The following is a 111,268-nucleotide window of genomic DNA, read 5'->3' as shown; positions in this document are numbered from 1 at the left end:
AAAACAGCCTGGAGTTCGTCAGCGAGCGCATTCGCCTGCGCTACGAGGCCCTGAACCGTCCGGCGCAGATCCGCCAGTTGGACCTGGCCAGCGGCGCACAGGTCGTGCTCAAGCAAACCCCGGTACTGGGCCCGTTCGACGCCGATGCCTACGTCAGCCAACGGCTGTGGGCCACGGCGCCAGACGGCACACAAGTGCCCATCAGCCTGGTGGTCAAGCGCGAAGCCCTCGGTCGGCCGGTACCACTGTACCTGTACGGCTACGGTGCCTATGGCGAAAGCCTCGACCCGTGGTTTTCCCATTCGCGGCTGAGCCTGCTTGACCGCGGCGTAGCGTTTGCCATCGCCCATGTGCGCGGCGGCGGCGAGCTGGGTGAAGCCTGGTATCGCGCCGGCAAGCAGGAACACAAGCACAACACGTTCGGCGATTTCATCGCCTGTGCCGAGCATTTGATCGCCAACGGCTTCACCACCGCCGAACAACTGGCGATCAGCGGCGGCAGCGCCGGTGGCCTGCTGATCGGCGCGGTGCTCAATCAACGCCCGGAGCTGTTCAAGGTTGCGATTGCCGAGGTGCCGTTCGTCGACGTGCTCAACACCATGCTCGACCCGGACTTGCCGCTGACCGTCACCGAGTACGATGAATGGGGCAATCCAGAGGAGCCGGACGTTTATGATCGGATCCGAGCCTACGCCCCGTACGAAAACGTCAGCGCCCAGGCGTACCCGGCGCTGCTGGTGATCGCCGGTTACAACGACAGCCGTGTGCAGTACTGGGAAGCGGCCAAGTGGGTGGCGAAATTGCGCGCCACCAAGACCGACGACCACCCCCTGCTGCTCAAGACTGAACTGGGCGCCGGCCACGGCGGAATGAGCGGGCGTTACCAGGGATTGCGTGACGTAGCGCTCGAATATGCATTTGTCTTGAAGGTTTTGGGGGTGGTCTGAGGAACTCTGTGGGATGGCCGGGTCTTAGCTCCATGCGCCGGGCATCCCGGATCAAATAACGGTGGGAGCAAGCTCGCTCCCACAGGGGATCTACCATGGGTCTTTTTACACCCGGGCCAAACTGAACCTGCAACACACACAAGAAAAAGACCGTGCCAACATGTCAGAACCGACCTTACTGAACAAAGAAATCCGCGACTGGCTGATGGACTGCGGTCTGTTCGACCAGTTGCTGCCTGTGGACTTCGCCGCGGCGTCGGGCTATTTCAGCATCAGCGCCATCGCCCAGGGCGAAGCGATTTTCCACGAGGGCGATGCCGGCAGCTTCATGTGCATCATCCACACCGGCCAGGTAGCCGTGCAGAAAACCGGCCCCGACGGCCAACCCGTGACCATCGCCACGCTGCGCAGCGGCCGGGCATTCGGCGAAATGGCCGTGCTCGACGGCGAACGGCGCTCGGCCAGTTGCATCGCCGCCAGCGATTGCCAGTTGCTGAACCTGGGCAAGGACTCCCTGGAAAAAATGCTCAACGACGCCCCCAAGATCGCCGCCAAGATCATCCGCGCCCTCGCCGTCTCCCTGTCCAAGCGCCTGCGCATGGCCGATGGTCAGTTGCTGTCGCAGCAGGTCTGACAACAACACATAAACCCAGTGGGAGCGAGCTTGCTCGCGCGATGGCGGCGGATCAGCCAGCATTGAAGCCGACGGACACACCGCTATCGCGAGCAAGCTCGCTCCCACAGGTGAATGCGTCGTCTTGTCGATTTATCCTCCCGGCGACTTGGCCTTCACTGGCTTGGGCTCCATGCCCGGTATCGGCTGGTCCTTGGGCGGCTTGGGCATTTCGATGGGGGGCAGCAAGGGCGGTCCGCCGCTTCCGGGGCCAACCTTGGGCACCCCGTTGGGCGTGACCGGCGGATAGGGCATGGGAGTGGCGGTGCCAGGCGATCCGGGGATGCTGGGCGGGTTGACTGGAATCGTCGGTTGTTGAGCCTGGGCGCAACTTATTGAGAGCGCCGCCAGGGCAATGGCCGTTAGAATGATGCACTTCATCAATGGCTCCGTGGCTATTGTCTGCTTTAAGGCTAGTCGTTACCGCGCGGTTTGCCCTCCTACGAGATTTCCATGAAACGTTTCGTTCTGCTCGACACCACGCCCATCCCTGATAACGGCGGTGCCCTGTGCCTATTCGAGTACGGGGAAGACTTCGTCATCAAGATCCAGGGCGGTGACGGCGGGCAGTTGATGAACACCCGCATGCACGGTTCCGAAGACGCCCTGGCAGAGATTCCTTGCCGCAAGGTCGCCGGTCGTCCCGGCTCGCGCGTGCTGATCGGCGGCCTCGGCATGGGGTTCACCCTCGCCTCGGCCCTCAAGCACCTGGGCAAGACCGCCGAAGTGGTGGTGGCCGAACTCGTGCCCGGCGTGGTGGAGTGGAACCGTGGCCCCCTGGGTGAAAAGGCCGGGCGGCCGTTGTCGGATGCGCGCACAGTGATCCGCATGGAAGACGTCGCCAAGGTGCTGCAAGCCGAGCCCCAGGGGTTCGACGCGATCATGCTGGACGTCGACAACGGCCCGGAAGGCCTGACCCAGAAAGCCAACAGTTGGCTGTATTCGGCTGGAGGCCTGGCCGCCTGCGCCAAGGCCCTGCGGCCCAAGGGCGTGCTGGCGGTGTGGTCGGCCAGCGCTGACCGGCAGTTTTCCGACAAGCTGAAGAAGGCCGGCTTCAAGGCCGAAGAGGTGCAAGTGTTCGCCCATGGCAACAAAGGCACCCGCCACACCATCTGGATTGCCGAGAAGCTCAAGGGCTGAGCTAAACTCTGTCCAACCGTCATCCGTCTTGTCTACAAAGGTGAACCCATGAGTTCGTCAACGCCACCGTCCAACACCGCCAAGCTGGACCGCATCCTCGCCGATGCCCAGCGCGACCGGGAGATGGGCTACCGCGACAAAGCCCTGAAAATGTACCCCCATGTCTGTGGCCGCTGCGCCCGTGAGTTTTCCGGCAAGCGCCTGAGCGAACTGACCGTTCACCACCGCGACCACAACCACGACAACAACCCGCAGGACGGTTCCAACTGGGAACTGCTGTGCCTGTACTGCCACGACAACGAACACTCGCGCTACACCGACCAGCAATATTTCGGCGACGGCTCCCTGAGCACTCCGAAAATCGCCAAGGCGACCCACAACCCCTTCGCCGCACTGGCCGGGTTGATGAAGAAGGACGAGTAATTAGCCGTTGTGCGAGTGGGTTTATCTTGCGCTGCAAAGTGTTGCTCCACAGATCAAATCCCCTCGCCAAAAGTGGCCTGCTCGACTGTGGTGCGGCTGCCTGTGCAGCTTTCATGGTCCAGCTGACAAATCTGCAATGCCCCCGTCAGGTCGCTGACAGCTTCGCACCTTTAGCATGCCCGTTACTTCCCTCATTTGCAGGTCAAGTAAGCCAAGGTTGATGAATATCAATCTGCCAAAGCCCTCCCTGCCTATTCTGTGGTTATCGGCGGCGGTGGCTCGCCCGGCCTGAAGGAGCGACACCATGAACACTCATCAACCCCCAGCGGGCGCAACGCCATTCTGGCGGGGCAAGACCGGCATTGTATTGATCATGTTGTTGGCCATCGGCCTCTTCTATCTGGCGCGAGAACACTTCAGCCACATCGCGGCGAATTGGCCGTACCTGATTCTCCTGATATGTCCCTTGATGCATATCTTCGGACACGGCCACGGCCATGGCGGTCATGGACGACATGGCCAACCACCCGTCAACCGCAGGGATCAGGAAGGCCCCTAGCCATGCCAGACGTTCCAGCGCACCTTCACCACAGTGCTCCAGCGCCCAGCGGCGACATGGCGACTGAATACACCTGCCCCATGCACCCGGAAATACGCCAACCCGGCCCCGGCACCTGCCCCAAGTGTGGCATGACGCTGGAGCCGGTGATGCCCGCGCTGGAAGAAGAGGACAATCCAGAACTCAAGGACTTCACCCGCCGCTTCTGGTGGTCACTGCCGTTGACGGTGATCGTCACGGTGCTCGCCATGGCGGGGCACGCTTTGTCGCTGTTTCACGGTGCAACGCAAAATCTCATCGAGTTTTTCCTGGCGACACCCGTGGTCCTGTGGGCAGGCTGGCCGTTTTTTGTACGGGCAGTGGCCTCTGTTCGCCAGCGTAGCCCGAACATGTGGACCCTGATTGGCCTGGGCACCGCGGCGGCCTATCTCTACAGTGTCGCCGCCACGTTTTGGCCGGGAGGATTCCCCACCACATTCGTGCAAGAGGGGCGTATCGGCGTCTACTTTGAAGCCGCCGCAGTGATCATCTCCCTTACCTTGCTGGGGCAGATGCTGGAGCTCAAGGCACGCTCCCAGACGTCGGCCGCCATCAAGTCGCTGCTGGGGCTGTCCCCCAAAACCGCGCGCCGGATCAATGCCGATGGCCAGGAACAAGACATTCCCTTGGCCCACGTCCATCAGGGTGACCACCTGCGGATCAGGCCCGGTGAAAAGGTCCCGGTCGATGGTACGGTACTCGAAGGAGAAAGCGCCGTTGACGAGTCGATGCTCACCGGCGAGCCGGTTCCGGTGATCAAACGCGCCGGGGACAACCTGATCGGCGCCACGATCAACTCCCACGGTAGCTTGGTGATGACGGCGCAGAAGGTCGGCGCCGAGACCGTCCTGGCGCAAATTGTCCAGATGGTCGCCCGGGCCCAGCGATCGAAAGCGCCTATGCAGCGCATGGCCGACGTGATCGCTGGCTATTTCGTCATGGGCGTGATTGCCATCGCCGTACTGACCTTTTTCGGCTGGGGGCTGTTAGGCCCCGAACCTGGCTGGGTCTTCGGGCTGATCAACGCCGTCGCCGTGCTGATCATCGCCTGCCCCTGCGCGCTGGGACTCGCAACCCCCATGTCGATCATGGTGTCCACCGGCAAGGCTGCCAGCCTGGGCGTGCTTTTCCGGGACGCCAGCGCCATCGAGAACTTATGCAGGATCGACACGCTGATCGTCGATAAGACCGGCACCCTGACCGAAGGGCGCCCGGCCTTTCACAGCGTGAAAGCCACCCAGGGCTTCGACGACCGCCAGGTGCTGCTGTTGGCCGCCAGCCTCGACCAGGGCAGCGAACATCCCCTGGCCCACGCCATCGTCGATCACGCACGAGCCGAGCATCTTGAACTGATCAAGCCGGCTTCATTTGAATCCGGCAGCGGCATCGGTGTCAGTGGCCGGGTGGACGGCAAACAGATCCACTTGGGCAATACCGCCCTGATGAACGCCGCCAGCATCAGCGTCAGCCCACTGCAACAGCAGGCCGAGCAGCTACGCGCGCAAGGCATCAGCATTATCTACATGGCGGTCGACGGAGTACTGGCCGGGCTGCTGGGCGTCTCGGACCCGATCAAGCCAACCTCCAGGGAAGCGGTCAGCCGGCTCAAGGCTCACGACATCACAATCATCATGGCCACCGGCGACGGCCTCACCACGGCACGCGCCGTGGCCAGGGAGATGGGCATTGAAGAGGTCCATGGCGAAGTCAAACCCGAGGACAAGGAACGTCTGGTGGCGGACCTGCAGCGCGATGGCCGCCAGGTCGCGATGGCGGGTGACGGAATAAACGATGCGCCCGCCCTGGCTCGGGCGAACGTAGGCATTGCCATGGGTACAGGCACGGACGTGGCGATGAACAGCGCCCAGCTGACCTTGGTAAAAGGCGATTTGATGGGGATCTTGCGGGCCCGCACCCTTTCGGTGGCAACCGTTAGAAACATGCGCCAGAACCTCGGCTTTGCCTTCCTCTATAACTCGATGGGTATTCCGTTGGCGGCCGGCCTGCTGTACCCCCTGACCGGTCACCTGCTCTCGCCCATGATTGCCGCCATCGCCATGAGCGTGAGTTCGGCATCGGTGGTGTTCAATGCCTTGAGGTTGCGTAACACGCCAGCACAATAATCCGGCGCCCATAAAAAACAGGCGCCACCAGGGCGCCTGACCGTCTCAAAACCAAAGGAGAACAAACGAGACGGTAATCAGCCGCCATTCGGACAGTTATCACCCAGGAGCCTATATTCCAGGGTATTGAGCTTGCCGTTCGAGTCTTCGTAGGTCATGCGCGACGGTCCGACACCACAGCCTTTATTGGCCGGTGTAATGCTCACCACTTTTTTAACATCGAGTTTCATGCCGTATTCGTAATGAACGATTTCGGCGATGGCTTTGCCGTTTTCGACGGCGTATTGCGCCATGGCTTGTTGATTGTTCTGGATCATCTGGCCATAAACCCGGTCACCTCCGCCTTCCGCCAAGGCAAGGGAAGAAAGGGACAGGATCGAAACGGCGAGCAAGGCATCAAGGGTTTTCATGAGGAACTCCGGCAGTCATTTGTCAGGCAAACCATAACGACTGGTGCCTGTCACGACGCTGGCGGGGACGTTACCGATTGGTCAGGTTCGTGAACAGGTAACCGACTATCACCCCCCACTCACAAACTGAACACGCAGCCCCATTCCCCGTATAATCGCGCCTTTTCCCCAAAGGCACCCCGCCCGTGGCCAACAAACGCTATAGCTGCATCGGTCTGTTCAACCCCAAGTCACCGGAAAACGTCGGTTCGGTCATGCGTGCCGCCGGCTGCTACGGCGTGGCGTCGGTGTTCTACACCGGCAAGCGCTATGAGCGAGCCGCCGACTTCGTCACCGACACCAAGAAAGTCCACTACGACATTCCGCTGATCGGTATCGACGACCTGAAGAAAATCCTGCCCCTGGGCTGTGTGCCGGTGGCCGTGGAACTGGTGGAAGGCGCTCGCCCACTGCCCGAATACACTCACCCGGACCGAGCGCTGTACATTTTTGGCCCGGAAGACGGCTCGCTGGACAAGGACATTCGCGAGTGGTGTGAGGATGTGGTGTACATCCCCACCACCGGCTGCATGAACCTGGCCGCCACCGTCAACGTCGTGCTGTATGACCGCATGGCCAAAGGCAACAACACCCGTTCGGGGCCGCAATTCCGCTGATCGGTGCAACATTCGATTGAACAAGGCAATCGCTCGGGCAGTCAGCTTTATACCAATCCCCATACTGGAGACAGATCATGAGCGATAACAATCCGTTCGAGCCGATTGAGACCACCCCTTTCCAATCCCATCCGCCACAAAACGTGCATGGTTGGGAACGCATTGGCTCGCTGGCCGGCGGTGTGCTGATGATGGGCAAGGGCTTGCGCCGTGGCGGTGTGCTCGGCCTGGCTCAACTGGCGATCGGCGGCATGGCGCTGGCGCGGGGGATCACCGGGCATTGCTCGGCCAAGGCCTTGTTGGAAAAGAACCGGCAGAACCTCAGCAACGCCCGCGCTCGCATCGAACAGGCCGGTGATGAGCTGAGCCGCCTAAAGGCCAATGCCGAGGCGGCGACTGGCACGGCTACGGTGACGGGGAATGATTCGTTGGATTCGCCGAAGGTTGGGCTCTGATTTTTGCAGCGCCGCTGATGGCCCCTTCGCGAGCAAGCTCGCTCCCACATGTTTTGTGAACGCCGAAAACCCAATGTGGGAGAGCTTGCTCGCGATGGCGGTGTCACTGAAGTAACCGGGTATCCAGCACAGTAGAGGCCCCACCCAGAACGCTCTCACTGAGCTGCACAAACTCTTTGGTATCGACCGTTTCCAACCGCATCGCCGCCTGCAACACATCATCCAGCGAACGCTTGTTGCGGGTTTTCAGGCGAATCTCGCGGTCCAGTTCCTGCAACAGCAACACCGCCTTGGCCACCTCCGCCGAGCTGATCTGTTCGCCGCGCAAGGTGGTGATGCCCTTGCTGTCGCGGGCGAGCCGGTCGTTCAAGGTCTGATAGCGCTCATCACTCAGGCCGCCGGCGCGGCGCAGCAGTTCGATGGCGTAGTACTCGGTCAGCCCTTCGCTGATCCAATCGCTGCGATCATGATCATTGACCCGGGCCAATGCCTGCACCAACTCCCGCAGCAATGGGCTACTGCCCCGCTCGCTGACCAGCGGCGGACGGCTGTGCAGGTAGATCGAGTCATGACCGGCCTGGGCGCCACGCCACAACGGATCGCCGGCGCCGACAATCAGCAACTTGGCCGGATGGCGCGGCACCAGTGCTTGTACCTGCGGCCAGACGAATGTCAGCAGCGTCAGCACATCCATCCGGCGCATGCCTTGGCCCTGGGGCGAGGCGACCGTCACCTCAGTTTCGCCCAGGCGGGTGCGGCGGCTACCCAGTTTGCCGGCGAGCATCCAGCCCGTAGGGCGGTCGAACAGGCGCGAGGGGTTGTCGATGCGAAAGCGTTGCTTGCCGATGCGCGGCCAGGGCGTCTCGATGCTTTTCCAGCCATTGGGCAATTCAACTTCAAGACGGGCCACCAGTTCGACGCCGTCCTGCTGGTCGAGCCTGGCCGACGGCACCAGGTCGTCGCCGCGCAGCAACGCCCACGTCGGGGTCATGCGGGTTTCGAAGGTGGCGTTCTTGCGCGCATGGCTGATGCGCACGCGGTAGCTCAGGCTGGCCTTGTCCGCTGCCGGCCGCCAGACACCTCGCGCCTCTTTGCCGGGAGTGAGTTGCCATTGGCCGTCGGCCTTGAAATCGCTGTAGCGACTGCCGTCGCCGAGGTCGAAATCCAGGCTACGCACCGCCGCCCCCCGGGCCAGGGTCAGACGCACCTCGGCCTGATCGCTCAGGGGCAACAGGTGCACGTGATAATCCAGATCGACTTTCTGCGCCGCCCACAGCGGCCCGCACATCGCCAGCAGCCCGGCGGCCAGCATCCGTTTCAATCCTGCAGCCATGGGTTCTCCCTGGGGCGCGCCGCCCGACGGCTCAGCCGGCGCGGAAAATCAGATGATCTTCCCAATCGTCTTCCGGCACGCTGCCTTCGGCCAGCATACGCCCGGACTGGGAAATGCGTTCGTGGTGCACCGCATCGCGATCACCGCAGACCAGGTGGTGCCACAACGGCAAGTCCTTGCCCTCGCTGACCAGCCGATAACCACAGGTCGGCGGCAGCCATTTGAACTCATCGGCCTTGCCCGGCGTGAGCTGGATGCAATCGGGGACAAAGTCGCGGCGGTTGGGATAGTCGGAGCACTGGCAGGTTTTCAGGTCCAGCAGTTTGCAGGCGATGCGCGTGTAGTAGACGCTGTTGTCGTCTTCGTCTTCGAGTTTTTGCAGGCAGCACAGGCCACAGCCGTCGCACAGCGATTCCCATTCCTGCAGATCGAGCTGATCGAGGGTTTTGCGTTTCCAGAACGGTTCGACTTTGGCGGCCATGGCTCAAGCATCAACATCAGGTGGTGAAAAGGCCGACAGTCTAGTGCCCGGGCCTCTTCAGGCCAAGCATTGGCGACTGTCGGTAGGCCGGGACTTGTCAGCCCGGGCGGCGGGACGTAGGTTGTTTCATTGACTTTCCAAACCCCAGCCAGGTAAGCCCATGAGTGCCAATCCCCGCATTGCCGATTACGCGATTCACCCTCAATTCATCGAGCGCTGGTCGCCCCGTGCCTTTACCGGCGAGACCATTGCCGAAGAAACCCTGCTGGGCTTCTTCGAAGCTGCACGCTGGGCGCCGTCGGCGTACAACTCCCAGCCATGGCGCTTCCTGTATGCGCGTCGCGACACGCCGAATTGGGAGCGTTTCCTGGGCCTGCTCAATGAATTCAACCGCAGCTGGGCCCAACACGCCTCGGCACTGGTGATCATTGTTTCGAAAACCACCTTCGCCGTTCCCGGCGCCACCGAAGAAACCCCTGCGCAGTCCCACACTTTCGATACGGGGGCGGCCTGGGGCCACCTGGCGCTGCAAGCCAGCCTCAGCGGCTGGCACACCCATGGCATGGCCGGTTTCGACCAGGCGTTGACCCGCAAGGAACTGAAGATCCCGGAAGGCTACGCCCTGCACGCCGCCGTGGCGATTGGCAAGCTGGGGGACAAATCGACACTGGCCGAATACCTCCAGGCCCGCGAAACCCCAAGCCCGCGCCGGCCGTTGAGCGAACTGGTGGCTGAGGGCGACTTCACCCTGTAACCCTGCCCCTTCATGTGAACAAACTATTCACATAAGAACGGCACTTCCCGTGGCGAGGGAGCTTGCTCCCGTTGGGCTGCGCAGCAGCCCTGAATCAGCCGGCTCGGACAATCTGATGCACCGCGTGCTTAGGTTTTGGGCTGCTGCGCAGCCCAGCGGGAGCAAGCTCCCTCGCCACAGGGTTGGGTTCACACAAACCTTAAGTGAACGGCGTAACCCGGAGCGGGAAGAAAGTCAGTAACCCCGGCTGAAATCCACTTCCCCGCGTAGCGCCTCACCGGCCTGATAGGCCCGCAGGTTTTCCAGGAACAACTGCACCATCATCGGCGGCGAGGTCGGTGCCGAGCTGTGGCCGGTCAGCAGCAGGCCCCAGGCGGTCCAGAAGGGGTGGCGCTGTGGCAATGGCTCCTGACGGCAGACGTCAATCACCGCACCGGCCAGGTGCCCATCCTTCAGGGCTTGCACCAGGTCCGCATCCACCACCGCCACGCCACGGCCGACGTTGATGAACAACCCGGTCGGCTTGAATTGCTTGAATAGCGCCGCGTCGTACACATCATGGGTATCGGGTGTGTTGGGCAGCAAATTGATCACGTAATCCGCCTCACCCACCAAGCGCGGCAGATCCTTCAGCGCCCCGACTTCGATGAACGGCGCCAACGCTCGCGCTTCACTGGCCACACCGTACAGTTGCACACCAAACGGCACCAGGAACTGCGCTACCCGCTGACCGATATCACCGGTCCCGACGATCAACACCTTGCGCCCGGCCAGGCTTTGCCCCTGGCGGTTGTCCCACTTGCGCTCGACCTGGCTGACCAGCCGCGCCAGCACCTCACGCTCGTGGCCGAGCATGTAGGTCAGCACGTATTCGGCCATCACCTGGCCGAAAATGCCCACCGCACGGGTCAGGCGGTAGTTGCGCGTCAAGCCTTCGGCCAACAACGGCGTGATACCCGCCCAGGTCGATTGCAGCCAGCTGGGTCTATGGCCCTGACGCAACAAGGTGGCCAGCAGATCAGGCTGGCCGAGCCAGACCGGGCAATCGGTGGCCAGTCGCGACAATTCGGCGGAGTCGCCGCTGGTCAGGACTTCAATATCGGGTGCCGCCTGACGCAGAAGCTGGGCGTACACCGGGTGGTCGTGTTCGGCAATCAGAACGCGCATGAGTCAAACCTTTCAAAAACAGTGCAGACAACCGCCGATAGAGTGTCGCTCCATCCATACGATCGTCGTCAATAAACCCTTCCAGTGTTTTTCCAGAGGCACCCAGAACAGGTGCCTCAGAGACCTTCAGACCGGGTCGTTGCGGCGCAACAACTCTTCGGGCAAATGCTCGATGTACTCGTCTTCGGCCGGCGGCATTTGCAAGTGATAGCCCTGGGTGTCGAGGTTTTCCAGCACTTTGTTGATGTCCTCCCGTGACAGCGCCCGCTCGGGGCTCAGGACCAGGTCGAAGGCATGGATCGCCTTGCCAAAGGCGGCCATCAACGGCTCAGGCACGCGCTCCAAGGCATCGCTCTTGAGCACATACAGGTACATCTCGTTTTTCTTCGAGCTTCGATAGATGGAGCAGATACGTTTCAAGGCTGTTCTCCGGCAGTGGCCAGGCTGTCGAGCAGCGCCTGGCCCATCAATTCGCGGCGCCAGCCACGCAGCGAATCGGGCAATTGGTAAGGGCCCTCGGGGAAGCCGCTCTTGATCAGCGCTTCGAGGGTTTTCTTGCGCAGCATCAGCTCCGGGGCGATTTCCAGGCGCTCGGCTTCAGCCTGCCCCAACGCCCGCAGACGCTTGACCAGGGCCGAGGCCTCGATGGGCAGTGGCTCGGCCACGGCCGGCGGCCATTGCTCGGGCGGCACGCTGGCGGCGCGCTGGATCAGGTCCAGCAGAAACTGGCCGTCCTGGCGCACGGTGCGCGGGTGCATGTCTTCGATCTTCGCCAACGCGCCAAGGTTATCCGGCTGGGTACGGGCCAGGGGCCACAGCGAATGCTCGCGAATGATGCGATTGCGCGGCAGGTCACGGGCCCGCGCCTCGCGTTCGCGCCAGGCGCACAGCTCGCGCAGCACGGCCAATTGGGCGCGGGACAGTTTCCAGGCGAGCTTGGCCTCGCGGTAGACCTCGTACGGGTCGACCTCGCGACGCAGGTTGGCCACCAGTTCGGCGCCGTCTTCCAGGACCCAACGGTATTTTTCGTCGGAAAGCTTCGGGCGCAGCAGTACGAAAACTTCTGCCAGGTGCACGGCGTCCTCTGCCGCGTAGCTGATCTGCGTCTCGGACAGGGGCCGTTGCAGCCAGTCGGAACGGGTCTCGCCCTTGGGCAACTCGATACCCAGCACTTCCTGCACCAGCCGCGAATAGCCCATGGAGAAACCCAGGTTCAGGTAAGCGGCGGCCAATTGCGTATCGAACAGCGGCGCAGGCAGGCTGCCGGTCAGGCGCAGCAGCACTTCAAGGTCTTCGCTGCAGGCGTGCAACACCTTGAGCACCGCCGGGTTTTCCAGTAGTGCGGCCAAGGGTTGCCAATTGTCGATGGTCAAGGGGTCGATCAGGTAGGCACGCTTGCCGTCGCCGATCTGCAATAAACCGGCAATAGGGTAAAAAGTGTCGACCCGCATGAATTCGGTGTCGAGGGCGACGAATGGCAACTGCTGCCACTCGGCGCAAAACTGACCGAGGCTATCGTTGTCGCGAATCCAGTGAATATCGATGGCCACACGGCTCTCCCTTGAAGAATGGCGCGCAGTATATATCGCCGCCGGCGATTGCGAGCATCCATAGAGCAGCCGCCTGAGAGAAATCGCCTGCGAAAAAGCAAGAATAGTCCTACATCAAGACTTAACCGGTCTTACGCAACACATAAACACGCGTCAGGGCAAAACCGGGCAGGAAATCCTGGTACCAAAGCACGCTGAAACCGGCCTGGCGGAACTCGGCTTCCACATCAGCCTTGTCGGCCAGGCTCCGTCGCGGCGCCTGGCCGATCTTGAGGCGGCCTTCGATTTGCACCAAAACGATCACCGTGTCGCGACTGACCCGATGAAATTCGCGCAACAGCGCCAGGCGATGCTCGCTGGTGCTGACGTGGCGAAACAGTTGCAGACAACAAATACAATCCACCGCGTTGGCCGACAGCCCGATGGTGAACGCTGAACTCGGGAAGGTCTTGACCCGTTGGAGCAACGCGCCGCCATGGTGAGTGAGCGCATGTTCGAGCATGTCCGGCGACGGGTCCGCCGCCAGGATCACCCGGTTGGCGTGCTCGGCCAGCACCGGCCAGAATCGTCCCGCGCCACAGGCCACATCCAGCACCAACCCGGGCTCGCCCGCCACCTTCAGGGCATTGCGTACCATGTGCTCGTCGCGCCAGAACGCCAGGCGCAATCGTCGAGGCGTCGGCCCACAGCAGACCTGTGCATGCTCCTGGTCATGCTGCCTGGCGAACTCAAGCTCGACGGTGGATGGGGGTAGCCCGGACATACGAACGGCTCTTGGAAAAGATTGAATGACAGGTTAACCAACACTGCGTGAAAAAAAGGTCCAGGCCATCACTCTCGTGCCAGGACACCGTCAATCACCGCGCCGCGACAGCTGGCGAACAGGTCCAGGTCCCGGTTGTAGACCTGGCTGTTGACTTCCAGCAGCCCGAGCATCGAATGAAACAGGTTGTCCTGGCTCAAGGGCTTTTGCCGACTCAGTTGCAGGCAATGGGTGTCGACCGAGAAAGATTTCTGATAGCTGTCGGAAAACCAGGCAAGCATTGCCACGTGTTTCTGTTGCTCCGGGGCGAGCATGTAGGGCGTGCCATGGAGAAACAGGTTGTATTCGCCCAGGGACTCGCCATGATCCGACAGGTACAGCATGGCCGTGTCGACCTTGTCCTGGTTGGCCCGCAACAGATCGATCAGGGTCGAGAGCACATGATCGGTGTACACCAGCGTGTTGTCGTAGCCGTTGACGATGCTCTCGCGGCTGCAATTGTTCAGCGCGTTGCTTTCGCATACCGGGGTGAAATGCTCGTATTCCTTGGGATAGCGCTTGAAGTATTCCGGCCCGTGGCTGCCCATCTGGTGCAGTACCAGCACCGTGTCCTTGTCGAGTGTGTCGATGAAATGCTGCAAACCCTGGAGCAGGATTTCATCACGGCACTCACTGTTGGCGCACAGGGCCGGGTCCTTGAGATTGCTGACGTCCTGCAGCGTGACCCGATCACAGGTGCCCTTGCAGCCGGATTGGTTGTCCCGCCAGATCACCTCCAGCCCGGCGTGCTTGAGCACGTCCAGCAAACCCTCTTCATTCTTGGCCTTGCTGGCGTCATAGTTCTTGCGCCCCATGTTGGAAAACATACAGGGCACCGACACGGCGGTTTCCGTGCCGCAGGAATGCACATCGGTAAAGGCGATCAGGCCGGCCTCTTTGTCCAGTGTCGGTGTGGTATCGCGGTCATAGCCGAGGATGCCGAAGTTCTCGGCCCGGGCACTCTCGCCCACCACCAGTACGGTCAGGGATTTGCGGCCGTGGGTTTGCCAGGCCGGGTTGCGGCTCGCGTCCTCGCCCAGGGTGATGAACGGCTGCTTGGCCGACGCGACCTGCTCACGCAAATAGCCGAGCGACGCACCGATGTAGTTGCTCGGCACGACCATCAAACGCAACTCGTGGTGGTTGCGAAACAACGAAGACAAACCTTGGTAGTTGGCCAGGGCGACCATACCGATTACCGCGGCCGACGCCACGCCAACCAGCAACTTACTTAATAACTCTTTGGGCCAGCGACGGTAGCTGATCGGGGTCTTGAATAATAACCAGCAAGGCAACACCCCCAATAACCCGAGGTAGATAAACAACTTCAGCGACAACAGATCACGAACTTCCGTGGCATTGGTTTCAGCAAAGTTGCGCAACATGCCCGCATCGATCAATACACCGTATTGGGCCATGAAATACGCCACGCCAGCACTGATCAGGAACAATAGCATCAGCACGGGCTTGAGCAGCGGACGGAAGGCCACGAGCGTCAACACCAGGTTGAACGCGCAGAAAATCATCAGGCCAAACGCCACGCACATCAGCAGGCCACGAGCGTCAGCCGTGGTGATCGCCAGCAAGTGTTGCCAGAGAACGAGGTTGAAGCCCACTAACAAAAAGGCACTGGCGGCCAGTGTCACCCACTCGGGGCGCACGGCTTTAAGGGTCAGCATGATGGTTGACGACTTCCTGAAAGTTGCTCTTTGAAAAAGAAGTGCCGCAGGAAAATGTGAAAAGTTCATTTCCTACGGCAACACAAACTTTAGGTAGTCCACCATCAATTTTTCGTGAAAAAGTTGCTATTAAATAATTATTTAAGCGGCAAGCTCGACCCAGCTTGCAGTGCTAAAGAAAAGTGATGCGTGGCGAGGGAGCTTGCTCCCACTGGGCTGCGTAGCAGCCCCTTTTTGTGAGTGCTTCGCACTCAAGCGGGAGCAAGCTCCCTCACCACGTTTTTTCGGCTGCCCTAAGTGAACAGTCTTTCTTTGCCAATCAGCTTGCAGCTTGAAGCTGTTCTTAAGCCTGATTCAGATACCAACGCCAGTCCTGCTCCCCGACTTCCGCCATGAATTGGCGGTATTCGGCGCGCTTGACCGCCAGATAAACGCCAAGAAACTCATCGCCAAACGCTTCCCGCGCCCAGGCCGATGCCTCAAGGGCACGCAGGGTAGTGAGCCAGTCGGTGGGCAGCAACTCGGCCGCCTGGGCGTAGCCGTTGCCTTCGACAGGTTTCCCGGGATCGCACTGTTCACGTAGGCCGCGATGAATGCCGGCCAATATCGCCGCCGCAGCCAGGTAAGGGTTGGCATCGGCACCGCAGATACGATGCTCGATGTGCCTCGACAACGCCGGGCCGCCCGGCACCCTCAGGCTCACGGTGCGATTGTCCACGCCCCAGGTCGCCGCCAGCGGTGCGTAGCTGTTGCTTTGGAATCGCCGGTAGGAGTTGGCGTTCGGACAAAACATCAACAGCGAATCGAGCAAGGTGTCGAGCATCCCACCCACCGCATGGCGCAACAGCGGCGTGCCGTCGGCGGCTTCACTGGCAAACAGATTGTGGCCATCGCGGTCCGCCAGGCTGACATGCATGTGCATGCCGGAGCCCGCCAAGTGATCGAACGGCTTGGCCATGAAGCAGGCCTGCATGCCGTGCTTGTGGGCCACGCCCTTGACCAGTCGCTTGTAGCGCACCGCTTCATCCATGGCTTGCAAGGCATCGCTGCGGTGTTCAAGGGTGATCTCCACTTGTCCCGGTGCGTATTCGGAAATGGCGGTCCGGGCCGCAATGCCTTGCAGCTTGCACGCAGCGTACAGGTCGGCCAGGAACGGCTCGATCTGCTCCAGCTCGCGCAAACCGTAGACCTGGGTGGCACGCGGTCGGCCACCGTCGGCGTCCCGCGCTGGCTGTGGCCGGCCTTGGCTGTCGCGTTGCGCGTCCAGCAGATAAAACTCCAGCTCCGCCGCCATCACCGGGTAATAGCCGTCGGCCTGTAAAGCCTCGATCACCTGGCTGAGCAGATAACGCGGATCGGCGATGGTCGCCGGCATGCCCTCCTGGGGATGCATGCTGACCTGCACGGCGGCCGTAGGAATCAATCGCCAGGGCATACGTTGCAAGCTGCCGCTGAGGGGGTAGGCACGGCAATCGATGTCGCCGACGTCCCAGACCAGTCCGGAATTTTCCACATCATCGCCATTGACGGTGAGCCCGAGAATCGTACTGGGCAGTGGCCGGCCACTTTCGAAAACCGCCAGCAACTCGTCCCGATGCAACAACTTGCCCCGGGGCACGCCGTTGTTGTCGAGGATGAACAGCTCGAACAGTTCGATATCAGGGTTCTGCGCAAGGAACGCCTCGGCGTGTTGCACGGGAGCGAAAGAAATCTTGGCAAGGCTCATGAGAAGGCTCGTATTTCCATGTCGGACGGGCGACAAGGCACCGTCAGTCTGTGCTCGCCATTGAGCGAGCACTGCGAATGATCAACAGGTAATACGAGTATCTGGAGGACGGGCGTGACGGCAATGCCAGAGCGCCCAAAAGGCCAGCTCGGAGGGCAACGCACTGAGGGTTGGGGCCATGGCAGGCGTGAACCGGCCGACCGGATCGACCGCGGCAGATGAAGGGTATTGGAATGCCAGGGGCCAACCGTTCATGAGCGCATCACAGGAAACACATCGGACAAGCGTCCCACGCTACCCTGGGAGGTTAAACCTGGATTTGATGGAGCTTGGATCGCAGCCAACTAAACATAGGCAAACCAAACAGTCGTTGATCGACACGTCGTGTTCCCTACATTATCTGTCCCGTTCCCGACCATGAAAGCGCCTGCCTGGCATTCTCTTGGCACGATCGTTCCGTTAGGATCATCGGCCTGGTTTGCGCAAAATCCGCGCAAGGAGCACAGCGAGAGACAGAACGGATGCTGAACAGTAACTCCCTCAGAAAGCTCGACATGCAAGACCTCATGGTGTTTAGCGCCGTGTACGAGCAAAGCAGTGTCACCGGCGTGTCCGAGGCATTGTGCGTCAGTCAGTCAACCGTCAGTTATTGCCTCAAGAAACTGCGAACCTGTTTCGAAGACGAGCTATTCATCAACACCCGCACCGGCATGCGCCCCACCTATAAGGCCGAGGGCATGTACGAGCATGTGCGCGCCATTTTGCAAAGCATCAACCTGTGCCATGCCGGTACACCCACCTTCGATCCGACCCGGCAAGCCATTACCTTCAATATTTGCGCACCGGAATATTTCGAACAGTTGATCCTGCCGCAACTGCTGCAAGGCTTCGATTACGCCAATCTGCCGGTGGCGGTGAACGTGCACAAGCTCGAAGCCGACATCCCCGCCGAAGAGCTGCGCGACGGCAGCCTGGACCTGGTGATCTGCTTCGGCCCGAACTTCCACAGCAACCATGCCGATTTCAAATCCCGGCAGTTGCTGGAGGAGGACCTGGTTTGTGTCGTGGATAAACGGGCGACGCCACTTGAACCGCAACTGAGCCTTCAGTCTTTCGTACGGCGCCGACACGTGTTTCCGACGCCCTGGTCGTCAGCGACCAACATGGTGGACGGCTGGCTGTCGCAGCAGGCACAACAACGCCAGATTGCCGCCCGCGCCAACAGCTACAGTGCCGCACTGAAGATGATCACCGGCACCGACTTCATCCTGACCCTGCCCCGCCGTATCCAGAAATTGCTGGCCAACGAGGCAATCTTCAATCATCACGAAGCGCCCCAGGGCCTGCCGGGGTTCACCCTGAACATGCAGTGGAGCCTGGCCGTCGATCAGGACAGTGCCAACGCCTGGCTGCGCGAACAGATCATCAAGGCCTGCGCCGCCCGCGACACCTGAACGTCATTGACCGATCAAGGCCTTGGCATACGGGCCTCGATCGATGTCGAGGATTTCCACGCACAGTTGCACGCTAACGTCGGCCGGCCATGGCCCCAGTTCCTGGATCACGGCCAGCAGGCTATCGGCCAGTTGCTTCTTGATTTCCGTCGAGCGACCGCTTAGCAAGGCCAGCTTCACATGCACGAAACCTCGCTCGCCCAGCCCCGTGCCCACCCGGAACGTCTCGAGCTTCACGGCCCGGCTCTTGATGTCCAGCTCGGCCGCGAATTGACCAGAAGCCACCAGCGCATTGTTCAGGCGCAGCAATGCAACATCGGCCTTCAGCTCGGGCAGGTTGGCGGTGTACTCCATGTGCAGGTGAGGCATGTGTTCGACTCCGATTCGAAAATATGACAAGGGGATTTCAGCCGTCACAACCTTACCCCGACTTTAAACGTTGGGGCAGTTTTTGTTTCGCTGCGGGCCGGTGTCAGGGTTGTACCGAGACCTCACGCTCGCCCATGAAGGCCTCCAACCGTGACCGCAACCAGCGCTCGGCCGGGTCGCTGTCGACATGGCTCAGCCAGACCATGGACAAATCCAGGGTCGGGGTCTTGAAAGGAAAGGGTTCGTTGAACAGTTGCCCCGAAGCCGCCATGGCGGCGGCGGTATAGTCCGGCAAGCTGGCGATCAGGTCAGTGCCGGCCAGCAATGCCGGCAATGCGCTGTATTGCGGCACCGACAGCACGACCTGGCGTGTGCGTCCGATCTCGGCCAGCCATTCATCGACAAACCCGGCGACGTTCGCGGTATGGGACACCAGCACATGAGGTCGCGCGCAATACTCGTCCAGGGTCAGCGGCGTGTCCGACGCATCGGCGCGCAACACGCGGGGCTGGATGTGTCGCAACAATTTGCGCTTGGCGTTGGCCGGCAGGCCGCGAGTCTGGCTGATGCCCACGGTGATGTCGCCCGATGCCAGCAAATCGGGGATGCGCCAGTAATCGACGTGCTGGACCACGAACACAATTTTCGGCGCCTCTTGCCGCAGGCTGCTCAACAGGGGCGGCAAGAGGCCGAACTCGACGTCGTCCGACAGGCCGATGCGAAACGTCATGGTGCTGCTGGTGGGGTCGAAATCGTGGGTCAGGCTCAAGGCCACCGACAGCGAATCGAGCGCCGGAGACAGATGCCGAATGATTTCTTCAGCCCGGGCCGTCGGCTCCATGCGGTGACCGACGCGAATGAACAACGGGTCGTTGAACATTTTGCGCAAACGATTGAGGGCCGAGCTGATGGTCGGTTGGCCCAGGAACAGTTTTTCCGCCACCCGTGTCACGTTACGCTCAAGCATCAGCGTTTCGAAAACCACCATCAGGTTGATGTCGGCCTTGCGCAATTCGTTGCGGTTCATCCACTGCCCTCCATCCCTTGATTGGCTGCAGTGTAGAAACGCCTGGGGTTGTGCGTCTATGCGCAAAAAGGTTAAGCGCCTGCGTAATACCGTCGAAGAAATTGGGAGCGGCACCCTGCTTTTGTGGCGAGGGAGCTTGCTCCCGCTGGGCTGCGAAGCGGCCCCAAGATTTTGCGGTTGCTGCGCAACCGAGCGGGAGCAAGCTCCCTCGCCACAATGAAAAAAACCCTACCTCACGATCAGCGATTTCAGCCCCAGCGCCATGACTCGCTCATCACCTCCCAGCCCCAGCGCCTTGGGGCTGATGGCATCGGGTAAATGAAAATGCACGCGCAACGACCCATCCGTGCCCATCGTTTCACGAATAGCCGGTGTCAGGGGCAGTTCAAGGGTGTTGTCTTGCAGGCGCGTGAACTGCGTCGACAACGCCGCCACACCGTTGATCGAGACGTCCACTCGCTGGCGCGTATGCAGGGGGGGCTGCACGAACGCCGCCGCGTCTATCGAGAGGACGCGCGCTTCTGGCGCAATGCGCAAGACAATCTCAGCCTCGGTCCCTTCCGACCAGGTGCCCCAATCCTCGACGCGTCCCCAGCCACTGGCCAACATCGGGTTGATTCGGCTGAACACCTGGCGCTCGCCGATCTTCACCTGCACGTCCAGCGTCTCATCGGCAAACGATGGGCATTGGGCACATGACTTCCAACCCGGCGCCAGCACCACGAGGCCATCGATACGGGTCAACAGGTCGGTCTGGCGATTGACGGTCTTCGCCGCCTGGAGCGCGGCGCCAGGGTCGAGGATGTACAGCGAATCCGCTGCATACTCGCCGCTGGCAAGCATCTGCGCGGCGCGTCGCTGGGCTTGTTCGATCTCCCGGGTGCCCATGCGCCCCAGGTACACGCCATCGGTTTCCAATCCATGCTTCAGGGCGTATTGGCTGGTCAGCAGCCAGTTGTCCGGCTGGTTCTGCGGCAGCAGCGTCCGGACTTTCGAATAGTGGCTGGCCGCACTGGCCCAGAATGGATCATTCATGGAGGTGGACCAACTGGAGGCGGCCGGCATCATCCGGCTCTGGCGCAGGCCTGCCCATCCAGCGCGTGTATCCAGGACTTGCACCAGCAGGGCGATGGCCAACAGACACGCCGCCGCCCGTGGTTTGTTGCCGCGGATCACCAGGAAAATGACGGCAAATACGATGGCGTAGAACACCGGCCAGAACATCCGGCCAGACGCGCGAAAGACATTCGCCAGCTTCTCCAGGCTTCCGGGCAGCCAGTAATGCACATCCAGCACGCCGATACCGAGGGTGTTGGTCAGCGAAAACAGCGTCAACCCGAACAGCGCCCACAGCAACAACCCTCTGTGGCGCACGGCACTCACCAGACCGGTATTGCCTTGCAGCAGTGCCGCAGCGGCACAGATCGCCAGGATCAGGACTCCCAGTCCCAGGTAATTGAACCCTTCATAGTCCCCGGGCCCCTCGGGCAGGTCCCGCACGATGTAGGACCAGCCACTGGGGTCGACCAGCGACAGTACATTCAAGCGGTACAGGCCATAACCACCCGATACGGTCCCGCCACCCACACTGAAATAACCGGCCTGCCAGCAACAGAACGCAACCAGCAAAAACAAACCGCTCAGCTCGATCAAGGCATCGCGTCGGGACAAGCGACCCTTGATGGCCTGGTTGGCGAGGTCGGCCAGCCAGATCAACGCCACCATGGCCAACAAGTAGGCATGCACCAACGCTGTCGCGGCCAACAGCACGCCCCAGGCCAGCCGTCGCTTCTGCAAACCAGGACGCAGCGCCAGGTACAAGGCCGCCAGAATCAGGAAATGCCCGGACAACGACAAATGCCCGCCCATGCGCAGAAACATCGGCGGCGAAAACACAAACAACCCGGCGCCCAACAGCCTGATCCACAGTGACGGCGTCAGCAGGCCGAGCAGTTTCCAGGCGAACCAGGCTTGCAGGATGAAACAGGCCAGCAACCACAGGCCAAAATACTGGAACGTCTCGGGCAGCCAGCCGCTGAAGGGCTTGAACAGGAACGCCAGCAACGGATTGGAATCGGAAAAAATGATGCCGTTGCCCAACTCCAAACCATAGGAAGGGTTCATGCCCAACGGAAAGGTCCAGGGTGAACTGCGGAAAAACGCCCAGCCCAAGTAATGGGTTGTCGTATCGCCCTCCCCCAGCCAGGCGATGTTCGTGGGGTCCAATACCCGTGGCCCGATCACCAGCAGGAATGCCAGCGCGCCCAACAGGATGGGCAATAAGCAGCCCCAGTAACGCTCACCACGAACGGTCATCGATACGTCCAGAAATTATGCAGGATGAAGGTGAACACCGGGATAATCAGCGCCACGGCGGCGATGCCCGCCAGGTAATCCAGGCCGACGCGCTGGGCGCCCCAGGCCACCAGCATCGCCAGCCCGAACCCGCCGATCGATACCACCACGAAACGACCAAGGGTACGGCCATGCAAGCGACTGGAAAAGCTCCATAGGGTGTTGACCAGGTACGACACCACGGTCGCCACGACAAAGGCGAAACCATTGGCCAGTGGCGGGTTTGCCAGGATCAGGTGCACAAACAGCACGGCAGCCACCACATGGACTACGGTGACAACCAAGCCCGTCATGGCAAAGCGCAAGGCACGGCGCAGCAACGGCGAGTGCGTCCAGGTCACAGCTTCTGCGCCAGGCAGAACACCGTCAGGCCGACCATACGATTGGCGCCCATGAACGGACGCTCCAGGCTGCACAGTGACCTCAACACGCCATTGACCAGCGGATGATGACGCGCAAGCTGCGACTTGGCCGAGGCGCCGGACGCCTTGCGCTGCAACAGGCGCAGGGCGGCGGCAATGGGAAATACCAGGGCGAAGTAATACGCACCTTGCTGGACCTGCAAACCCGCCTGCGCCACGACACTTTCCAGCTGTTTGAGGGTGTAGCGGCGCTTATGCTCGAGAAAATCATCATGCCCGCTCCAGAGAAACTGGAACGCCGGCACGGTGATCAGGAAGCGGCTGCCCGACGGCACTTTGTCGACGTAGGCCTTGAGCAGCCCCACGTCATCATCCACATGCTCCAGCACGTCCATCAGCAACACCAGGTCAGCGTCCAGCGTGTCGATGGCACGGCGGTAGCGGACCGGTTTACCGGCGGTACTGGCGTCGGAGTCGGCCGGATAACTGATGTCCACGCACCAGGCCTGGGCCGTTGCGGTATGGGTCAGCAGGTGATGGGAAAAAAAGCCCGACCCGGCCCCCACGTCCAGCAGCGTACTGGCCGAGGTGCCCTTGAGCATGTGCAGCATGGCGCGCGCTTTCGACCGGTAGTACCAATGCTGCTCGATATCGGGACCGAGGATATCGGTTTCCTTAAGGTCCATGGTCAGTCCTTGGCGTCATAGAGGCGCCGCACCAGGAAAATCGGTCGGCGCTTGGATTCGATGTAGGTGCGGCCCAGGTACTCACCCAGCACGCCGATGCCGATCAGTTGCAACCCACCCAGGAACGTGACCGCCACCATCAGCGAAGCATAGCCCGGCAGGTCCACCCCGGAAATCAGGGTTCGCAGTACGATGAAGATGGCGAACGCAAAAGACACCAGCGAGACGCAAAGCCCCAGGTACGTCCAGATACGCAGCGGTTCGGTGCTGAAGCTGGTGATGCCTTCAAGAGCAAAATTCCACAGGCGCCAGCCATTGAACTTGCTTTCACCGGCGGCCCGTTCAGGCCTGACGTAATCCACGTAGGTGGTGCGGAATCCTACCCAGGCAAACAGCCCTTTCATGAAGCGGCGAGATTCAGGCAGGGTTTGCAGGGCATCGACCACGCAGCGATCCATCAAGCGAAAATCGCCGACATTCTCCGGCAGCTTGTGGTCGGCGATTTTATTGTGCAGCCGGTAGAACCCGTTGGCGGAAACCTGCTTGGCCCAGGAGTCGGAGTCGCGGTTGATCCGATGGCCCAGCACCACCTCGGCACCGTTGCGCCAGTGGGCAATCATTTCCAGGATTACTTCGGGAGGGTCTTGCAAATCGACATCGATCGGCACCACCGCCTGGCCACGAGCGGCTTGCAGGCCGGCACTCAACGCCGCCTCCTTGCCGAAGTTGCGACTCAGGTCGACGACTCGGATGCGCGGATCGGTCTTCTGCCGTTCCAGCAGCAGCACCAATGTGTCGTCCACGCTGCCGTCGTTGACGAACACCAGCTCCAGGCTCACCAGCGCTTCATGGGCAAAGACCTGGTCGATCCTGGCCATGAACACATCGATGGACTGGACTTCGTTGTAGACCGGAATGACAAGCGAAAGCGCTAGACGACCTTGCAGATCCGTTCCTGGATATTCAGTCACTTGATAGCTCTTTTTCTTATAGTGTTTTCAGTCCCATCGGCTTGCGGCCCTAGGCGTCGAAACGTATTAAGCAGGACCGAGCAGGGCAACGCAAGGATCAAACCGGAACTTCATCGGACCGTGTGTTCGCAACATGACTTTTTTCCTACAGAAAGTCGAACCCTCTTTCCAGGCTCATGCCCAGCAATATTTAATAACCAATGGAAACGAATTTCCCGTAGCCAAAACCCGCCACTTGGCTAGGCTGGCAGCCACATGTCCAACGCATGTCTTGACTGAATGAATCGCAGGGAGCGAACCGATGTATTTTGAAATCTATCGACAGACCCGAGGCACCCCGAGCACTGGAAAAGGCCAATGGCGCTGGCGCTTGAGAGCCGGCAACCACGAAACGATCGCCAGCGGCGAATCCTATGTGAACAAGAGTGACTGCCTTCACGTCATCGGGCTGATCAAGAATGTCCAGGGCGAAACGCCTGTGAAGGAGATCTGAGCCGAATCATTGTGGCGAGGGAGCTGGCTCCCGCTGGGCTGCGAAGCGGCCCTATGATTTTGCGGTTGCTGCGCAACCGAGCGGGAGCAAGCTCCCTCGCCACGGGTTCAATCGCCTCAAGTGAGCAGTTTGCAGCCTGAGCTTTTTTGCTGTAACGAAGGTTTTCAGGCAGGTAGGGTATGCGGACAAAAGCAGGAGGCTGGTGCAATGACTCGATCAATCCATAATCGCGACTGGCTGGTGCGGGCGCCCGAATCGAGGAAAATGGAACGCATCGAGGCCTATTTCAGCGGGCATGGCTACACCACCCATCGCCACGACACCTACGCCATCGGAATCACACTTTCCGGCGTGCAGAGCTTCAATTATCGCCACAGCAAGCGCCACAGCCAGCCTGGCGGCACCATCGTCCTGCATCCGGACGAGGCGCACGATGGCGAAGCCGGGACGAACGAGGGTTTTCGCTACCGGATGTTCTACATAGAACCGTCGGTGATCCAGCAAGTGCTGGGGGGCAAGCCATTGCCCTTCATCGAAGGAGGATTGTCCAACGACCCTCGCCTCAACATCGCGACCCGTCGACTATTGAACGGCCTGGATCATCCCCTCGATCCGCTGGAGGAAGAGGACGCCATCTACGATGTGGCCCAGGCACTCGACATCGCAGCCGGCAGCCGACGTGGGCGGCGGCTGATCGACTACCCCGCGGCAGAGCGTGCCCGCCTGTTCATCCATGATGCCCTCCAGCAGACGATCACACTGGACGACCTGGTGCAGGCCAGCGGCCGGGATCGATGGAGCCTGTCCCGGGATTTCCGGGCACTGTATGGCACCAGTCCCTATCGCTACATCACCCAGCGCCGCTTGAACGAAGCCCGGCGCCTGGTATTCCATGGCATGCCGCTGAGCGAAGTAGCCCTGGCCTGTGGTTTTTTCGATCAGGGCCACATGACTCGACTGCACACCCAGGCCTTCGGTATTTCACCGGCACGCTGGCTGAAAATGCTGCGCTGAAGGCACAGGCTGGGCACGACAAAAAGCTGCACGATCATCCAATACGACACCCAGGCCCCGACAGTAAGGTACAGCTCACCACCCACCTGAGGAGCATGCCTCGATGACCCACTACGCCCCCATCAACTTCGCTCAGAAATACGCACTGTTCCACGAACAATGGGCACCGAAAGTCGTGGCCGAAATGAATGACTACCAATTCAAGATCGTCCGGCTCGAAGGCGAATTCATCTGGCACACCCACGCCGACACCGATGAAACCTTCATCGTGCTGGAGGGCCAGTTGCATATCGACTTTCGCGACGGTGCGGTGACCATAGGGCCGGGCGAAATGTACGTGGTCAAAAAAGGTGTCGAGCACAAGCCCAGCGCCGCGCACGAAGTGAAACTGCTGCTGATCGAACCACGTGGTGTCCTCAATACCGGCGAACAAACCAATGAGCGAACGGCAGTCAATGATGTGTGGATCTGACTGAGCCAGGCTCAATCGTATTCAGCTTCCTGGTGATCGCCCAACAACCGCCGCTGACGAGGTGTCGCGGCGACCAAGACCACAGGATTGAACTGCCAATGCAAATAAGGTGAGAACTTCTGCGCGACCATCCGCCGACCATAGTGCACCTGAAGCATGTAACGCGTGCGGTCGGCGGTCCGGTTATCGCTACCGGCGTGCCATAACTCACTGCGCAGTATCAGCACATCGCCCGCCCGGCACAGCACGGGCTGCGCGGGGCGCCCTTGCCACTGCGTTTCGCCCTTCACGGGTGCCCGGCCGGCTTTGTGGCTGCCCGGAATGACCTGGGTCGGGCTCAAGTCGGCGTCGATGTCATCCAGGTAAAACTGCGCGGTAAAAACCTGCATCGGCAGTTCAAAGGCAGGGTCGGCCAACAGCCCTGGCGGCAATTGCATCGCCAGATAATCCAGGTGCAACGGTGCCCCGGTAAAACCGGGATGGCAGCGCCAGGCCGTTTGGCCGATGACATGGCAATCATCGCCCAGGGCTGCCTCGGCCAGCTCGATCACCCCGGCCACATCCAGGAACGGTAGCCAGAACGGATCGCGATTGAACACACATTTGTAATGATCGATGACACCGCTGTAGTCCCAATGCTGGGGCTTCAATTGGTCGATGGCATGGCGCAGGTCGGCGATCTGTCGGGCATCCAACACGCCGGGCATCAGGACAAAACCGTCCTGATGCAGCGCACGGAGCTGATCGTCAGTGGACACGACACCCTCCTGCTTCAGGTGCGGAAGCGGCCGATCAGTTCTGCCAGGTTTCTCGACAGGCTGGAAAGCTGTTGGCTGGCATGCATGCTCTGGGCAGAGTTCGCTGCCGCTTCGTTGGACAAGTCGCGGATATCGGAGATGTTGCGGGCGATCTCTTCGGTGACGCTGCTTTGCTCCTCGCAAGCACTTGCGATTTGCGCGGCCATGTCATTGATCTGCTGGATCGAACCGCCGGTACCGCTAAGCACCTGATCGACACCCGCGGCACGTTCGACGCTATCGCGGGCCTTGGTGCTGCCCACGTGCATGGCTTGTACAGCCTTGGCGACACCGCTCTGCAACCGCTCGATGCGAACCTGAATGTCCTTGGTCGAATCCTGTGTGCGCGCCGCAAGCGCCCTCACTTCATCGGCCACCACGGCAAAACCGCGGCCCTGCTCACCGGCCCGCGCGGCTTCGATGGCAGCGTTCAGCGCCAACAGGTTGGTCTGTTCGGCAATGCCACGGATCACCTCAAGCACGGCGCCAATACTGGAGGTTTCCTGGGCCAATGCCTCGATCGTGCCCGAAGCGCTCTCCACTTCCTGGGCCAACTGACGGATCGATTCGATGGTACTGCTGACCACCTCGGCACCGTCACGAGACTGGCTGCTCGCCTGTTGCGCGGCGCCCGAGGCGTTCGCCGCGTTATGCGCGACTTCATGCACCGCTGCGCTCATCTGGGTCGCAGCGGTGCTGACCTGATCGAGCGCCGCATGTTCGCTGCTGATCAACCGGTCATTCGTCGCGGCCATATCGGCCATGGCGCGGGCGGCGGAATCTACTTCACCTGTCACCCGTCCAACCTCGGCGATCAACGGCTGCAACTTGTCGAGAAAGCGGTTGAAGGCGCTGCCGAGCTGGCCCAACTCATCGGCCGAGCGTACCTCCAGACGCCCTTTCAGATCGCCGCCGCCCTCGGCAATCTGCTCGACGCGGTGCAGCAGTCGACGCATAGGGCTCAGCACCACAAGTGGCAGAACGACAAGCACCAGGATGCAACCAAGCAAGCCGACCAGCAGAATCACGCCTTGATGCACGCCGACCGTCTCACCGTTTTCAATCGCTGCGTCGCCTTCGCGATGCGACGCCGCATCCTCTAGCTCACCCAGCTTGTCGATAGAGTCGCGCATGGTTTCGAACAGGCGCTCACTGTCACCAAAACTCAGGGCACTGGCGCCCTGCGGATCGCCTACAGACAGTTCGAGGACCCGCCGCGACACCTGCATCCATTTCCCGAAGCTGTCATTGAACTGACTGACCAACGCCTGCGCCTCGGCACCGGGCTGCATCGCGGCATATTTCTGCACGCGGTCATAAGCCTGCTTCGCATTCTCGCCATGACTGGTGCTCAGCGCTTTCAAATGCTCGTTTGCATGACCATCCAGCAGGCTGCGCTCGGCGACGAAAGCCTGATAAAGATCACGGTCGGCGTTGAGCAGCAGGCTGATCGCCGGCAGATAACGCTTGGTCAATTGCGTACTGGATTCAGTCACCTGACCGATACCGCGCATGCCCGCCCACCCCATCAGCACCAGCAACACAGCCAGGAATGCGATCGGAAGGGTGATTTTCCAGCGAAAGCCCAGATCGGCAAAAAACCGCAGCATGGGGTGTCACTCCTTTCATGGGGATTAACCTACCTATCGGCAGCCATGCCTTGAGCTATAGACCATTAGTCCAATTGTTACAAAGCTTTGGGTCTGGCAGACACCGGGGTTATGCAGGTCGCTGAGGGGGGGGGGCGGGATAAAAAAAGGCGGGGGGAGGCAATAGCTGCGGGAGTTTTCTGACACTTCCCGCCCACATAATTTAGGAGTTTTCTGACTCATCATCTGATTGATGATTTTTCCAGAAGGGCTCTATAGTCCAAGCGTCGTTCGTAAGAGCGGCTTGGGTTTGGCGACGATCGGGTTTCCTCGGGATTCGTACAGAGTCTAGCGCTTGGCGGACGCAATACCTCCCGCGTCTCACTCGATCCAATGGTCTCGGCCCGCGAATGCCTGGGCTGCCAATACTCTATTGGCAAACAAAGCCGGCACCCAGATCGCTATGGGCTGTACCACTTTCGTCGCTCACCCGAACGGATGGGATCAGATGGCTGAGCCGCATCGAGCGGTTGAAAATGGTGGGGGGTCTCGGACTGGATGCGACCACCCTTGCAAAGGCTTTCAGTGCCCGGAACGCCCGTTGATACGCGGGTCGCGGAGCGGGTTTGACGGGGTTGCCAGCGGCGCAGCCCGTATAGCCAAACGATACACGCGTATAGACAATAGCTACACGCTGATATAGTGTTAACCACGAAGCCGACTCAACGGCATCGAATCTAAATCGATAGATCTTTCCAACGACTGATCACATTAAGCGAAGCACCGAGGCACCTCCAAGGCGGGAATCAACATGACCGTAAATATTGAAAAAATCGAAAGATCCAAGCCCGTCCCCATCAACATGAGGGCGGATGAAAAAAAACGGAACCTGATCGATTTGGCAGCTGCCATGTCTGGTCGTGATCGAACCAGCTTTATCTTGGAAGCTGCTTGTCAGAAAGCAGAGGAAGTCATCCTTGATAAGCGGCTGTTCCTTCTCGATGACGTTGCATTTGACGCATTTGAACAGGCCTTGGAAGCCAATCCAATTCAAGGTAACAAATGTCTGCTTCAACTTCTCGAAAGGCCCAAACCGTGGAGCTGAGGGCTCCAGAAAAGCTGAACGACGACCACATCCTGGACGAGTTCGATTCAGGCGTAGCGTCGATCAACGATTATCTTCAAAAAACGGCGCGTAAAGCCCAAGCCTCCAAGCAAGCCGTTGTGTACGTTGTCTGTCGCAAGAACACGTTGGTCGTCATGGGCTATTACACACTGTCGAGTGGATCGATTGCTCGGGAGAATGTCGTTCCGAAAAGCCGTCAGCGCAATTCCCCAAGTGTGCACCCAGTGACCTTGTTGGGACGCATGGGCGTCACTGAGGCAGCACAAGGCCGGGGCTTCGCTATCGGCTTGCTTCAAGATGCGGTTGAACGAGCAATTATCGCGTCTGAAACCATCGGTTCTACTGCAATGATTGTCCATCCGCTTGACCAGCGTCTGTCGGACTTTTATGCCAAGCACGCAGGATTTATACCGTGCTCAGGGCTTTCACCTATTACGCTGATGTTGCCACTCCGATAGCTTTTTGACGGACCACGCCCCATCCCAAGGTCCACAGTATATCGACGGCTTAGCATGTTCATCCGCACCGCATCAGAGTGCCGGGGATCGGCGCTTTTGCGAATTGCTCACGCTGTCCAAGCGAAACAGGGTCTGTCCCCGTTTTCCCGATGGGTTCCAGTCATGCCCCGGACCAAACGCCAGAAACGAAAAAGCCCCTGAAATGTTCAACCATTTCAGGGGCTTAGTCGTATTCAATAATGGCGGAGAGATAGGGATTTGAACCCTAGGTACTGTCGCCAGTACAACGGATTTCGAATCCGTCCCGTTCGGCCACTCCGGCATCTCTCCAGTGGCGCGCATCATACCAGCACATTCGCCGGAAGCGAACCCCCGAGCGAAATTTTTTCCGTGCTATCAGATGCTTGCGTCGATTACAGCGGCACACCCAGGCGCTGGGCGACTTCTTCGTAGGCTTCGATGACGTCACCGAGGCCCTGGCGGAAGCGGTCCTTGTCCATCTTCTTCTTGGTGTCCTTGTCCCAGAGGCGGCAGCCGTCCGGGCTGAACTCGTCGCCCAGGACGATGGAGCCGTCGCTGAACACGCCGAATTCAAGCTTGAAGTCCACCAGCAGCAGGCCGGCGTCGTCGAACAGCTTGGTCAGTACTTCGTTGACCTTGAGGGACAATTCCTTCATGCGGGCCAGTTGCTCGGCGGTGCCCCAACCGAATGCCACGACGTGGGATTCGTTGATGAACGGGTCGCCCTTGGCGTCGTCCTTCAGGAACAGCTCGAAGGTGTAGGGGTTGAGTTTCATGCCCTCTTCCACGCCCAGGCGCTTGACCAGGCTGCCGGCGGCGTAGTTACGCACGACGCATTCGACCGGGATCATGTCCAGCTTCTTGACCAGGCATTCGTTGTCGCCCAGCAGCTTGTCGAACTGGGTCGGCACGCCGGCGGCTTCGAGCTTCTGCATGATGAAGGCGTTGAACTTGTTGTTCACCATGCCCTTGCGGTCCAGCTGTTCGATGCGCTTGCCGTCGAACGCCGAGGTGTCGTTGCGAAACAGCAGGATCAAGCGGTCAGCGTCGTCGGTCTTGTAAACCGACTTGGCTTTGCCGCGGTAGAGTTCTTCACGTTTTTCCATGATGGGCTCCGCTTGCTAAGTAGTGGGCTAGGCGATATGTCGCCAGTCGAGCCCTGAATCTTGATCGGCCAGTTGCAGCCAGTCCGGGTCGCACCCGAGGGCGTCGACAAAACATTGCCGGGCCAGCTGCGGCAGGTTGTTCTTGCTGCTCAGATGGGCCAGGACCAGGTGTTGCAGGCCTTGCCAGCCCAACTCGGCCACCAGGAACGCTGCCTGGTGGTTGTTCAAATGCCCGTGTTCCCCGCCTACCCGCTGCTTGAGGAAGTACGGGTAGTAACCACGCGCCAACATGTCGCGGCAGTGGTTGGACTCGATCATCAACGCATCGAGGTCCCGATAACTGTCCATCACCCTGTCGCAATACGACCCCAGGTCGGTCAACAGCCCGAAGCGCCGCTCGCCGTCGCTGAACACATATTGCGTCGGTTCCCGGGCATCGTGCGCCACGCTGACCACGCTGATATCCAGGCAACCGATGCGCAGTTGCTCGCCACCGGCCACGAAGCCGGCCGGCTCGATGGGCTTGCGCAGGCCTGCCAGTGTCCCACGGCTCAGGTACACCGGCAGATTGTAGCGCCGAGACAGCAAACCCACGCCATGCACGTGGTCGGCATGTTCGTGGGTCACGAGTATCGCGCTCAGTTGCGCCGGGTGCACCCCCAGGCGCAACAGGCGCTTCTCGGTTTCCCGCAGGGAGAAACCACAATCGACCAACACATACGTGCCGGCGCTGGCTACCAGCGTGCCGTTCCCTTGGCTACCGCTGCCGAGAACGGAAAAACGCATCGGATCAGCCCAGGTTGTCCTGAATCACGCCCAACACCTTGCGGGCCACATCAGCCGGCGCCACGGTATTGATGTTCTTCTCGACGGTGACCTGGACGTTGTCGCCGACCTTGCTCAGGCGAACCTGATAACGCTCGGCGCGCGCCTCGATTTCTTCCTTGTCCGGCTTGCTGCCGAATAGGCCACTGAAGAAGCCAGGCTTCTCGTCTTTCCTCTCGGCCTTTTCAGCGAGGTTGATGTAGTACAGGCCCAGGCTGCGGTTGATGTCTTCAACGCGCCACTCGCCCTGCTCCAGCGCGCGGCCAACGCTCGACCAGGCACGGTCCAGGTCGGAGCCGACGTTGAGCACCGGGTTGCCGCTGCCATCTTCGCTCAGGCTGACGCGGCTCGGCGCATCGAACTCCTTGGACGCCAGCATCGAGACCGAACCGCCCTGCTCCGCGTTACGACTCATGCTGGCGAGCATGTCGTCCACCAGCGCAGCGTCGAGGCCGGTATTGACCGAACGGTTGGTGAAGGCCACGTCGGCGGTGCTGCCGGCAGGTCGCTCGGCGCTGACCACATAGACCTCACTGGTGTTGCGCTGCACGCCCGGCTCGATACGCACCCGCACGCGGGTTTCGCTGTCGGCCGCGACACCGGCGGCGCTCATGCGCTTGGCCATGGCAGCAGACAGTTCATCGGAGCGCTGCCAGGTGGTGGTGAATTCGCCAGTTTGTGGGCGCTGTTCGTCCAGGCGGAAACCGTTGTCCTGGAAGAACTGGATCGCCACTGGCCAGACTTCGGCCGGTGGATGCTGGCCCATGACCCAGTTGGAGTCGCCGCTCTTCTGCAGGGTGTAGTCGCTGGCATCGGCCACGGCCGACAGCGGCTGTGGACGTGGGACGATGTATTCGCCCTTGACGCTGTCGTCGGCGACGTTGCGCGGGATCGGCAGCAGCGGATCAAGGCGCTTGGCGACGCTGACGTCTTGCGGCAGTTGCATCGGTGCAGTCTGTTGCGCCTGCAGGTAATCGCTACCACGGTCGCGGAAGTAACCTTCCGGTCCCCAGATCCATCCGCAGCCGCTGGTGCTGGAGATAATCAAGGCAAGTGCGGAAAGTCCGGCCATTCGCTTCATGCGTTGTACTTCCTCAATTAAACCAGGACGCCGGACCGGCGCATGGCCTGCCGCAGCGGTTCGTGACAGGGGATGCTCAGCCAGGTCAGTGGCAGGCGGATGCCTTCGTGCATCAGGCCCATTTCAACCAAGGCCCACTTCACCGGAATCGGGTTGGCCTCGATGAACAGGTCCTTGTGCAACGGCATCAGTTTTGCGTTGATTGCCCGCGCAGTCTCGGCGTCGCCCTTGAGCGCGGCCTCGCACAGGTCGGCCATTTCGCGCGGAGCAACGTTGGCGGTGACGGAGATGTTGCCCTTGCCGCCCAGCAGGATCAGCTCGACCGCTGTCGGATCATCACCGGACAGCACGATGAAGTCCTTGCTCACGCCATCGAGGATGGCCTTGGCGCGCTTCATGTCGCCGGTGGCTTCCTTGATGCCGATGATGTTCGGCACGGTGGACAGGCGGATCACGGTCTCGGCCTGCATGTCGCAGGAGGTGCGGCCGGGAACGTTATAGAGGATCTGCGGGATATCGACGGCTTCGGCAATGTGCTTGAAGTGCTGGTACAAGCCTTCCTGGGTCGGCTTGTTGTAGTACGGAACGACCAGCAGGCAAGCGTCGGCACCGGCTTCCTTGGCGTTGCGGGTCAGCTCGACGGCCTCGCGGGTCGAGTTGGCGCCGGTGCCGGCGATGACGGGGATGCGACCGTTGACCTGCTTGACCACGGCACGGATGACTTCGATGTGCTCATTGACGTCGAGGGTTGCCGACTCGCCGGTGGTACCGACAGCGACAATGGCATGGGTGCCGTTCTCAAGGTGGAAGTCCACGAGTTTGCTGAGGCTGGCCCAGTCAAGATGCCCTTGTGCATCCATGGGTGTGACCAGTGCCACCATACTGCCCGCAATCATGAAACCGCTCCTGCCGGAAAAAGAGAGCGGTAATGGTACTGGCGCCAAGATGCTTGTACAAGCGAACTACCATTCCCCTTGGCGATGGTTTTCGCTACCCTTCAGGCTTTGATCGGTACCGACAAGCTCATATGCCGGTTTCCAGCCTCCGTTTTCGTCGCCGCAAGCCCCGATCCCGGGTTTGTCCCGGTGCGTTCCAGCTGTCGTGGAATGCAGCGCAACCCCGGGCACAAGGCTTGAGCCGTTCGTTTTTCCGGGCCTGGCGCTGTATCGAGCGGCAAAAGTACCGACCGCTCATCGCTTTAGGAATGCTGCATGTCCACCCCCACAGTCCGCGAACAATTCCTTGTTATCAGTGCCCTTGGCGCCAACCCCATGGAGCTGACTAACGTCCTGTGCCGCGCCAGCCATGAAAATCGCTGCGCCGTCGTGACCTCACGTCTGACCCGTCACGGCGAATGCAGTGCGCTCGTGCTCGAGATCTCCGGCAGCTGGGACGCCCTGGCTCGCCTGGAAGGCAGCCTGCCGGTGCTGGCCAAGAAGCATGCCTTCACCGTCAACGTGGTGCGTAGCGCCGCGCTGGAGAACCGTCCCCAGGCCCTGCCCTACGTGGCCTATGTGAGCTCGGCCTACCGTCCGGACATCATCAACGAGCTGTGCCAGTTCTTCATGGACCATCACGTCGAGCTGGAAAACCTGACCTGCGACACCTACCAGGCCCCGCAGACCGGCGGCACCATGCTCAATGCCACGTTCACCGTGACCCTGCCGGCCGGCACCCAGATCAGTTGGCTGCGCGATCAGTTCCTGGATTTCGCCGATGCGATGAACCTCGATGCCCTGATCGAACCGTGGCGCCCACAAAACCCAATGTAAGGAAGCGTTCATGGCCGTTGCAGTCGACCAGCCGGTTACCGATTTCCAGGCACCCGCCACCAGCGGACAGACCATCAGCCTCGCCGCCCTCAAGGGCAAACAGGTGGTGATCTACTTCTACCCCAAGGACAGCACCCCGGGCTGCACCACCGAAGGCCAGGGTTTTCGGGACCAGTATGCGCAGTTCCAGGCCGCCAACACCGAAGTGTTCGGCGTCTCCCGGGACAGCCTCAAGTCCCACGAGAATTTCAAGTGCAAGCAGGAGTTCCCGTTCGAGCTGATCAGCGACAAGGACGAGGCCGTCTGCCAGCTGTTCGACGTGATCAAGCTGAAAAAACTCTATGGCAAGGAATACCTGGGCGTTGATCGCAGCACCTTCCTGATCGACAAGAACGGCGTGCTGCGCCAGGAATGGCGTGGCGTGAAGGTGCCGGGGCATGTGGATGCGGTGTTGGCGGCGGCTCAGGCCCTCGACAAGGGCTGAAATTCTCGCTGCCTGTACTGGCGCCATCGCGAGCAAGCTCCCACATGGGATCTGTGATGTTCAATAGAACCCTGTGGGAGCGAGCTTGCTCGCGATGAGGCCATCAGCCCCAACCGATGGATCAGCTACAACAACGGCGCGACAACCGGCTCCTTGCTCGGCCACGCATCCAGCACCGCCTTGAACAGGGTCGCCAGGGGGATCGCGAAGAACACACCCCAGAACCCCCACAGCCCGCCAAACAACAGCACCGCACAGATGATCGCCACCGGGTGCAGGTTCACCGCCTCGGAGAACAGCAGCGGGACCAGCACGTTGCCGTCCAGCGTCTGGATAATCCCGTAGACCGCCATCAGGTAGATGAACTGATCGCTCCAGCCCCACTGGAACAGCGCAATCAAGGCCACCGGCACGGTCACCACCACGGTGCCAACGTAAGGCACCACCACTGAAATGCCCACCAGCAGCGCCAGCAGGGCGGCGTAATTGAGCCCCATGGTCACGAAACCGATATAGGTCACGCCGCCGCAGATGAAAATCTCGATGACTTTTCCGCGAATGTAATTGGCGATCTGCCGATTCATCTCCTGAGCCACTCGGGTAATCAGCGCCCGCTCACGCGGCAGGTAGCCTCGGACCCAACGACCGATCATTTCCCGGTCCTTGAGGAAGAAGAACACCAGGATCGGCACCAGCACCAGGTAGATCATGATGTTGACCAGAAGCGGCAGGCTGGACAGCGAAAACGTCAGCGCCCATTGGCCGAACTTGCCGATCTGGCCGCGCACGACTTCAATGGCTTGCAACACCTGCTCGTCGGACACCAGATGCGGATAACGCTCGGGCAACAGCAACAGCACGGACTGCCATTTGGCAAGCATCCCCGGCAACTCGTTGAAGAGCGTCACCAACTGGTGCCAGAGCAGCGGCACGATCACGATTATGAACACCAACAACAAGCCCATGAACAGGGCGAACACCAAGCCCACCGCCACCGCACCCGGCAACCGCAAGCGCTCCAAAGTCGTGACCAAACCTTGCATCAGGTACGCCAGCACCATCCCCGCCAGCACCGGCGCGAGCATGCCGCCCAGGGTGAGCACGGCGGCAAAGGCCAGGAACAGCAGCACCGCCAGGACCACAGCTTCTTCATCGGAGAAGTAGCGCTGGATCCAGTCGCGTAACACTTTGAACATTAAAAATCCTTAAGAGACGCTGTGGGTTTTCAGGCCTTTTTCAGCCAGTAACGGTAGACGCCGTTATCGTCTTCTTCACGCAGCAGCGTATGACCGGCCAATCGGGCGAAGGTGCGAAAATCACGTTGCGAGCCCGCATCCGTGGCGATCACCTTGAGCACACTGCCGCTGGCCAGGCGATTGAGTTCCAGCTTGGCCTTGAGCAACGGCAACGGACAGTTCAGGCCGCTGGCGTCCAGTTCGGCATCGTGGGCTACAGCATCGGTCATGGGTTCACTCCGCGGCAGATCGTTGAGCGGCCTAGAATATCTGGTCCCGGGCCCGGTGTCCGGCTACAGTAAGGTCTTTGTCGACTAAGGCTTCGTGCATGACATTTCTGCGCCCCACCCTGCTGACGCTCGCTTGCCTGCTTGCCTCACCGGGCTTCGCCGACGACCTGCCGTCACTTGGCGATGCCAGTTCTGCCATCGTCTCGCCAGAACAGGAGCACCAACTGGGCCGCGCCTGGCTGGCCCTGCTGCGTAGCCAGGTTTCACAGCTCAACGATCCACAGCTCAAGGACTACGTCGAATCCAGCGTCTATAAACTGGTGGAAACCAGCCAGGTCAACGACCGACGTCTGGAGTTCATCCTGATCAACAGCCCGCAGCTCAACGCCTTCGCCGCACCTGGAGGAATCGTCGGGGTCAACGGCGGCCTGTTCCTCAATGCGCAGACCGAAGGCGAATACGCCTCGGTCATGGCCCACGAACTGGCGCACTTGTCACAACGCCACTTCGCCCGCGGCGTCGAAGCCCAGCAGCGCATGCAAGTGCCAATGATGGCCGCACTGCTGGCCGGCATCGTGATTGCCGCCGCCGGTGGCGGTGACGCCGGGATTGCGGCCATCGCCGGGACCCAGGCCGCGGCCATCCAGGAACAACGGCGTTTCTCGCGCCAGAACGAACAGGAAGCCGACCGCATCGGTATCCAGAACCTTGAAAAGGCCGGCTACGACCCGCGGTCCATGCCGACCATGTTCGAGCGCCTGATGCGCCAGTACCGGTTCGACGCCAGGCCCCCGGAATTCCTGCTGACTCACCCGGTGACCGAATCCCGGATCGCCGACACCCGCAACCGCGCCGAACAGGCCAAGCCGGGCGGTATCGAGGACAGTGTGCGCTATCAACTGATTCGCGCACGGGTCCAGTTGATCTATGAAGAAACCCCGGGCCTGGGCGCCAAGCGCTTCCGGGCGCAGCTGGATGAGAACCCGAAGAACGACGTGGCGCGCTATGGCCTGGCGATCGCGCAGATCAAGGGTGGCCAGTTGAATGAAGCACGGGAGAACCTCAAGCCGTTGCTGGCCAAATCGCCCAACGAGATCATCTACAACCTCGCCCAGGTGGACCTGGACATCACCAGCAACAAACTGGCCGACGCTCAATCCCGCGTCGACCGGATGCTGGGCCAATACCCGGGCAACTATCCGCTCAACCAGGTGCGCGTCGACCTGCTGCTCAAGCAGAACCGCCCCGCCGACGCCGAGAAGGCCCTGGAAAACTTGCTCAAGACCCGTCCGGACGATCCGGATGTCTGGTACATGGTGGCCGAGACCCGCGGGCTGTCGGGCAATATCATCGGCCTGCATCAGGCTCGTGCCGAGTACTTCGCACTGGTGGGCGACTACCGTCAGGCCATTCAGCAGTTGGACTTCGCCAAACGGCGCGCCGGCACCAATTTCCCCCTGTCGTCACGCATCGACGCCCGGCAGCGGGAACTCATGGAGCAGGAACGCATGGTCAAGGACATGATGGGCTGAGCATTTGCCAGACAATAAAAAACCGCCTCTATCGAGGCGGTTTTTTTGAGCCGCTAACCGGTCATTCGGCCAGCTTGAAGGTGATGAAGCTCGCACGCCCCTGGCGCAGGACCCGCATCGAGACCGAACGATTCTTCGGCAACGCCTTGGCGATGTCGGTGAACTCCTTGGCGGAACCGATGGCCTGGTTGTTCAGGTGCGTAATGATATCGCCCGGCTGAAGACCGATCAGGGCGGCAGGACCATCCTGCACCTCCTTGATCACCACACCGCCCTGAAGCTCCAGGGTGCGCTTCTGCTCTTCGGTCAGCTCGGCCACAGCCACGCCCAGACGGTTGCTGCTGCGCTCGACGCCAGACTTGGGCAGCGAATCCAACTCCTTGCCTTCTTCAGGAATGGCGCCGACGGTCAATTCGACGTTCTTGCGCTTGCCTTCACGAATCACTTCCAGATTGGCCTTGGCACCGGCCTTGAGGGCACCTACCAAGTGCGGCAGGTCGGCGGACATGACGATCGGCTGACCATTCATGCTCAGGATCACGTCACCCACTTGCAGGCCGCCCTTGGCAGCCGGGCCACCTTCCTGGATCTGCGCCACCAGCGCACCGGCCGGTTTTTCCAGCCCGAACGACTCGGCCAGATCCTTGTTCACTTCCTGAATGACCACGCCCAACCAGCCGCGGCTCACCTTGCCTTCGCTTTTCAGTTGATTGGACACGTCCATGGCAACGTCGATCGGAATCGCGAAGGACACGCCCATGAAACCACCCGAACGGGTATAGATCTGGGAGTTGATGCCGACGACTTCACCCGCGAGGTTGAACAGCGGGCCACCGGAGTTACCTGGGTTGATCGGTACGTCGGTCTGGATGAACGGCACGTAGTTTTCGTTCGGCAGGCTGCGACCGATGGCGCTGACAATACCCTGGGTCACGGTGTGGTCGAAGCCGAACGGCGAACCAATGGCCACGACCCATTGGCCGGCTTTCAGGTCCTGGGATTTGCCCAGCTTGAGCACGGGCAGATCCTTGCCTTCGATTTTCAACAGCGCCACGTCGGAACGCGGGTCGGTGCCGATCAGCTTGGCCTTGAGCTCACTGCGATCGGCCAGGCGTACCAGGATTTCGTCGGCATCGGCGATCACATGGTTGTTGGTCAGGATGTAGCCATCAGACGAAATAATGAAACCCGACCCCAGGGATTGCGCTTCGCGCTGGCGACCACCGCCAGGCGAACGGGGTTGTTGCGGCATGCCGCGTTCGAAGAACTCACGCAGCATCGGCGGCAAACCTTCCAGGTCTGGCATTTGCTGGTCCGACACGCGGCGATCCGGCAGCTTCTGGGTCGTGCTGATGTTCACTACGGCGGGCGACGCCTGCTCGACCAATTGCGTAAAGTCGGGCAACTCGACCGCCACGGCAGGAACGGCCTGGCCGAGCACAAGCACGGTGGCAAGGATAGAGAGATAGGTTTTCAAGCGTGGTATCGACATACGGCTCCCGTTACGACGAGCATGGTTAAGCGATATGGAGCAAGGAATACCAGGAAAAGATACGCCGGTATTTTTGTTCCGGAAACAGACAAGGCCAGGGCCGAGCGGCTCTGACCTATAGAAAAAAAGCTGGGTTTTTGCAAATGAAAATACTGACAGAAAGTTTCGGCATTTCGATCAAGCCCTGGCATCATCAGCCTCTCGCACAATCGAACCACCCATCCAGCCAGCAGGCTATTGAGTTGCCGTGACGTCGGAACGCATGGAAAGCGCAATCCGTTCCGCCGTACCGATAGGAATCTCACCGACCACCGTGACCATCATCTCACCCTGGGGCGTCGTGAGCCTGCGGGAGACGGCAGCCGTCGGGCCGAGCTGAGTACGGGTATCAGTGGCGTTGGCACCGTTCAACGGCTCCAGGAACACCGAGAAGCGCGCCAGGCCATCGTCGTACATCAAGCTGTTGACCTGGACCTGAGTGTCCGGGTCCTTGCGCACGGCACTGCTGGACAGCTCGAACCCAGGCGGAAGCCAGTCCGAGTGCCAGGCGGCTTTCACCGCGACGACCTTGGCGGAATCCTGCGTGACAGCCTTGCATTCGGCGCTGGCTTGCAGATCACCGTCTGTCGGCGCGGCGACATTCAAGCGGGTGAACTGGAAACGTTCGAGCAACTGGCCCTTGTCATTGAGCAACAGGGACTTGAGCGGCAAGCCGGTCTCTTTATCCAGGTGCAGCTCGAAACCATAGCGATGCTGGTCCTTTGGCGTCATCGCCACAATGACCGCTTGACGCCCGGCCACGCGCGACTTGCCAATGACGGCCAGGTCATACCAATTCTTGAGTTTTTGCGGATCGAGCGCACGTGAGGTGCCGTCAGGCGTATTGCCCAGCCCCGCGATCAAGGAGCCACTGACGCATTGAGTATGCCCATCAATGCGCAGGACTTCCTGTGCCGAGCCGTCGAGCTGGAGTAACCGCTCGCGGACTTTGCCATCCTGGACGCGATGCCAGATGTTATGGGTAGAAAAACTACCGTTGCGCTCGTAAACGAAAGTGCCCTGGAAGCTCTGCTGCTGCTCGGCTTGACTCAGGCGATTCAACCAATCCTGAGCCTCATCGGCATGGGCTGGAATCGCACACCAGCCACCAAGCAGAAGCGTGAATAGAGGTATGGCGCGCAATGGTTTTCCTTATTAACGATTTTCCATGCTGGCTGCACGGGCGTAAGGCAGTGCGCTTTCAGTACCTTTCAGGGCAGCTTGCTGAGCATGCTGACGCAGGTAGTTGGGCAGACGCTGATCATGCCAGCCAGGTTGGCCTTGCAGAACACCATTGACCATTGGGCCTGCGGTTTCCGAGCCTTCGCTGTAACCGGCCAGTACCGCTGGGCCCTTGACCTGTGGAGCGGCCAGGCCAGGCTGGTTGGATTGCTGCGCCATCTGCACGCCGGCAATCTCATCCTGGTTGTACAGGCGCACACCGGCCAGTACGGCCACGGTGACCGAAGCGGCTACTGCCAGGCGACCCAGGCTGCGCCATGGTCCGCGAGAGGCTTTAGCCGGTACGGCTTCGTCAGCCAATGCAGCGGAAACGGCCGCAGCGATGTCCAGGCGTGGAAGCAACAAATCCTTGTGCATCACGGCCCGGGCGATCTGGTAACGAGCCCAGGTCTCACGGGTTTCAACATCGTCGAAGGCATTCAATACCCGACGCAATTCCAGTTCGTCCGCTTCGTTATCCATCACTGCGGACAGCGATTCCTGCAGGGCTTCACGACTCATGGCGTTCCTCTCTTGGCTGTCGCCGCTGTCTCTAGTTTTCCTGCAACAAAGGTTGCAGGGCTTTATCAATGGCCTCCCGGGCGCGGAAGATCCGGGAGCGCACGGTGCCTACAGGACATTGCATGACGCTCGCAATGTCTTCGTAACTCAGACCGTCGAACTCGCGTAAAGTTAAAGCCGTACGCAAATCTTCGGGCAATTGCTGGATGGTTCGATGGACGGTGCCTTCGATCTCATCCCGCAGCAACGCACGTTCTGGTGACTCGAGATCCTTGAGGCCATGATCGCCATCATAGAACTCGGCATCCTCAGAACTTACATCGCTATCCGGCGGCCGGCGGCCGCGTGAAACCAGATAGTTTTTCGCCGTGTTGATGGCGATGCGGTAAAGCCACGTATAAAACGCGCTGTCCCCGCGAAAATTACCAAGTGCGCGGTAGGCCTTGATGAAGGCTTCCTGAGCGACATCCTGCGCTTCATGGGTGTCGTGCACGAAACGCACGATCAACCCGAGAATTTTGTGCTGGTATTTAAGCACTAGCAGATCGAAAGCTCGCTTGTCGCCGCGTTGGACGCGCTCGACCAGCTGCTGATCCTCTTCCTGGGTTAGCATGAACACTCCTCGATAAGCTCGAAGGAGGCTTGCATTACTAATTGACCGGGCTTGCAAACATAGACTCGGGCTTTTCGCAAAAGTTCTCCCCCTTCCAAGCAAGTTTCCGGCGCGCTCTGATCTCGGCACGCACGAAAAACGCAGCAGGAGATTCCCCGGCTGCGCGAATAATCTGTCACCGGGCCTGACGGCAGAGACTCCAATCGAAATCTTGCACCAACCCGACGCTGCTCCCTTTTGCAGACAACCGTCTATTGAACGTAGGCGCTTGGCAAAAGTTCCCGCTATCTATAGCGCTGTACACTGAATATCAGGCAACCGTGACGAGATAAACAGCGTTCTATCCTCGAAACGGCGGCCTTATCGACGTTGTACCCAAACCGGCAATCCGACGAAGCGTGTCGCTTTTCCGTCACGCTGGTTTCACATTGCCATGAATGCCCGGCTATTGTGCCGATCCCCCCCTCTATATACTAGTGGGCTGCGTGGCTGCCTGACCCGTTGAAGCGGTGTCTTGCGCCAACCCCGACCCGGGTCGCCTTGAGCGGAAACCATTCGAATGAGCCAACAGTTTCAACACGATGTTCTGGTAATCGGCAGCGGAGCCGCCGGATTGAGCCTTGCGCTGACTTTGCCTGCGCATTTGCGCATTGCAGTACTGAGCAAGGGCGACCTGGCCAACGGTTCGACCTTCTGGGCCCAGGGCGGCGTCGCAGCCGTACTGGACGATACCGACACCATTGAGTCCCATGTCGACGACACCCTCAACGCCGGTGGTGGCCTTTGCAATCCACAGGCGGTGCGTTTCACCGTGGAACACAGCAGGGAAGCCATCCAGTGGCTGATCGACCAAGGCGTACCGTTTACCCGTGACGAACAATCGGGCACCGAAGACGGCGGTTTCGAGTTCCACTTGACGCGCGAAGGCGGTCACAGCCATCGACGCATCATCCATGCGGCCGACGCCACCGGTGCAGCGATCTTCAAGACCCTGCTCGCCCAGGCGCGACTGCGGCCGAACATCGAGTTGCTGGAACAGCGCGTCGCGGTCGACCTGATCACCGAAAAACGCCTGGGCCTGGACGGCGATCGCTGCCTCGGTGCCTACGTGCTCAATCGCGGCACCGGTGAAGTCGATACCTACGGTGCGCGCTTCGTCATCCTGGCGTCCGGCGGCGCAGCGAAAGTCTACCTTTATACCAGCAACCCCGACGGCGCCTGCGGCGATGGCATTGCCATGGCCTGGCGTTCGGGTTGCCGGGTGGCGAACCTGGAGTTCAACCAGTTTCACCCCACCTGCCTCTATCACCCGCTGGCCAAGAGTTTCCTGATCACCGAAGCCCTGCGTGGCGAAGGGGCCCACCTGAAACTGCCCAACGGCGAACGCTTCATGCAACGCTTCGATCCGCGCGCCGAACTGGCGCCGCGCGACATCGTCGCCCGGGCCATCGACCACGAAATGAAGCGCCTGGGTATCGATTGCGTTTACCTGGACATCAGCCACAAGCCCGAAGCGTTCATCAAGAGCCACTTCCCGACGGTGTACGAACGCTGCCTGGAGTTCTCCATCGACATCACCAAGCAGCCGATTCCGGTGGTGCCGGCAGCGCATTACACCTGCGGTGGCGTGATGGTCGACCAACAGGGCCGCACCGACGTGCCTGGCCTGTACGCCATTGGCGAAACCAGCTTCACCGGCCTGCATGGCGCCAACCGCATGGCCAGCAACTCGCTGCTGGAATGCTTCGTCTACGCCCGCTCGGCGGCGGCAGACATCCTGGCGCAATTGCCGCAGATTGCCGTTCCAGCCGCCCTGCCCTCGTGGGACGCCAGCCAGGTCACCGATTCGGATGAAGACGTGATCATCGCGCACAACTGGGACGAACTACGGCGATTCATGTGGGACTACGTGGGCATCGTGCGCACCAACAAGCGCCTGCAACGAGCACAACATCGGGTGCGCTTGCTGCTGGATGAAATCGACGAGTTCTACAGCAACTATAAAGTCAGTCGCGACCTGATCGAACTGCGCAACCTGGCCCAGGTGGCCGAACTGATGATTCGCTCGGCCATGGAACGCAAGGAAAGCCGGGGGCTGCATTACACCCTCGACTACCCGAACCTGCTGCCCGAGGCACTGGACACTATCCTGGTGCCGCCCACCTACGCCGACTGAACCTGAGCTGCACCCGCAGGCGCCGATGAACATCCGGCGCCAGCGCGTCGCGCGGCACACACACCGACCGGACCCGCCGTTCACCCTGCACGCGAAAACGCAGCACGACGATCATCGGCAGCGCCAGGCTATCGGGGCGCAGTTGCACAGCCCGCCACCCATCGGCCCGGCTCCAGAGTTGCCAGCCAGCGGCATTACGACGCAACCCGCAGAAAGCCCGGCGATGGGTCAGCACGACATATCGGGGGAACACCCAGGCACCATGGGCCAGGCACAATACAATGCCAAGCGCTGCGAACCAGGATGGGACGGACAACAGGCACAACGAACCCAGGGCGAACACCTGGGCCAGCAGATAAGCCGCCAGCAGTTGCCCGGAGGCCTGCCAGCGGCATTCGAAGCGATTACTTGGGCTGGACACGGTCCAGAATCATCCGGACCATGCGCTGCAACTCAGGGTCTTCGGATTCACTGCGCTCCATGAACCAGCCGAACATGTCCTGATCCTCGCATTCGAGCAGGCGGACATAGCACGCGCGGTCCACTTCATTGAGATGGGGATAGACCTCTTTGACGAATGGCACCAGCAACACGTCCAGCTCAAGCATGCCGCGGCGGCTGTGCCAGTAGAGGCGATTCAGTTCAACATCTTCGACCATGGAGCGCTCCTCAAATAGAGCGCAAGTATACAGGCCCCGCCGCAGTGGAACAGACAGCTTTGGTCGGGCACCACCGATCCTTTGTGAACTACCCATTTCAAGGGCGCCCCCTTATGATGTCTACCAGACCTTTTATCCTGCGATGACCCATGGCTGATTCCGTTTTTTTCTGCACCCTGTCCCACGAAGGCGTCCTCGCGGTCCGCGGCGTGGATGCCAGCAAATTCCTGCAAGGCCAATTGACCTGCAACCTCGACTACTTGAGCGACAGACGAGCCAGCCTCGGCGCCCGCTGCACCCAGAAAGGCCGGATGCAATCGAGTTTCCGCATTCTGCTTGAAGGTGACGGTGTATTGATGGCCATGGCCACCGAGTTGCTCGAACCGCAACTGGCCGACTTGAAAAAATATGCCGTGTTCTCCAAGTCCAAGCTCACCGATGAAAGCGCGGCCTGGGTTCGCTTCGGCCTGGAAAACGCCGACAAGGCGCTGACCGACCTGGGCCTCGAACTGCCGAGCGACACCGACAGCGTGGCTCGCCATGAAGCCTTGATCGCCATCCGCGTATCTCCCGGTCGCGCCGAATTGTGGGCCCCTGCCGAACAGGCACAGACGCTGCGAACCCGCCTGGGCGCAGAACTGGCCGAAGCGGACCTGAACCCCTGGCTGCTGGGCCAGATCCGCGCAGGAATCGGCCAGGTCATGCCGGCCACCCGCGAACTGTTCATCCCACAGATGCTCAACCTGCAAGCCGTCGGCGGCGTGAGTTTCAAGAAAGGCTGCTACACCGGCCAGGAAATCGTCGCCCGCATGCAATACCTGGGCAAGCTCAAGCGACGCCTGTATCGCCTGCAACTGGACGCCAGCGAACTGCCGGAGCCCGGCACAGCGCTGTTCTCCCCCACGCATGGCAGTTCCATCGGCGAAGTGGTGATTGCCGCCCGCGGCGAAGGAAATATTGAACTGCTGGCAGTATTGCAGGCCGAAGCAGCAGAAGATGACAATCTGCACCTCGGTGCCTTGGAAGGCCCACGCCTTCAACTGTTGGACCTGCCTTACGAACTGGATCGCGACCGCGAAATCCAGCGCTGATCGCAGCATTTGCCGCAATACCCTAGAGAACCGAAATGAGCGATTTGGCGGATAAGGTCCAACGGGATTTGGTGCAAGCCATCGATAACGATGACTTGGTTCTGCCGACATTACCGGAAGTGGCCCTGCAGATTCGCCGGGCCGCCGAAGACCCGGAAATCAGCGTCAGCAACCTGAGCAAAGTGATCGGCCGCGATACGGCCCTCTCGGCACGCCTGATAAAGGTGGTCAACAGCCCACTGCTGCGCGCCACCCAGGAAGTCACCGACCTGCACACGGCCATCACTCGATTGGGCGTCAACTACAGCAGCAACCTGGCCATCGGCCTGGTCATGGAGCAAATTTTCCACGCCCGCTCCGAGGTGGTGGAACTGAAGATGCGCGAGGTCTGGCGCAAGAGCCTGGAGATCGCCGGCGTCAGCTATGCGCTGTGTCGCGGTTACACCCAACTCAAGCCCGACCAGGCCGCGTTGGGTGGGCTGGTGCACCAGATCGGCGTGTTGCCGATCCTGACGTATGCGCAAGACAACAATGAATTGCTGTCGGACCCGGTCAGCCTCAACCACGTCATCGAAACGATTCACCCGGTACTGGGGGACAAACTACTTAGCGTCTGGGAGTTTCCGGAGCGGTTGGTGAAGCTGCCGGGGCTGTATCTGGATTTCACCCGGGATTCCAAGCAAATCGATTATGTCGACCTGGTGCAGATCGCGGCGCTGTATTGCTACAAGGACACCGATCACCCGCTCAGCCGAATTGATGTGTTTTCAGTCCCGGCTTTCAAGAAACTGGGGATCGACCCGGACAACAAGGCCCGCTGCGTGGATATCGAAGAAGCGCGGTCGATGTTTTATTAAGCCCAGCCTGACAAGCAGGAAATCTGGGCCAGATGCTGACCTGTGGTGAGGGGATTTATCCCCGTTGGGCTGCGAAGCGGCCCCCATCGACCGAACAGACACACCGCAGTGATAGCAAATCCTGGGGCGCTGCGCGCCCGACGGGGATAAATCCCCTCGCCACAACAGTGTTCGGCCTTGGCTCAATCTGAACCTGGGATAAAACTCACCCGCACCTTCAACCCCCGCTCAAGCCCATCATGCAAGGTAATCTGCGCCAAGTGGGCACGGCAGATTTCACCCACGATCGCCAACCCCAGGCCGGAGCCGGCCACTTGCTGGTTGCGTCGATAGAAGCGCTCGAACACCCGATCCCGCTCGTGCAGCGGAATGCCGGGGCCATCGTCCTCGACCTCCAGCACGGCCGGCGCAGAAACCCGCAAGATTACATTGCCGCCCGATGGGGTATGGGCCAGGGCGTTGTCCACCAGGTTGCTCAACAACTCGTTCAACAAGGTCGGCTCGCCCCGCAACCACACAGGCTCGTCGGCTTCCAGGGCCAGCGCCACCCCTCGGGCATGGGCCAGCGGGGCCATGGCCATGCCCAACTCACGAGCCAACTGGCTGAGATCAAGCAGTTGCGCGCCGCCCTCGGCAATGGCCCGGGCGCCGTTTTCCACACGCGCCAAGGACAGCAATTGGTTAGCCAGGTGGGTTAACCGGTCAGTACCCTGGGCCGCAGTTTCCAGGGTTTCACGCCAGGTCGCCGGTTCGCTGGCTCGCAAGCCCAGCTCAAGGCGGGCCTTGAGTGCAGCCAGGGGCGTACGCAATTCATGGGCGGCATCGGCAATGAATTGCGCCTGGCGTTCGAATTGCCCGCGCAGACGCTCGGTGAAATGGTTGAGGGCGCGCACCAACGGCCAGAGTTCATGCTGCACTTCCACCAGGGGCAATGGCCGCAGGTCATCCGACTGGCGCTCTTCCACCGCCGTGCGCAAGCGTTCCAACGGGCGCAATGCCGCGCTGACTGCAAACCACACCAACAGCAGCGCGCCCACGGCCAGCATGCCCAGGCGCAACAGCGTGTCGGCCATCAGCCCGCGGGCCATGCTGACCCGCGCCTCTTCAGTCTCCGCTACACGAATTTCCGCCATGCCGTTCATGTTCGGCTCGCTCACGGCCTTGAGCAGGCTCACCACCCGCACGTTCTGGCCCTGATAGCGAGCGTTGTAAAAGCGCGCCAGGGCTGGGTAATCGTCCGTGCGCGGCGTGCCGGGCGGCGGACCGGGGAGGTTTTCATAGCCGGAAATCAGCTTCTTGTCGATGTCATTGACCTGGTAATAAATGCGTCCGGCGCTGTCGTAGGCGAAAGTATCCAGGGCCACGTAGGGCACATCCGCACTGAGGCTGCCGTCACGCGCCGAAAGGCCCGCAGCGATGGTCCGTGCCGAAGCCAGCAGGGTCCGATCGTAGGCGGTGTCGGCAGCCTCGCGACCGTTCCAATAGGCGCTCAAGCCGCTGGCGAGCATCAATACCACCAGCAGCAGCGCGAGGTTGCGAAGCAGCCGCCAGCGCAGGCTGTCGGGCTTATGCATTGCGATTTTCCAGCAGGTAGCCCAGGCCGCGGAACGTCACGATCGCCACCGCATGACCATCGAGTTTCTTGCGTAGGCGATGGACGTAGATTTCGATGGCGTCGGGGCTGGCCTCTTCGTCCAGGCCGAACACCTGGGCCGCCAGTTGCTCCTTGCTCATCACCCGCCCCGGCCGGGCGATCAACGCCTCCAGCACGGCTTGCTCACGGGAGGTCAGCGTCAACAGTTCATCGTCGAGGGTAAACCGGCGGGTGTCCAGGTCATAGACCAGCCCGCCACAGCGCTGCTGGCGCTCGCCGCCCAGTACGCTGCGGCGCAACAGTGCCTTGACCCGGGCCTCCAGCTCAGTGAGCTCGAATGGCTTGGCCAGGTAATCGTCGGCGCCGAGGTTCAGGCCATGGACGCGGTCCTTGACGTCGCTGCGAGCGGTCAGCATCAGTACCGGCAAGGTCTTGCCACGGGCCCGCAGACGCGCCAACACCTCGAAGCCGTCCATGCGCGGCAGCCCGACATCCAGGACCGCCACGGCGTATTCCTCGCTGCTCAAGGCCAGGTCGGCCGCGACGCCGTCGTGCAGCACGTCCACGGTCAAACCGGCACTCTTGAGCGCTTGGGCAACGCTTTCGGCGAGCTGCAGATGGTCTTCGACGAGCAGAACACGCATGGGTTATTCCTCGATTCAGGGATGGCCGACGCCATTCTTTGGCGCGGAGTTTACAGCCGCATCCGCCAGTGTGAAGCCAAAAAACACGCTGAAAGCTTTTGAAAGGTTAGCGAAAGGTTGGGCCGTTAGAGTCCCTTTACGGATAGTTTCGACTGACCGTCGCGGCGCCCGATCGCGAATGAAAAATGCCACGAAGCATTTTCGTCCTGAATAAGAAGAATAAAAGCGGAGTATTCACCATGCTGTCCATGCAGCTACAGGCCCCAGCGCCTGCTCGCCCTTCTCGCTTCAACCAGACCGCCTTGGGCGGTGTCGCCCTGCATTCAATCCCGGTAATGACCTGCGCGCCCCGTCAGCGATGACTTGGGCGGGATCTGTCAACGACACATTTTCACCACGCATAACAACAATCCTGTGGAGACAACAATGAACCTTTCACTGCGTAAAGTAGCCCTGGCCGCCGGATGCCTGATGTTCGCCGGGCAGTTGCTCGCCGCTGATCCATCCAAGGAGCCCAAGCGCCCCGAATGCATCGCCCCGGCGGCACCGGGCGGCGGCTTCGACCTGACGTGCAAACTGGCGCAAAGCGCGCTGGTGAACCAGAAACTGCTGACCAAACCCATGCGTGTGACCTACATGCCCGGCGGTGTCGGCGCGGTGGCGTACAACGCAGTGGTCGCCCAACGCCCGGCCGACGCCGGCACGCTGGTGGCCTGGTCCAGCGGTTCGCTGTTGAACCTGGCGCAAGGCAAGTTCGGTCGTTTCGATGAAAACGCCGTGCGCTGGCTGGCGGCCGTTGGCACCAGCTACGGCGCCATCGCGGTAAAGAGCGATTCGCCCTACAAGAACCTCGATGATCTGGTACAGGCCCTGAAGAAAGATCCAGGTTCCGTGGTCATCGGTTCCGGCGGCACCGTCGGCAGCCAGGACTGGATGCAAACCGCCCTGATCGCCAAGGCTGCCGGCATCGACCCGCGCAAACTGCGCTACGTGGCACTCGAAGGCGGTGGTGAAATCGCCACAGCCCTGCTCGGCGGCCATATTCAGGTCGGCAGTACGGACATTTCCGACTCCATGCCGCACATCCAGAGTGGTGACATGCGTCTGTTGGCGGTGTTCTCCGATAAACGCCTGGACGAGCCGGAAATGAAAGACATCCCGACCGCTCGCGAACAAGGCTACGACATCCTCTGGCCAGTGGTCCGTGGCTTCTACCTCGGGCCAAAGGTCAGCGACGAAGACTACGCCTGGTGGAAAGATGCGTTCGACAAACTGCTGGCTTCCGAAGAGTTCGCCAAGTTGCGCGACCAGCGCGAGCTGTTCCCGTTCGCCATGACCGGCCCGGAACTGGATGCCTATGTGAAGAAACAAGTGGCTGATTACAAGGTGCTGGCCAAAGAGTTCGGCCTGATCCAGTAACCGTCTCTGTTCTCGCGGCGGCGCCGGCACTGTCGGCGCCGCCCAGGAGTTAGTCATGCTCACCATCCAACGTATTTTTGCCGCGGTGCTGCTACTGGCCTGTATCGGCCTGGCGCTGATGGCCTGGCCCTATCAAGCGGCCTTTTCCTACGAACCGGTCGGCCCGCGCGCCTTTCCCTTGCTGATGCTCGGGCTGATGGGGCTGGCATTGCTGTACATGCTGTTTCGCCCGACGCCCATCGTGCATAGCGACGAAGACCCGCACCTGGACCGCGAAACCTTGCAGAAAATCGGTATCTGCGTGGTGCTGCTGCTGGTCTTCGCCGGCACCTTCGAACCCTTGGGCTTCATTCTTGCCAGCATCCTGATCGGCGTGCCGATGGCGCGCCTTTACGGCGGTCGCTGGGTGCCCAGCGTGGTGATCATCAGCCTGATGGCCATCGGTCTTTACCTGTTGTTCGACAAGCTGATGGACGTGCCGCTGCCCCTGGGCCTGCTCGACGTCCTGGAGAATTGATATGGATACCCTGAATTATCTCGGCCAGGGTTTTGGCGTTGCACTGACCCCCTACAACCTCGTCACGGCACTGACCGGCACCCTGATCGGCACCGTGGTCGGCCTGCTGCCGGGCCTGGGCCCGATCAACGGCGTGGCGCTGCTGATCCCGATTGCCTTTGCCCTGGGGCTGCCGCCGGAATCGGCGCTGATCCTGCTGGCCGCGGTGTACCTGGGTTGCGAATACGGCGGACGTATCAGCTCGATCCTGCTCAACATCCCGGGTGAAGCTTCCACCGTGATGACCACCCTCGATGGCTATCCAATGGCCCGCCAAGGCCTGGCCGGCGTGGCGTTGTCGCTGTCGGCGTGGAGTTCGTTCATCGGCGCGTTCATCGCCACCTGCGGCATGGTGTTGTTCGCACCGTTGCTGGCCAAATGGGCGATTGCCTTCGGGCCGGCGGAATATTTCGTCCTGATGGTGTTCGCCATTGTCTGCCTCGGCGGCATGGCCGGCGACCGACCGCTCAAGACCTTCATCGCGGCGCTGATCGGCCTGTTCCTGTCCAGTGTCGGAATCGATGCCAACAGCGGCGTATACCGCTTCACCGGTGACAACATCCACTTGACCGACGGCATCCAGTTCGTCGTGCTGGTGCTGGGCCTGTTCTCCATCAGCGAAATCCTGTTGCTGCTGGAAAAAACCCATCGCGGCCAGGAGGCAGTGAAAGCTACCGGGCGGATGATGTTCAACTTCAAGGAAGCCGCGTCGGTCTTCACTGTGAACCTGCGCTGCGGCGTGCTCGGTTTCATCATGGGCGTGCTGCCGGGTGCTGGTGCGACCCTGGCCAGTGCCGTGGCCTACATGACGGAAAAACGCATTGCCGGCGCCGGTGGCACGTTCGGCCAGGGCGACAAGCGCGGCCTCGCCGCCCCGGAAACAGCCATCGGTGGCGCGGCCTGCGGTGCGCTGGTGCCAATGCTGACCCTCGGTGTTCCCGGCTCGGGCACCACCGCGGTGATGATCGGCGCGCTGTCGCTGTACAACATCACGCCCGGTCCACTGCTGTTCCAGCAACAGCCGGACATCGTCTGGGGCCTGATCGCGTCGTTGTTCGTCGCCAACATCATGCTGGTGATCCTCAACATCCCGATGATCCGCATCTTCACCCGGATCCTGGCGGTGCCGAACTGGGCGCTGGTGCCGGTCATCGCGATCATCACCGGGATCGGTGTCTATGCGGTGCATGCCACCACGTTCGACCTGTTCCTGATGATCGGTATCGGCATCTTCGGCTATATCCTGCGCAAGCTGGACTTCCCGCTGTCGCCAGTGCTGCTGGGCTTCATCCTCGGTGGCCTGATGGAGCAGAACCTGCGGCGTGCGCTGTCGATTTCCAACGGTGCACTGGAGATCCTCTGGTCGAGCCCGATCACGTTCGGCTGCTGGATCCTGACAGCGATCATGCTGTTCATGCCATTGCTGCGAATCTGGCGTCGCCGCGCCGCTCAACGTCGCGCCCTGGCCAATGTCTGAGGCGACATTCAGACAATGGTGGGGAACACCGCTGGTCGGCCTGGCCGGCGGTTACCTGGCCAGCCTGATCGGCTGGCCTTTGCCCTGGATGGTCGGCTCGTTGTTGGCGATCATCCTGGTGCGCTGCCTGACGCCGTGGCAATTGATGGAAATCCCCGGCGGCCGTAAGTGCGGCCAATGGGTGGTGGGCATCGGTATCGGCCTGCACTTCACTCCTGTGGTGATGGAGCAGGTGCTGAGCCACTTCGGCCTGATCTTCTTCGGTGCGCTGATCACCAGCGTGTCCAGCGTGGTGAGTGTCTGGCTAATGCGTCGCACTGGCGAGGAGCGCGCCACCGCGTTCTTCTCGAGCATGCCGGGCGGTTCCGGCGAAATGGTCAACCTCGGCGCCCGCAACGGCGCGGACCTTAGTCGTGTTGCAGCAGGCCAGAGCCTGCGGGTGCTGGTGGTAGTGTTGTGCGTGCCGGCAGCCTTCAAGTACCTGTTGGGCGAAGGCTCGCCGGTGCAACACGCCACGACGGTGGACTGGCTGTGGCTGGCGATCCTGTTCCCGGCGGGCGCCCTGCTCGCCTGGGTCTGGGAGCGATTGCGCCAACCCAACCCCTGGTTGTTCGGACCCTTGCTGGTAAGTGCGGCGGTGAGCGTCGGTTGGGACCTGCACATCGGCCTGCCCAACGGCGCCAGCCAGGTCGGCCAGTGGTTGATCGGCAGCGGATTGGGTTGTCATTTCAACCGGCAGTTCTTTCGTCGGGCGCCGTCGTTCATGGGGCGTACCCTGATCGGCACGGTGTTGACGATGCTGATCGCCACGCTTGCAGCCCTAGGCTTGAGCACCTTGACCCATCTGGATCTGCGTTCACTGACACTCGGTATGATGCCCGGCGGCATCGCGGAAATGAGCCTGACGGCGGAAACATTGCAACTGTCAGTGCCATTGGTGACAGCGTTGCAGGTGATGCGATTGCTGTTTGTGTTGTTTCTGGCGGAGCCGTTGTTCAGGTATTGGATGCGCAAGCCGGGTTCGGACTTATAGACCAAGTTGCCTTCATCGCGAGCAAGCTCACTCCCACAGGGACTTTGGTCGAGCTCCAATTTCGGCTCCACACAAACCCAATGTGGCGAGCGAGCTTGCTCCCGCTGGCCTGCGAAGCAGGCCTCTGCATTTTTTCAGCCGGACCGCATGATCCGATTTTGCGACTGCTGCGCAGCCGAGCGGGAGCAAGCTCCCTCGCCACGGGTTTTGGGTTGTCTGGGCTCGCGATGGGGCCCTGACTGCCGACCACTTAAAGCGGCGGCAACCGCCAATCAATAGGCGCCTCGCCATGTTGCTCGAGGAACTTGTTGGCCCGACTGAAATGCCCGCACCCCAGAAAACCCCGATAAGCCGACAACGGTGACGGGTGAACCGAGGTCAGCACCAAGTGCTTGGTAGCGTCGATCAGTTTCTGCTTGCTCTGGGCATGGGCGCCCCATAACAGGAAGACCAGGTTCTGTTGGTGTTCGCTGACCACTTCGATGACCCGGTCGGTGAAATGCTGCCAGCCCTTGCCTGCGTGGGCGTTGGCGTTGGCACGCTCCACGGTCATGGTAGTGTTGAGCAGCAACACGCCCTGGTCGGCCCAGCTTTGCAGATAGCCGTGGTTGGGCATGTCGATGTTCAGATCGCGCTTCAACTCCTTGTAGATATTGACCAGCGACGGCGGCGCCGGCACACCCGGTTGCACCGAGAAACACAAGCCATGGGCCTGGCCCGGGCCGTGATACGGATCCTGGCCGAGGATCACCACCTTGACCTTATCCAGCGGCGTGGAGTTGAGGGCGTTGAAAATCAGCGGTGCCGGTGGATAAATTTCCTTGCCGGCGGCGTACTCCCGACGTAGGAATTCGCGCAACTCCGCCATGTAGGGCTGGTCGAACTCGGCACGCAGTGCCTGCTTCCAGCTCGGTTCGAGTTTGATACGGTCGTCGGCAGTCATGGTTGCATCCGGTAAAAACAATGGGCGCACCCTAGGAAAGCCTACATGGCTTGTCAATTGATCTGACGCAGAACCAGCACTTTCCCACGCAGCGGTCATACTGATTATTCAAATTTCTGATCGAGGTCACGATGAATCTGCACTTCGAAGAGCTCACCGGCATCGACGGTGCCCGTATCGGCATCGCCACCCTGGACGCCGAAAAATCCTTGAATGCCTTGTCCCTGCCGATGATCAACGCCTTGCGTGATCGTCTCGATGCCTGGGCCCGGGAGCCACAGGTCGTGTGTGTGCTGTTGCGCGGCAATGGCGCCAAGGCGTTCTGCGCCGGCGGTGAAGTGCGCAGCTTGGTGGAAGCCTGCCGCGCCCATCCCGGCGAAGTGCCGCCGTTGGCGGCCCAATTCTTCGCCGCGGAATACCGCTTGGACTTCAACCTGCATACCTACCCCAAACCCCTGCTGTGCTGGGGCCACGGTTATGTACTGGGCGGCGGCATGGGCCTGCTGCAAGGCGCCAGTACCCGCATCGTCACGCCAAGCAGTCGCCTGGCCATGCCGGAAATCAGCATCGGCCTGTACCCGGATGTCGGCGCCAGTTGGTTCTTGTCGCGCCTGCCCGGCAAGCTCGGGCTGTTTCTCGGCCTGACCGGCGCCCACATGAATGCCCGGGACGCCATCGACCTGGACCTGGCCGACCGCTTTTTGCTGGATGAACAACAGGACGACCTGATCGAAGGCCTGCTGCAACTCAACTGGCAGGAACAGACCGAGGTGCAGCTCAACAGCCTGCTCAAGGCCCTGCAACAGGAAGCGGTCGGCCAAATGCCCGAAGCCCAATGGCTACCACGTCGGCAGAAAATCGATGAATGGCTGGATGTCAGCGATGTGCGCTGCGCCTGGAAAGCGCTCAGTTTGTTGGTGGACCACCCGGACCCGTTGATCGCCCGCGCGGCCAAGACCATGAGCGAAGGCTCCCCGCTGACCGCTCATCTGGTCTGGGAACAGATCGCCCGTGCCCGGCATTTGTCCTTGGCCGGCGTGTTCCGGATGGAATACACCTTGAGCCTCAACTGCTGTCGCCATCCGGAATTCAGCGAAGGCGTGCGCGCGCGGCTGATCGACAAGGACCACAAGCCCCGTTGGCACTGGCCGGACATCAACCATGTGCCCGAGGCGGCGGTCGAGGCGCACTTTCACAAGGCGTGGGAAGGTCGGCATCCGTTGGCGGATTTGTCTAACGAGTAACGCGTCAGCAACTCCCACAAGAGCTATCCCATCGGGTTTATTGCAGGCACAAAAAAGCGGCGCTTTATGCGCCGCTTTCTGTTGCCCTGGGATCAGCGGTGACTGCCCCGTCCATCGTGATCGCCGCGTCCCCGATGATCACGTCCGCCTCGACCGCGTCGGTCGTCATTCCAGCCGCCCCGGTCATGGCCGTCCCAGCCACCCCGATTCGGATAAGACCGGTACGCCGCTCGCGGTGGCGAGTAGTAGCGTGGGCCTTGCTGGTAGTAACGCGGTGCCGAGTAATGGCGCGGCGCCGGTTGGTAGTAACGCGGTGCCGAGTAATAGCGCGGCGCCGGTTGGTAATACCGCGGGGCGTAATAGCCACGCGGAGCCGAATAATAACTCCCGCCACCGTAATAGACCGGTGCCGGTGAGGTATAGACCTCGGAACGGTAGTAGCTCGAGTCTCCGTCGTAGTAAGGCACGCAGGCCGAAAGAGTCAAACCGAGAAACGCAATGAGGAGCAGTCGTCGATACATGGCGGCCTCCTGGACCGCGAATGAGCCGCATCAGCGACGCTGATGGGCGGCAGCCAACTTTGTGTGACTGACGCATATTCAGACAGCAAAATCGGAATCTGGTGCGACCTGGCAACAACTAGAAACATGTCGCTCGTCGCCCTCTTCCGGTGCGCGACGGCACCACAAGCAAGCACAAATCCGCCCCCAAGCATTCTCTCCCCAACACCTGCCCTCTCTAACCCGGGCCTTTGCCCGAATTGGCACGGCTCTCGCTTTAACAAACCCCGTGCAGGAGTCATCACAGGTTCGCGGCACCACAATTTGCAATGGCTGACTAGGGTTCCGGCTCGCCTCTGGCGAGTGACTGGTCCGAGAGTTGGCGACCTCCAGTTGAGGTTACACGGCGGGACAAAAGCCCGGGAGACAAGCCACCGTTCGCGGTGCCGCGTTGCTCCTGTCCGCCCTTGATCAACTGGAGAACCACCATGTTCAAGCTTCGTCTGTCCGCCCTGCTCCTCGCCGTCCTCTCGGCCCTCGTGAGCTTCTCATCCGCCGCTGCTCAAAAAGACCACTTCAGCGTCTGCTGGACCATTTATGCCGGTTGGATGCCCTGGGAATACGCCGGTAGCCAAGGCATCGTCGACAAATGGGCGAAAAAATACGGCATCAAGATCGATGTCGTGCAGCTCAACGATTACGTCGAATCCATCAACCAGTACACCGCCGGTCAGTTCGACGGCTGCACCATGACCAACATGGACGCCCTGACCATTCCCGCCGCCGGTGGCGTGGACAGCACCGCGCTGATCGTCAGCGACTTCTCCAATGGCAACGACGGCATCGTCCTCAAGGGCGAAGGCAAGAAAGTCACCGATCTCAAGGGCATGGACGTCAACCTGGTGGAACTGTCGGTGTCCCATTACCTGCTGGCCCGCGCCCTGGATTCGGTTGGTCTCGCCGAGAAAGACCTGAAAGTCGTCAATACCTCCGACGCCGACATCTCTGCCGCCTTCAACACCGACCAGGTCAAGGCCGTCACCACCTGGAACCCGATGCTCTCGGACATCAAGGCCCAGCCCGGCGTGAGCGAAGTGTTCAATTCCAGCCAGATCCCTGGCGAGATCATGGACATGATGGTGGTCAACACCCAGACCCTGCAGGACAACCCGGCCCTGGGCAAAGCGTTGACCGGCGCCTGGTTTGAAGTGGTGGCGCTGATGAACGCGAAAAACGCCGCGAGCAAGACCGCGTTGGAGCACATGGCCAAGGCCTCGGGCACCGACCTGGCCGGCTTCCAGGCGCAACTGGACACCACCAAGCTGTTCGCCACACCCAAGGAAGCCCTGGGTTTCGCCACCAGCGAACAACTGCCCGCCACCATGGGCAAAGTCGCCAACTTCTCGTTCCAGCACAGCTTGCTGGGCGAAGGTGCCAAGGACGCCAACGCAGTCGGCATGGCGTTCGCCAATGGCGTAACCCGCGGCGACAAGGCCAACCTCAAGCTGCGCTTTGACCCGACCTACGTACAGCTGGCTGCCGACGCCAAGCTGTAAACCGGAGGACCTGGCATGCGCCTGATCAACCGCTACCCGGATCGTCCCAGCCGCTTGTTGCTGGTGATCCTGCCCTTCGCGCTGGTGTTGCTCGCCTACTTCATGGGCTCGGCCGAACGGTTGACGGACAACCCCAACGACAAACTGCTACCCAGCGCCGTGCAAATGGCCGATGCGGTCAAGCGCCTGGCCTTCACCGCTGACGCCCGCAGCGGCGAATACCTGCTCTGGCAGGACACCGCGTCGAGCCTGCGTCGGTTGGCCATCGGCCTGGGCATCAGTGCCCTGGCCGGACTGTGCCTGGGCATCGCCGCCGGCACGTTGCCGCTGTTGGGCGCGCCGTTATCGCCGCTGCTCACCGTGGTGTCGATGGTGCCGCCGCTGGCCATCCTGCCAATCCTGTTCATCGTCTTTGGCCTGGGGGAATTGTCGAAAGTCATGCTGATCGTGATTGGCATCACACCGTGCCTGGCTCGCGACCTGGAACAGCGCGCCCGGGAAATTCCGCCCGAACTGCTGATCAAGGCCCAGACCCTCGGCGCTTCGACCTGGACGCTGATGCTGCGGGTGGTGCTGCCGCAATTGCTGCCGCGCTTGCTGATTTCCCTGCGGCTGATGCTAGGTTCGGCCTGGCTGTTTCTGATCGCCGCCGAAGCCATCGCCTCCACCGATGGGCTGGGCTATCGGATTTTCCTGGTGCGGCGTTACCTGGCGATGGACGTGATCTTGCCGTACGTGGTGTGGATCACCCTGCTCGCCTGGCTGATGGACTGGGGCCTCAAGCGCCTGACCCGGCAAGCGTTCCCCTGGTATGAGGGGGCGAAGGCATGAGCTTTATTACGGTGAACAACGTCTGGCAACAGTATGCCGATCAGGTGGTACTGGAGCGTTTGAACCTGAGGGTCGCCGAAGGTGAGTTCTGCACCCTGGTGGGTGCCTCGGGTTGCGGCAAGTCGACCTTCCTGCGGTTGCTGCTGGGCCAGGAGCGCGCCAGCCGCGGGCAGATTCTCCTGGACGGCGAGCCCTTGGCCGGCGAGCCGGATGCCAGCCGGGGCGTGGTGTTCCAACGCTATTCGGTGTTCCCGCACCTGACCGTGCTGGACAACGTGGCCCTGGGCCTGGAGTTGCCGCGCTCAGCACTTTTGGGGCGGCTGTTCGGCAGCGCCAAGCGCCAGGCCCGCGAAGAAGCTGCGCAACTACTGGACAAAGTCGGCCTCGGCCATGCGCTGGATAAATACCCGGCGCAACTGTCCGGGGGTATGCAGCAGCGGCTGGCGATCGCCCAGGCACTGATCATGAAGCCGCGGGTCCTGCTGCTGGACGAGCCCTTCGGCGCCCTCGACCCGGGCATTCGCAAAGACATGCATGCCCTGCTGCTGGAGCTGTGGCGCGAAACCCGGCTGACGGTGTTCATGGTCACCCACGACCTGTCCGAAGGTTTCAGCCTCGGCACACGCCTGTTGGTGTTCGACAAGGTCCGCGTCGATCCCCACGCCCCCGGCGCCTATGGCGCACGCATCACCTACGACATCCCATTGAACAGCGACCGCCGCACCGCCCGTGCCGCCGTCGACGCCCTGCCCGCCGAACTGGCCGGCACGTTGCGTATTGCTTGAACGGAGTTTTTTCATGACCGACTCGACCCACTTGTTTACGCCCTTCGCCGAAGAATTGCTGCCCGGTGGCGGCCACCGCTCCTTCGTGCTCAAGCGCGGCCAACTGCTGCGCCTGACCGACCTGCGTGGCGGGGCCAACGTGAGCCTCACGCTACTCAATGCCAACGAGAAAACCGAACGCCTGAACCTGCCCGACAGCCTCAAATGCCAACACACCGCCAAGCTCACCGCCGGCCACTGCCTTTACTCGGACATGGGCCGGGTGCTGGCGGCCATCACCGCCGACACCTGCGGCTGGAGCGACAGCCTGGGCGGCGTGCTCTGCGCCGAGGAAGTCGCGCAAAAATACGGTCAGGGCCGCTACCAGGAACTGCGCAACGGCTTCTTTCGCAACGGCACCGACAACCTGTTGGTGGAACTGGGCAAATGGGGACTGGGCCTGTCCGACCTGCTGATGACCCTCAACCTGTTCAGCCGGGTCGATGTCGATGAGGCCGGAAACTTTCACTTCGTCGAGGGCAATTCCCTGACCGGCGACTACATCGAGTTGTACGCGCCGATGGACACCCTGGTGGTGCTGACCGCGCTGCAACACCCGATGGACCCGAACCCGCAATACGCCCCGCAACCGCTCAAGCTCAGTTGGATGAATGCCGATGCCAGCGTCGCCGAGCACTGCCGCCTTTCGCGTCCGGAAAACCAGCGCGGCTTTATCAACACCGACCGCCTGTTCGCCTGAGGATCGCTGCCATGTCACTCGCCATCGCCACCGCACACAAGCAACCCGATACCGCCGTCTACCGTGCCACGATTCCCGCCGGGGAACCCTGGCTGGTGGAGGTCAAGAAGGGCCAGACCTTGCGCATCCTCGACCTGGAAGGCAACCAAGCGGTCGACACGCTGTTCTACAGCCTGGCCAACCCCAAGGAACGCTACGACGTGCAGCGCACCCTGCGTCGACAAAACAGCGTTTACCTGAGCACCGGCAGCGTGCTGTATTCCAACCTCGGCCACCCGATGCTGACCATCGTCGAAGACACCTGCGGGCGCCACGACACCCTCGGCGGCGCCTGCGCCCAGGAAAGCAACACCGTGCGCTACGCCCTGGAAAAACGCTACATGCACAGCTGCCGTGACAACTACCTGCGGGCCTGTGCCCACGACGGTCGCCTGGGCAAGGGCGATATCGGGCCGAACATCAACTTTTTCATGAACGTGCCGGTCACCGCCGATGGCGGCCTGACCTTCGAAGACGGGATCTCGGCGCCAGGCAAATACGTCGACCTGCGGGCCGAGATGGACGTGATCGTGTTGATCTCCAACTGCCCGCAACTGAACAACCCGTGCAACGCCTACAACCCCACGCCTGCGGAGCTTTTGATATGGAACTGAAACTCACCCGCCTGCGCCGCTGGCTGTTCGCGTTGTGCCAGAGCCGGTCGGGGCAGTGCATCAAATAACTTCATGAACCCCGCAGGGGATGAGGTGTTTGGAAGTTTCGCCGCCAGGGACGACCCCGGCGGCCATCGAAAACTGCGGGACGGCCCGCATCCCAATTCAGGCAGACCTGTATGCCTGAGGGGTAATGCCATGTTCGAAAAAATCCTGATTGCCAACCGTGGCGCCATCGCCTGCCGCATCCTGCGGACCTTGCGTGAGCTGAAGGTCGAGGGCGTTGCGGTGTATTCCCAGGCCGACGCCGCCAGCTTGCATATCCTCCAGGCCGATGAAGCCCACTGCCTGGGCGAAGGCGCGGCGGCCGGTACTTACCTGGCGGTGGACAAGCTTTTGGCGATCGCCCAAAGCTGCGGCGCGACGGCGATTCATCCCGGCTACGGCTTTCTCTCGGAAAACGCAGCCTTCGCCGAAGCCTGCGAAGCGGCCGGGATCGCCTTCATTGGTCCGACACCAGAGCAACTACGCGTGTTCGGCCTCAAGCACACCGCCCGCGACCTGGCTCGGCAACACGGCGTGCCGCTGCTCGAAGGCACCGAACTGCTCGACAGCCTCGACGCCGCGCTACTGGCCGGCACTCAGATCGGTTATCCGGTGATGCTCAAAAGTACCGCCGGCGGCGGCGGCATCGGCATGCGCGTGTGCCGCAGCGCCGCCGACCTGAGCGAATCCTTCGAAGCGGTCAAGCGCCTGGGCCAGAACAACTTCAGCGATGCCGGAGTGTTCATCGAGAAGTACATCGAACGCGCACGGCATCTGGAAGTGCAGGTATTCGGCGATGGCCTGGGCCAGGTGATCGCCCTGGGGGTGCGCGACTGCTCGGTGCAGCGACGCAACCAGAAAGTCCTCGAGGAAACCCCGGCGCCGAACCTGCCCGAGGGCATGGCCGACGAACTCTGCGCAGCGGCGATCCAACTGGCCCAAGCCGTGAACTACCGCAGCGCCGGCACTGTGGAGTTCGTGTTCGACAGCGACGCAGGGCGCTTCTATTTCCTGGAAGTGAACACCCGCCTGCAAGTGGAGCATGGCGTCACCGAGCAGGTCTGGGGCGTGGACCTGGTGCGCTGGATGGTGCAATTGGCGGCCGGTGATTTACCGCCACTGAACGAGCTGGGCCAAGGTTTGAAAGCCGAGGGCCACGCGATCCAGGCGCGCCTGTATGCCGAGGACCCAGGCCGGGATTTCCAGCCAAGCCCAGGGCTGCTGACCGCCGTGAAATTTCCCCAGGCCGACGGCAAAGCACTGCGCATCGACACGTGGGTCGAGGCCGGTTGCCAGATCCCGCCCTACTTCGACCCGATGATCGCCAAGGTCATTCGCTGGGCGCCGACCCGCGAGCAAGCGCGCCTGGGCCTTTATCAAGCACTGGATGAAAGCCTGCTGTACGGCGTCGAGACCAACCGCCAATACCTGCAACAAATTCTCCTCGACACACCGTTTGCCAGCGGCCAGCCCTGGACCCGTTGCCTGGAGACGTTGGTCTATCGTGCCCACACCGTTGAAGTGCTCAGTCCAGGCACCCAGACCAGCGTCCAGGACTATCCCGGCCGCCTCGGTTATTGGGCCGTGGGTGTACCGCCGTCAGGGCCGATGGACAGCCGTTCGTTGCGCCTGGGCAATCGCCTCTTGGGCAACGAAGAAGGTGCGGCGGCATTGGAAATCACCATGAACGGGCCGCTGCTGCGTTTCAACTGCGCCGCCCGAGTGACGGTGACCGGTGCGGTGATTGCCCTCACGCTCGACGGTGAAGCGGTGCCGATGAATACACCGTTGTCGATTGCTGCCGGCGCCACCCTCGCGATCGGCAACATCTCTGGCGCCGGGGCACGCAGTTACCTGTGCCTGCAAGGCGGCGTGCAAGTGCCGGATTACCTGGGCAGTAAAAGCACCTTCACCCTCGGCCAGTTTGGCGGCCACGGCGGACGAGCGTTGTGTACCGGCGACGTGTTGCACCTGACACCGCTGGATGAGCACACGACACTGCCGCCAACGAGCGCACCGGACCTGGAACTGCCGAGCGTGCGCCAGATCCGCGTGATCTACGGCCCCCACGGCGCGCCCGAATATTTCACCGAGCGCTACATCCAGACCTTCTTCGACACGGCCTGGGAAGTGCATTTCAACTCCAGCCGCACCGGCGTGCGCCTGATCGGGCCGAAACCCGAATGGGTCCGCGCCGACGGCGGCGAGGCCGGGCTGCACCCTTCCAATATCCATGACAACCCCTACGCCATCGGTGCCGTGGATTTCACCGGCGACATGCCCGTCATCCTCGGCCCCGACGGCCCGAGCCTGGGCGGTTTCGTCTGCCCGGTGACGGTGATCGAAGCGGACCTCTGGCAGTTGGGGCAACTCAAGGCAGGGGACAAGGTGCGGTTTGTGCCGGTGGACATATCGACCGCCCGCTCACTGGCGACACACATCCCTTGTGGCGAGGGAGCTTGCTCCCGCTCGAGTGCGCAGCACTCGCCAGACAATGGTCCTACCGATAAAGAGTTGGGGCCGCTTCGCGACCCAGCGCGAGCAAGCTCGCTCGCCACAGGTTTTGGGTGCACACAGAAATGGGGGTCGCCTGTGGTACTGGATATCGGTCAGGACGATACGCGCCTGGTGGCAAGGCTATCTGGCGACACCCACCTGCTGCTGGAAATCGGCGCCCCCGAACTGGACCTGGTGCTGCGCTTTCGCGCCCACGCCTTGATGCAAGCGTTGGAACACAAACACCTGCCCGGCGTGATCGACCTGACGCCGGGCATTCGCTCGCTGCAAGTGCACTATCAACCCGAGCAAATACCCCTGGCCGATCTACTGTCCATCGTCGCCGGGGAATGGGACGCCGTGTGCGCCGCGCAGGACCTGCAAGTGCCGTCGCGCATCGTTCACCTGCCGCTGTCCTGGGATGATCCGGCCTGCCAGCTGGCCATCGAAAAATACATGACCACGGTGCGCAAGGACGCGCCCTGGTGCCCAAGCAACCTGGAGTTCATCCGACGCATCAACGACCTGCCCAACCTCGATGAGGTGCAACGCACGGTGTTTGACGCCAGCTACCTGGTCATGGGCCTGGGGGACGTCTACCTTGGCGCGCCGGTCGCCACGCCGCTCGACCCGCGCCATCGCCTGGTGACCACCAAATACAACCCGGCTCGCACCTGGACCGCGGAAAACTCGGTGGGCATTGGCGGCGCCTATATGTGCGTGTACGGCATGGAAGGCCCGGGCGGCTATCAGTTCGTCGGGCGCACATTGCAGATGTGGAACCGTTATCGGGACGTCGCCGCCTTCGACGGCAAGCCGTGGCTGCTGCGGTTTTTCGACCAGATCCGCTTCTACCCGGTCAGCGCCGATGAACTGCTGCGCATCCGTCGGGACTTCCCCCTGGGCCGCTTCGACCTGACGATCGAGCATAGCCAGCTCAATCTCGCTGAATACCAGCGTTTCCTGGCGCAGGAAGCTGACAGCATCGCTGCGTTCCGTCACCAGCAACAAGGCGCCTTCGACGCCGAGCGCGAGCGTTGGATCGCCAGTGGCCAGGCGCACTTCGACAGCGAAGAACCGGCCATCGCACCGAGCGAGGATTCGCCGCTGACTGACGGTCAACTGAGTGTCGACAGCCATATCGCCGGCAACCTCTGGCAGGTCCAGGTGGAGGTTGGCGCTCGGGTCGCCGCTGGCGATGTGCTGGTCATCCTGGAGTCGATGAAGATGGAAATCCCGGTGCTGGCACCCCTGGCCGGCGTGGTACGCGAGGTGCGCGTCCAGCCTGGTTCGGCGGTGCGCGCCGGACAGCGCGTCGTGGTGCTGGAACGTGACTGAACTCAATCAAAGGATTAACCCCATGAACCTTTCGCTTCGCTTGGACGACCTGCGCAATGCCTACCGCAGCGGCGAACTGACGCCTCGGACATTGCTGTTGGAGCTGCGGGAAAAAGCCGCGGCGCTGAACCCGGACTATCACCTGTTCATCCACCTGCTGACGGCCGAGGAACTGGAACCCTACCTGGCCGCGCTGGAAGGCCGCGACCTCGAGAGCCTGCCGCTGTACGGCGTACCTTTTGCCATCAAGGACAACATCGACCTGGCCGGCATTCCCACCACTGCCGCCTGCCCTTCGTTTGCCTACGTACCGCCACGTTCGGCCACCATCGTCGAACAGTTGCTGGCACTGGGCGCGATCCCCCTGGGCAAGACCAACCTCGACCAATTCGCCACCGGGCTCAATGGCACTCGCTCGCCCTACGGCGCCTGCCGCAACAGCGTGCTGCCCGACTACCCGGCGGGTGGCTCGAGCGCCGGCTCGTCGCTGGCCGTGGCCCTGGGCGTGGCGAGCTTTGCCTTGGGCACCGATACCGCCGGCTCCGGTCGGGTGCCCGCCGCGCTGAACAACCTGGTGGGATTGAAAGCCACCCTGGGGCTGATCTCCACGGCGGGCGTGGTCCCGGCCTGTCGCACGCTGGACTGCGTCACGACCTTCACGGCGACGGCCAAGGAAGCCAGCCAGCTGTTGGCGCTGACGGCCCGTCCAGACCCTCGTGACGACTACAGCCGCCACAACCCGCAGTGGAACGATGGCACCGCGTTCGGCGCCCCCCGGCGCTTTCGCTTCGGTGTGCCGCGCCAGCAAGACTTGGAGTTTTTTGGCTGTTCTGAAGGTCCGCAACTGTTTCTGGATGCCATCGAGCGACTCGAACGCCTGGGCGGCGAAGCCGTGGAACTGGACCTGTCGCCGTTCCTGGAAGCCGCACGGCTGCTTTATGAAGGCCCGTGGGTGGCCGAACGCTACAGCGTTGCCGGCCCATTGATGGAGCGCGAACCCGACGCCGTATTGCCCGTCATCCGTGCCGTATTGGCGAAAGCGCCTACGGTGGATGGTGTACAAACCTTCCGTGCCCGCTACCGTTTGCAAACGCTCAAAGCCCAATGCGACCGGGCCATGGAGGCGCTTGATTGCGTACTCACACCGACCATCGGCCGACCGGTGACCCTCGCCGAACTGGCCGCCGAACCGGTGCTGCGCAACTCGGAGCTGGGGTACTACACCAATTTCATGAACCTGCTGGACTACGCCGCCGTCGCCGTGCCCAGCGCATTCATGGCCAACGGTTTGCCTTGGGGCGTGACGCTGTTCGGTCGAGCGTTCACCGATCAATACCTCTTGAGCATGGCCGATGCCTTGCAGCGTCAACAGGACAAGACCTTGCCTGTTCCCGCCCACCCGGCGCGCCACGACCGGGCACGGCTGGTCGTGTGCGGCGCACACCTGGACGGGTTGGCGTTGAACTGGCAGCTCAAGCAACGCGGCGCGCGGCTGATCGAGGCCACCCAGAGCTCACCGGACTACCGTCTCCATGCCTTGGCCGGCGGCCCACCCCTGCGCCCCGGCATGCTTCGGGTCAGCGAGGGCGGCGTGGCGATCGAGGTGGAAGTCTGGGAACTGCCGAGCAGTGAACTGGGTTCGTTCCTGACGGGCATCCCCGCACCGTTGGGGCTGGGCAAGGTGCAACTGGCCGATGGGCGCTGGGAAAGCGGATTCATTTGCGAGGCCTATGGTTTGGAGGGCGCGCAGGACATCAGCCATCTGGGGGGATGGCGGGCTTATCTGCGTAGCCTGGAATAAAGCTGAACCTGTGGCGAGGGAGCTTGCTCCCGCTCGGCTGCGAAGCAGACGCTTTCGGGGCCGCTTCTCGGCCCAGCGGGAGCAAGCTCCCTCGCCACGGTCCCACAAACCTGCAAATTCGACTGTCTTTTCCCACAAGGCCACTAAACTGACTTCATTGGGTCTGCGCCAAGGGAATCGCCATGTCGCTCCGTTCGCCGTTGTATTCCCAGCGCAAGCCGCTCCTGGCCGTGGTGGCGCTGCTGGGTACCGGATTCCTGATCATTGCCTTGCTGGGCTATTACGCAGCCCATGCCTCGGTACGCGATAACATCCTCAAGACACTGTATCTGAACCTGTTGATCGGCATACTCGTGACGCTGGCTGTCCTGGCAATCCTTTATCGGTTGATCAACAGCTACCAACAACGCATCGACGCCCAAGCCACCCTCGACAGCCTGACCGAATTGCCGAATCGCCGTGGCTTCGACCTGCTGGCCGTGCAAGCCCTCCATGAAGCCCAGCGCGAACCCAAACCCTTGACTGCGCTGCTGATGGAACTGGACGATTTCAAGCGGTTGGACACCACCCATGGTCATGTCGCCACCGATCAACTGCTGGCCGGGTTCGCCCGCGACCTGACACAAAACCTGCGGCATTCGGACATCGTGTGTCGCTGGAGCACTGAAGCCTTTGTCGTCCTGCTCAAGGACATCGATGGACAGACCGGTCTGAAGATCGCAGAGAAAATTCGTCAGCACATCGAAAAGCAGCGCTATTTCTGCAGTGGAAAACAATTGCTGGTCACCGTCAGTCTCGGCCTCACCACCTTGCAGGACGAAGACACCTTGCACAGCCTGCTGTCGCGGACCGATCATGCGCTGCAACGCGCCCGGCAGACCGGGCGCAATCGAACCTGCGTGGAAATGCCTCATTCCAGTTATGAATAAACCCGATCTTTGCCCGGCCTGCGGCGGTGCCAATGACTGCACCCTGGCCGACCCACGAACCGCCGACCGCGCCTGCTGGTGTTACGGCGTGAGCATCGACCCGGCCGTGCTTGAAGCATTGCCAGCCGAGCTGCGTGATCAATCCTGCCTGTGCCCACGCTGCGCCCAGGTCCAAGCCCAGTTGCGCGCCAAGCCTCAGCCGATCGCGTAAGATGCCCGCCCTCCGTTGCCTTGCCTGAACTGCCCATGCGCGTCGACCGTTTCCTCAGTAATCTGCCGCGATTCAATCGCCAACAAGTGCGCCTGTTGCTGGTGGAACGCCGGGTGCGGATCGACGGACAGACCGTCAGCGATCCCCATGCACAAGTCCGCGAATTCAGCCGTGTAGAAGTCGACGACGAAGTGCTGCAAGCTGGCCGGCCAGCGCGCTACTTCATGCTGCACAAGCCGCCCGGCTGTGTCAGTGCAACCCGCGACCCGCAACACCCCACGGCGCTCGACTGGTTGGACGAACCGGACAAGGACGACCTGCACATCGCCGGACGCCTGGATTTCAACACCACCGGGCTGATGCTGATCACCAATGACGGCGCCTGGTCGCGGCGCCTGACCCAACCGCAGACCAAACTGCCCAAGGTCTACTACGTTGAAACCGAGCAAATCATCACGGCCGAATACGCCGACACTTTCGCCCGGGGCCTGTACTTTGCCTTCGAAGACCTCACCACCCAACCTGCTGAGCTGACGCTGCTGGGGCCCAGATCGGCGCGCTTGAGCATCGTTGAAGGGCGCTATCACCAGGTCAAGCGCATGTTTGGCCACTTCAACAACAAGGTGCTGCGCCTGCACCGCGAGCGCATGGGCCCACTGACACTGGACGCCCGTCTCGAGCCGGGCCAGTACCGCGCCTTGAGCCTTGAAGAAGTCCATCTCATCTGAACCTGCTACCGCTGGGCAGAAGTGTCGAACAATTTTCCGATAGGTACTTGCGCAACGCTCGCCCCCCTGCTTGAATCAAACCGTCGGCCGAAATGTGACCGATGAGTCACAACATACTTCCAAGAAACTTTTTGCCGGCTGGAACCCTCAGGTTCCGCCTTGTCCCGCCGGCGAACTGCCCGCCTATAACAACACCCGTCGACCTTTTTTTTGGATCGACATGGGCCTTATCTTCCAGGCGTATGCCTACCTGTCACATTGCCCGTGCAATCTCATTGCGCGCATACCCGCTTGCCAGGAGTCTTATGACATGAGGCCAGAAATCGCTGTGCTGGATATACAGGGTCAGTATCGGGTTTACACGGAGTTCTATCGCGCAGACGCCGCACAAAAGACCATCATCCTGGTCAACGGCTCAATGGCCACCACCGCGTCGTTTGCACAGACCGCCAAAAACCTCTACCCGCAATTCAATGTTGTGCTGTACGACCAACCCTACGCGGGCAAGTCCAAAGCCCACAACAGGCATGAGACCATGCTGACGAAAGAGGTCGAAGGCCAGATCCTCCTGGAACTGATCGACCACTTCGCCGCCGAGCACGTGCTGTCGTTTTCCTGGGGCGGCGCCGCCACGCTGACCGCCCTGGCCCAGCGCCCACGGCGCATCGAAAAAGCGGTGATCAGCTCGTTCTCACCGGTACTCAATGCGCCGATGCGTGACTACCTGGAGCGCGGCGTGGATTACCTGAGCAGCCTGGACGGCGACCGTGTCGGACACTTGGTCAACAGCACCATCGGCAAACATTTGCCGCCGCTGTTCAAGCGTTTCAACTATCGCCACGTGAGCAGCCTGGCCGAGCATGAATACGGGCAGATGCACTTCCACATCAGCGATGTGCTTCACAGCGACCAGTTGTGCTACGTCAACGCGGCGAAGAAAATCAACGTGCCGGTGCTGTTCCTGAACGGCGAATGGGACGAATACACCGCGGCCGACGACGCCAGGCTTTTTGCCGATCATGTGCAGTACAGCAGCTTCAGCACACTGCAAGCCACCGGGCACTTCCTGGACATGGAACACAAGGCCGCCTGCCGCGACAGCCGCAACGCCCTGTTGGACTTCCTGAAACCGGCCCACCACGAAAGTCGACCACGCTACAACTACGTGCAGGACTACCATGCACTGGCTATCTGAAACCGAGTCCTCGCGAGCAAGCCCCGCCCTACGCTTCTGGCAACGGGGCTTGCCCGCGAACGACCGCTCTGGTTTAAGGCTTGCGTAGACGGGTGACCTCGCCGTACGTAAAGAAAAACTTCAAATCCTCGGCCACATCTGGTACAAAGTCAGCCGCTCTGAGCGGGTGTCGTATAATGGCATTACTCCAGCTTCCCAAGCTGATAACGAGGGTTCGATTCCCTTCACCCGCTCCAATCGAATTCTGATCCCGCGCCGTATGTTTTTTGACGATGGATTAAAAAACCGGCTCTTGGTGGCCGGTTTTTTTATGGCTGATTTGGGGAAGTGTGAGGTGATCTCCGAGCGTAGATAGATGGCTCCCCATCTCCGTCCAAAATAATACGCCCCCATTTCCACATCCTCGACGTTATCGAGAAAGCACCCTCTTGCAAGCCGAAGACGCCTTGAGCCGGCTACCGCCACGGCATCGCCGAAAAAAGGTATCTCAGCGATAGAGCATCAAACATGCTTAGCGACAAAAGCGACGACGACAAACACGGTCAGAGCGAACGCTGCACCGATGCTGAACGGCAACCACGTAACGCGGAATGTGGTCGGGGCCGGGCGCCTCATTTCTTCTGCCAAAGCCTCTACCTCTCGATGCAATTGCTCAATGCTTGCTTGATGACTTCGATGTGTGGACATGTCATTTCTCCTCCGAGGTCGCGGGGCCCTGTCTGTCCATCAACAGCATCTGATCCCTGGGTCTGGAGAATCAGCGCAATTAAAATATCGTATGGCTACCATGAAGATTTGTAGGCAAAATCCGAAAACTGCGTAGGGGGTGCGCTTACCTTACTTTTTGGCGAGTTTTCGCCTTGTCGCCCTTGTCCTTCGATGGCTACTCTCCAGACGTCGCTGCAAATCAGCGATCGGGCTTGGGAACCCGTGAGTCATGCAACCGCGCTTCACGGGAGCTAGACAATGCGTACCTCGCAGCAAAACAGATCATTTTTAAACCAGCCAAATCTCAGGCCTCGAATTTACTGCTTCTCGATCAACGGAGGCAGACCATGAACGAAAACACTGAGCTCAAAACCATCGGCTACACCCCCTTCAACTATTCCGCTGATCGAGCACTGTTCCGAGTCAACGGCGGCGTCCCTATCCAAGAGGCATTGGAACGGGCGTCGGATCTTTTGCATCTCGCCCACCGGCTTGCCGAAGACGCGGCGTTTGAGAAGAGCACCGACCGCTACGCCTGGGCTGCGCATTTTTTGTTGGAGATGAGCAAGGCAGTAATTGATGACGTTGTGAAAGTCATTACGCCTAGATCGGAAGTTGAAGTTAGAAAAAAAGCCGAGAAACAATAGATAGACCGTACGTTTGAGAATGGGAGCCGCAAGACTCCCACCTAACGACAAACCAAAAAGCCCCGGCGGTTTTTCGCAGCGGGGCTTTTTGTATCTTGGCTGCCTACTTGTGTTGCTCAGCCCCCAGGCAAATGCCCCAACGGCAACGCCCCCGGCGTCTTCACCGTATGAATCGCAAAATTGCTCCGGATGTCACTCACCCCCGGCAACTTCAGCAACCGCCCGGTGAGGAACCGGTCGTAGGCCCGCAGATCCGGCACCACCACTTGCAACAGAAAATCCGATTCGCCTGAGACCAGGAACGCCGAGATCACCTCCGGCAACGCCGTGACCGCCTGGCGAAACGCTTCGGCTTGTTCGTCGTTGTGTCGTTCGACCTTCACGCCGACAAAGATCGTCAGCCCGAGGCCCACTTCGTCGCGATCCAGAATGGCTTGATAACCACGAATCACACCGGCGTCTTCGAGCATCCGCACGCGGCGCAGGCAGGGTGACGGGGACAGGCCAATTTCTTCGGCCAGTTGCACATTGCTCAGACGACCATCGCGTTGCAGCGCGGCGAGGATTTTGCGGTCGAAGGCATCCAGTTTCATGAATTGGCATTTCCCGATTGAATAACACGAGTACATGGCAGGTTATGCCAATTTCCTGAGCTTTAGAAGCTGACTTCGCAACCACCTGCCCTGCCCTTCGGCCCTAGACTGGCACGACCGAATCGTCGATGAAGGGGGATGTGGCATGGCAGAGCTCTGGTTGTTCCTGATGGCCTTGATGGTGGTGTATGTGCTGCCTGGGCCGGACATGATCCTGCTGCTGCAAACCGGTGCCCGCCAGGGCAAGGGCGCGGCGCTGGCGACGGCGGTGGGCCTAGGGGTTGCCCGGGGATGTCATGTCGCGCTGGCCGCATTGGGGCTTTCGGCATTGTTCAAGACCGCGCCCTGGACCTTTGATGCGGTGCGCCTGGCCGGGGCGGCCTATTTGTTATGGATCGGTTTTCAATGCCTGAGGACCACGTTGTTGCCGAGTTTTGAAGGAGCCGGTGTCGAGGCCGGAAAACGGCGTTGGTACCAGGCGATTCGGCGCGGTCTGCTGACCAATCTGCTCAACCCCAAGGCATTGTTGTTTTGCTCGGTGTTGTTGCCGCAATTCATCGATCCACAGGGCGGGCCGGTGCTGGGGCAGTTTGCGGCCCTGGGTGTGATGTTGGTCAGCGTGGGTTTGTTGTTCGATAGCGCCTACGCGCTGGTAGGTGTCGCGCTTGGGCGCTGGCTTCAACGCTCGCCTTCGGCCCAGCGCGTGCAGCAGTGGTTGTTTGGGAGTCTTTTGATTGGGTTTGCAGTGCGGCTGACGTTTGTGCAGCAGGCCTAGTGCCTGTGGATAAGCTGGTCGGACGGACACCTGGAGCGAGGCGAACTGGGCTGAACCCGGGGGCTGCTACGCAGCCCAGCGGGAGCAAGCTCCCTCGCCACGTGGCATTATTCGGCGGTAACAAATACCGAATCATTCTGGCGATCGACTATCAGCGCCAACTCGGTTTTGTCCGGTTCGTCGGAACCCATGCCCAGTACGACCAAATCAATGCGGAGACCGTATGATGAACATCAAACCCATTCGCAACCAAGATGATCTGAATGCAGCCTTTGCGCGCATCGAGCAACTCTGGGGGGCTGACGTCGGTTCGGCTGAAGGCGATGAGCTGGAAATCCTTGCCTTGCTGATCGAAAAATATGAGGACGAGCACTACCCAATGCCGCCTTCCGATCCAATTGAGGCCATCAAATTCCGGATGGATCAGCAAGGCTTGACCGCGCGCGACTTGGAACCGTTCCTCGGTTCGAGCGGGCGTGTATCTGAAGTGCTGAACCGCAAACGCAAACTGAGTCTGGCGATGATTAAACGCCTTCACGATGGATTGCGAATCCCTTACGAGAGCCTTTTGGCGGACGTTGCCTAACACGTGATGGCATCGACCAATCCCACCAACATCTCAAATAGAACCGGTCCATCGTGACCGGTTTTTGAGGTCCTCGTTTTAGTCACTACCACCCTCATCACATCCCGAAATAACTCACTCCCTCTCCCCCGCAGTCCTTACCGGGCGCGGCTTCTACACTTCGAAGCAACCCACTCAGCCACCCGCCAGTGTCGTCGCTGGTGGTTATAGTGTTGATCATTAAATTTCAGTAGGTATAGTACCCACCAAGCACACCACACGGAGGTGTTGTGAAATAGCCGATTCTTGATAAGCCAAATCATTGCAGACGGTTGGTATCTGGTGCGGGTTCGGGGCAGCCACCATCACTTCAAGCACCCGACCAAGCCGGGATTGGTCACGGTTCCTCATCCGAAGAAGGACCTGCTCAAGAAAACGGCCATCAGTATTTTGCAACAGGCGCTGCTTCAGCCGCCCCGTTGCCCTGCGTTCCCGGAGGACGATGAATATGCTTTACCCGATTGCGATTTCCATGGGCGATGACAAGCACGCCTGGGGTGTTGAAGTGCCGGATATTCCCGGATGTTTTTCCGCAGGCGATGACCTGGACGAGGCCATGGCGATGGCGCGTGAGGCCATTGAGGGACACTTCGAGATTTTGGCCGAGGACGGTTCGGCGATTCCGCCAGCCAACACCGTCACCCTGCATGCAGCTAATCCAAAGTATGCCGGCTGCACTTGGGCGCTGGTGGACATCGATGTCACTAAGTACCTGGGCAAGGCGCAGAAACTCAACATCACGTTGCCCGGTTATCTGCTGAATCGCATTGATGAATATGTGTTGCACCATCCTGAAGAGAAGAGCCGGTCAGGGTTCCTCGCTTCTGCCGCTCTCAAGGTATTGCAGCAAGGGCGGTGAACGTTTGTGGGAGCGAGCTCGCTCCCACAGGGGTTTGCAATCGCCCCTCCGATGGCTGCGGGCCGTCTATTTTTTCTCAGCCCCGGACTCCTGCATCTGCACCGAAGACTTGGTGCCGTCGGTGTTGTCCTTGGTCTCGTTATCCGAGTTGTCGAAACAGCCTTGCAGAGTGAACAAGCAGCAGGCAAGGCAAAAAGTGCGGGCGAGATTCATGATGTACTCCAATGCCGAGGGCTTTCAGCAGTGACCTGCGAGAGCGGCAATGGTTGCGACTGTCATCGTGCCGAACGATGAACGTCGACGGATGTTGGGGACTGAAATGTAAGTAGAATCTTCACCGCCTCGTTGCTGTCACACCAGACAGGTGCATCCAATAAGGAAACACGGCAATGACGTTCGCAAAAATCGCTCAAAAACTGGCCCTCTGGGCGGGGAGCCCCAAGACATTCCTGGGGGCCATCGTATTGTTGGCACTGTGGGCAGCCAGCGGACCTTTCTTCGGTTTCAACGACACCTGGCAGTTGATCATCAACACCTCAACCACGATCATTACCTTCCTCATGGTGTTCCTGATTCAGAACACGCAGAACCGCGATACAGACATCTTGCACCTGAAGATCGATGAACTGTTGAGAGCGACCAAGGAGGCACAAAACGCAATGCTCGGACTCGAATCCCTGGACCTCAAGCAACTGGAGGCGCTGAGGAAACACTACCAGGCCATGGGCAACGACGAGGTCAGAAGCCTTGAAGGCCTGGAAGCGAAAAGCAAGATCGACCTGAACCAGTGCTGAGAGATGCGCGAGTGGGTGACATGCCCACTCGCGCGGTTCGGCCAAGCGTCAAGGCAGTGGGTTACCGCCCGTCACGCCAAACACTTCCCCAGTGATGTAGCTCGACTCCTGGGATGCCAGCAATACATAGAGCGGCGCGCATTCGGCCGGTTGGCCTGGACGTTTCATCGGCACCTGCGCGCCAAAGGAAGGAATCTTCTCCTGCGGTTGGCCGCCACTGGGTTGCAGCACGGTCCAAATCGGTCCCGGTGCCACGGCATTGACCCGGATGCCCTTGCTGATGACTTGTCCGGCCAACGCCTTGGTGAACGCCACGATGGCCGCTTTGGTCGTGGCGTAATCCAACAGCGTCGCGGACGGGTCGTAGGATTGGATCGATGCGGTGTTGATGATGGTCGCCCCCGCCGGCATCAGCGGCACCGCTGCCTTGCAGATCCAGAACATCGCATAGATGTTGGTTTTCATGGTGTCGTCGAATTGCGCAGTGGTGATGTCGGCAATGTCTTTTTGCGCTTCCTGCTTGCCGGCAACGTTCACCACAATATCCAGGCCGCCCAATTGCTCGTGGGCACTCTTGACCAATTGCACGCAAAAGGTTTCGTCCTTGAGGTCGCCGGGAATCGCAATCGCCTTGCGGCCTTCGGCTTCGATCAGCTCGATGACTTGCCGCGCATCCCGCTCTTCGCTGGGCAAGTAGTTGATCGCGACATCCGCGCCCTCGCGGGCATAGGCGATGGCGGCGGCACGACCGATGCCTGAGTCACCACCGGTGACCAGGGCCTTGCGCCCTTCCAGACGCCCGAAGCCCTGGTAACTGTTTTCACCATGATCGGGCTTGGGCACCATGTCCTGGTCAATGCCCGGTGGCGACTGCGGCTGGTCGGGAAAGGGTGGGCGCGGATATTGGGTCAGTGGGTTCTGCATCGCGTATTGGTTGGGCTCTCGGCGTGTGGACATCGAGGTTCTCCTTTTCGGCGGGCAAAAACAGCCGGGACGCTGACGCCCCGGTCCTGAATGCAAAAGCAGATGCGGCAGATCAACGGCTGGCTTGCAGCGCCCTGGCCATTTCAAGATGGGTCTGCAATTTAGGCAGGGTTTCATCGGCAAACGCCTTGATCTCCGGCACTTCGGTGGTCTGGGCCTGCTGCTGGATCTGCGCGATGGCCTCCTCGGTGGCCTTGACCTGGGTGGCGGCATACGCAGCCTCGAACGACTCGCCTTCCTTGACCTGCGGCATCAGGGCCTTGGCCTTGTCAGCCACCTCCTCCCGGGGAGCGACAGGCAAGTCGAGCTTCTTGGCGATCTTCGCCAAGTGTTGATTGGCCGTGGTGCGGTCGTTGATCACCATGATGGTGTAGTCCTTGACCTCCCTGGATTCGGCTTTTCCGTGGGCCATGCGACTTGTCTCGATGTCGGCCATGCCTTTGGCGGAAGCATCGTTGATGAATTCGGCAGGCGATTGGGCCCAGGCACTGTTGGCGCCCAGGCCCATCAACACGACAACACTGGTGGTGCGAAAAAAACTGGCCATACGGCTCATGATCGCGCCCTCCTCTGATGAAAGTTCTGGCGGTTTATCCACCGTTGAATCAGAACCAGCCATGAATACAGCGAAACGTGCGACCCGGCTTTCGACGGTTTCTATCGACGCTCGTGATGGTGGTTCTCCCACTTCTGCGACCCGCTTCGGACACCTTCGTTCGATCATGAGCAATGTTTGCCAGATAAATACCGCTTGAAGCGGGCATGGTCCGGCCCCCCCTATTCGTGGATGCAGGGCGCGCAGCCCCCTTCTTATATTCGAATTGGATACGGGTTGAAGGTTTGAGAAAGGTGCTCGTGCCACGACGAACGGTGGCGTGCTTTCAGATGCCGAACGCCCTGTGATTCTGGCGTTTGGCGGCATACATCGCCTCGTCGGCGTGGCGGAACAGGGCAACATCTTCAGTGCCATGGTCGGGGAAACAGGCCACGCCGATGCTCGGTTCGATGCTTAGGCAGTGCCCGTCCAGGCGCAGTGGCTGGGCCAATGCATGGCGGATTTTTTCCTGCACGCGTTGGGCATCCGCCAAGGCCTGGATGCTGTGCAGCAGCACCACGAACTCGTCCCCACCAATACGTGCCACGGTGTCGGTGTCGCGGATACAGCCCTTGAGACGATTGGCCACCGCTTGTAACAGCATGTCGCCAACCCCGTGGCCATAGGTGTCGTTGATCTGCTTGAAACGGTCCAGGTCGATGTACAGCAAGGCCATGCGCCCGGACGCCGCGCGAGCGGTCGCCAATGCACACTTGAACCGTTCACGGAGTAATTCGCGGTTGGGCACCTGGGTCAATTGATCGTACTGAGCCATGTGCTGCAACCGGGCGTGCAACTGCTTGCGCTCGATGGCGACGGTGATCTGTGCGCAGACGTATTGCAGCAGTTCCTTGTCCTGCTCGGTGTAGCGCTCGTTGTGCGGCGCACTCTTGACGATCAGCGCGCCAATCGTACCGCTCTGCGAGTTCAGCGGCACGCCCAGCCAACACGGCGCATCCGGCCGCGCTACAAGGTCATCGAACCCCGGCGGCAAGTCATTACAACCAGGCGTCAGCAGGATCGGCTGGCCGCTGCGAATCACCTCGGCGCACAAACGCCCGGTGACCGTGCCTGGCAACTCGGGCTGCCCTTCCCGATCGTCGACGTGATAGGGGAAGTTCAGCTGCGAACATTGTTCGTCATACAGCGCCACCGAGAAATTCAGCGCCGGCAGCCACTCGCCAATAATCAGGTGGATGCGCTTGAACAGCGCCAGCAGGTCTGCCGCGGCATGGGCCGCCTCGGAAATCGCATACAACGCCGCCTGTCGGGACTCGGCCTGCTTGCGCTCGGTGATGTCTCGGGCCACGGCAATGCGCAGCTGGTCCGCCGGCGACCAGCGCGCCGACCACAGGATGTGCACCACCCGCCCGTCCTTGCGCACGTAGCGGTTCTCGAAATTGAGCTTGGGCTCGCCGTCCATGATCTCCCGCGCCGCCTCAAGGGTCCGCTGGCGGTCGGCGGGATGCACCAGGTCGATCATTAGCTGGCCGATCAGTTCCTGCGGCGTGTAGCCAAAGATCTGTTCGCAGGCAGCACTGACGAACACGAAACGCCCTTGGCCGTCGACGGCACACACGGCGTCCAGCAGAAGATCGATGTAGCTGGCCAGCGGCGCGGAACTTCGAGTGTCCATGGGGCTGGAGGTCATCCGGATAATGCAGCGGTGAGCGAAGCGGGTGATCGTCAGTTCGTGACGCCGATACAACGAGCGAGAACGACTCGCCCCCTGTAGCGATGAGGATAGCGCAGGGGATCAGACTGTAGAGGATGAGCCTCGATATCGGGACGAACATTCACACAAACGATGGAGACCAACGGGACTGGCCACACTTCAAGGACGATGTAGTATGTTGTATTACAAACCACTACAACGAGATCATCATGTCCATCATGTCATTGCGCTTGCCCGATGACGTCGCCGAAACCCTGGCGGTATTGGCCAAGGCTACCGGGCGCAGCAAATCATTCCTGGCCGTCGATGCGCTACGCGAATACCTAGCCCGTGAAGCCTGGCAGATCAAGGAAATCCAAGAAGCCTTGCATGAGGCAGATGCAGGTGACTTCGCGAGTCCCGAGGATGTCAGCACGATTGCCGAAAAATGGATGAACAATGCAGGTTGAGTGGCTGCGTACTGCCCTCAAGAATCTGGACGACGAAGCCGCTTATATTGCGCTGGACAATCCAAAAGCAGCAGCGCACTTCGTCAAGGCAATCCTCATGAGCGTCGAGCAACTTGCTCAATTCCCTGCGTCCGGTCGTGAAGGCCGCCTGGCTGGCACCCGTGAATGGGTTGTCCCCGACCGCCCATACCTGATGCCCTATCGCGTTCGCCACGGACGTGTGCAAATCCTGCGACTGTTCCATACGCGACGATTGCCGCCCAACGCCTGGTAGGTGCAGCCACTCGCTTCAACGCAACCCCGTCACTCCGTAAAAAACGCCATACCGGCATACGGTGCCTGTCGACAAGCCTTCAACCGCGACGCCAGGTCGCCCACATGCACTTCAAGCTTGTGCCCGTCCGGGTCGAGAAAGTAGAACGAATCACCCTCGCTGCGGTTGTCGCGCCATGATGACACCTGGGCCGCGTTCAGCCGCGCCACCAGTTCCGGGAAATCCTCGGCAGTGATGCTGAAAGCGTAATGGGTGTAGTCCGCCGCCGGCTGGGGCCGGCGCAATGGGTCGAAAGCCAGGCACAACCACAAACCCGGCAGCGACAAATAGGCCCCGCGGTCCCACTTGGCTTCGAGACGCAGCTGTAATAGCTCGCCATAAAAACCCACGCTGCGATCCAGGTCGGTGACGGCAAGGGTCAGATGATTGAAGCCTGAGAGCATCAGCAAACCACCTTCAGAAAAGAGTGATAACCCAGTGGGCGTGGGGCGAACCCAGGGTACTTCCAAGCTCCGACATCGCCGACGGATTCCCCGTCCAAGGCCCTAGGCAAAGTCCTACGCAGAACTCTCCAGTGACACTCAAACACGCCAGAAACAGCCGATTCAAAGCCCTGCACAACAATCTGTAAAGTCTGGAAACACACCGCTATCGAAACACCCCACGGACAGCACCATTCACCAAGGAATGTAATCGCACCATGAACCAGACCGCTCAAGCACCCCATCACTTCACCCACTACCGCAAGGTGATTTCCCTGGCAGACCAGAACTGGCAGGGCACCGAGGCCGGAAAGGTCTCAGGGCTGAATGTCGAGGTCAAGACACCCAATGTGCTGGTCGACCAATACGGTCGTACCTTTCATCATTTCTGTACCACGTCCTACCTGGGCCTGGACTATCACCCCGCATTGCTGGACGGCGCCATGACGGCCCTGTGGGAAACCGGGACCCTGCGGGTCGCCAACTCAAGGAATCGCTGCAAACTGGCGATCCTGGACCAGTACGAAACCCAATTGTCGGAGCTGTTTGGCGCCAGTTGCCTCAGTGCCCTGTCGTGCAGTGCGGCAAGCGCCGGAATCCTGCCGCTGCTGGCCAGCGGTGCATTCACCAACCATTGTTCGCCGGTCATGGTGTTTGACAAACATGCCCATTACTCGATGAACCACAGCAAGGCCGCCTGTGCCGATGAAACCCAGGTCGTCACGTGCCCGCACAACGACATGGACTTCATCGAAGACCTGTGCAAACGCCAGCGCTGCGTGGCGTACGTGGCCGACAGCGCCTACAGCATGGGCGGATTGGCGGACCTGGACAGCCTGATGTATCTCAAGCAACGCTATGGCCTGTTTCTTTATCTGGATGACTCCCACGCGCTGTCTGCGGTCGGGGAGTCCGGCGCAGGCCTGGTCCGTTCGCGCGTCCCGGCCGTGGATGAACGCACCCTGATCGTTGCGTCCTTGGCCAAGTCATTCGGGGCCAGTGGCGGGATGGTCATGTTTGGTAGCGAGCGGCACAAAGCGCTGGTGCAGCGTTACGGTGGGCCGAGCAATTGGTCCCAGAGCCTGAACGCAGCGGCCATCGGCGCCGGTATGGCGTCGATACGCCTGCACCGCAGTCGAGAATTCAGCGCCCTGCAGGAACGTTTGCAAGCTAATATCCGCTTCTTCGACAGCCTCGTGCGCACTGAACAGCGTGGCAATCCCATGGCAATCCGCATGGTGCCCTGCGGTGAAGCAGCCCTGGCCAACAGCCTGGCCGTCGAACTGGCCGAACTGGGGTATTTCACTTCAGCGGTCTTTTTTCCCGTGGTGCCGCAAGGCAAAGCCGCCATACGCATCACCCTGCGCGCCGACATGGAGCCGAACGTGATTCGCTCGTTTTGCGAAAAGATCACCGAACTGCTGCTGACCCACGGGCGTGACATCCGCCCTTGAGACAGGACGCTCGATGAAGAACCGTACAACCCTGATCGTCACTTGCACTACCGTTTTCCTGGCCCAGCTGGGCATGAGCATCTACTTGCCGGCCCTGCCCGATATCGCCCGGGACCTGGGCGCCGATGCGTCCCGGGTTTCCTGGGGCTTGTCGGTGTACCTGATCGGCATGGCGCTGCCCATGTTGCTGTGGGGCAGCCTGAGCCAACGGCTGGGGCGCAAGCCGGTCTTGCTGGCGGCCTTGGGGTTGTACGGCTTGGGCAACCTGGCCCTGCCGCTGGGCACAACCGTGGAGGCGTTCCTGACGCTCAGGTTGATCCAGGGCATCGGTGCCAGCGGTATCTCGGTGATGGCGCGGGTACTGATTCGGGACAGTTTCAGCGGCGACCTGTTGGCCAAGGCACTGTCATGGATATCGATCGCCTTTGTGATTGCCCTCGGTATCGGCCAGTACCTGGGCTCGCTGATCCAGGCCGTTTTCGGCTGGGAGGCGATTTTCCTAGGCTTGGGCGCCGTCAGCCTGGCCATGGCAGCGGCGGTGTCCCGGGCCAGGTTCCCGATGCTGGTGCAAACCGGCAACGGGCAATCGGCGTGGGGCATCTACGGGCACATCCTGCGACAACCCGCGTTCCTGCTGCCGGCCTTGGCCGGTGGGCTGGGTTACGGCGTGATCGTCGCCTTCAACACCGCCGCGCCACTGATCCTGCAGGAGAGCTTCCACTGGTCACCCATTGAATACGGCCTGCTGGGCTGGCCGGTCAGTGCGGCGTACTTGCTTGGGGCGCTGGTGGTGAATGCTTTTGTATTGCGTACCGGTCAACGGCGAATGATGGGCTGGGGCATTGCCCTGGTGCTGGGCGGGAGTATGAGCATGCTGGCAGGCAGCCTCACCTTGAGCAGTATTGCGCTGCTCTTCTGGCTGCCGTATTGCTTCGCGGTGTTTGGCCAGTCGTTGATCTACCCCATCAGCCTGTCCCTGGCCAACGAAGGCTCACCGGTGGCCGGCGCCTATGCCATGGCGTTGAGTGGGTTCCTGCACCAACTGATGGCCTCGGTGATCGGTGCCATGGCCAGCCTGTTGTTGAGCCAACAGGCCTGGCCGCTGGCGGCGTTATGCGCACTGTTGGGGGCGGCGGCGATGCTCTGTGTGAAGTTCGTGCCACCCCGGGTCGCTTAGGCTTTGTACGAAAAGTGCCTGCGCGACGATCATGCTGCGTTGAAAACAGGCTCGGAATGCTCATTGACAACCAGTCAACTCCGCTTCCTCGCCTGTTTTCGCCTTGCCTGATCGCCGCTCGGCGACTTTTCATACAAAGCCTAGAACGCGCTGCGGAAAATCTCTTCGATCTGCCGCTGGTCCGCCGCCCGTGGGTTGGTCAGGCCGCAGGCGTCTTTCAAGGCGTTGGCGGCCAGCACCGGTACGTCGTTGAGGCGTACGCCCAGGTCACGCAAACCGGCCGGAATGTCCACGTCAAGGGCCAGTTTGCGGATCGCCGCAATGGCGTCCCGGGCTCCCTCTTCCGGGCTGAAACCGCGTGTATCGGCGCCCATGGCATGGGCCACGTCGGTCAGCCGAACGGCGCATACCGAAGCATTGAAGCTCTGCACATGAGGCAACAGCACCGCGTTGCATACACCATGAGGCAGGTCGTAGAAGCCACCCAACTGGTGCGCCATCGCGTGCACGAAACCCAGCGATGCATTGTTGAACGCCATCCCCGCGAGAAACTGCGCGTAGGCCATGTTCTCCCGCGCGGTCAGGTCATTGCCGTCACGCACGGCCAGGCGCAGGTTGTTGCTGATCAGGGTGATGGCCTTCAGGGCGCAGGCATCGGTGATGGGGGTAGCGGCGGTGGAGACATAAGCCTCGATCGCGTGGGTCAGTGCATCCATGCCGGTGGCGGCCGTCAGGCCCTTGGGCATCGCCACCATCAGCGCCGGGTCGTTCACCGACATCAATGGGGTGACATTGCGATCGACAATCGCCATTTTCACGTGGCGTGTCTCGTCGGTGATGATGCAAAAACGGGTCATTTCGCTGGCGGTGCCCGCCGTGGTGTTGATGGCGATCAGCGGCAGCTGCGGCTTGCTCGAACGGTCGACGCCTTCATAGTCACGAATCTGCCCGCCGTTGGTCGCACACAGGGCAATGCCCTTGGCGCAGTCGTGGGGCGAACCGCCACCCAGCGACACGACGAAATCACACTGGCTCTCCTTCAGCAGCCCCAGCCCGAGCTCGACGTTGGCGATGCTTGGGTTGGGCTTGGCGCCGTCGAAAATGACCGAGTCGACGTCCTGTATCGCCAACAATTCGGCCACCTTGGTGGCGACGCCGGCCTTGGCCAGCCCCACGTCGGTGACGATCAGGGCTTTGCGAAAGCCGTAGTTGCGGATAGCGGTCATCGCTTCATCGAGGCAGCCCAGCCCCATGATGTTCACGGCGGGAATGAAAAAAGTGCTGCTCATGGGGTCACGCTCCTGGTTGAGGCCGGATCGGCAGGGCCTACAGAATGACCGACTAGTCATGACGCATCTTGATCTGGCTCAAGACTGGGTCGTGATAAAGTCGCGCCCTGCCTTTGCCACGTTTTGAGATGATCCTTGCGATGACCGATTTCCAGGAATACGACACCCGGCTCGAAGACTGGGAGGCCTTGCGCGCCGACACCGCCTTCAGCGGCCTGTTGGTGGGCAACGGGGCCAGCCGCGCAGTGTGGGATGATTTCGGCTATGACTCGCTGTTCGAAAATGCCCGCACCGTCGAGGAGAAACCCCTGAGCCCGTCGGAGCTGAGCGTGTTCGATGCGATGCAGACGCGCAGTTTCGAGCAGGTACTCGCTGCGCTTAAAACCACCAGTCGGGTCAACAAGGCCCTGGCCGTCAGCTCCGCCGCGCCGCGCAATCGCTATTACGCGATCAAGGAAGCACTGATCAACACTGTGCATGCGGTGCACATCCCATGGCGCCTGGTGCAACCCTCAACCCTGGCGACGCTCAACCAGGAGCTGAGCCGCTACCGCACGGTGTTCACCACCAACTACGACCTGCTCAACCATTGGGCGATCCAGCAGGCGCCCGAGAGCATCAGCGACCTGTTCTTCGGCGATGATCACAATTTCGACCTGAGCCAGGCGACCACCGACAAACCACGCCTGTTGTACCTGCACGGCGGCCTGCACCTGGTGCGCAACCAGGACGGCACGGCGCGCAAGCTCACCTCCACCGAAGGCACCTTGCTGGGCAGTTTCGCCATCAACAACACGATCAAGACCCTCGACGACGTGCCGTTGTTCGTCAACGAAGGCCCAAGCCAGGACAAGCTCAAGACCATCCGCAGCAGCGATTACCTGTCGTTCTGCTACGACCAGTTGCTGCAGCACGGCGACAACCTGTGCCTGTTCGGCCATGCCCTGGGCGAGCAGGACAAGCACATCGTGCAAGCCCTGCGCCTGGCCGCACCGAAGACCGTGGCGATTTCGATCTATCCCCGTAGCCAGGCGTTCATCCAGCATCAGAAGCGGCATTACGCCAAGGTGTTCCAGGGGCTGGAGGTGCAATTGCGCTTCTTCGATGCAAAGAGCCACCCGCTGGGCGATCCGAAGCTGTCGGTGCCGGTGGAGGTTTAACCAGAGCTGGCATGACCTGGAAACCCGACGTCAGTGAATGGTGGCGAGGGAGCTTGCTCCCGCTGGACTGCGAAGCAGTCCCATCGTGCAAATGACGGCTGCTTCGCAGCCGAGCGGGAGCAAGCTCCCTCGCCACAGGACGCTCGCTGCCACAGGGATGAATTCAGAGCGCCGCCACGGTCTTGTCCTTGATCACCGTCGTCGGTCCGTTGGCCTTGACGCTGGCAATGCCTTTGTCCCGGGCCGCATCCGATGAATAAGCTTCACTGCTGCCAATCACTTCATGGTTGGCCGCTTTGAGGTTGAAGTACGGATGGCCGTCCTTGGTGTTCTTGAGTTCATAGCGCTCGGCCAACGGACTGTTTTTCTGCACCGAAGCAATGCCACCATCGACACCGCTGCGGGTGGTGTACAGCTCACTGGTCAGAATCGTTTCGGCGTTGGCCGCTTTGAGTACAAACCGAAACTGGCCGCTGCTGCTTTTGCTGATTTCGTACCATCCGGACATGATTTTTCTCCTGGCAATGAAGACATGCCCCGAGAGTAAAGACCCGCCGCGCTTGCCCTGCCAGTCCGCTGTGCAGCGTTATTACAATGTGATGGCCGTGCCCAGCAGCGTCAGGAAACCCGCCAGCCAGCTCGGGTGCGCAGGCCAGGCCGGTGCAGTGGCGAGGTTGCCCTGGACATGGCCTTGGGTCACGGGAATGTCGATATAGGTCCCGCCCGCCAGTCGGACTTCCGGAGCACACGCCGGATAGGCGCTGCATTCACGCCCTTCGAGAATGCCCGCCGCCGCCAGCAATTGCGCACCGTGGCACACCGCGGCAATCGGCTTGCCCGCCAGATCGAAATCGCGCACCAGTTGCAGGACGGTTTCATTCAGGCGCAGGTATTCCGGCGCTCGTCCCCCCGGCACCAACAGCGCGTCGTAGTCGGCGGCCTGGACGTTGGCGAAGTCATGGTTGAGGGCAAACAAGTGCCCCGGTTTTTCACTGTAGGTCTGGTCGCCTTCGAAATCGTGGATCGCCGTGCGCACCGTCTGCCCGGCGGTTTTGTCCGGGCACACGGCGTGCACGGTGTGGCCAATCATCTGCAGGGCCTGGAACGGCACCATGACTTCATAATCTTCGACGTAATCGCCGACCAGCATGAGGATTTTCTTGGCGGCCATGGGAAGGGCTCCTTTGGGGGGCTGCGTGGGTGGTTAACGCATTAAAGGTAGCCCGCTACGTCAATAGATGAGGGATAAGCGCCGATTACCTGACGGGATGCACCTCGCTCCCACAGGATGTCAGTGATGTCAGGCGAGGTATCCATCCGCTCGCAGCAGCGTTTCGAGGCAATGCTCGGTAACGTGGTAGAAAGCCTTGAGCTCCTGGATCTTGGCCAGCAGCTCGGTGGGGTCCGCCGGTTCGGCGCGTTTGACCGCGAGGATCATCTTGTTCTTGTTGGTGTGCTCAAGGGAGATGAACTCGAAGACCTTGGTCTCGTAGCCGCACGCTTCCAGGAACAGCGCCCGCAAGCTGTCGGTGACCATTTCCGCCTGCTGGCCAAGGTGCAGGCCATATTGCAGCATTGGCTTGAGCAAGGCCGGGCTCTGGATCTGCAGGCGGATCTGCTTGTGGCAGCACGGCGAGCACATGATGATCGAGGCGCCCGAGCGAATGCCCATGTGGATCGCGTAGTCGGTGGCGATGTCGCAGGCATGCAAGGCGATCATCACGTCCACCGCGCTCGGCGCCACGCTGCGCACGTCGCCGTGCTGGAAGCTCAGGCCCGGGTGTTCCAGGCGCGCGGCGGCTTCGTTGCACAGCTTGACCATGTCTTCGCGCAGCTCGACACCGGTCACCACGCCTTCGGCCTGCAAGGTGTTGCGCAGGTAATCGTGGATGGCGAACGTCAGGTAGCCTTTGCCCGAGCCGAAATCCGAGACCCGCACCGGTTTGTCCAGGGCCAGCGGCGAAGACGTCAGTGCATGGCTGAAGACCTCGATGAACTTGTTGATCTGCTTCCACTTGCGCGACATCGCCGGAATCAGCTCGTGCTTGTGGTTGGTCACGCCCAGGTCGGCCAAAAATGGTCGGTTCAGGTCGAGGAAGCGATTTTTCTCACGGTTGTGCTCGGCAGATGGCACTTCCCGCAGTTGCTGGGGCTTGCTCTTGAACAGCGAGCTCTTGCCCTTCTTGCTGTACTCCAGCTGCGCCTCGTCGGTGACCGCCAGCAAATGTGCGTTCTTGAACGATGCCGGCAACAGCCCGGCAATGGTTTCCACCCCTTCGGCTACAGGGAAATTCTTGGTGATATCGCGGGTCTTGTAGCGGTAGACGAAGGACAGGCACGGCTGGTCCTTGACCGTCAGTTGCTTGATGATCAGCCGTTGGAGGTCCGCTTCGTCCCCTACGTACTTGGCCAGCACCAGTTTGATGAACGCATTCTGTTCGAGACTGGTTTTCAGCAACTCGATGAACTGGGCGTGGTGATCCGGCGCGTGATGGGCGGGGGTTGCGGTGGCGGACATGAACAAACGGCCTCGGGGCGGGCGAATCGGAGAATGGCGGGTATTTTAGGGGGGATGGGGTGCGAGGGCACGGGAAAATTCATTTGTGGCGAGGGGATTTATCCCCGCTGGTCTGCGCAGCAGACCCAAACCGGGCGACAAGGTCTCCCTGCATGACCGGTTGTTGTTTTTTTGGGGGGGGCTACGCCCCCAACGGGGATAAATCCCCTCGCCACAACGGTGTCCGGCAGAAATTTATCTCAGCCCAGCACCACCAACCTATTCGGCAGTTCATTGCGCTCCTGGGTCACCGGCACGTGCTCCTTGAGCAATTCGCCGCAAGCTTCGATGCAGGTCACGAAACCCTGCAACGTCTGCCCCTGGCGAACCTGCTGGGTGAACGCTGCGACGATGGCATCCCAGCATGTGTTGTCCAGGCGCTTGGAAATGCCTTCGTCCACCAGGATTTCCACGTACCGCTCAGCCTCGCAGACAAAGATCAGCATCCCTGTGCTGCCCACGGTGTGGTGCAGGTTCTGCTCGAGGAATTGCCGGCGCGCCAGGTTGGAGGCCCGCCAGTGACGCACGGAACGGGGGATCAGATGCGTGGTGATCCTGGGGATGCGAAACACCAGGCACAACACAATGAAACTGACCCACTGCACCAGCAACAGGCTGTGCATCGTCAGCCAGCCGGAAAGGTAATGGACCACGCCGGGCACCACCAGGGCCAGCAGGCTGGCCCATAACAGCGGGATATAGGCGTAGTCGTCGGCGCGGGCGGCCAGCACCGTGACCAGTTCAGCGTCGGTATGCCGCTCGACCCGGGCGATGGCCTCGGCGACCTTGCGTTGTTCGTGTTCAGTCAGTAATGCCATGGTTAGAAATGCCTGCTCATTATTATTGTCACCAGCCGCCCGACGAACCGCCGCCCCCGAAACTGCCACCGCCACCACTGAAGCCCCCGCCGCCCCCGCCGCCGAAGCCTCCACCGGATCCGCCCGAACGGCTGGAGCCACCACTCCCGGTCGGCAGGATACCGAGCATCTGGCAGACCAATATCGTCAAAATAAACAGTATCACCAGGAAGATGAACAGCCCGGGATGGCGCTCGACAAAATCGCCCTGCTCCTGCTGCCCGTCCGCACTGTACGCCGGTGCCGGCTCGTCCAGCGGGCTGCCGCCCAGCACCACCAGCATCGCCGCGACGCCGTCGCTGATGCCTTTGTTGAAGTTGCCGGTCTTGAAAGCCGGGGTGATCACCTGGTTGATGATCACCGAACTCTGCGCGTCGGTCAGGCGATCCTCCAGGCCGTAGCCCACCTCGATGCGCAGTTTACGGTCATCCCGGGCGACGATCAGCAGTGCGCCGTTGTTTTTATCCTTCTGCCCGATGCCCCAGTGGCGCCCCAGTTGATAACCGAAGTCTTCGATGCTGCTGCCTTGCAAGTCCGCCAGCGTGACCACCACCACCTGTTCGCCGGTGGCCTGTTCATGGGCCTTGAGCTGCGCTTCCAGTTGCGCGCTCACCGACGGTTCGAGCATCTGGGCGGCGTCCACCACCCGCCCGGTCAATGCCGGAAACTTCAGCTCGGCCTGGGCCGTGATGGCAAACACCCAGAGCAACAGCACAAAGGCGCAGCTGCGAGCGGCTAGCTTCATGCCGTAAGCAAAAGCAGTGCGCAGGACCTGTGCTTGCGGCTTGTAGCTTGGAGCCTGTAGCTGCTCCATCAAAACTTCACTTCCGGCGCTTTCTCGGCATTGGGGCTGGTGGCCTCGAAGGTTTCGCGGATCGGCAGGTCGCTGTACATCACGCTGTGCCACAGGCGCCCCGGGAATGTGCGGATTTCGGTGTTGTACTTCTGCACGGCCAGGATGAAGTCGCGGCGGGCCACGGCGATGCGGTTCTCGGTGCCTTCGAGCTGCGATTGCAACGCCAGGAAATTCTGGTTGGCCTTGAGGTCCGGGTAACGCTCGGACACCACCATCAGCCGGCTCAACGCGCCGGTCAACTGGTCCTGGGCCTGCTGGAACTGCTTGAGTTTTTCCGGGTTGTCCAGGGTGCTGGCGTCGACCTGGATCGACGTGGCCTTGGCCCGCGCTTCAATCACCGCAGTCAGGGTTTCCTGCTCGTGCTGGGCGTAGCCCTTGACGGTTTCCACCAGGTTGGGAATCAGGTCGGCGCGGCGCTGGTACTGGTTCTGCACCTGGCCCCAAGCGGCCTTGGCCTGTTCGTCCAGGGTCGGGATGTTATTGATGCCGCAACCGGCCAGTAACGTGGTGAGCAGCATCAGGGCCAGCATCGGCAAGCTGCGAAGGTGGTTCAGTCGTGGATTCATCGGGTGGAGCTCTCCCTTGCATGACATTGGAAAAACACGGCCACCTATCTCACCGGCACCTGGGGCATAATCTGCCGCCGCACTGGATTGAAACGGGTCGATGGGCTAAAAGATGCGCAGTGCGAAACTAAGTTCAGCCCAATGGGTTCGAAAGTGTGCTGCATTTAACTGAACAACAATAGCCGCTCCTTATATTTTGGCCGACCGGCGTGGCCTGATCACCGCCCTTTTAGGCTTGCGAGAAAATTATTCATGAAGAAGCTGTGTTTGCTGGGCCTGTTTGTCAGTCTGGCCAGTCAATCCGTATTAGCCGACAACCTGCCAGCCCCCATAGAGAACAAGGATGCGTTCATCAGCAACCTGATGAAGCAGATGACCCTCGAAGAGAAGATCGGCCAATTGCGCCTGATCAGCATCGGCCCGGAAATGCCCCGGGAGATGATTCGCAAGGAAATCGCCGCCGGCAACATCGGCGGTACGTTCAACTCCATTACGCGCGATGAAAACCGTCCGATGCAGGACGCGGCCATGCGCAGCCGGTTGAAGATCCCGATGTTCTTCGCCTATGACGTGATCCACGGCCACCGCACGATTTTCCCGATCCCCCTGGCCCTGGCCTCGAGCTGGGACATGGACGCGATCTACCACTCCGGCCGCATCGCCGCCCAGGAAGCCGCGGCCGACAGCCTGGACATCACCTTCGCGCCGATGGTCGATATTTCCCGTGACCCGCGCTGGGGCCGCACCTCCGAAGGTTTCGGCGAGGACACCTACCTGGTGTCGCGCATCGCCGGGGTGATGGTCAAGGCTTTCCAGGGCAACGGCGCCAACGCAGCCGACAGCATCATGGCCAGCGTCAAGCACTTCGCCCTGTACGGCGCGGTGGAAGGCGGCCGGGACTACAACACCGTGGACATGAGCCCGCTGAAAATGTACCAGGACTACCTGCCACCCTACCGCGCCGCCATCGACGCGGGTGCCGGTGGGGTGATGGTCGCGCTGAACTCCATCAACGGCGTGCCGGCGACCGCCAACACCTGGCTGATGAACGACCTGCTGCGCAAGGAGTGGGGTTTCAAGGGCCTGGCGGTCAGTGACCACGGCGCCATTTTCGAACTGATCAAGCACGGCGTCGCCAAGGACGGTCGCGAAGCGGCAAAACTGGCGATCAAGGCCGGCATCGACATGAGCATGAACGATTCGCTCTATGGCAAGGAACTGCCAGGGTTGCTCAAGGCCGGTGAAATCGAGCAGAGCGACATCGACAACGCCGTACGGGAAGTGCTCGCGGCCAAATACGACATGGGCCTGTTCAAGGACCCGTACCTGCGCATCGGCAAGGCCGAGGACGACCCGGCCGACACCTACGCCGAAAGCCGCATGCACCGCGCCGACGCCCGTGACGTGGCGCGCCGCAGCCTGGTCCTGCTGGAAAACCGCAACCAGACCCTGCCCCTGAAGAAGACCGCGAAGATCGCCCTGGTCGGTCCGCTGGCCAAGGCACCGATCGATATGATGGGCAGTTGGGCCGCCGCCGGGCGTCCTGCGCAATCGGTCACCCTGTTCGATGGCATGACCCGCGCCCTGGGCGCTGACTCGAAGCTGATCTATGCCCGTGGCGCCAACATCACCGGCGACAAGAAGGTGCTCGACTACCTGAACTTCCTCAACTTCGATGCCCCGGAAGTGGTAGACGACCCGCGTCCGGCCCAGGTGCTGATCGACGAAGCGGTAAAAGCCGCCAAGGATGCCGATGTGGTGGTGGCCGCCGTAGGCGAGTCCCGTGGCATGTCCCATGAATCGTCGAGCCGTACCGAGCTGAACATTCCTGCCAGCCAACGCGAGCTGATCAAGGCCCTGAAGGCCACCGGCAAGCCGCTGGTGCTGGTGCTGATGAATGGCCGTCCGCTGTCGTTGCTGGAAGAAAAGCAGCAGGCCGATGCGATCCTGGAAACCTGGTTCAGCGGCACCGAAGGCGGTAACGCCATCGCGGACGTGCTGTTCGGTGACTACAACCCATCGGGCAAACTGCCCATCACCTTCCCACGCTCGGTGGGGCAGATTCCGACCTACTACAACCACTTGAGCATCGGTCGGCCATTCACGCCGGGAAAGCCGGGCAACTACACCTCGCAGTATTTCGATGACACCACCGGCCCGCTCTATCCGTTCGGCTACGGCTTGAGCTACACCGAGTTCAGCCTGTCGGACATGGCCCTGTCGTCGACCACGCTGAACAAGACCGGCAAGCTCGATGCCAGCGTGACATTGGAAAACACCGGCAAGCGTGACGGCGAAACGGTGGTGCAGCTGTACATCCAGGACGTGACCGGCTCGATCATTCGCCCGGTGAAGGAACTGAAGAACTTCCGCAAGGTGATGCTCAAGGCCGGCGAGAAGAAAGTCATCCACTTCACCATCACCGAGGACGACCTGAAATTCTTCAACGCCCAACTCAAGTACGCGGCTGAACCGGGCAAGTTCAACGTACAGATCGGCCTGGATTCCCAGGACGTGAAGCAGCAGAGTTTTGAGTTGCTCTGACCTTCAGAACAGGAGCGAGCTTGCTCGTGATGGCGTCAGATCAGCCGCATCGACATTGGCTGACACTCCGCTATCGCGAGCAAGCTCGCTCCCACAGTTGTATCTGGGGGTTCGGGCTAGCCGCGTCGATCCAAAAGGTTCACCACCACCCGATCCACCAAGCCCCACACCCGCTGCTTGAAGCGCTTCCACAGCGGCCGACGCTGCCAGGCGTCGAGGCTGACTTGCAGGCTCTGGGCGAAGTCCCGCTCGAAACTGGCGGCCACTGCACTGCTGAGCCTGGAGTCCAAGGCTTCGAGGTTGGCTTCCAGGTTGAAGCGCAGGTTCCAGTGATCGAAGTTGCAGGAGCCGATGCTGACCCAGTCGTCCACCAGCACCATCTTCAGGTGCAGGAAACACGGCTGGTATTCAAAAATCTGCACGCCGGCCTTGAGCAATCGCGGGTAGTAACGGTGCCCGGCGTAGCGCACGGACGGGTGATCGGTGCGCGGGCCGGTCAGCAGCAGGCGCACGTCAATGCCGCGGGCGGCGGCCTTGCGCAAGGAGCGGCGCACGTTCCAGGTCGGCAGGAAATACGGCGTCGCCATCCAGATGCGCTTCTGGCCGCTGTTCAATGCCCGCGACAGCGATTGCAGGATGTCGCGATGCTGGCGGGCGTCGGCATACGCCACCCGCCCCATTCCCTCGCCCACCGGCGGTACGCGCGGCAGGCGCGGCAAGCCGAAGTTGGACGCCGGTTTCCACGCCCGCCGATGGCGGTTGGCGAGCCACTGGCGGTCGAACAGCAACTGCCAGTCGAGCACCAGCGGGCCGACGATTTCCACCATCACTTCGTGCCACTCACTGCGGTCGTCGAGGGGGTTCCAGAATTCATCGGTCACCCCGGTGCCACCGACCACGGCCAGGCGTTGATCCACCAACAGCAGCTTGCGGTGATCCCGGTAAAGGTTGCGCACCCAGCGGCGCCAGCTCAGGCGATTGTAGAAACGCAACTCCACCCCAGCCTCGGTCAGACGCTTGCGCAAGGCCAGGGTAAACGCCAGGCTGCCATAGTCATCGAACAGGCACCGCACGCGAACGCCACGCTCGGCGGCCTGCACCAGCGCCTGAACCATCGCCTCGGCGCAAGCGCCCGCTTCCACCAGATAGAGCTCCAGCTCGACCTGGTCCTGGGCTCGAGCGATTTCCACCAGCATGCGCGGGAAGAACTGCGGGCCATCGATCAACAGCTCGAAGCGATTGCCTTCACGCCAGGGAAAAACCGCGCCGCTCATGTCAGCGCGCCGTGAAAATCAGCACCGCATTCACCGGCACCGAGAGGCTGATGGCCGACAACCCGGCCAGGTTTCGCAGCTTTTCCAGCCCCGGCGCCAGATCGAAATCCGCCGCGTTGAGCACCACCGGTTCCAGGGTCACCACTTGGAAGCGGCGCTCATCCAGGCGCGTCGCCAGCAGTTCGACGTTGTATTCGTGCTGCTTACCGTGCAGGTTCACCGTCAGCGGCAGGCGCAATTCCAACTGCGCACCGTTGGCCAGGTCCTGGATCGGCGCCAGGTCGATCTTGGCGGTGACAGTGGCGTCGGCAAATTGCTTGATCTCGAACAGCTCGGCCCGCATGCGCTCATCGCGCAGGGGAATGCCGCTGTTGATGGATTCCAGCTCCACTTCCAGGCGTGCCAAGCCCTCGGGCTGGACCTGACCGTGCAGCACCAGGAACCGCTGGACCTCGGAGACGTTGCCATTTTTACTGCTGATAAACGACAGCCGCGACGACTCGCCGTCCAGGTACCAGTCGGCCTGGGCTGGCAACGCGGCGCCGGCCAGCAGCAAGCTGACGGCAGCGTGAGGGAAAAACCGCTTGAACATACACACTCGCAGGGCACATAAACCTGTGGCGAACCTTAACCGCGCCGAGGGCGCTTGCAAACTGTCTGTTTCAACAACTTCCAGAAACACACAAGTTCCTGTGGCGAGGGGATTTATCCCCGTTGGGCCGCGCAGCGGCCCTATAGCTGACGATGAGGCCTATCAGACGGACCGCATCGCCTGTTTGGGGTTGCTGCGCAACCCAACGGGGATAAATCCCCTCGCCACAGGTTCGCGCCGTTCTCGAGTTACTCCAACCGACACCCCATCCGCGCGCCCACCCACCGCGCACTGTGGCTACGTCCCAACCCGCTGACGGTAATGCGTTTCGCTTCAGCGGTTTCGAGAAAGTCGCTGATGGGCACCGACTGCTTCACATAGCCACGGCAGTAGTCCGCCGGTTGCTCCATCACATAGCGGCACGAGCAGTATTCCTTGGCGGTGTAGGCACTGATGATGTCGGGGAAGGCCCGCAATGCCACCCGCTCCAGCCAGACCCAACCGAGCAGGACAATGAGTAGCACCGACAGCAAGGTAAGCAGGATCTTGCGCTTCATGGCTGCCCTCTCCCGACAAACGCCGCCATGGCGCGCTTGAGCAGTTCGTTATGGCGATAGCTGCCGTCGCGGTCGTCGCCGTAGCGCACGATCACCAGTTTGGCGCTGGGGATGACGTACAGCGCCTGGCCCCAATGACCCAGCGCGGCAAAGGTATCCGGCGGCGCATCGGGCCAAGGATGGATGGCCGGATCGGTGGCGCGGTTGAGCCACCAATGCCCGCCGGGTACGGCTTCGTCCTGGCCGGCCTGGAAGTGGGCGAAAGGTTCGCGATTGAAGGCGACCCACTCTGTGGGGACCAGTTGCCGTTCGCCCCAGCGACCGTCCCGTTGCATCAGCAACCCGACGCGCGCCAGGTCCCGCGCCGTGAGGTAGGCATAGGACGAACCGACGAACGTGCCGCTGGCGTCGGTTTCCCAGGTGGCGTGGCGGATGCCCAGGGGCTCGAACAAGGCCGTCCAGGGATAGTCGGGGTAGCGCGCCGGGCCGACGATGGTTTTCAAGGCCGCCGCCAGCACGTTGCTGTCACCGCTGGAATAACGGAACGCCCGCCCCGGCGGGCTGGCGCTTTCATGCTGCGCAGTGAACGCCGCCATGTCACGACGCCCCCGGGTATACAGCATGGCCACCACCGAGGAGTTGAGCGGCGCGTATTCATAGTCTTCCTGCCAATCCAGGCCCGAGGCCCAGTGGAAAAGATCGGCCAGGGTCACGCCCGGGTGCCGGCTCAGTGGCGGGTAGTACTTGGCTGCCGGATCATCCAGGGCAAAGCGCTTTTCCCTGTAGGCCACGCCAAACACCGTCGCCATCAGGCTCTTGCTGATGGACCAGGTCAGGTGCGCAGTCTTGGCAGTGGTCGGTCCGGCGTAGCGTTCGTAGACCAGCCGACCGTCCTGGATCACCAGCAGCGCGTCGGTGCGGATGCCTTCGCGGCTGGCATCGTCCCGGGGTGGGAAGGCGTATTGTTCCAGGGCTTCAATGGTCGGGCCGCTGAGGGTCGGGCCGGTTGACCACTGCTCACCGGGCCAGTCTTCGGCGTGGGCGCTCAGGGTGAGCAGCAGCGGGATCAGGAACCAGCCTTTGGACATGCTTTGGGCTCGCAGGGTTGAACCTTCAGAGCCTATGCAGACTTGATGACAATTTGAGTTTGGGTGCTCCCACCGGGCGGGTGGTCGTTTGGAGGGCTAGCCCAACGCCTTGGCCAACCGCTTGGCCCGCGCCCCTGCCGCAATCTCCATCACGCCTTTATCCCGCGTCCACATCTCGCGCCACGTCGCAGGCCCGGCGGCCAGGGCAGCGTCGAGTTCGCCATCGAGCCCTTGGAACTGAGCGAACAACCCGCCCAGCAGCACATGCCCGGCCACACTGGAAGGGTTATGCCGACTCACCTCCGCGCAGCCGGCGAGCAACGCCAGCAGGCGCAATTGCAACGCCTGGGGCCAGGCACATTCCTGCCCGACGCCATACAACCAGGCGGTCATCGCACTGAGCACATAAAGGTCTTCCAGGGTACGGAACGGTTTGACGTAGGCGTCCCAGCCATCACCGGCCAGCAATTCGCACAGCGCGCCGTCGAGCAGCACGCGGCCATGGCTGATGTCCGGCATCAGGGCAATGGCGGGCAGCTTTTCCAGGGTTACGCCGGGCTCGCCCGCATAGGCCACGGCCAGATTCAGCCGTGGCGTTTCACCGGGCGCTTCGCAGCGAGCGGCAATCAACAGCCACTCGGCGGCGTCGCCGGCGGTGACGAAATCCTTGCGTCCACTCAGGCGCAAGTCGTCGAGACGGGTGTGCATGTCCGCCGGGCGCAGGCTGCGCTGTTCGGTGGCACACAAGGCGCCGAGGCTCTGGGGCGCACTGGGCCAAAGCACCCGCAGCGCCGCCTGATACCCCACCAGGAACGCCAGCCCCGGTGTCGCCATCAACCGCGCCCCGGTTACGGCCAGCTCGAACGGCGTCACCGGTCCCAGGCGTTGCAACAACGCTGAATAACCTTCGGCGAGGTCCGGATGGGCCGGCAGGCGCTCGCCACGTTCGATCAGGGTTTGCCAGGGCATAAGAGGCTCCTCGAGGGCTGTCATATAAGCATCACCAAAGCTTCATGGCGATGACACCGGGGCTACATAGCCTGACTTTGCACAACATGGCTGCATAAAGAAAGTCGATTGGCTGCAACTGAACAGCCCGCACGGAGATTCGCTATGACCCAGATCGCCCGCATCAGCGACACCGGCAATGAACGCCGCCTGCAAGCCGAACGCCTGATCGGCGCCCAAGCCTTGCAAGAAGCACAGGCCCTGCGTTTCAACGTCTTCAGCGGCGAATTCAACGCCAAGCTCAAGGGCGCGGAAATGGGTCTGGACATGGATGACTATGATGTTCACTGCGCCCACATCGGCGTACGCGACCTGAACACCGGCCGCCTCGTGGCCACCACGCGCCTGCTCGACCACCAAGCAGCCAGCAGCCTGGGCCGGTTCTACAGCGAAGAAGAATTCAGCCTTCACGGCCTGGTCCATCTCAAGGGCCCGATCCTGGAAATCGGCCGTACCTGCGTCGACCCGGCCTACCGCAACGGTGGCACCATCGCGGTGCTCTGGGGCGAACTGGCCGAAGTCCTGAACGAAGGCGGCTACAGCTACCTGATGGGCTGCGCGAGCATTCCGATGCAGGACGGCGGTATCCAGGCCCAGGCGATCATGCAGCGCCTGCGCGAACGCTATCTGTGCACCGAACACCTGCAAGCCGTGCCGAAAAAACCGCTGCCGACCCTGGACGTGCCCTCCAACGTCATCGCCGAGATGCCGCCACTGCTCAAGGCCTACATGCGCCTGGGCGCGAAGATTTGCGGCGAGCCGTGCTGGGACGAGGACTTCCAGGTGGCCGACGTGTTCATCCTGCTCAAGCGCGACGAGCTCTGCCCGCGCTACGCTCGCCACTTCAAGGCAGCGGTCTGATGAGCCGGCTGCGGGTGTACGCGCGAATCGCGCGAGTATTGCTGGTGGTGGCGCTGGGCCTGAGCATGGCCAGCGTGTTCGGCCTGTTCGAACGTGCAGGAATCGCCAACTCGATGGTCCGTCGCCAGCGCTGGTCGCGGTTCTTCATGGCACGGCTGAGCCGCGCCCTGCCCTTTTCAGTCACCGTCCACGGTCAACTGCCGCAACAGCCGATGCTGTGGGTCAGCAACCACGTGTCCTGGACCGACATTCCGTTGCTGGGCATGCTCACGCCGCTGTCGTTCCTGTCCAAGGCCGAAGTGCGCACCTGGCCGGTGGCCGGATGGCTGGCAGCCAAGGCCGGCAGCCTGTTTATCCGACGCGGTTCGGGTGACAGCCAGTTGATCCGCAAGCAAATGAGCCGCCATCTGGAACAGGCCCATCCGCTGTTGATGTTCCCGGAAGGCACCACCACCGATGGCCGCTCCTTGCGCACGTTCCACGGGCGCTTGCTGTCCGCCGCCATTGACGCCGATGTGGCGTTGCAGCCGGTGGCGATTCGTTACCTGCGCAACGGTGAACCGGATTCGCTGGCGCCGTTCATTGGCGATGATGATCTGCTGTCGCACTTGATGCGTTTGTTTGCCAACGATAGGGGTGAGGTGGAAATCCATCTGCTGGAACCGATTGCCTGCCACGGCCAGGAACGCGCGGCACTGGCATTCCAGGCGCAGCAGGCGGTGCACAAGGCGCTGTTCGGGGCGCTTCCAGAGAAACAGCAAGCGCCGATGCGACCTGCTGCGATTGCGGCCTGATCCGGATCTCTGCGCAGCCCCCTGTGGGAGCGAGCAAGCTCGCTCCCACAATTAGACCTGCGGCGTGGTTTGATTCAGCGCAAAATCCTGCAACTGCGGATAGAACAGCCGGAAATCTTCGCTCAGCGGCTCATAGAGCTCCATCAACTCCTTCATCGCCCCGGCCAGTTCCTCGGGCCGGGACAGGCGTCGGGAAATGCCGCGCAGCACCTGCCCCAACACTTCGAATTCCCGATAAGACCCCAGCCAGTCATCCGCCGCCATGTACGGCGCGATCTGTGCCAGGCGCCCCGGCAGCTGCGGTTCGGTGCCGAGTACCTGGTACACCCGGGCAGTGAAATCCACCAGCGGCCCTTCGCCGTACAACGCCCAGTCCCGGGCCAGGCAGTGGTCGAAAAACACGTCCAGCACGATCCCGGCGTAGCGCCGTCGCACCGTGGAAAAACGCGACAGGGCGATGTCCACCAGGGGATGGCGGTCGGTATACATGTCGATGCGCCGATGCAGGGCAATCGCCGCTTCGATCCGTGGGTCGTAGAGCCCTTGCAGCGGGCCTTTGACGAAGTCGCCGTAGAGGCTGCCGAGCAGTTGTTCCCGGCCAGGGCCGCCGAGGTGCAGGTGCGCGAGATAGTTCATGGCCCGCAGCTTAGCACCGCTGAGTCCATATCGTTATAACCCGATATAGCGATTTGTTCGGCTTCCAGATCAAATCCATATTTGTATATCGCGAAATAACGATTTAAGGTTCGCTCCATCGCGATATAGCGTTTTACTCATCACGAGCTGCCACCATGCCCCTTGACCTCGACGAAATAATAAAAGCCCTGGCACACCCAGTACGGCGAGACATCCTCAACTGGCTCAAAGACCCCAAGGTCCAGTTCCCCGAGCAGTTGCACAACCACGAATTCGGCATTTGCGCCGGACAGATCGACCAGCGTTGCGGCCTGTCGCAATCCACGGTGTCTGCGCACTTGGCGGTGTTGCAACGGGCGGGGCTGATCACCAGCCAGAAGGTCGGCCAATGGCACTTCTTCAAGCGCAACGAGGAAGTGATCCAGCAGTTCCTCAAGCAAATGAGCCAAGAGCTCTGACCCGACAAGGACCCATCATGCCCCTCTCACTCCTGATCCTGGCCCTGAGCGCCTTCGCCATCGGCACCACCGAGTTCGTCATCATGGGCCTGTTGCCCGATGTGGCGGCCGACCTGGGCGTGTCGATTCCTGGCGCCGGCTGGCTGGTGACCGGCTACGCCCTGGGCGTGGCCATCGGTGCGCCGTTCATGGCCCTGGCCACCGCCCGGTTGCCGCGCAAGGCCGCCCTGGTGGTATTGATGGGAATTTTCATCATCGGCAACCTGCTCTGCGCCATCGCCAGCGACTACAACGTGCTGATGTTTGCCCGGGTCGTCACGGCCCTGTGCCACGGCGCGTTCTTCGGTATCGGTTCGGTGGTGGCTGCCGGCCTGGTGGCGCCCAACAAGCGCGCTTCAGCCGTAGCCTTGATGTTCACCGGCCTGACCCTGGCCAACGTGCTCGGCGTACCGCTGGGCACCGCATTGGGCCAGGAAGCCGGCTGGCGTTCGACCTTCTGGGCAGTGACTGTCATTGGCGTAATTGCGCTGATCGGCCTGATCCGCTTTCTGCCGGCCAAGCGCGATGAAGAAAAACTCGACATGCGCTCGGAACTGGTCGCGCTCAAGGGCGCAGGCCTATGGCTGTCCCTGAGCATGACGGCGCTGTTCTCCGCCTCGGTGTTTACCCTGTTCACCTATGTCGCCCCGCTGTTGGGTGAAGTGACCGGCGTATCGCCCCGCGGCGTGACCTGGACCCTGGTGCTGATCGGCCTGGGCCTGACCCTGGGCAACATCATCGGCGGCAAGCTGGCGGACAAGAGCCTGGCGAACACGCTGATGGGCGTCTTCCTCACCATGGCCGTGGTGTCCACCGTATTGAGCTGGACCAGCGTGGCGCTGATCCCCAGCGAAATCACCCTGTTCCTCTGGGCCACCGCCTGCTTCGCTGCCGTGCCGGCCCTGCAAGTCAACGTGGTGACCTTTGGCAAGGCCGCGCCCAACCTGGTGTCCACCCTGAACATCGGCGCCTTCAACATCGGCAACGCCCTGGGCGCCTGGGTCGGCGGCAGCGTCATCGACCACGGCCTGGGACTGACCTCCGTGCCCTTGGCCGCCGGCGCGCTGGCCGTGCTGGCGCTGCTGGTCACCCTCATCACCTTCCGCCAGGGCGGCAATGCCGAGCTGGCTCCAGCAACTCACTGACTTCTAACCCCTTCCACTTTCGAGGTTTGTATTTCATGGCGACTATTTTCGACCCCATCAAACTCGGCGACATCGAGTTGAAAAACCGCATCATCATGGCCCCGCTCACCCGCTGCCGCGCCGACGCGGGCCGCGTGCCCAACGCGCTGATGGCCGAGTACTACGTGCAACGCGCCTCCGCCGGCCTGATCCTCAGCGAAGCGACCTCGGTCACGCCGATGGGCGTGGGTTACCCGGACACCCCGGGCATCTGGTCCAACGACCAGGTGCGCGGCTGGTCCAACGTCACCAAGGCGATCCACGGCGCCGGCGGCAAGATCTTCCTGCAACTGTGGCACGTGGGCCGGATCTCCCACCCGTCGTACCTGAACGGCGAAACCCCGGTGGCGCCCAGCGCGATCCAGCCCAAGGGCCACGTGAGCCTGGTGCGTCCGCTGGCTGACTACCCGACCCCACGCGCACTGGAGACCGCTGAAATCGCCGACATCGTCGAGGCGTACCGCGTCGGCGCCGAGAACGCCAAGGCCGCCGGCTTCGACGGTGTGGAAATCCACGGTGCCAACGGCTACCTGCTCGACCAGTTCCTGCAGAGCAGCACCAACCAGCGCACCGACCAATACGGCGGCTCCCTGGAAAATCGTGCCCGCCTGCTGCTGGAAGTGACCGACGCGGCCATCGAAGTCTGGGGCGCCGGCCGGGTGGGCGTGCACCTGGCACCACGCGCCGATTCCCATGACATGGGCGACGAGAACCGCCTGGAAACCTTCAGCTACGTGGCCCGGGAACTGGGCAAGCGTGGCATCGCCTTTATCTGCTCCCGTGAAAAGGAAGGCGACGACAGCATCGGCCCGCAACTCAAACAAGCTTTCGGCGGCCCGTACATCGCCAACGAACGCTTCACCAAGGACAGCGCCAATGCCTGGCTGGCCGAAGGCAAGGCCGATGCCGTCGCCTTCGGTGTGCCGTTCATTGCCAACCCGGACCTGCCGGCACGCTTGAAAGCCGATGCCCCACTGAACGAGCCTCATCCCGAAACGTTTTATGGAAAAGGTCCCGTGGGATACATCGATTACCCCGTACTTTGATCGTGTAACTGAAATAACAGAGCCCTGCCTCGAAAGAGCAGGGCTTTTTTATGCATTTAAATATTCGGTCAACTATCTAAACTTCCTAAAGCCCAGGGCAATGTTCATATTAAGTCTGACGACAATGCCAAACAGCGCCGTCGATCAAACTTTAATACGCCTCATTTGAAAAGGAATTCAAGCATGACGAAGACCCTTGGGTACAGCCACCAGGACAACAATGGGTTTTACGAAAAAACACTCGCGCAGTTCAACTACGCACCGCTGGATGTTCTGTACAAGTACATTGAGTCGCTGAACACGCAAGAACACTCGGAGATCCTCGACGCCCTGATGAAACAAGCAAGGCTGAACGACGGTGCCAACCAACAGGTTCAAGCCTGGCAGCAGGAGCGCATTCGCCCAAACCGCACTCGCCTCATTGTAAAAGTCATCAACCATACCGAGCGGGCGTTTCCCGTGGGTGAAAACGATATCAACCTGGACGACGATGAACGAGATTTCTTGAGCATTCGTCCTTGGGACATCCTGGCCTTCAAGCTCGACTTCATATATTCCAGACAACTGGGCAGCCGCAGCAAGGACATGTACAAGAACTTCATGATGTTTGGCGACGACGACGCTGCCTTCCTCTTCAACTTCGGCTTGCGCGTCAATACGACATTCGGTGTGATTTCATCGACATTGACGCCTGTCCGGACAAACAGGGTGATCTCTGTCGGCGCGACACCCATCAAGTGCTCGACCCGAATCACTCACTCGGCAAATGAAGAACCCTACGGTTTCACCGTGGAGATCACGCTGACTTGAAAATGCAGCCCCGGCAGGTTCGTCTGGCGGGGTATCCAGCGGTCCTTTCGAATGGACTTTTTATGGTCTTTCACAAGTACGAAACAAATCACCTACAAAATTTGCCACCGATTGCCTATCAACCACGGTTGTGTCGGTTTATAAAAGCACCTTTGGATCTCAGGTATTGACATAAACTGACAAAATTACTCATTTTGTTTCATTTGCGCAGGCTGGGGCTCAGGCGCAGCATATCCAGCCCGATGTCTACCCAGCGCTCAGCCTCAGCCGCCAGCGCGAAGCTGTCGGGCGCCAGTAGCCATTGGTAGAGGATGCCGTCGATGTAGCCGTGGATGGCAATCGCCGCCCTTTCGGGATCCAGGTCATCCGGCAACTGACCGCGCTTCATCGCATTGCTCAACGACAGCACGATACGCACGTTGCAGTCGAGACTGACCTGGCGCCGCTGCTGGCGTAAATCGCACATTTCATCGGTGAATTCGCACTTATGGAACAGAATTTCATTAATGCGTCGGGTCTTCGGGTCCAGGGCAACTTGCTGAAACAATTGCACCAACAGCTTGCGAGTACAGCCCAGCGGGTCAAGTTCCTCTTCATTCTCACTGGCGCGGGCCAGGTCATCGAGCGGCTCATGCAAGGTATCGAGCATGGCCTGGAGCAGGTCCGCCTTGTTGCTGAAATGCCAATAGATGGCGCCACGCGTCACACCGGCCAGGGTTGCGATATCGGCCAGCGTCGTGCGAGCCACGCCCCGCTCGAAGAAGGCTTTTTCGGCCGCTTCGAGAATCTGGCTGCGAGTCTCCAGGGCTTCCTCTTTGGTACGACGGACCATGGCAGTAAACACCTCAATCAGGATGCATCAACAATGCGTAAGGATCAGCTAGACGTGAGGCGGCGTTTCTCGAAACGCGTCCCCGACCTCCGAATGCCTTTGTCAGGCTTTTGTAAATACGGATGGTACGCAATTTGGCTGTTTACAAACAACCATGTACGTAAGTATATTTCTTAGCATCCTACTAATTGCTTATCTTGCTCTTTTTCCACCTTCCACCTTTCGAGTGCGCCCGTTGCGCGCCTGGACCCGAGGATTTCCATGCAATTCAAGCCAGCTGTTACTGCCCTGGTTACTGCCATCGCCCTGGCATCGCTGCTCAGCGGATGCAAAAAGGAAGAGGCTGCACCTGCTCCTCCGCCTCCTCAGGTCGGCGTCGTAACCCTCAAGACCCAGCCCTTCACCCTGACGTCGGAGCTTCCAGGGCGCACCAGCGCGTTCCGCGTCGCGGAAGTACGGCCACAGGTCAACGGCATCATTCTCAAGCGCCTGTTCAAGGAAGGTGCTGACGTCAAGGCCGGCCAGCAGCTCTACCAGATCGATCCGGCCGTGTACGAAGCGACCCTGAAAAGCGCCGAGGCCAACCTGCGGTCCACCAAGTCGATCGCCGATCGCTACAAGCAATTGGTGGACGAACAGGCCGTCAGCCGGCAGGAATACGACACCGCCGTGGCCAACCGCCTGGAGTCGGAAGCCAATCTGCAAACTGCCCAGATCAATGTGCGCTACACCAAAGTCTACGCGCCCATCTCTGGCCGCATCGGCCGTTCCTCGGTCACCGAAGGCGCGCTGGTGAGCAATGGTCAGACCGACGCCCTGGCAACCATCCAGCAACTGGACCCGATCTACGTCGACGTGACGCAGAGTTCGGTCGAGTTGCTGCAACTGCGCCGAGAGCTGGAAAGCGGCCGTCTGCAAAAGGCCGGCGATAACGCCGCCATGGTCAAGCTGACCCTGGAAGATGGCAGCCTGTACCCACACGAGGGCAAGCTGGAATTTTCCGAAGTGTCGGTTGACCAGACCACCGGTTCGGTGACCTTGCGCGCCGTGTTTCCCAACCCGGACCACACCCTGCTGCCGGGCATGTTCGTCCACGCCCAATTGCAGGCCGGTGTGAACAGCGCAGCCATCCTGGCGCCACAGCAAGGCGTGACCCGTGACCTCAAGGGTACGCCGACCGCTTTGGTCGTTGGCGCTGACAACAAGGTCGAACTGCGTCAACTCAAGGCCAGCCGTACCGTCGGCAGCCAATGGCTGATCGAAGACGGGCTCAAGGCCGGCGATCGCGTGATCACCGAAGGGTTGCAGTTCGTACGCCCTGGCGTGGAAGTCAAAGCCACCGAAGCCACTAACATCGATACCAAGAACCCGGCCCCCGCACAGGCAGCTGATAAAGCCGCCGGCGGCAAAGGGGAGTAAACCATGTCGAAATTCTTTATCGACCGTCCGATTTTCGCCTGGGTGATCGCCCTGGTGATCATGCTGGTCGGGGCTCTATCGATCCTCAAGTTGCCGATCAACCAGTACCCGAGCATTGCGCCGCCGGCCATTGCGATCCAGGTGACCTACCCGGGCGCATCCGCGCAAACCGTGCAGGACACCGTGGTGCAGGTGATCGAGCAGCAGCTCAACGGCATCGACAACCTGCGTTATGTATCGTCGGAAAGTAACTCCGACGGCAGCATGACCATCACTGCCACTTTCGAGCAAGGCACCAACTCCGATACCGCGCAGGTCCAGGTCCAGAACAAGCTGAACCTGGCCACCCCGCTGCTGCCGCAAGAAGTGCAGCAACAGGGCATCCGCGTGACCAAGTCAGTGAGAAACTTCCTGATGGTCATCGGCGTGGTGTCGCGCGACGGCAGCATGACCCGGGAAGACCTGTCCAACTACATCGTGTCCAACATGCAGGACCCGATCTCGCGTACCGCTGGTGTCGGTGACTTCCAGGTCTTCGGCGCCCAATACGCGATGCGGATCTGGCTCGACCCGGCCAAGCTGAACAATTTCAACCTGACCCCGGTGGATGTGAGCACGGCGATTACCGCGCAGAACGTCCAGATCGCCTCCGGCCAGCTCGGCGGCCTGCCGGCCATGCCCGGCCAGCAACTGAACGCCACTATTATCGGCAAGACCCGCTTGCAGACCGCCGAGCAGTTCAAGGCAATCCTGCTCAAGGTCAACCCGGACGGCTCGCAAGTGCGTGTCGGCGACGTGGCCGATGTTGCCTTGGGCGGTGAGAACTACAGCATCAACGCCCAGTTCAATGGCGCTCCGGCTTCCGGCCTGGCAGTGCGGCTGGCGACTGGCGCCAACGCCCTCGACACGGCCAAGGCCCTGCGCAAGACCGTCGACGACCTCAAGCCGTTCTTCCCGCAAGGCCTGGAAGTGGTGTTCCCCTACGACACCACACCAGTGGTGAGCGAATCGATCAAGGGTGTGGTTGAAACCCTGGTCGAGGCGATCGTCTTGGTGTTCCTGGTAATGTTCCTGTTCCTGCAGAACTTCCGCGCCACCATCATCACCACGATGACCGTGCCGGTGGTACTGCTCGGTACCTTCGGGATCCTCGCGGCATTCGGTTTCAGCATCAACACCCTGACCATGTTCGGCATGGTGCTGGCCATCGGCTTGCTGGTGGACGACGCCATCGTCGTGGTGGAAAACGTCGAACGGGTGATGAGCGAAGAAGGCCTGTCGCCCAAGGAAGCCACCAAGAAATCCATGGGGCAGATCCAGGGCGCCCTGGTGGGTATCGCCCTGGTACTCTCGGCGGTACTGCTGCCGATGGCGTTCTTCGGCGGCTCCACCGGTGTGATCTACAAGCAGTTCTCCATCACCATCGTCTCGGCCATGGCCCTGTCGGTACTGGTGGCACTGATTTTCACCCCGGCCCTGTGCGCCACCATGCTCAAGCCAATCCCCAAAGGTGAGCACGGCACGCCGAAACGCGGCTTCTTCGGCTGGTTCAACCGTACCTTCGACCGAGGCGTCAGAAGCTACGAACGGGGCGTGGGCAACATGCTCAAGCACAAGGCCCCGTACCTGCTGGCCTACATCATCATCGTGGTAGGCATGGTCTGGCTGTTCACCCGCATCCCGACGGCGTTCCTGCCGGAAGAAGACCAAGGCGTGCTGTTTGCCCAGGTACAGACACCGGCCGGTTCCAGCGCCGAACGTACCCAGGTGGTAGTGGACAAGATGCGTGAGTTCCTGCTGCGTCCGAGCAAGGATGGCGGCGAAGGTGATGGCGTAGCCTCGGTGTTCACCGTGACCGGCTTCAACTTCGCCGGTCGTGGCCAGAGCTCCGGCCTGGCATTCATCATGCTCAAGCCCTGGGAAGAGCGTAACGCTGATAACACCGTGTTCAAGATCGCGGGCCGCGCCCAGCAACACTTCTTCACTTTCCGCGACGCAATGGTGTTCGCCTTCGCACCGCCAGCGGTGATGGAACTGGGTAACGCCACCGGTTTCGACGTATTCCTGCAGGATCGCGCCGGCATCGGCCATGAAAAACTGATGGAAGCCCGCAACCAGTTCCTGGGCATGGCCTCCCAGAGCAAGATATTGGCCCAGGTACGTCCGAACGGCCTGAACGACGAACCGCAATACCAGTTGGAAATCGATGACGAGAAGGCCAGCGCGCTGGGCATCACGCTCTCGGAGATCAACAACACCCTGTCGATTGCACTGGGCAGTAACTATGTGAACGACTTCATCGACCGTGGCCGGGTGAAGCGGGTGTATGTCCAGGGCCAGCCGAACTCGCGCATGAGCCCCGAGGACCTGAAGAAGTGGTACGTGCGCAACAGCGCCGGGACCATGGTGCCGTTCTCTGCGTTCGCCAAGGGCGAGTGGGTCTACGGCTCGCCGAAACTGGCGCGTTACAACGGCGTGGAAGCGATGGAGATCCTCGGTACCCCGGCACCGGGTTATTCCACCGGTGAAGCCATGGCCGAAGTCGAAACCATCGCCAAGAAGCTGCCGGCCGGTGTTGGTATTTCCTGGACGGGCCTGTCCTATGAGGAACGCCTGTCGGGTTCCCAGGCACCAGCGTTGTACGCCTTGTCGCTGCTGATGGTGTTCTTGTGCCTGGCAGCGTTGTATGAAAGTTGGTCGATTCCGATCGCGGTCATGCTCGTGGTCCCCCTGGGCATCATCGGTGCCCTGATGGCGACCAGCCTGCGCGGCCTGTCCAACGACGTGTACTTCCAGGTGGGCTTGTTGACAACCATTGGCTTGGCGGCGAAAAACGCCATCCTGATCGTCGAGTTCGCCAAGGAACTTCACGAGCAGGGCCGCACGCTGATGGAAGCCGCCATCGAAGCCTGTAGGATGCGTCTGAGACCGATCATCATGACGTCCCTGGCGTTCGTCCTCGGCGTGGTCCCACTGGCGATTTCCACTGGCGCAGGTTCGGGCAGCCAGCACGCCATCGGTACCGGTGTGATCGGCGGTATGTTGACCGCCACCATCCTGGCGATCTTCTGGGTGCCATTGTTCTTCGTGACCGTGTCGTCGATAGGCCGTCGAAAAAATACCGACGAGCACGACACTCCTGAAACTTCCAAAGAGGCTGGCCAATGAGCAAGTCGCTACTCTCCCTGACCATCGCCGCCGTCGTGCTCAGCGGTTGCTCGCTGATCCCCGACTATCAGCGGCCCGAAGCACCGGTCGCGGCGCAATACCCGCAAGGGCCGGCCTACGAGGCGGCCAATGCGCCCGGCCAGGCCGCCGCCGAGCAAGGCTGGAAACAGTTTTTCCATGACCCGGCGTTGCAACAGCTGATCCAGGTCGCCTTGGAAAACAACCGCGACCTGCGCGTCGCGGCGCTGAACATCGATGCCTATGCCGCGCAATACCGCATCCAGCGCGCAGACCTGTTCCCGGCGGTCTCGGCCACCGGTGCCGGCAGCCGCCAGCGCCTGCCGGCCCGGGCTTCGCAAACCGGTGAAGCGGCGATCAGCAGCTCCTATTCGGCCACCTTGGGCATCAGCGCCTATGAACTGGACTTGTTCGGTCGGGTTCGCAGCCTGAGCGAGCAAGCGTTGCAAAGCTACTTCGCCACCGAAGAAGCCCGCCGCAGCACCCAGATCAGCCTGGTGGCCAACGTCGCCAATGCCTACCTGACCTGGCAAGCCGACAAGGAACTGCTCAAGCTGACCCAGGACACCCTCGGGGCCTATGAGCAAAGCTTCAAGCTGACCTCGCGCAGCGCCGAAGTCGGCGTGGCCTCGGCCCTGGACCTGAGCCAGGCGCGCACCGCCGTGGAAAACGCCCGCGTGCAACTGGCCCGCTACACTCGCCAGGTCGCACAGGACGAAAACAGCCTGACCCTGCTGCTCGGCACTGGCCTGCCGGCCAACCTGAACTCGCAACCGCTGAGCGATGATCTGCTCAGCGAAGTGCCGGCCGGGCTGCCGTCGGACCTGCTGCAACGTCGTCCGGATATTCTCCAGGCCGAACGCAACCTGCTGGCCGCCAACGCCAGCATCGGCGCCGCGCGGGCCGCGTTCTTCCCGAGCATCAGCCTGACGGCCAACGCCGGCACCTTGAGCCCGGACCTGTCCGGCCTGTTCAAGGGCGGTTCGGGCACCTGGTCTTTCGCGCCACAAATCAACCTGCCGATCTTCAACGCCGGCAGCCTGCGAGCGAGCCTGGACTACGCCAAGATCCAGAAAGACATCAACGTCGCGCAGTACGAGAAGTCGATTCAAACGGCGTTCCAGGAAGTTTCCGACGGCCTGGCCGCGCGCCAGACCTACAACGAACAGTTGCAGGCCCAGACCGACTTCGTCGCCGCCAACCAGGACTACTACCGCCTGGCCGAGCGTCGCTACCGCATCGGCGTCGACAGCAACCTGACCTTCCTCGACGCCCAACGCCAGTTGTTCAGCGCGCAACAGTCGCTGATCACTGACCGTCTTGCGCAACTGACCAGCGAGGTCAATCTGTACAAGGCATTGGGCGGTGGCTGGAATGCCGAGACCGGCAAGAACGAACCGGTGAAAGAAGAAGCGCCGAAGATGAAATTGTTCTGATAGATGTTTGAACGCTGAACATGAAGCCCACCGAAAGGTGGGCTTTTTTGTTTGTGCCTGCTTCAACTCCGACTTGGCGAACGCGGGTCGACGATATCCAGCGCACGATTAGCCAACAGTTCACTCAGCTCGATCATCTGCGCCACGCCGAACGCGACATGCCGCCGCGAGCCCTCCAACTCTAACGCCAGGTCACTGACCACGGCATTGGCCGAGGCCAGGGTTTCGCTGAGATTGGCCAGGAGACACTCCGTGTCGATGGTATCGATGACGGTGAAAACTTGGGTTGAGGTTTTGGGTTTGGGATCAGGGTGGGTGCCCAGATGGTAATCGAGTGCCCGGTCTGCGGCCTCTTGGAGCTTTTCTGGATCGGGGTCGTTGTAGGGGAAGGTGCTCTCTGATGGCGAAGAAGGATGATGTTTTTTCATAACGGCGCTCCTGCATCAATTGGAGCCCGAGACGTGGGCCCGGGCGCTAGCGCCTAACGAAGTCGACGGGCTTGCAGTCCCGGTCGCTGGATTGGCAGCGACCCAAACAAGCTAGAGATTCCGCTTCCGAGCAGCAACCTTAAAACCTCGTCGGAAGAATCGCCTCGTCTGTCAGACCGGCCACAAATCTTGTGGGAACGAGCTTGCTCGCGATGGTGGCCTGTCAGCTGGCTTTGCTCTTGTTGACTGGGTACATATCCGTTTTCGTGGTAACGGCTACTTATGGTTTCGCCCTTACGGCGAGTCACTTTCGAAAAGCCGGAATGCCGGCCCAGGCGAAAGTAACCAAAGCGCTTCTGCCCCACCACTCGGCACCTCGCCTAGGCTCGGTGTGCCCTCACTCCGGCATTGCTCCGTGGGCCGCCGCGAAGGGCCATCCATGGCCCAGCGCGGCTAACCCGGCATCCATGCCGGGTTGCCCACTGCGCAATGCCTGCGTTCGGCCATCGTGGTTAACGGGGCGCCGAGATCAACGTCCACCGCGAGGCGGCCTAGTAGCCGACCTGGTTCTTGGTGGGACCGCGTTTCCCCTGTGGGAGCGAGCTTGCTCGCGAAGAGGCCGGACTCCAACGACTGTGCCATCGTCTTCGCGAGCAAGCTCGCTCCCACATTGGATCGGAGTCCAGATGCCAGAATCAGGCCGGCTGTAAGGCCGCCTTCGCGAGCGAGCTTTTGCTCCCACAGGTCTGATGGGTGTACGACCGGAAGAGTCAGGCCGGCTCTAAGGCCGCCTCGCGTCGGACGTTGATCTCGGCGCCCCGTTAACCACGCTGGCCGAACGCAGGCATTGCGCAGTGGGCAACCCGGCATGGATGCCGGGTTAGCCGCGCTGGGCCATGGATGGCCCTTCGCGGCGGGCCCACGGAGCAATGCCGGAGTGAGGGCATGCCGAGCCTAAGCGAGGCACCGAGTGGTGGGGCATATGCGTTTTGCTTACTTTTGCGCTTTTCAAAAGTGAGCCGCTGTAAGAGCGGAACCCTAAGTGGCCGTTACCGCAGCAATGGATATGTACGCAGTCAACAAGAGCATGGCCGGCTGTCAGGCCGCCATCGCGACCAAGCTCGCTCCCACAGGAATCGCATCCGCCGAAGCAATGTTTTGCTGTTCGATAATCGCCCAAAACCCGCAAACGGCGATTGAACCGATCCCGGGCCGCCCTTCACCATCCTTCGCACAAAACCAATAACAACAGGTTCGACGCCATGCCCATCCGCCCCGCCGCACCCGGCTGATCCTCAATAGCCTCACGCCACTGGTTCCACCGTTCCGCCTGCAGCCCAAGGTTGTGGCAACGACCCGCTTCGTCCACAAAAAATAGAGACAACGCCCATGAAGCCCACACAGCACTTGTTCCCCAGCCTCATTGCCGTCGCCCTGACCAGCACCGCCCTGCCCGTCCTGGCCGCGGAATCAGGGTTTGTCGAAGATGCCAAGGCCACGCTGAACCTGCGCAACTTCTACTTCAACCGCAACTTCACCAACCCGAACAACGCCCAGGGCAAGGCCGAGGAATGGACCCAGAGTTTCATCCTCGACGCCAAGTCCGGGTTCACCCAGGGCGTGGTCGGTTTCGGCGTGGACATACTGGGGATGTACTCGGTCAAGCTCGACGGCGGCCGTGGCACCGCAGGTACACAACTGCTCCCAGTGCATGACGACGGCCGCCCGGCCGACGACTTCGGCCGTTTGGGCGTGGCCCTGAAGGCCAAGGTGTCGAAGACCGAACTGAAGGTCGGCGAGTGGATGCCAGTACTGCCAATCCTGCGCTCCGACGACGGCCGTTCCCTGCCGCAAACCTTCCGTGGCGGCCAGGTGACCTCCACCGAAATCAGCGGCCTGACGCTGTACGGTGGCCAGTTCCGCGCCAACAGCCCGCG

113 protein-coding genes, 2 tRNA genes, 4 pseudogenes and 1 riboswitch (1 of these 120 cut by a window edge) are annotated in these 111,268 nt (G+C 61.0%); of the genes and pseudogenes, 61 read left to right on the top strand and 58 right to left on the bottom strand.

Annotation, left to right across the window (positions count from 1 at the left end; all coding sequences use genetic code 11):
- Both BLO97_RS17800 and BLO97_RS17795 read left to right on the top strand, forming a co-directional pair.
- A protein-coding gene (locus BLO97_RS17800) for a S9 family peptidase (RefSeq protein WP_092347104.1) crosses the window boundary here: on the top strand, positions 1 to 947 show its 3' portion. It extends 1,108 nt beyond the left edge of the window; only the last 947 of its 2,055 coding nucleotides appear in the window; its start codon lies beyond the left edge, outside the window; its stop codon occupies positions 945 to 947.
- 160 nt (positions 948 to 1,107) lie between these two features.
- Positions 1,108 to 1,581: a cyclic nucleotide-binding domain-containing protein gene (locus BLO97_RS17795; RefSeq protein WP_063325148.1), complete on the top strand. Its 474-nt coding sequence runs from the start codon at positions 1,108 to 1,110 to the stop codon at positions 1,579 to 1,581.
- Between the two features lie 132 nt (positions 1,582 to 1,713).
- Here the strand turns inward: BLO97_RS17795 and BLO97_RS17790 are convergent, their stop codons facing one another.
- Complete coding sequence (locus tag BLO97_RS17790) at positions 1,714 to 2,001, bottom strand: hypothetical protein (RefSeq protein WP_063322496.1); 288 nt, start codon at positions 1,999 to 2,001, stop codon at positions 1,714 to 1,716.
- Between the two features lie 72 nt (positions 2,002 to 2,073).
- On the opposite strand from BLO97_RS17790, the gene BLO97_RS17785 reads away from it, so the two are divergent.
- From BLO97_RS17785 to BLO97_RS17765, 4 genes are all read left to right on the top strand, one after another.
- On the top strand, positions 2,074 to 2,760 hold the full coding sequence (locus BLO97_RS17785) for a spermidine synthase (RefSeq protein ID WP_092347101.1): 687 nt from the start codon (positions 2,074 to 2,076) through the stop codon (positions 2,758 to 2,760).
- Between the two features lie 48 nt (positions 2,761 to 2,808).
- Positions 2,809 to 3,183 carry a YajD family HNH nuclease gene (locus BLO97_RS17780; protein ID WP_003184246.1) on the top strand — a complete coding sequence of 125 codons (375 nt, stop codon included), beginning with the start codon at positions 2,809 to 2,811 and terminating at the stop codon, positions 3,181 to 3,183.
- 304 nt (positions 3,184 to 3,487) lie between these two features.
- On the top strand, positions 3,488 to 3,742 hold the full coding sequence (locus tag BLO97_RS17770) for a DUF2933 domain-containing protein (protein WP_018607538.1): 255 nt from the start codon (positions 3,488 to 3,490) through the stop codon (positions 3,740 to 3,742).
- 2 nt (positions 3,743 to 3,744) lie between these two features.
- Complete coding sequence (locus BLO97_RS17765) at positions 3,745 to 5,904, top strand: copper-transporting P-type ATPase (RefSeq protein WP_092347095.1); 2,160 nt, start codon at positions 3,745 to 3,747, stop codon at positions 5,902 to 5,904.
- Between the two features lie 77 nt (positions 5,905 to 5,981).
- On the opposite strand, the gene BLO97_RS17760 is transcribed toward BLO97_RS17765, so the two are convergent.
- A complete protein-coding gene (locus BLO97_RS17760) occupies positions 5,982 to 6,314 on the bottom strand; it encodes a DUF2790 domain-containing protein (RefSeq protein WP_063322500.1) in 333 nt (110 codons plus the stop codon).
- A gap of 185 nt (positions 6,315 to 6,499) precedes the next feature.
- On the opposite strand from BLO97_RS17760, the gene BLO97_RS17755 reads away from it, so the two are divergent.
- Positions 6,500 to 6,970 (top strand): RNA methyltransferase, encoded by a 471-nt coding sequence (locus tag BLO97_RS17755; RefSeq protein WP_092347092.1) that lies wholly within the window; start codon positions 6,500 to 6,502, stop codon positions 6,968 to 6,970.
- A 77-nt stretch (positions 6,971 to 7,047) separates the two neighbouring features.
- Positions 7,048 to 7,425: a YgaP family membrane protein gene (locus tag BLO97_RS17750; protein WP_003198860.1), complete on the top strand. Its 378-nt coding sequence runs from the start codon at positions 7,048 to 7,050 to the stop codon at positions 7,423 to 7,425.
- A 103-nt stretch (positions 7,426 to 7,528) separates the two neighbouring features.
- On the opposite strand, the gene BLO97_RS17745 is transcribed toward BLO97_RS17750, so the two are convergent.
- On the bottom strand, positions 7,529 to 8,758 hold the full coding sequence (locus tag BLO97_RS17745) for a hypothetical protein (protein WP_063322503.1): 1,230 nt from the start codon (positions 8,756 to 8,758) through the stop codon (positions 7,529 to 7,531).
- Positions 8,759 to 8,789: 31 nt separating this feature from the next.
- The gene (locus BLO97_RS17740; RefSeq protein WP_063322504.1) at positions 8,790 to 9,239 is read right to left on the bottom strand and encodes a YcgN family cysteine cluster protein; all 450 of its coding nucleotides are present in this window, start codon (positions 9,237 to 9,239) and stop codon (positions 8,790 to 8,792) included.
- A gap of 160 nt (positions 9,240 to 9,399) precedes the next feature.
- Here BLO97_RS17740 and BLO97_RS17735 point away from each other — a divergent pair, with 160 nt between their 5' ends.
- Complete coding sequence (locus BLO97_RS17735; protein ID WP_063322505.1) at positions 9,400 to 9,993, top strand: nitroreductase family protein; 594 nt, start codon at positions 9,400 to 9,402, stop codon at positions 9,991 to 9,993.
- Positions 9,994 to 10,227: 234 nt separating this feature from the next.
- On the opposite strand, the gene BLO97_RS17730 is transcribed toward BLO97_RS17735, so the two are convergent.
- The 6 genes from BLO97_RS17730 to BLO97_RS17705 form a co-directional block, all read right to left on the bottom strand.
- A complete protein-coding gene (locus tag BLO97_RS17730; protein ID WP_092148557.1) occupies positions 10,228 to 11,160 on the bottom strand; it encodes a D-2-hydroxyacid dehydrogenase in 933 nt (310 codons plus the stop codon).
- A 126-nt stretch (positions 11,161 to 11,286) separates the two neighbouring features.
- Positions 11,287 to 11,580, bottom strand: coding sequence for a YcgL domain-containing protein (locus tag BLO97_RS17725; RefSeq protein ID WP_003198853.1), 294 nt, complete (start codon positions 11,578 to 11,580; stop codon positions 11,287 to 11,289).
- A complete protein-coding gene (rnd, locus tag BLO97_RS17720; protein WP_003198851.1) occupies positions 11,577 to 12,710 on the bottom strand; it encodes a ribonuclease D in 1,134 nt (377 codons plus the stop codon). The genes BLO97_RS17725 and rnd overlap by 4 nt, the downstream gene beginning before the upstream one ends.
- Positions 12,711 to 12,831: 121 nt before the next feature.
- Complete coding sequence (locus BLO97_RS17715; RefSeq protein ID WP_092347089.1) at positions 12,832 to 13,473, bottom strand: class I SAM-dependent methyltransferase; 642 nt, start codon at positions 13,471 to 13,473, stop codon at positions 12,832 to 12,834.
- A gap of 68 nt (positions 13,474 to 13,541) precedes the next feature.
- Positions 13,542 to 15,191, bottom strand: coding sequence for a phosphoethanolamine transferase (locus tag BLO97_RS17710; protein ID WP_092347086.1), 1,650 nt, complete (start codon positions 15,189 to 15,191; stop codon positions 13,542 to 13,544).
- 343 nt (positions 15,192 to 15,534) lie between these two features.
- Positions 15,535 to 16,902: a glutamine synthetase family protein gene (locus BLO97_RS17705; protein ID WP_170862030.1), complete on the bottom strand. Its 1,368-nt coding sequence runs from the start codon at positions 16,900 to 16,902 to the stop codon at positions 15,535 to 15,537.
- Between the two features lie 536 nt (positions 16,903 to 17,438).
- Here BLO97_RS17705 and BLO97_RS17700 point away from each other — a divergent pair.
- On the top strand, positions 17,439 to 18,371 hold the full coding sequence (locus tag BLO97_RS17700) for a LysR family transcriptional regulator (protein ID WP_092148569.1): 933 nt from the start codon (positions 17,439 to 17,441) through the stop codon (positions 18,369 to 18,371).
- Between the two features lie 3 nt (positions 18,372 to 18,374).
- Here BLO97_RS17700 and BLO97_RS17695 read toward each other — a convergent pair whose 3' ends face one another.
- The 6 genes from BLO97_RS17695 to BLO97_RS17670 all read right to left on the bottom strand — a co-directional run bounded on the left by BLO97_RS17695 (position 18,375) and on the right by BLO97_RS17670 (position 24,141).
- Positions 18,375 to 18,740: a 5-carboxymethyl-2-hydroxymuconate Delta-isomerase gene (locus BLO97_RS17695; protein ID WP_063322511.1), complete on the bottom strand. Its 366-nt coding sequence runs from the start codon at positions 18,738 to 18,740 to the stop codon at positions 18,375 to 18,377.
- A gap of 103 nt (positions 18,741 to 18,843) precedes the next feature.
- Positions 18,844 to 19,767 (bottom strand): LysR family transcriptional regulator, encoded by a 924-nt coding sequence (locus tag BLO97_RS17690; protein ID WP_063322512.1) that lies wholly within the window; start codon positions 19,765 to 19,767, stop codon positions 18,844 to 18,846.
- Between the two features lie 228 nt (positions 19,768 to 19,995).
- Positions 19,996 to 22,083, bottom strand: coding sequence for a DUF6311 domain-containing protein (locus BLO97_RS17685; protein WP_092347083.1), 2,088 nt, complete (start codon positions 22,081 to 22,083; stop codon positions 19,996 to 19,998).
- Positions 22,080 to 22,415 (bottom strand): GtrA family protein, encoded by a 336-nt coding sequence (locus tag BLO97_RS17680; protein WP_063325150.1) that lies wholly within the window; start codon positions 22,413 to 22,415, stop codon positions 22,080 to 22,082. The genes BLO97_RS17685 and BLO97_RS17680 overlap by 4 nt, the downstream gene beginning before the upstream one ends.
- A 44-nt stretch (positions 22,416 to 22,459) precedes the next feature.
- Positions 22,460 to 23,170 (bottom strand): class I SAM-dependent methyltransferase, encoded by a 711-nt coding sequence (locus BLO97_RS17675; protein ID WP_092347080.1) that lies wholly within the window; start codon positions 23,168 to 23,170, stop codon positions 22,460 to 22,462.
- A 2-nt stretch (positions 23,171 to 23,172) separates the two neighbouring features.
- On the bottom strand, positions 23,173 to 24,141 hold the full coding sequence (locus BLO97_RS17670) for a glycosyltransferase family 2 protein (RefSeq protein ID WP_092224883.1): 969 nt from the start codon (positions 24,139 to 24,141) through the stop codon (positions 23,173 to 23,175).
- 301 nt (positions 24,142 to 24,442) lie between these two features.
- Here BLO97_RS17670 and BLO97_RS17665 point away from each other — a divergent pair, with 301 nt between their 5' ends.
- From BLO97_RS17665 to BLO97_RS17655, 3 genes are all read left to right on the top strand, one after another.
- Complete coding sequence (locus BLO97_RS17665) at positions 24,443 to 24,634, top strand: YegP family protein (RefSeq protein WP_014337049.1); 192 nt, start codon at positions 24,443 to 24,445, stop codon at positions 24,632 to 24,634.
- 207 nt (positions 24,635 to 24,841) lie between these two features.
- Positions 24,842 to 25,648 carry an AraC family transcriptional regulator gene (locus tag BLO97_RS17660; RefSeq protein ID WP_092347077.1) on the top strand — a complete coding sequence of 269 codons (807 nt, stop codon included), beginning with the start codon at positions 24,842 to 24,844 and terminating at the stop codon, positions 25,646 to 25,648.
- A 103-nt stretch (positions 25,649 to 25,751) separates the two neighbouring features.
- Complete coding sequence (locus tag BLO97_RS17655) at positions 25,752 to 26,120, top strand: cupin domain-containing protein (RefSeq protein ID WP_092347074.1); 369 nt, start codon at positions 25,752 to 25,754, stop codon at positions 26,118 to 26,120.
- A gap of 11 nt (positions 26,121 to 26,131) precedes the next feature.
- Here BLO97_RS17655 and BLO97_RS17650 read toward each other — a convergent pair whose 3' ends face one another.
- From BLO97_RS17650 to BLO97_RS32360, 3 genes and pseudogenes are all read right to left on the bottom strand, one after another.
- Complete coding sequence (locus BLO97_RS17650) at positions 26,132 to 26,878, bottom strand: phytanoyl-CoA dioxygenase family protein (RefSeq protein WP_092224890.1); 747 nt, start codon at positions 26,876 to 26,878, stop codon at positions 26,132 to 26,134.
- 14 nt (positions 26,879 to 26,892) lie between these two features.
- A complete protein-coding gene (locus BLO97_RS32365) occupies positions 26,893 to 27,672 on the bottom strand; it encodes a methyl-accepting chemotaxis protein (protein ID WP_371914903.1) in 780 nt (259 codons plus the stop codon).
- 78 nt (positions 27,673 to 27,750) lie between these two features.
- Positions 27,751 to 28,527: pseudogene (locus tag BLO97_RS32360) on the bottom strand (MCP four helix bundle domain-containing protein); the annotation flags it as partial.
- Between the two features lie 790 nt (positions 28,528 to 29,317).
- Here BLO97_RS32360 and BLO97_RS17635 point away from each other — a divergent pair.
- Together BLO97_RS17635 and BLO97_RS17630 are read left to right on the top strand one after the other, a co-directional pair.
- Positions 29,318 to 29,611 carry a type II toxin-antitoxin system TacA family antitoxin gene (locus BLO97_RS17635; RefSeq protein ID WP_063322521.1) on the top strand — a complete coding sequence of 98 codons (294 nt, stop codon included), beginning with the start codon at positions 29,318 to 29,320 and terminating at the stop codon, positions 29,609 to 29,611.
- Positions 29,569 to 30,090 (top strand): hypothetical protein, encoded by a 522-nt coding sequence (locus BLO97_RS17630; RefSeq protein ID WP_092347069.1) that lies wholly within the window; start codon positions 29,569 to 29,571, stop codon positions 30,088 to 30,090. The genes BLO97_RS17635 and BLO97_RS17630 overlap by 43 nt, the downstream gene beginning before the upstream one ends.
- A 240-nt stretch (positions 30,091 to 30,330) precedes the next feature.
- On the opposite strand, the gene BLO97_RS17625 is transcribed toward BLO97_RS17630, so the two are convergent.
- The 5 genes from BLO97_RS17625 to dapA form a co-directional block, all read right to left on the bottom strand.
- Positions 30,331 to 30,420: transfer RNA gene (locus tag BLO97_RS17625), tRNA-Ser, on the bottom strand.
- Positions 30,421 to 30,503: 83 nt separating this feature from the next.
- The gene (purC, locus tag BLO97_RS17620; RefSeq protein WP_025212375.1) at positions 30,504 to 31,217 is read right to left on the bottom strand and encodes a phosphoribosylaminoimidazolesuccinocarboxamide synthase; all 714 of its coding nucleotides are present in this window, start codon (positions 31,215 to 31,217) and stop codon (positions 30,504 to 30,506) included.
- 27 nt (positions 31,218 to 31,244) lie between these two features.
- Positions 31,245 to 32,003, bottom strand: coding sequence for an MBL fold metallo-hydrolase (locus tag BLO97_RS17615; RefSeq protein ID WP_092347066.1), 759 nt, complete (start codon positions 32,001 to 32,003; stop codon positions 31,245 to 31,247).
- A 4-nt stretch (positions 32,004 to 32,007) separates the two neighbouring features.
- Entirely contained in the window at positions 32,008 to 33,123 is a 1,116-nt protein-coding gene (bamC, locus tag BLO97_RS17610) for an outer membrane protein assembly factor BamC (RefSeq protein ID WP_092347063.1), read from the bottom strand.
- A 17-nt stretch (positions 33,124 to 33,140) separates the two neighbouring features.
- Positions 33,141 to 34,019 carry a 4-hydroxy-tetrahydrodipicolinate synthase gene (dapA, locus tag BLO97_RS17605; protein ID WP_092347060.1) on the bottom strand — a complete coding sequence of 293 codons (879 nt, stop codon included), beginning with the start codon at positions 34,017 to 34,019 and terminating at the stop codon, positions 33,141 to 33,143.
- A 315-nt stretch (positions 34,020 to 34,334) separates the two neighbouring features.
- Here dapA and BLO97_RS17600 point away from each other — a divergent pair, with 315 nt between their 5' ends.
- Both BLO97_RS17600 and BLO97_RS17595 read left to right on the top strand, forming a co-directional pair.
- Positions 34,335 to 34,895: a glycine cleavage system transcriptional repressor gene (locus BLO97_RS17600; RefSeq protein ID WP_003184325.1), complete on the top strand. Its 561-nt coding sequence runs from the start codon at positions 34,335 to 34,337 to the stop codon at positions 34,893 to 34,895.
- Between the two features lie 10 nt (positions 34,896 to 34,905).
- The gene (locus BLO97_RS17595) at positions 34,906 to 35,379 is read left to right on the top strand and encodes a peroxiredoxin (RefSeq protein ID WP_092224896.1); all 474 of its coding nucleotides are present in this window, start codon (positions 34,906 to 34,908) and stop codon (positions 35,377 to 35,379) included.
- A gap of 125 nt (positions 35,380 to 35,504) precedes the next feature.
- Here BLO97_RS17595 and BLO97_RS17590 read toward each other — a convergent pair whose 3' ends face one another.
- Both BLO97_RS17590 and BLO97_RS17585 read right to left on the bottom strand, forming a co-directional pair.
- Entirely contained in the window at positions 35,505 to 36,575 is a 1,071-nt protein-coding gene (locus BLO97_RS17590) for an AI-2E family transporter (protein WP_063322528.1), read from the bottom strand.
- Positions 36,576 to 36,604: 29 nt separating this feature from the next.
- A complete protein-coding gene (locus BLO97_RS17585; protein ID WP_014337032.1) occupies positions 36,605 to 36,844 on the bottom strand; it encodes a sulfurtransferase TusA family protein in 240 nt (79 codons plus the stop codon).
- Positions 36,845 to 36,942: 98 nt separating this feature from the next.
- On the opposite strand from BLO97_RS17585, the gene BLO97_RS17580 reads away from it, so the two are divergent.
- Positions 36,943 to 38,376, top strand: coding sequence for a M48 family metalloprotease (locus BLO97_RS17580; protein WP_063322529.1), 1,434 nt, complete (start codon positions 36,943 to 36,945; stop codon positions 38,374 to 38,376).
- Between the two features lie 61 nt (positions 38,377 to 38,437).
- On the opposite strand, the gene BLO97_RS17575 is transcribed toward BLO97_RS17580, so the two are convergent.
- The 4 genes from BLO97_RS17575 to rpoE form a co-directional block, all read right to left on the bottom strand.
- The gene (locus tag BLO97_RS17575; RefSeq protein WP_063322530.1) at positions 38,438 to 39,868 is read right to left on the bottom strand and encodes a DegQ family serine endoprotease; all 1,431 of its coding nucleotides are present in this window, start codon (positions 39,866 to 39,868) and stop codon (positions 38,438 to 38,440) included.
- A 234-nt stretch (positions 39,869 to 40,102) separates the two neighbouring features.
- Positions 40,103 to 41,050 carry a MucB/RseB C-terminal domain-containing protein gene (locus BLO97_RS17570; RefSeq protein WP_092148609.1) on the bottom strand — a complete coding sequence of 316 codons (948 nt, stop codon included), beginning with the start codon at positions 41,048 to 41,050 and terminating at the stop codon, positions 40,103 to 40,105.
- 12 nt (positions 41,051 to 41,062) lie between these two features.
- Positions 41,063 to 41,650 carry a sigma-E factor negative regulatory protein gene (locus BLO97_RS17565; RefSeq protein ID WP_039010798.1) on the bottom strand — a complete coding sequence of 196 codons (588 nt, stop codon included), beginning with the start codon at positions 41,648 to 41,650 and terminating at the stop codon, positions 41,063 to 41,065.
- Positions 41,651 to 41,681: 31 nt separating this feature from the next.
- A complete protein-coding gene (rpoE, locus tag BLO97_RS17560) occupies positions 41,682 to 42,263 on the bottom strand; it encodes an RNA polymerase sigma factor RpoE/AlgU (RefSeq protein ID WP_003172477.1) in 582 nt (193 codons plus the stop codon).
- Positions 42,264 to 42,822: 559 nt separating this feature from the next.
- On the opposite strand from rpoE, the gene nadB reads away from it, so the two are divergent.
- Positions 42,823 to 44,439, top strand: a complete 1,617-nt coding sequence (nadB, locus tag BLO97_RS17555) for an L-aspartate oxidase (RefSeq protein ID WP_063322532.1) — start codon at positions 42,823 to 42,825, stop codon at positions 44,437 to 44,439.
- Here the strand turns inward: nadB and BLO97_RS17550 are convergent.
- Both BLO97_RS17550 and BLO97_RS17545 read right to left on the bottom strand, forming a co-directional pair.
- Positions 44,408 to 44,860, bottom strand: coding sequence for a protein YgfX (locus BLO97_RS17550; protein WP_092347057.1), 453 nt, complete (start codon positions 44,858 to 44,860; stop codon positions 44,408 to 44,410). The genes nadB and BLO97_RS17550 overlap by 32 nt on opposite strands.
- Positions 44,844 to 45,098, bottom strand: a complete 255-nt coding sequence (locus BLO97_RS17545) for an FAD assembly factor SdhE (RefSeq protein WP_003184348.1) — start codon at positions 45,096 to 45,098, stop codon at positions 44,844 to 44,846. The genes BLO97_RS17550 and BLO97_RS17545 overlap by 17 nt, the downstream gene beginning before the upstream one ends.
- A gap of 149 nt (positions 45,099 to 45,247) precedes the next feature.
- On the opposite strand from BLO97_RS17545, the gene BLO97_RS17540 reads away from it, so the two are divergent.
- Complete coding sequence (locus tag BLO97_RS17540) at positions 45,248 to 46,189, top strand: CAF17-like 4Fe-4S cluster assembly/insertion protein YgfZ (RefSeq protein WP_092347054.1); 942 nt, start codon at positions 45,248 to 45,250, stop codon at positions 46,187 to 46,189.
- A gap of 35 nt (positions 46,190 to 46,224) precedes the next feature.
- Entirely contained in the window at positions 46,225 to 47,046 is an 822-nt protein-coding gene (locus tag BLO97_RS17535; protein ID WP_092347051.1) for an HDOD domain-containing protein, read from the top strand.
- Between the two features lie 182 nt (positions 47,047 to 47,228).
- Here BLO97_RS17535 and BLO97_RS17530 read toward each other — a convergent pair whose 3' ends face one another.
- Positions 47,229 to 48,620, bottom strand: a complete 1,392-nt coding sequence (locus tag BLO97_RS17530; RefSeq protein WP_092148620.1) for a sensor histidine kinase — start codon at positions 48,618 to 48,620, stop codon at positions 47,229 to 47,231.
- On the bottom strand, positions 48,613 to 49,284 hold the full coding sequence (locus tag BLO97_RS17525) for a response regulator (RefSeq protein WP_063322537.1): 672 nt from the start codon (positions 49,282 to 49,284) through the stop codon (positions 48,613 to 48,615). Before BLO97_RS17525 ends, BLO97_RS17530 begins: the two co-directional genes overlap by 8 nt.
- Before the next feature lie 426 nt (positions 49,285 to 49,710).
- Here BLO97_RS17525 and BLO97_RS17520 point away from each other — a divergent pair, with 426 nt between their 5' ends.
- Genes BLO97_RS17520 through BLO97_RS17505 form a run of 4 tightly spaced genes read left to right on the top strand, consistent with a single transcriptional unit; the run spans position 49,711 to position 53,769 of the window.
- A complete protein-coding gene (locus BLO97_RS17520; RefSeq protein ID WP_003198777.1) occupies positions 49,711 to 50,703 on the top strand; it encodes a Bug family tripartite tricarboxylate transporter substrate binding protein in 993 nt (330 codons plus the stop codon).
- Positions 50,704 to 50,758: 55 nt separating this feature from the next.
- Entirely contained in the window at positions 50,759 to 51,220 is a 462-nt protein-coding gene (locus tag BLO97_RS17515; RefSeq protein ID WP_063322539.1) for a tripartite tricarboxylate transporter TctB family protein, read from the top strand.
- 1 nt (position 51,221) lies between these two features.
- Positions 51,222 to 52,736, top strand: a complete 1,515-nt coding sequence (locus BLO97_RS17510) for a tripartite tricarboxylate transporter permease (RefSeq protein ID WP_092148623.1) — start codon at positions 51,222 to 51,224, stop codon at positions 52,734 to 52,736.
- Complete coding sequence (locus BLO97_RS17505; protein WP_063322541.1) at positions 52,729 to 53,769, top strand: AbrB family transcriptional regulator; 1,041 nt, start codon at positions 52,729 to 52,731, stop codon at positions 53,767 to 53,769. Before BLO97_RS17510 ends, BLO97_RS17505 begins: the two co-directional genes overlap by 8 nt.
- Positions 53,770 to 54,019: 250 nt before the next feature.
- On the opposite strand, the gene ung is transcribed toward BLO97_RS17505, so the two are convergent.
- Entirely contained in the window at positions 54,020 to 54,712 is a 693-nt protein-coding gene (gene ung, locus BLO97_RS17500; RefSeq protein WP_092148630.1) for a uracil-DNA glycosylase, read from the bottom strand.
- Positions 54,713 to 54,843: 131 nt separating this feature from the next.
- Between ung and BLO97_RS17495 the strand changes: the two genes are divergently transcribed.
- Positions 54,844 to 55,956, top strand: coding sequence for an enoyl-CoA hydratase/isomerase family protein (locus tag BLO97_RS17495; protein WP_092148633.1), 1,113 nt, complete (start codon positions 54,844 to 54,846; stop codon positions 55,954 to 55,956).
- Between the two features lie 92 nt (positions 55,957 to 56,048).
- Here the strand turns inward: BLO97_RS17495 and BLO97_RS17490 are convergent, their stop codons facing one another.
- Positions 56,049 to 56,477: a hypothetical protein gene (locus BLO97_RS17490; protein WP_092148636.1), complete on the bottom strand. Its 429-nt coding sequence runs from the start codon at positions 56,475 to 56,477 to the stop codon at positions 56,049 to 56,051.
- A 305-nt stretch (positions 56,478 to 56,782) separates the two neighbouring features.
- Positions 56,783 to 56,884, top strand: a riboswitch (guanidine-I (ykkC/yxkD leader).
- 60 nt (positions 56,885 to 56,944) lie between these two features.
- Between BLO97_RS17490 and BLO97_RS17485 the strand changes: the two genes are divergently transcribed.
- The 12 genes and pseudogenes from BLO97_RS17485 (at position 56,945) to BLO97_RS17430 (ending at position 69,999) form a co-directional block, all read left to right on the top strand.
- Positions 56,945 to 58,012, top strand: coding sequence for a putative urea ABC transporter substrate-binding protein (locus BLO97_RS17485; RefSeq protein WP_092347048.1), 1,068 nt, complete (start codon positions 56,945 to 56,947; stop codon positions 58,010 to 58,012).
- A gap of 15 nt (positions 58,013 to 58,027) precedes the next feature.
- Positions 58,028 to 58,843, top strand: a complete 816-nt coding sequence (locus BLO97_RS17480) for an ABC transporter permease (protein ID WP_092224902.1) — start codon at positions 58,028 to 58,030, stop codon at positions 58,841 to 58,843.
- Positions 58,840 to 59,628 (top strand): ABC transporter ATP-binding protein, encoded by a 789-nt coding sequence (locus BLO97_RS17475; RefSeq protein ID WP_092224904.1) that lies wholly within the window; start codon positions 58,840 to 58,842, stop codon positions 59,626 to 59,628. Before BLO97_RS17480 ends, BLO97_RS17475 begins: the two co-directional genes overlap by 4 nt.
- Before the next feature lie 13 nt (positions 59,629 to 59,641).
- On the top strand, positions 59,642 to 60,367 hold the full coding sequence (locus BLO97_RS17470) for an urea amidolyase associated protein UAAP1 (RefSeq protein WP_063322547.1): 726 nt from the start codon (positions 59,642 to 59,644) through the stop codon (positions 60,365 to 60,367).
- 11 nt (positions 60,368 to 60,378) lie between these two features.
- Entirely contained in the window at positions 60,379 to 61,020 is a 642-nt protein-coding gene (locus BLO97_RS17465; protein WP_092224906.1) for an urea amidolyase associated protein UAAP2, read from the top strand.
- Between the two features lie 198 nt (positions 61,021 to 61,218).
- Positions 61,219 to 64,899 (top strand): urea carboxylase, encoded by a 3,681-nt coding sequence (gene uca, locus BLO97_RS17460; protein WP_092347045.1) that lies wholly within the window; start codon positions 61,219 to 61,221, stop codon positions 64,897 to 64,899.
- A gap of 22 nt (positions 64,900 to 64,921) precedes the next feature.
- Positions 64,922 to 66,700 carry an allophanate hydrolase gene (atzF, locus tag BLO97_RS17455; protein ID WP_092347042.1) on the top strand — a complete coding sequence of 593 codons (1,779 nt, stop codon included), beginning with the start codon at positions 64,922 to 64,924 and terminating at the stop codon, positions 66,698 to 66,700.
- Positions 66,701 to 67,011: 311 nt separating this feature from the next.
- A pseudogene (locus tag BLO97_RS17450) lies at positions 67,012 to 67,629 on the top strand (GGDEF domain-containing protein); the annotation flags it as partial.
- Positions 67,622 to 67,840, top strand: a complete 219-nt coding sequence (locus BLO97_RS17445; protein WP_072347095.1) for a cysteine-rich CWC family protein — start codon at positions 67,622 to 67,624, stop codon at positions 67,838 to 67,840. The pseudogene BLO97_RS17450 and the gene BLO97_RS17445, both read left to right, overlap by 8 nt.
- A 35-nt stretch (positions 67,841 to 67,875) precedes the next feature.
- Complete coding sequence (locus tag BLO97_RS17440; protein WP_092148660.1) at positions 67,876 to 68,568, top strand: pseudouridine synthase; 693 nt, start codon at positions 67,876 to 67,878, stop codon at positions 68,566 to 68,568.
- 310 nt (positions 68,569 to 68,878) lie between these two features.
- Positions 68,879 to 69,763, top strand: coding sequence for an alpha/beta fold hydrolase (locus tag BLO97_RS17435; protein ID WP_063322554.1), 885 nt, complete (start codon positions 68,879 to 68,881; stop codon positions 69,761 to 69,763).
- Positions 69,764 to 69,925: 162 nt separating this feature from the next.
- A tRNA-Gly gene (locus BLO97_RS17430) sits at positions 69,926 to 69,999 on the top strand.
- 265 nt (positions 70,000 to 70,264) lie between these two features.
- On the opposite strand, the gene BLO97_RS17425 is transcribed toward BLO97_RS17430, so the two are convergent.
- Entirely contained in the window at positions 70,265 to 70,450 is a 186-nt protein-coding gene (locus BLO97_RS17425) for a hypothetical protein (protein WP_033046215.1), read from the bottom strand.
- 368 nt (positions 70,451 to 70,818) lie between these two features.
- On the opposite strand from BLO97_RS17425, the gene BLO97_RS17420 reads away from it, so the two are divergent.
- Entirely contained in the window at positions 70,819 to 71,118 is a 300-nt protein-coding gene (locus tag BLO97_RS17420; protein ID WP_092148664.1) for a DUF3077 domain-containing protein, read from the top strand.
- A gap of 116 nt (positions 71,119 to 71,234) precedes the next feature.
- Here the strand turns inward: BLO97_RS17420 and BLO97_RS17415 are convergent, their stop codons facing one another.
- Complete coding sequence (locus BLO97_RS17415; RefSeq protein ID WP_092148668.1) at positions 71,235 to 71,711, bottom strand: Lrp/AsnC family transcriptional regulator; 477 nt, start codon at positions 71,709 to 71,711, stop codon at positions 71,235 to 71,237.
- 145 nt (positions 71,712 to 71,856) lie between these two features.
- Between BLO97_RS17415 and BLO97_RS17410 the strand changes: the two genes are divergently transcribed.
- From BLO97_RS17410 to BLO97_RS17390, 5 genes and pseudogenes are all read left to right on the top strand, one after another.
- On the top strand, positions 71,857 to 72,486 hold the full coding sequence (locus BLO97_RS17410; RefSeq protein ID WP_092347039.1) for a LysE family translocator: 630 nt from the start codon (positions 71,857 to 71,859) through the stop codon (positions 72,484 to 72,486).
- A gap of 101 nt (positions 72,487 to 72,587) precedes the next feature.
- Positions 72,588 to 72,713: pseudogene (locus BLO97_RS17405) on the top strand (type II toxin-antitoxin system HigB family toxin); the annotation flags it as partial.
- A complete protein-coding gene (locus BLO97_RS17400; RefSeq protein WP_063325151.1) occupies positions 72,713 to 73,072 on the top strand; it encodes a helix-turn-helix domain-containing protein in 360 nt (119 codons plus the stop codon). The pseudogene BLO97_RS17405 and the gene BLO97_RS17400, both read left to right, overlap by 1 nt.
- A 285-nt stretch (positions 73,073 to 73,357) precedes the next feature.
- Positions 73,358 to 73,519: pseudogene (locus tag BLO97_RS17395) on the top strand (type II toxin-antitoxin system HicA family toxin); the annotation flags it as partial.
- Between the two features lie 40 nt (positions 73,520 to 73,559).
- Positions 73,560 to 73,970, top strand: a complete 411-nt coding sequence (locus tag BLO97_RS17390; protein ID WP_092148680.1) for a type II toxin-antitoxin system HicB family antitoxin — start codon at positions 73,560 to 73,562, stop codon at positions 73,968 to 73,970.
- A gap of 66 nt (positions 73,971 to 74,036) precedes the next feature.
- On the opposite strand, the gene BLO97_RS31665 is transcribed toward BLO97_RS17390, so the two are convergent.
- Positions 74,037 to 74,183 (bottom strand): hypothetical protein, encoded by a 147-nt coding sequence (locus tag BLO97_RS31665; protein ID WP_170862029.1) that lies wholly within the window; start codon positions 74,181 to 74,183, stop codon positions 74,037 to 74,039.
- A 176-nt stretch (positions 74,184 to 74,359) separates the two neighbouring features.
- Here BLO97_RS31665 and BLO97_RS17385 point away from each other — a divergent pair, with 176 nt between their 5' ends.
- Positions 74,360 to 74,764 (top strand): low affinity iron permease family protein, encoded by a 405-nt coding sequence (locus BLO97_RS17385; RefSeq protein WP_092148683.1) that lies wholly within the window; start codon positions 74,360 to 74,362, stop codon positions 74,762 to 74,764.
- 48 nt (positions 74,765 to 74,812) lie between these two features.
- Here BLO97_RS17385 and BLO97_RS17380 read toward each other — a convergent pair whose 3' ends face one another.
- The 3 genes from BLO97_RS17380 to BLO97_RS17370 all read right to left on the bottom strand — a co-directional run bounded on the left by BLO97_RS17380 (position 74,813) and on the right by BLO97_RS17370 (position 77,979).
- On the bottom strand, positions 74,813 to 75,721 hold the full coding sequence (locus BLO97_RS17380; protein WP_092224918.1) for an SDR family oxidoreductase: 909 nt from the start codon (positions 75,719 to 75,721) through the stop codon (positions 74,813 to 74,815).
- Between the two features lie 79 nt (positions 75,722 to 75,800).
- Positions 75,801 to 76,304, bottom strand: coding sequence for a DUF4142 domain-containing protein (locus BLO97_RS17375; protein ID WP_063322561.1), 504 nt, complete (start codon positions 76,302 to 76,304; stop codon positions 75,801 to 75,803).
- A gap of 325 nt (positions 76,305 to 76,629) precedes the next feature.
- Complete coding sequence (locus BLO97_RS17370; RefSeq protein ID WP_092148689.1) at positions 76,630 to 77,979, bottom strand: sensor domain-containing protein; 1,350 nt, start codon at positions 77,977 to 77,979, stop codon at positions 76,630 to 76,632.
- Positions 77,980 to 78,227: 248 nt separating this feature from the next.
- On the opposite strand from BLO97_RS17370, the gene BLO97_RS17365 reads away from it, so the two are divergent.
- A complete protein-coding gene (locus BLO97_RS17365; protein WP_063322563.1) occupies positions 78,228 to 78,467 on the top strand; it encodes a CopG family ribbon-helix-helix protein in 240 nt (79 codons plus the stop codon).
- Positions 78,457 to 78,741 carry a type II toxin-antitoxin system RelE/ParE family toxin gene (locus tag BLO97_RS17360; RefSeq protein WP_092347033.1) on the top strand — a complete coding sequence of 95 codons (285 nt, stop codon included), beginning with the start codon at positions 78,457 to 78,459 and terminating at the stop codon, positions 78,739 to 78,741. Before BLO97_RS17365 ends, BLO97_RS17360 begins: the two co-directional genes overlap by 11 nt.
- Positions 78,742 to 78,770: 29 nt before the next feature.
- Here the strand turns inward: BLO97_RS17360 and fos are convergent, their stop codons facing one another.
- Positions 78,771 to 79,184, bottom strand: a complete 414-nt coding sequence (fos, locus tag BLO97_RS17355; RefSeq protein ID WP_092347030.1) for a fosfomycin resistance glutathione transferase — start codon at positions 79,182 to 79,184, stop codon at positions 78,771 to 78,773.
- Between the two features lie 257 nt (positions 79,185 to 79,441).
- On the opposite strand from fos, the gene BLO97_RS17350 reads away from it, so the two are divergent.
- Both BLO97_RS17350 and BLO97_RS17345 read left to right on the top strand, forming a co-directional pair.
- The gene (locus tag BLO97_RS17350; protein WP_063322565.1) at positions 79,442 to 80,677 is read left to right on the top strand and encodes an aminotransferase class I/II-fold pyridoxal phosphate-dependent enzyme; all 1,236 of its coding nucleotides are present in this window, start codon (positions 79,442 to 79,444) and stop codon (positions 80,675 to 80,677) included.
- 13 nt (positions 80,678 to 80,690) lie between these two features.
- Positions 80,691 to 81,854 carry an MFS transporter gene (locus BLO97_RS17345; protein ID WP_092347027.1) on the top strand — a complete coding sequence of 388 codons (1,164 nt, stop codon included), beginning with the start codon at positions 80,691 to 80,693 and terminating at the stop codon, positions 81,852 to 81,854.
- Between the two features lie 140 nt (positions 81,855 to 81,994).
- Here BLO97_RS17345 and yiaY read toward each other — a convergent pair whose 3' ends face one another.
- A complete protein-coding gene (gene yiaY / locus BLO97_RS17340; protein ID WP_063322567.1) occupies positions 81,995 to 83,143 on the bottom strand; it encodes an L-threonine dehydrogenase in 1,149 nt (382 codons plus the stop codon).
- A gap of 140 nt (positions 83,144 to 83,283) precedes the next feature.
- Between yiaY and BLO97_RS17335 the strand changes: the two genes are divergently transcribed.
- Entirely contained in the window at positions 83,284 to 84,303 is a 1,020-nt protein-coding gene (locus BLO97_RS17335; protein WP_092148701.1) for a DUF4917 family protein, read from the top strand.
- Positions 84,304 to 84,466: 163 nt separating this feature from the next.
- Here BLO97_RS17335 and BLO97_RS17330 read toward each other — a convergent pair whose 3' ends face one another.
- The 6 genes from BLO97_RS17330 to BLO97_RS17305 form a co-directional block, all read right to left on the bottom strand.
- Positions 84,467 to 84,811 carry a YegP family protein gene (locus tag BLO97_RS17330; protein WP_057449704.1) on the bottom strand — a complete coding sequence of 115 codons (345 nt, stop codon included), beginning with the start codon at positions 84,809 to 84,811 and terminating at the stop codon, positions 84,467 to 84,469.
- A gap of 81 nt (positions 84,812 to 84,892) precedes the next feature.
- Positions 84,893 to 85,474, bottom strand: a complete 582-nt coding sequence (locus BLO97_RS17325; RefSeq protein WP_072347081.1) for a DJ-1/PfpI family protein — start codon at positions 85,472 to 85,474, stop codon at positions 84,893 to 84,895.
- Positions 85,475 to 85,603: 129 nt separating this feature from the next.
- Positions 85,604 to 86,821, bottom strand: a complete 1,218-nt coding sequence (locus tag BLO97_RS17320) for a class I SAM-dependent methyltransferase (RefSeq protein ID WP_092224926.1) — start codon at positions 86,819 to 86,821, stop codon at positions 85,604 to 85,606.
- Between the two features lie 239 nt (positions 86,822 to 87,060).
- Positions 87,061 to 87,678, bottom strand: a complete 618-nt coding sequence (locus BLO97_RS17315; protein ID WP_092148707.1) for a TPM domain-containing protein — start codon at positions 87,676 to 87,678, stop codon at positions 87,061 to 87,063.
- A gap of 28 nt (positions 87,679 to 87,706) precedes the next feature.
- Positions 87,707 to 88,462, bottom strand: coding sequence for a TPM domain-containing protein (locus BLO97_RS17310; protein WP_092224938.1), 756 nt, complete (start codon positions 88,460 to 88,462; stop codon positions 87,707 to 87,709).
- A gap of 68 nt (positions 88,463 to 88,530) precedes the next feature.
- Positions 88,531 to 89,139 carry a LemA family protein gene (locus BLO97_RS17305; RefSeq protein ID WP_003198691.1) on the bottom strand — a complete coding sequence of 203 codons (609 nt, stop codon included), beginning with the start codon at positions 89,137 to 89,139 and terminating at the stop codon, positions 88,531 to 88,533.
- 252 nt (positions 89,140 to 89,391) lie between these two features.
- On the opposite strand from BLO97_RS17305, the gene bglX reads away from it, so the two are divergent.
- Positions 89,392 to 91,683: a beta-glucosidase BglX gene (gene bglX / locus BLO97_RS17300; RefSeq protein WP_092148710.1), complete on the top strand. Its 2,292-nt coding sequence runs from the start codon at positions 89,392 to 89,394 to the stop codon at positions 91,681 to 91,683.
- A 116-nt stretch (positions 91,684 to 91,799) separates the two neighbouring features.
- Here bglX and BLO97_RS17295 read toward each other — a convergent pair whose 3' ends face one another.
- The 5 genes from BLO97_RS17295 to BLO97_RS17275 form a co-directional block, all read right to left on the bottom strand.
- Entirely contained in the window at positions 91,800 to 92,957 is a 1,158-nt protein-coding gene (locus BLO97_RS17295) for a phospholipase D-like domain-containing protein (RefSeq protein WP_092224928.1), read from the bottom strand.
- Between the two features lies 1 nt (position 92,958).
- On the bottom strand, positions 92,959 to 93,549 hold the full coding sequence (locus BLO97_RS17290) for a YceI family protein (protein ID WP_063322575.1): 591 nt from the start codon (positions 93,547 to 93,549) through the stop codon (positions 92,959 to 92,961).
- A 248-nt stretch (positions 93,550 to 93,797) separates the two neighbouring features.
- Positions 93,798 to 94,106: an amidase gene (locus tag BLO97_RS17285; RefSeq protein ID WP_092224930.1), complete on the bottom strand. Its 309-nt coding sequence runs from the start codon at positions 94,104 to 94,106 to the stop codon at positions 93,798 to 93,800.
- Complete coding sequence (locus BLO97_RS17280) at positions 94,103 to 95,194, bottom strand: serine hydrolase domain-containing protein (RefSeq protein ID WP_092224932.1); 1,092 nt, start codon at positions 95,192 to 95,194, stop codon at positions 94,103 to 94,105. Before BLO97_RS17280 ends, BLO97_RS17285 begins: the two co-directional genes overlap by 4 nt.
- A 96-nt stretch (positions 95,195 to 95,290) precedes the next feature.
- Complete coding sequence (locus BLO97_RS17275) at positions 95,291 to 96,163, bottom strand: acyl-CoA dehydrogenase family protein (RefSeq protein ID WP_092148725.1); 873 nt, start codon at positions 96,161 to 96,163, stop codon at positions 95,291 to 95,293.
- Between the two features lie 144 nt (positions 96,164 to 96,307).
- On the opposite strand from BLO97_RS17275, the gene olsB reads away from it, so the two are divergent.
- The gene (olsB, locus tag BLO97_RS17270) at positions 96,308 to 97,063 is read left to right on the top strand and encodes an L-ornithine N(alpha)-acyltransferase (RefSeq protein WP_003198679.1); all 756 of its coding nucleotides are present in this window, start codon (positions 96,308 to 96,310) and stop codon (positions 97,061 to 97,063) included.
- Positions 97,063 to 97,857, top strand: coding sequence for a lysophospholipid acyltransferase family protein (locus BLO97_RS17265; RefSeq protein WP_063322579.1), 795 nt, complete (start codon positions 97,063 to 97,065; stop codon positions 97,855 to 97,857). The genes olsB and BLO97_RS17265 overlap by 1 nt, the downstream gene beginning before the upstream one ends.
- 51 nt (positions 97,858 to 97,908) lie before the next feature.
- Here the strand turns inward: BLO97_RS17265 and BLO97_RS17260 are convergent, their stop codons facing one another.
- Positions 97,909 to 98,493, bottom strand: a complete 585-nt coding sequence (locus tag BLO97_RS17260; RefSeq protein WP_092148728.1) for an acyl carrier protein phosphodiesterase — start codon at positions 98,491 to 98,493, stop codon at positions 97,909 to 97,911.
- A 155-nt stretch (positions 98,494 to 98,648) separates the two neighbouring features.
- Here BLO97_RS17260 and BLO97_RS17255 point away from each other — a divergent pair, with 155 nt between their 5' ends.
- From BLO97_RS17255 to BLO97_RS17240, 4 genes are all read left to right on the top strand, one after another.
- The gene (locus tag BLO97_RS17255; protein ID WP_030138446.1) at positions 98,649 to 98,951 is read left to right on the top strand and encodes an ArsR/SmtB family transcription factor; all 303 of its coding nucleotides are present in this window, start codon (positions 98,649 to 98,651) and stop codon (positions 98,949 to 98,951) included.
- Between the two features lie 17 nt (positions 98,952 to 98,968).
- Positions 98,969 to 100,135, top strand: coding sequence for an MFS transporter (locus BLO97_RS17250; protein WP_063322581.1), 1,167 nt, complete (start codon positions 98,969 to 98,971; stop codon positions 100,133 to 100,135).
- 35 nt (positions 100,136 to 100,170) lie between these two features.
- Entirely contained in the window at positions 100,171 to 101,220 is a 1,050-nt protein-coding gene (locus BLO97_RS17245; protein WP_072347067.1) for an alkene reductase, read from the top strand.
- 183 nt (positions 101,221 to 101,403) lie between these two features.
- Positions 101,404 to 102,030, top strand: coding sequence for a hypothetical protein (locus BLO97_RS17240; RefSeq protein ID WP_092148731.1), 627 nt, complete (start codon positions 101,404 to 101,406; stop codon positions 102,028 to 102,030).
- Between the two features lie 199 nt (positions 102,031 to 102,229).
- Here the strand turns inward: BLO97_RS17240 and BLO97_RS17235 are convergent, their stop codons facing one another.
- Positions 102,230 to 102,862, bottom strand: coding sequence for a TetR family transcriptional regulator (locus BLO97_RS17235; protein WP_063322584.1), 633 nt, complete (start codon positions 102,860 to 102,862; stop codon positions 102,230 to 102,232).
- A gap of 261 nt (positions 102,863 to 103,123) precedes the next feature.
- On the opposite strand from BLO97_RS17235, the gene BLO97_RS17230 reads away from it, so the two are divergent.
- From BLO97_RS17230 to adeC, 3 genes are read left to right on the top strand one after another with little or no spacing between them, the layout of a single operon-like run.
- Complete coding sequence (locus BLO97_RS17230; RefSeq protein WP_063322585.1) at positions 103,124 to 104,281, top strand: efflux RND transporter periplasmic adaptor subunit; 1,158 nt, start codon at positions 103,124 to 103,126, stop codon at positions 104,279 to 104,281.
- 3 nt (positions 104,282 to 104,284) lie between these two features.
- A complete protein-coding gene (emhB, locus tag BLO97_RS17225; RefSeq protein WP_092148737.1) occupies positions 104,285 to 107,449 on the top strand; it encodes an efflux RND transporter permease subunit EmhB in 3,165 nt (1,054 codons plus the stop codon).
- Positions 107,446 to 108,903, top strand: a complete 1,458-nt coding sequence (adeC, locus tag BLO97_RS17220) for an AdeC/AdeK/OprM family multidrug efflux complex outer membrane factor (RefSeq protein WP_092148740.1) — start codon at positions 107,446 to 107,448, stop codon at positions 108,901 to 108,903. Before emhB ends, adeC begins: the two co-directional genes overlap by 4 nt.
- Before the next feature lie 62 nt (positions 108,904 to 108,965).
- On the opposite strand, the gene BLO97_RS17215 is transcribed toward adeC, so the two are convergent.
- Positions 108,966 to 109,331 carry a DUF6124 family protein gene (locus BLO97_RS17215; protein ID WP_092347024.1) on the bottom strand — a complete coding sequence of 122 codons (366 nt, stop codon included), beginning with the start codon at positions 109,329 to 109,331 and terminating at the stop codon, positions 108,966 to 108,968.
- 1,389 nt (positions 109,332 to 110,720) lie between these two features.
- Here BLO97_RS17215 and BLO97_RS17210 point away from each other — a divergent pair.
- On the top strand, positions 110,721 to 111,268 hold a 548-nt coding region (locus tag BLO97_RS17210), incomplete at its 3' end, for an OprD family outer membrane porin (RefSeq protein WP_139197701.1).

This window comes from Pseudomonas sp. NFACC05-1, assembly GCF_900100135.1.
In the GTDB taxonomy this organism is placed as follows: Bacteria; Pseudomonadota; Gammaproteobacteria; order Pseudomonadales; family Pseudomonadaceae; genus Aquipseudomonas; species Aquipseudomonas fluorescens_Q.
The sequence above is the reverse complement of the archived record's forward strand: the minus strand, read 5'-3'. Positions and strand labels throughout refer to the sequence as shown.

Coding starts and splice junctions, on each gene's coding strand:
- BLO97_RS17240 (WP_092148731.1), top strand. CDS start 101,404: ATGACGAAGACCCTTGGGTACAGCCACCAGGACAACAATGGGTTTTAC.
- BLO97_RS17320 (WP_092224926.1), bottom strand. CDS start 86,821: ATGTCCGCCACCGCAACCCCCGCCCATCACGCGCCGGATCACCACGCC.
- BLO97_RS17590 (WP_063322528.1), bottom strand. CDS start 36,575: ATGTTCAAAGTGTTACGCGACTGGATCCAGCGCTACTTCTCCGATGAA.
- BLO97_RS17370 (WP_092148689.1), bottom strand. CDS start 77,979: ATGGACACTCGAAGTTCCGCGCCGCTGGCCAGCTACATCGATCTTCTG.
- BLO97_RS17760 (WP_063322500.1), bottom strand. CDS start 6,314: ATGAAAACCCTTGATGCCTTGCTCGCCGTTTCGATCCTGTCCCTTTCT.
- BLO97_RS17730 (WP_092148557.1), bottom strand. CDS start 11,160: ATGCGCGTTCTGATTGCCGAACACGACCACCCGGTGTACGCCCAGCTT.
- BLO97_RS17385 (WP_092148683.1), top strand. CDS start 74,360: ATGACGTTCGCAAAAATCGCTCAAAAACTGGCCCTCTGGGCGGGGAGC.
- BLO97_RS32365 (WP_371914903.1), bottom strand. CDS start 27,672: ATGGCCGCGACGAATGACCGGTTGATCAGCAGCGAACATGCGGCGCTC.
- bamC (WP_092347063.1), bottom strand. CDS start 33,123: ATGAAGCGAATGGCCGGACTTTCCGCACTTGCCTTGATTATCTCCAGC.
- bglX (WP_092148710.1), top strand. CDS start 89,392: ATGAAGAAGCTGTGTTTGCTGGGCCTGTTTGTCAGTCTGGCCAGTCAA.
- purC (WP_025212375.1), bottom strand. CDS start 31,217: ATGGAAAAACGTGAAGAACTCTACCGCGGCAAAGCCAAGTCGGTTTAC.
- BLO97_RS17435 (WP_063322554.1), top strand. CDS start 68,879: ATGAGGCCAGAAATCGCTGTGCTGGATATACAGGGTCAGTATCGGGTT.
- BLO97_RS17575 (WP_063322530.1), bottom strand. CDS start 39,868: ATGTCGATACCACGCTTGAAAACCTATCTCTCTATCCTTGCCACCGTG.
- BLO97_RS17630 (WP_092347069.1), top strand. CDS start 29,569: ATGTCTGCTTCAACTTCTCGAAAGGCCCAAACCGTGGAGCTGAGGGCT.
- BLO97_RS17360 (WP_092347033.1), top strand. CDS start 78,457: ATGCAGGTTGAGTGGCTGCGTACTGCCCTCAAGAATCTGGACGACGAA.
- BLO97_RS17400 (WP_063325151.1), top strand. CDS start 72,713: ATGAACATCAAACCCATTCGCAACCAAGATGATCTGAATGCAGCCTTT.
- BLO97_RS17600 (WP_003184325.1), top strand. CDS start 34,335: ATGTCCACCCCCACAGTCCGCGAACAATTCCTTGTTATCAGTGCCCTT.
- BLO97_RS17485 (WP_092347048.1), top strand. CDS start 56,945: ATGTTCAAGCTTCGTCTGTCCGCCCTGCTCCTCGCCGTCCTCTCGGCC.
- BLO97_RS17525 (WP_063322537.1), bottom strand. CDS start 49,284: ATGCGTGTTCTGCTCGTCGAAGACCATCTGCAGCTCGCCGAAAGCGTT.
- BLO97_RS17215 (WP_092347024.1), bottom strand. CDS start 109,331: ATGAAAAAACATCATCCTTCTTCGCCATCAGAGAGCACCTTCCCCTAC.
- BLO97_RS17310 (WP_092224938.1), bottom strand. CDS start 88,462: ATGAAGCTAGCCGCTCGCAGCTGCGCCTTTGTGCTGTTGCTCTGGGTG.
- BLO97_RS17425 (WP_033046215.1), bottom strand. CDS start 70,450: ATGTCCACACATCGAAGTCATCAAGCAAGCATTGAGCAATTGCATCGA.
- BLO97_RS17290 (WP_063322575.1), bottom strand. CDS start 93,549: ATGTTCAAGCGGTTTTTCCCTCACGCTGCCGTCAGCTTGCTGCTGGCC.
- yiaY (WP_063322567.1), bottom strand. CDS start 83,143: ATGAGCAGCACTTTTTTCATTCCCGCCGTGAACATCATGGGGCTGGGC.
- fos (WP_092347030.1), bottom strand. CDS start 79,184: ATGCTCTCAGGCTTCAATCATCTGACCCTTGCCGTCACCGACCTGGAT.
- ung (WP_092148630.1), bottom strand. CDS start 54,712: ATGACTGCCGACGACCGTATCAAACTCGAACCGAGCTGGAAGCAGGCA.
- BLO97_RS17285 (WP_092224930.1), bottom strand. CDS start 94,106: ATGAAGCGCAAGATCCTGCTTACCTTGCTGTCGGTGCTACTCATTGTC.
- BLO97_RS17700 (WP_092148569.1), top strand. CDS start 17,439: ATGCTGAACAGTAACTCCCTCAGAAAGCTCGACATGCAAGACCTCATG.
- BLO97_RS17735 (WP_063322505.1), top strand. CDS start 9,400: ATGAGTGCCAATCCCCGCATTGCCGATTACGCGATTCACCCTCAATTC.
- BLO97_RS17675 (WP_092347080.1), bottom strand. CDS start 23,170: ATGGACCTTAAGGAAACCGATATCCTCGGTCCCGATATCGAGCAGCAT.
- BLO97_RS17690 (WP_063322512.1), bottom strand. CDS start 19,767: ATGAACCGCAACGAATTGCGCAAGGCCGACATCAACCTGATGGTGGTT.
- BLO97_RS17665 (WP_014337049.1), top strand. CDS start 24,443: ATGTATTTTGAAATCTATCGACAGACCCGAGGCACCCCGAGCACTGGA.
- BLO97_RS17695 (WP_063322511.1), bottom strand. CDS start 18,740: ATGCCTCACCTGCACATGGAGTACACCGCCAACCTGCCCGAGCTGAAG.
- BLO97_RS17685 (WP_092347083.1), bottom strand. CDS start 22,083: ATGACCGTTCGTGGTGAGCGTTACTGGGGCTGCTTATTGCCCATCCTG.
- BLO97_RS17375 (WP_063322561.1), bottom strand. CDS start 76,304: ATGAGCCGTATGGCCAGTTTTTTTCGCACCACCAGTGTTGTCGTGTTG.
- BLO97_RS17715 (WP_092347089.1), bottom strand. CDS start 13,473: ATGTCCGGGCTACCCCCATCCACCGTCGAGCTTGAGTTCGCCAGGCAG.
- BLO97_RS17635 (WP_063322521.1), top strand. CDS start 29,318: ATGACCGTAAATATTGAAAAAATCGAAAGATCCAAGCCCGTCCCCATC.
- atzF (WP_092347042.1), top strand. CDS start 64,922: ATGAACCTTTCGCTTCGCTTGGACGACCTGCGCAATGCCTACCGCAGC.
- BLO97_RS17280 (WP_092224932.1), bottom strand. CDS start 95,194: ATGTCCAAAGGCTGGTTCCTGATCCCGCTGCTGCTCACCCTGAGCGCC.
- BLO97_RS17785 (WP_092347101.1), top strand. CDS start 2,074: ATGAAACGTTTCGTTCTGCTCGACACCACGCCCATCCCTGATAACGGC.
- BLO97_RS17255 (WP_030138446.1), top strand. CDS start 98,649: ATGCCCCTTGACCTCGACGAAATAATAAAAGCCCTGGCACACCCAGTA.
- BLO97_RS17335 (WP_092148701.1), top strand. CDS start 83,284: ATGACCGATTTCCAGGAATACGACACCCGGCTCGAAGACTGGGAGGCC.
- BLO97_RS31665 (WP_170862029.1), bottom strand. CDS start 74,183: ATGAATCTCGCCCGCACTTTTTGCCTTGCCTGCTGCTTGTTCACTCTG.
- BLO97_RS17790 (WP_063322496.1), bottom strand. CDS start 2,001: ATGAAGTGCATCATTCTAACGGCCATTGCCCTGGCGGCGCTCTCAATA.
- BLO97_RS17770 (WP_018607538.1), top strand. CDS start 3,488: ATGAACACTCATCAACCCCCAGCGGGCGCAACGCCATTCTGGCGGGGC.
- BLO97_RS17680 (WP_063325150.1), bottom strand. CDS start 22,415: ATGACGGGCTTGGTTGTCACCGTAGTCCATGTGGTGGCTGCCGTGCTG.
- BLO97_RS17315 (WP_092148707.1), bottom strand. CDS start 87,678: ATGGCATTACTGACTGAACACGAACAACGCAAGGTCGCCGAGGCCATC.
- BLO97_RS17415 (WP_092148668.1), bottom strand. CDS start 71,711: ATGAAACTGGATGCCTTCGACCGCAAAATCCTCGCCGCGCTGCAACGC.
- BLO97_RS17365 (WP_063322563.1), top strand. CDS start 78,228: ATGTCCATCATGTCATTGCGCTTGCCCGATGACGTCGCCGAAACCCTG.
- emhB (WP_092148737.1), top strand. CDS start 104,285: ATGTCGAAATTCTTTATCGACCGTCCGATTTTCGCCTGGGTGATCGCC.
- BLO97_RS17440 (WP_092148660.1), top strand. CDS start 67,876: ATGCGCGTCGACCGTTTCCTCAGTAATCTGCCGCGATTCAATCGCCAA.
- BLO97_RS17745 (WP_063322503.1), bottom strand. CDS start 8,758: ATGGCTGCAGGATTGAAACGGATGCTGGCCGCCGGGCTGCTGGCGATG.
- BLO97_RS17515 (WP_063322539.1), top strand. CDS start 50,759: ATGCTCACCATCCAACGTATTTTTGCCGCGGTGCTGCTACTGGCCTGT.
- BLO97_RS17260 (WP_092148728.1), bottom strand. CDS start 98,493: ATGAACTATCTCGCGCACCTGCACCTCGGCGGCCCTGGCCGGGAACAA.
- nadB (WP_063322532.1), top strand. CDS start 42,823: ATGAGCCAACAGTTTCAACACGATGTTCTGGTAATCGGCAGCGGAGCC.
- olsB (WP_003198679.1), top strand. CDS start 96,308: ATGACCCAGATCGCCCGCATCAGCGACACCGGCAATGAACGCCGCCTG.
- BLO97_RS17580 (WP_063322529.1), top strand. CDS start 36,943: ATGACATTTCTGCGCCCCACCCTGCTGACGCTCGCTTGCCTGCTTGCC.
- BLO97_RS17615 (WP_092347066.1), bottom strand. CDS start 32,003: ATGCGTTTTTCCGTTCTCGGCAGCGGTAGCCAAGGGAACGGCACGCTG.
- BLO97_RS17325 (WP_072347081.1), bottom strand. CDS start 85,474: ATGGCCGCCAAGAAAATCCTCATGCTGGTCGGCGATTACGTCGAAGAT.
- BLO97_RS17505 (WP_063322541.1), top strand. CDS start 52,729: ATGTCTGAGGCGACATTCAGACAATGGTGGGGAACACCGCTGGTCGGC.
- BLO97_RS17780 (WP_003184246.1), top strand. CDS start 2,809: ATGAGTTCGTCAACGCCACCGTCCAACACCGCCAAGCTGGACCGCATC.
- uca (WP_092347045.1), top strand. CDS start 61,219: ATGTTCGAAAAAATCCTGATTGCCAACCGTGGCGCCATCGCCTGCCGC.
- BLO97_RS17410 (WP_092347039.1), top strand. CDS start 71,857: ATGGCAGAGCTCTGGTTGTTCCTGATGGCCTTGATGGTGGTGTATGTG.
- BLO97_RS17495 (WP_092148633.1), top strand. CDS start 54,844: ATGAATCTGCACTTCGAAGAGCTCACCGGCATCGACGGTGCCCGTATC.
- BLO97_RS17655 (WP_092347074.1), top strand. CDS start 25,752: ATGACCCACTACGCCCCCATCAACTTCGCTCAGAAATACGCACTGTTC.
- BLO97_RS17540 (WP_092347054.1), top strand. CDS start 45,248: ATGGCTGATTCCGTTTTTTTCTGCACCCTGTCCCACGAAGGCGTCCTC.
- BLO97_RS17250 (WP_063322581.1), top strand. CDS start 98,969: ATGCCCCTCTCACTCCTGATCCTGGCCCTGAGCGCCTTCGCCATCGGC.
- BLO97_RS17535 (WP_092347051.1), top strand. CDS start 46,225: ATGAGCGATTTGGCGGATAAGGTCCAACGGGATTTGGTGCAAGCCATC.
- BLO97_RS17490 (WP_092148636.1), bottom strand. CDS start 56,477: ATGTATCGACGACTGCTCCTCATTGCGTTTCTCGGTTTGACTCTTTCG.
- BLO97_RS17660 (WP_092347077.1), top strand. CDS start 24,842: ATGACTCGATCAATCCATAATCGCGACTGGCTGGTGCGGGCGCCCGAA.
- BLO97_RS17520 (WP_003198777.1), top strand. CDS start 49,711: ATGAACCTTTCACTGCGTAAAGTAGCCCTGGCCGCCGGATGCCTGATG.
- BLO97_RS17420 (WP_092148664.1), top strand. CDS start 70,819: ATGAACGAAAACACTGAGCTCAAAACCATCGGCTACACCCCCTTCAAC.
- BLO97_RS17275 (WP_092148725.1), bottom strand. CDS start 96,163: ATGCCCTGGCAAACCCTGATCGAACGTGGCGAGCGCCTGCCGGCCCAT.
- BLO97_RS17305 (WP_003198691.1), bottom strand. CDS start 89,139: ATGAATCCACGACTGAACCACCTTCGCAGCTTGCCGATGCTGGCCCTG.
- BLO97_RS17245 (WP_072347067.1), top strand. CDS start 100,171: ATGGCGACTATTTTCGACCCCATCAAACTCGGCGACATCGAGTTGAAA.
- BLO97_RS17795 (WP_063325148.1), top strand. CDS start 1,108: ATGTCAGAACCGACCTTACTGAACAAAGAAATCCGCGACTGGCTGATG.
- BLO97_RS17530 (WP_092148620.1), bottom strand. CDS start 48,620: ATGCATAAGCCCGACAGCCTGCGCTGGCGGCTGCTTCGCAACCTCGCG.
- BLO97_RS17585 (WP_014337032.1), bottom strand. CDS start 36,844: ATGACCGATGCTGTAGCCCACGATGCCGAACTGGACGCCAGCGGCCTG.
- dapA (WP_092347060.1), bottom strand. CDS start 34,019: ATGATTGCGGGCAGTATGGTGGCACTGGTCACACCCATGGATGCACAA.
- BLO97_RS17475 (WP_092224904.1), top strand. CDS start 58,840: ATGAGCTTTATTACGGTGAACAACGTCTGGCAACAGTATGCCGATCAG.
- rpoE (WP_003172477.1), bottom strand. CDS start 42,263: ATGCTAACCCAGGAAGAGGATCAGCAGCTGGTCGAGCGCGTCCAACGC.
- BLO97_RS17740 (WP_063322504.1), bottom strand. CDS start 9,239: ATGGCCGCCAAAGTCGAACCGTTCTGGAAACGCAAAACCCTCGATCAG.
- BLO97_RS17480 (WP_092224902.1), top strand. CDS start 58,028: ATGCGCCTGATCAACCGCTACCCGGATCGTCCCAGCCGCTTGTTGCTG.
- BLO97_RS17265 (WP_063322579.1), top strand. CDS start 97,063: ATGAGCCGGCTGCGGGTGTACGCGCGAATCGCGCGAGTATTGCTGGTG.
- BLO97_RS17295 (WP_092224928.1), bottom strand. CDS start 92,957: ATGAGCGGCGCGGTTTTTCCCTGGCGTGAAGGCAATCGCTTCGAGCTG.
- BLO97_RS17380 (WP_092224918.1), bottom strand. CDS start 75,721: ATGTCCACACGCCGAGAGCCCAACCAATACGCGATGCAGAACCCACTG.
- BLO97_RS17765 (WP_092347095.1), top strand. CDS start 3,745: ATGCCAGACGTTCCAGCGCACCTTCACCACAGTGCTCCAGCGCCCAGC.
- BLO97_RS17445 (WP_072347095.1), top strand. CDS start 67,622: ATGAATAAACCCGATCTTTGCCCGGCCTGCGGCGGTGCCAATGACTGC.
- BLO97_RS17465 (WP_092224906.1), top strand. CDS start 60,379: ATGTCACTCGCCATCGCCACCGCACACAAGCAACCCGATACCGCCGTC.
- BLO97_RS17390 (WP_092148680.1), top strand. CDS start 73,560: ATGCTTTACCCGATTGCGATTTCCATGGGCGATGACAAGCACGCCTGG.
- BLO97_RS17235 (WP_063322584.1), bottom strand. CDS start 102,862: ATGGTCCGTCGTACCAAAGAGGAAGCCCTGGAGACTCGCAGCCAGATT.
- adeC (WP_092148740.1), top strand. CDS start 107,446: ATGAGCAAGTCGCTACTCTCCCTGACCATCGCCGCCGTCGTGCTCAGC.
- BLO97_RS17470 (WP_063322547.1), top strand. CDS start 59,642: ATGACCGACTCGACCCACTTGTTTACGCCCTTCGCCGAAGAATTGCTG.
- BLO97_RS17345 (WP_092347027.1), top strand. CDS start 80,691: ATGAAGAACCGTACAACCCTGATCGTCACTTGCACTACCGTTTTCCTG.
- BLO97_RS17330 (WP_057449704.1), bottom strand. CDS start 84,811: ATGTCCGGATGGTACGAAATCAGCAAAAGCAGCAGCGGCCAGTTTCGG.
- BLO97_RS17510 (WP_092148623.1), top strand. CDS start 51,222: ATGGATACCCTGAATTATCTCGGCCAGGGTTTTGGCGTTGCACTGACC.
- BLO97_RS17230 (WP_063322585.1), top strand. CDS start 103,124: ATGCAATTCAAGCCAGCTGTTACTGCCCTGGTTACTGCCATCGCCCTG.
- BLO97_RS17545 (WP_003184348.1), bottom strand. CDS start 45,098: ATGGTCGAAGATGTTGAACTGAATCGCCTCTACTGGCACAGCCGCCGC.
- BLO97_RS17350 (WP_063322565.1), top strand. CDS start 79,442: ATGAACCAGACCGCTCAAGCACCCCATCACTTCACCCACTACCGCAAG.
- BLO97_RS17565 (WP_039010798.1), bottom strand. CDS start 41,650: ATGAGTCGTGAAGCCCTGCAGGAATCGCTGTCCGCAGTGATGGATAAC.
- BLO97_RS17710 (WP_092347086.1), bottom strand. CDS start 15,191: ATGCTGACCCTTAAAGCCGTGCGCCCCGAGTGGGTGACACTGGCCGCC.
- BLO97_RS17595 (WP_092224896.1), top strand. CDS start 34,906: ATGGCCGTTGCAGTCGACCAGCCGGTTACCGATTTCCAGGCACCCGCC.
- BLO97_RS17750 (WP_003198860.1), top strand. CDS start 7,048: ATGAGCGATAACAATCCGTTCGAGCCGATTGAGACCACCCCTTTCCAA.